This is a genomic window from Aurantimonas litoralis (assembly GCF_026153195.1).
GTDB classification, from domain to species: Bacteria; Pseudomonadota; Alphaproteobacteria; order Rhizobiales; family Rhizobiaceae; genus Aurantimonas; species Aurantimonas coralicida.
The window spans coordinates 57,672-169,612 of record NZ_JAPFBM010000008.1; the positions used below are offsets into that span (position 1 = coordinate 57,672).

117 protein-coding genes and 4 tRNA genes (2 of these 121 cut by a window edge) are annotated in these 111,941 nt (G+C 66.0%); 103 read left to right on the top strand and 18 right to left on the bottom strand.

The features are described from left to right. From nuoF to N7I30_RS15620, 14 genes are all read left to right on the top strand, one after another. Window positions 1-1,081 carry the 3' portion of an NADH-quinone oxidoreductase subunit NuoF gene (gene nuoF / locus N7I30_RS15555; protein WP_024351151.1) on the top strand. The gene continues 227 nt to the left of window position 1, outside the view, so only the last 1,081 of its 1,308 coding nucleotides appear in the window; its start codon lies beyond the left edge, outside the window; it ends in the stop codon at window positions 1,079-1,081. Between the two features lie 13 nt (window positions 1,082-1,094). Beyond that, window positions 1,095-3,170 carry an NADH-quinone oxidoreductase subunit NuoG gene (gene nuoG, locus N7I30_RS15560; RefSeq protein ID WP_498640032.1) on the top strand — a complete coding sequence of 692 codons (2,076 nt, stop codon included), beginning with the start codon at window positions 1,095-1,097 and terminating at the stop codon, window positions 3,168-3,170. Between the two features lie 12 nt (window positions 3,171-3,182). After that, window positions 3,183-4,238: an NADH-quinone oxidoreductase subunit NuoH gene (gene nuoH, locus N7I30_RS15565; protein ID WP_230785143.1), complete on the top strand. Its 1,056-nt coding sequence runs from the start codon at window positions 3,183-3,185 to the stop codon at window positions 4,236-4,238. Next, window positions 4,235-4,456: a hypothetical protein gene (locus N7I30_RS15570; RefSeq protein ID WP_148233810.1), complete on the top strand. Its 222-nt coding sequence runs from the start codon at window positions 4,235-4,237 to the stop codon at window positions 4,454-4,456. Before nuoH ends, N7I30_RS15570 begins: the two co-directional genes overlap by 4 nt. A 6-nt stretch (window positions 4,457-4,462) precedes the next feature. Further along, on the top strand, window positions 4,463-4,954 hold the full coding sequence (gene nuoI / locus N7I30_RS15575; RefSeq protein ID WP_009209800.1) for an NADH-quinone oxidoreductase subunit NuoI: 492 nt from the start codon (window positions 4,463-4,465) through the stop codon (window positions 4,952-4,954). 143 nt (window positions 4,955-5,097) lie between these two features. Then, on the top strand, window positions 5,098-5,712 hold the full coding sequence (locus N7I30_RS15580; RefSeq protein WP_491391755.1) for an NADH-quinone oxidoreductase subunit J: 615 nt from the start codon (window positions 5,098-5,100) through the stop codon (window positions 5,710-5,712). A 20-nt stretch (window positions 5,713-5,732) separates the two neighbouring features. Then, window positions 5,733-6,041: an NADH-quinone oxidoreductase subunit NuoK gene (gene nuoK, locus N7I30_RS15585; RefSeq protein WP_009209798.1), complete on the top strand. Its 309-nt coding sequence runs from the start codon at window positions 5,733-5,735 to the stop codon at window positions 6,039-6,041. A gap of 6 nt (window positions 6,042-6,047) precedes the next feature. Then, a complete protein-coding gene (gene nuoL, locus N7I30_RS15590; RefSeq protein WP_491391753.1) occupies window positions 6,048-8,036 on the top strand; it encodes an NADH-quinone oxidoreductase subunit L in 1,989 nt (662 codons plus the stop codon). Beyond that, the gene (locus N7I30_RS15595) at window positions 8,036-9,544 is read left to right on the top strand and encodes an NADH-quinone oxidoreductase subunit M (protein WP_024351158.1); all 1,509 of its coding nucleotides are present in this window, start codon (window positions 8,036-8,038) and stop codon (window positions 9,542-9,544) included. Before nuoL ends, N7I30_RS15595 begins: the two co-directional genes overlap by 1 nt. Window positions 9,545-9,562: 18 nt before the next feature. Then, window positions 9,563-11,008 carry an NADH-quinone oxidoreductase subunit NuoN gene (gene nuoN / locus N7I30_RS15600; protein WP_498640035.1) on the top strand — a complete coding sequence of 482 codons (1,446 nt, stop codon included), beginning with the start codon at window positions 9,563-9,565 and terminating at the stop codon, window positions 11,006-11,008. 2 nt (window positions 11,009-11,010) lie between these two features. Beyond that, on the top strand, window positions 11,011-11,799 hold the full coding sequence (locus N7I30_RS15605) for a biotin--[acetyl-CoA-carboxylase] ligase (RefSeq protein ID WP_491390725.1): 789 nt from the start codon (window positions 11,011-11,013) through the stop codon (window positions 11,797-11,799). Window positions 11,800-11,855: 56 nt separating this feature from the next. After that, window positions 11,856-13,550, top strand: a complete 1,695-nt coding sequence (locus tag N7I30_RS15610) for a ribonuclease J (protein ID WP_491390726.1) — start codon at window positions 11,856-11,858, stop codon at window positions 13,548-13,550. Between the two features lie 19 nt (window positions 13,551-13,569). Further along, entirely contained in the window at window positions 13,570-13,974 is a 405-nt protein-coding gene (gene mce / locus N7I30_RS15615; RefSeq protein WP_277022407.1) for a methylmalonyl-CoA epimerase, read from the top strand. 1 nt (window position 13,975) lies between these two features. Beyond that, complete coding sequence (locus tag N7I30_RS15620) at window positions 13,976-14,242, top strand: DUF1467 family protein (protein ID WP_024351163.1); 267 nt, start codon at window positions 13,976-13,978, stop codon at window positions 14,240-14,242. Window positions 14,243-14,321: 79 nt separating this feature from the next. Here N7I30_RS15620 and N7I30_RS15625 read toward each other — a convergent pair whose 3' ends face one another. Beyond that, window positions 14,322-15,395, bottom strand: coding sequence for an alcohol dehydrogenase family protein (locus tag N7I30_RS15625; RefSeq protein WP_491390727.1), 1,074 nt, complete (start codon window positions 15,393-15,395; stop codon window positions 14,322-14,324). A gap of 85 nt (window positions 15,396-15,480) precedes the next feature. On the opposite strand from N7I30_RS15625, the gene N7I30_RS15630 reads away from it, so the two are divergent. The 9 genes from N7I30_RS15630 to N7I30_RS15670 all read left to right on the top strand — a co-directional run bounded on the left by N7I30_RS15630 (window position 15,481) and on the right by N7I30_RS15670 (window position 23,516). Next, entirely contained in the window at window positions 15,481-15,990 is a 510-nt protein-coding gene (locus tag N7I30_RS15630) for a TetR/AcrR family transcriptional regulator (RefSeq protein WP_491390728.1), read from the top strand. Between the two features lie 439 nt (window positions 15,991-16,429). After that, window positions 16,430-17,752, top strand: a complete 1,323-nt coding sequence (gene proS, locus N7I30_RS15635) for a proline--tRNA ligase (RefSeq protein ID WP_491390729.1) — start codon at window positions 16,430-16,432, stop codon at window positions 17,750-17,752. Beyond that, complete coding sequence (locus N7I30_RS15640; protein ID WP_491390730.1) at window positions 17,749-19,053, top strand: lipoprotein-releasing ABC transporter permease subunit; 1,305 nt, start codon at window positions 17,749-17,751, stop codon at window positions 19,051-19,053. The genes proS and N7I30_RS15640 overlap by 4 nt, the downstream gene beginning before the upstream one ends. Next, window positions 19,053-19,745 carry an ABC transporter ATP-binding protein gene (locus N7I30_RS15645; protein WP_491390731.1) on the top strand — a complete coding sequence of 231 codons (693 nt, stop codon included), beginning with the start codon at window positions 19,053-19,055 and terminating at the stop codon, window positions 19,743-19,745. The genes N7I30_RS15640 and N7I30_RS15645 overlap by 1 nt, the downstream gene beginning before the upstream one ends. Window positions 19,746-19,857: 112 nt before the next feature. Then, on the top strand, window positions 19,858-20,787 hold the full coding sequence (locus tag N7I30_RS15650) for a ring-cleaving dioxygenase (RefSeq protein WP_491390732.1): 930 nt from the start codon (window positions 19,858-19,860) through the stop codon (window positions 20,785-20,787). Window positions 20,788-21,087: 300 nt separating this feature from the next. Then, complete coding sequence (otnK, locus tag N7I30_RS15655) at window positions 21,088-22,344, top strand: 3-oxo-tetronate kinase (RefSeq protein ID WP_498640039.1); 1,257 nt, start codon at window positions 21,088-21,090, stop codon at window positions 22,342-22,344. After that, complete coding sequence (gene otnC, locus N7I30_RS15660; protein ID WP_498640041.1) at window positions 22,341-22,982, top strand: 3-oxo-tetronate 4-phosphate decarboxylase; 642 nt, start codon at window positions 22,341-22,343, stop codon at window positions 22,980-22,982. Before otnK ends, otnC begins: the two co-directional genes overlap by 4 nt. Before the next feature lie 67 nt (window positions 22,983-23,049). Beyond that, a complete protein-coding gene (locus tag N7I30_RS15665) occupies window positions 23,050-23,223 on the top strand; it encodes a hypothetical protein (protein WP_483213118.1) in 174 nt (57 codons plus the stop codon). A gap of 80 nt (window positions 23,224-23,303) precedes the next feature. Beyond that, window positions 23,304-23,516, top strand: coding sequence for a hypothetical protein (locus N7I30_RS15670; RefSeq protein WP_024351172.1), 213 nt, complete (start codon window positions 23,304-23,306; stop codon window positions 23,514-23,516). 87 nt (window positions 23,517-23,603) lie between these two features. On the opposite strand, the gene N7I30_RS15675 is transcribed toward N7I30_RS15670, so the two are convergent. The 3 genes from N7I30_RS15675 to N7I30_RS15685 all read right to left on the bottom strand — a co-directional run bounded on the left by N7I30_RS15675 (window position 23,604) and on the right by N7I30_RS15685 (window position 28,838). Further along, window positions 23,604-25,679 (bottom strand): NAD(+) synthase, encoded by a 2,076-nt coding sequence (locus N7I30_RS15675; RefSeq protein ID WP_491390734.1) that lies wholly within the window; start codon window positions 25,677-25,679, stop codon window positions 23,604-23,606. Then, window positions 25,676-26,182 (bottom strand): CinA family protein, encoded by a 507-nt coding sequence (locus N7I30_RS15680; RefSeq protein ID WP_024351174.1) that lies wholly within the window; start codon window positions 26,180-26,182, stop codon window positions 25,676-25,678. The genes N7I30_RS15675 and N7I30_RS15680 overlap by 4 nt, the downstream gene beginning before the upstream one ends. A 172-nt stretch (window positions 26,183-26,354) precedes the next feature. After that, on the bottom strand, window positions 26,355-28,838 hold the full coding sequence (locus N7I30_RS15685; protein ID WP_491390735.1) for a cation:proton antiporter domain-containing protein: 2,484 nt from the start codon (window positions 28,836-28,838) through the stop codon (window positions 26,355-26,357). Between the two features lie 231 nt (window positions 28,839-29,069). On the opposite strand from N7I30_RS15685, the gene N7I30_RS15690 reads away from it, so the two are divergent. The 5 genes from N7I30_RS15690 to N7I30_RS15710 all read left to right on the top strand — a co-directional run bounded on the left by N7I30_RS15690 (window position 29,070) and on the right by N7I30_RS15710 (window position 35,102). Then, window positions 29,070-30,371, top strand: a complete 1,302-nt coding sequence (locus tag N7I30_RS15690; protein ID WP_498640045.1) for an amidohydrolase family protein — start codon at window positions 29,070-29,072, stop codon at window positions 30,369-30,371. Between the two features lie 89 nt (window positions 30,372-30,460). Further along, window positions 30,461-31,447, top strand: a complete 987-nt coding sequence (locus tag N7I30_RS15695; RefSeq protein ID WP_187389445.1) for a BMP family protein — start codon at window positions 30,461-30,463, stop codon at window positions 31,445-31,447. A gap of 138 nt (window positions 31,448-31,585) precedes the next feature. Then, window positions 31,586-33,109: an ABC transporter ATP-binding protein gene (locus N7I30_RS15700; protein ID WP_491391089.1), complete on the top strand. Its 1,524-nt coding sequence runs from the start codon at window positions 31,586-31,588 to the stop codon at window positions 33,107-33,109. Continuing rightward, a complete protein-coding gene (locus N7I30_RS15705; RefSeq protein ID WP_475363000.1) occupies window positions 33,109-34,161 on the top strand; it encodes an ABC transporter permease in 1,053 nt (350 codons plus the stop codon). Before N7I30_RS15700 ends, N7I30_RS15705 begins: the two co-directional genes overlap by 1 nt. Next, entirely contained in the window at window positions 34,158-35,102 is a 945-nt protein-coding gene (locus N7I30_RS15710; protein WP_498640048.1) for an ABC transporter permease, read from the top strand. The genes N7I30_RS15705 and N7I30_RS15710 overlap by 4 nt, the downstream gene beginning before the upstream one ends. A gap of 17 nt (window positions 35,103-35,119) precedes the next feature. Here N7I30_RS15710 and N7I30_RS15715 read toward each other — a convergent pair whose 3' ends face one another. Next, window positions 35,120-35,560, bottom strand: a complete 441-nt coding sequence (locus N7I30_RS15715; RefSeq protein ID WP_491391087.1) for a DUF1810 domain-containing protein — start codon at window positions 35,558-35,560, stop codon at window positions 35,120-35,122. A gap of 4 nt (window positions 35,561-35,564) precedes the next feature. Then, on the bottom strand, window positions 35,565-36,395 hold the full coding sequence (gene xth, locus N7I30_RS15720; protein ID WP_491391086.1) for an exodeoxyribonuclease III: 831 nt from the start codon (window positions 36,393-36,395) through the stop codon (window positions 35,565-35,567). Between the two features lie 175 nt (window positions 36,396-36,570). On the opposite strand from xth, the gene N7I30_RS15725 reads away from it, so the two are divergent. The 4 genes from N7I30_RS15725 (at window position 36,571) to N7I30_RS15740 (ending at window position 41,630) form a co-directional block, all read left to right on the top strand. After that, window positions 36,571-37,413, top strand: a complete 843-nt coding sequence (locus N7I30_RS15725) for a universal stress protein (protein WP_491391085.1) — start codon at window positions 36,571-36,573, stop codon at window positions 37,411-37,413. A gap of 21 nt (window positions 37,414-37,434) precedes the next feature. Further along, the gene (locus N7I30_RS15730; RefSeq protein WP_498640051.1) at window positions 37,435-37,692 is read left to right on the top strand and encodes a hypothetical protein; all 258 of its coding nucleotides are present in this window, start codon (window positions 37,435-37,437) and stop codon (window positions 37,690-37,692) included. Window positions 37,693-37,755: 63 nt separating this feature from the next. Then, entirely contained in the window at window positions 37,756-38,829 is a 1,074-nt protein-coding gene (locus tag N7I30_RS15735) for an NAD(P)-dependent alcohol dehydrogenase (RefSeq protein WP_498640053.1), read from the top strand. A 107-nt stretch (window positions 38,830-38,936) separates the two neighbouring features. Next, entirely contained in the window at window positions 38,937-41,630 is a 2,694-nt protein-coding gene (locus N7I30_RS15740; RefSeq protein WP_498640055.1) for a bifunctional acetate--CoA ligase family protein/GNAT family N-acetyltransferase, read from the top strand. Between the two features lie 43 nt (window positions 41,631-41,673). Here the strand turns inward: N7I30_RS15740 and N7I30_RS15745 are convergent, their stop codons facing one another. Further along, the gene (locus N7I30_RS15745; RefSeq protein WP_491391080.1) at window positions 41,674-42,024 is read right to left on the bottom strand and encodes a c-type cytochrome; all 351 of its coding nucleotides are present in this window, start codon (window positions 42,022-42,024) and stop codon (window positions 41,674-41,676) included. A 142-nt stretch (window positions 42,025-42,166) separates the two neighbouring features. Between N7I30_RS15745 and N7I30_RS15750 the strand changes: the two genes are divergently transcribed. From N7I30_RS15750 to N7I30_RS15760, 3 genes are all read left to right on the top strand, one after another. Then, entirely contained in the window at window positions 42,167-43,750 is a 1,584-nt protein-coding gene (locus N7I30_RS15750) for a bifunctional aminoglycoside phosphotransferase/ATP-binding protein (protein ID WP_491391079.1), read from the top strand. A gap of 131 nt (window positions 43,751-43,881) precedes the next feature. Then, a complete protein-coding gene (locus tag N7I30_RS15755; RefSeq protein WP_187389457.1) occupies window positions 43,882-44,271 on the top strand; it encodes a hypothetical protein in 390 nt (129 codons plus the stop codon). Window positions 44,272-44,346: 75 nt separating this feature from the next. Next, window positions 44,347-44,691, top strand: coding sequence for a hypothetical protein (locus N7I30_RS15760; protein ID WP_498640058.1), 345 nt, complete (start codon window positions 44,347-44,349; stop codon window positions 44,689-44,691). A 167-nt stretch (window positions 44,692-44,858) separates the two neighbouring features. Here N7I30_RS15760 and N7I30_RS15765 read toward each other — a convergent pair whose 3' ends face one another. The 3 genes from N7I30_RS15765 to N7I30_RS15775 all read right to left on the bottom strand — a co-directional run bounded on the left by N7I30_RS15765 (window position 44,859) and on the right by N7I30_RS15775 (window position 47,345). Continuing rightward, window positions 44,859-45,071: a hypothetical protein gene (locus N7I30_RS15765; RefSeq protein ID WP_040325682.1), complete on the bottom strand. Its 213-nt coding sequence runs from the start codon at window positions 45,069-45,071 to the stop codon at window positions 44,859-44,861. A gap of 128 nt (window positions 45,072-45,199) precedes the next feature. After that, a complete protein-coding gene (locus N7I30_RS15770; RefSeq protein ID WP_491374044.1) occupies window positions 45,200-46,453 on the bottom strand; it encodes an AI-2E family transporter in 1,254 nt (417 codons plus the stop codon). Between the two features lie 292 nt (window positions 46,454-46,745). Continuing rightward, the gene (locus tag N7I30_RS15775) at window positions 46,746-47,345 is read right to left on the bottom strand and encodes a PilZ domain-containing protein (RefSeq protein WP_051141604.1); all 600 of its coding nucleotides are present in this window, start codon (window positions 47,343-47,345) and stop codon (window positions 46,746-46,748) included. Between the two features lie 406 nt (window positions 47,346-47,751). Between N7I30_RS15775 and N7I30_RS15780 the strand changes: the two genes are divergently transcribed. Beyond that, window positions 47,752-48,498 (top strand): rhomboid family intramembrane serine protease, encoded by a 747-nt coding sequence (locus tag N7I30_RS15780; RefSeq protein WP_491391027.1) that lies wholly within the window; start codon window positions 47,752-47,754, stop codon window positions 48,496-48,498. Window positions 48,499-48,570: 72 nt separating this feature from the next. After that, the gene (locus tag N7I30_RS15785) at window positions 48,571-49,002 is read left to right on the top strand and encodes a CBS domain-containing protein (RefSeq protein ID WP_024351195.1); all 432 of its coding nucleotides are present in this window, start codon (window positions 48,571-48,573) and stop codon (window positions 49,000-49,002) included. 51 nt (window positions 49,003-49,053) lie between these two features. Here the strand turns inward: N7I30_RS15785 and N7I30_RS15790 are convergent, their stop codons facing one another. From N7I30_RS15790 to folE, 3 genes are all read right to left on the bottom strand, one after another. Further along, window positions 49,054-50,037: a patatin-like phospholipase family protein gene (locus N7I30_RS15790; protein ID WP_024351196.1), complete on the bottom strand. Its 984-nt coding sequence runs from the start codon at window positions 50,035-50,037 to the stop codon at window positions 49,054-49,056. Between the two features lie 72 nt (window positions 50,038-50,109). Further along, window positions 50,110-50,541, bottom strand: a complete 432-nt coding sequence (gene hisI, locus N7I30_RS15795; RefSeq protein ID WP_498640313.1) for a phosphoribosyl-AMP cyclohydrolase — start codon at window positions 50,539-50,541, stop codon at window positions 50,110-50,112. 8 nt (window positions 50,542-50,549) lie between these two features. Next, on the bottom strand, window positions 50,550-51,173 hold the full coding sequence (gene folE, locus N7I30_RS15800) for a GTP cyclohydrolase I FolE (protein ID WP_370194242.1): 624 nt from the start codon (window positions 51,171-51,173) through the stop codon (window positions 50,550-50,552). Window positions 51,174-51,432: 259 nt separating this feature from the next. On the opposite strand from folE, the gene N7I30_RS15805 reads away from it, so the two are divergent. Together N7I30_RS15805 and yidD are read left to right on the top strand one after the other, a co-directional pair. Next, a complete protein-coding gene (locus N7I30_RS15805; RefSeq protein ID WP_277024947.1) occupies window positions 51,433-51,879 on the top strand; it encodes an iron-sulfur cluster assembly scaffold protein in 447 nt (148 codons plus the stop codon). A gap of 48 nt (window positions 51,880-51,927) precedes the next feature. Continuing rightward, a complete protein-coding gene (yidD, locus tag N7I30_RS15810; RefSeq protein WP_491391028.1) occupies window positions 51,928-52,317 on the top strand; it encodes a membrane protein insertion efficiency factor YidD in 390 nt (129 codons plus the stop codon). Between the two features lie 24 nt (window positions 52,318-52,341). Here the strand turns inward: yidD and N7I30_RS15815 are convergent, their stop codons facing one another. Next, window positions 52,342-52,833, bottom strand: coding sequence for a LysM peptidoglycan-binding domain-containing protein (locus tag N7I30_RS15815; protein WP_024351201.1), 492 nt, complete (start codon window positions 52,831-52,833; stop codon window positions 52,342-52,344). Window positions 52,834-52,987: 154 nt separating this feature from the next. Between N7I30_RS15815 and thrS the strand changes: the two genes are divergently transcribed. Together thrS and N7I30_RS15825 are read left to right on the top strand one after the other, a co-directional pair. Further along, window positions 52,988-54,964 (top strand): threonine--tRNA ligase, encoded by a 1,977-nt coding sequence (gene thrS / locus N7I30_RS15820; protein ID WP_491391029.1) that lies wholly within the window; start codon window positions 52,988-52,990, stop codon window positions 54,962-54,964. Between the two features lie 103 nt (window positions 54,965-55,067). Further along, the gene (locus tag N7I30_RS15825) at window positions 55,068-55,922 is read left to right on the top strand and encodes a 1-acyl-sn-glycerol-3-phosphate acyltransferase (protein WP_491391030.1); all 855 of its coding nucleotides are present in this window, start codon (window positions 55,068-55,070) and stop codon (window positions 55,920-55,922) included. 36 nt (window positions 55,923-55,958) lie between these two features. Here N7I30_RS15825 and N7I30_RS15830 read toward each other — a convergent pair whose 3' ends face one another. Beyond that, window positions 55,959-57,116 (bottom strand): RgsD C-terminal domain-containing protein, encoded by a 1,158-nt coding sequence (locus N7I30_RS15830; protein WP_029703308.1) that lies wholly within the window; start codon window positions 57,114-57,116, stop codon window positions 55,959-55,961. A 162-nt stretch (window positions 57,117-57,278) separates the two neighbouring features. On the opposite strand from N7I30_RS15830, the gene N7I30_RS15835 reads away from it, so the two are divergent. From N7I30_RS15835 to N7I30_RS15845, 3 genes are all read left to right on the top strand, one after another. Continuing rightward, window positions 57,279-57,863 (top strand): nitroreductase family protein, encoded by a 585-nt coding sequence (locus N7I30_RS15835; RefSeq protein WP_498640065.1) that lies wholly within the window; start codon window positions 57,279-57,281, stop codon window positions 57,861-57,863. 2 nt (window positions 57,864-57,865) lie between these two features. Further along, window positions 57,866-58,486, top strand: coding sequence for a flavin reductase family protein (locus N7I30_RS15840; protein ID WP_024351206.1), 621 nt, complete (start codon window positions 57,866-57,868; stop codon window positions 58,484-58,486). Between the two features lie 159 nt (window positions 58,487-58,645). Continuing rightward, window positions 58,646-59,785, top strand: a complete 1,140-nt coding sequence (locus N7I30_RS15845) for a DUF2336 domain-containing protein (protein WP_498640067.1) — start codon at window positions 58,646-58,648, stop codon at window positions 59,783-59,785. A gap of 27 nt (window positions 59,786-59,812) precedes the next feature. Here N7I30_RS15845 and N7I30_RS15850 read toward each other — a convergent pair whose 3' ends face one another. Continuing rightward, window positions 59,813-60,586, bottom strand: coding sequence for an NAD kinase (locus N7I30_RS15850; RefSeq protein WP_498640069.1), 774 nt, complete (start codon window positions 60,584-60,586; stop codon window positions 59,813-59,815). A 157-nt stretch (window positions 60,587-60,743) separates the two neighbouring features. Here N7I30_RS15850 and N7I30_RS15855 point away from each other — a divergent pair. Beyond that, window positions 60,744-60,818, top strand: a tRNA-Thr gene (locus tag N7I30_RS15855). Window positions 60,819-60,998: 180 nt separating this feature from the next. Next, a complete protein-coding gene (locus tag N7I30_RS15860; protein ID WP_498640071.1) occupies window positions 60,999-61,712 on the top strand; it encodes a hypothetical protein in 714 nt (237 codons plus the stop codon). 252 nt (window positions 61,713-61,964) lie between these two features. On the opposite strand, the gene rlmB is transcribed toward N7I30_RS15860, so the two are convergent. Beyond that, complete coding sequence (gene rlmB / locus N7I30_RS15865) at window positions 61,965-62,819, bottom strand: 23S rRNA (guanosine(2251)-2'-O)-methyltransferase RlmB (RefSeq protein ID WP_498640073.1); 855 nt, start codon at window positions 62,817-62,819, stop codon at window positions 61,965-61,967. Between the two features lie 263 nt (window positions 62,820-63,082). On the opposite strand from rlmB, the gene N7I30_RS15870 reads away from it, so the two are divergent. The 57 genes from N7I30_RS15870 to N7I30_RS16150 all read left to right on the top strand — a co-directional run bounded on the left by N7I30_RS15870 (window position 63,083) and on the right by N7I30_RS16150 (window position 111,294). Further along, window positions 63,083-63,167: transfer RNA gene (locus N7I30_RS15870), tRNA-Tyr, on the top strand. Window positions 63,168-63,194: 27 nt separating this feature from the next. Further along, window positions 63,195-63,268: transfer RNA gene (locus tag N7I30_RS15875), tRNA-Gly, on the top strand. 161 nt (window positions 63,269-63,429) lie between these two features. Further along, on the top strand, window positions 63,430-64,605 hold the full coding sequence (gene tuf, locus N7I30_RS15880; RefSeq protein ID WP_060577032.1) for an elongation factor Tu: 1,176 nt from the start codon (window positions 63,430-63,432) through the stop codon (window positions 64,603-64,605). A 240-nt stretch (window positions 64,606-64,845) separates the two neighbouring features. Beyond that, window positions 64,846-65,793: an ELM1/GtrOC1 family putative glycosyltransferase gene (locus tag N7I30_RS15885; RefSeq protein ID WP_491391417.1), complete on the top strand. Its 948-nt coding sequence runs from the start codon at window positions 64,846-64,848 to the stop codon at window positions 65,791-65,793. After that, window positions 65,790-66,476 carry a hypothetical protein gene (locus tag N7I30_RS15890; RefSeq protein WP_491391416.1) on the top strand — a complete coding sequence of 229 codons (687 nt, stop codon included), beginning with the start codon at window positions 65,790-65,792 and terminating at the stop codon, window positions 66,474-66,476. Before N7I30_RS15885 ends, N7I30_RS15890 begins: the two co-directional genes overlap by 4 nt. Window positions 66,477-66,575: 99 nt before the next feature. Then, complete coding sequence (locus N7I30_RS15895) at window positions 66,576-67,268, top strand: glycosyltransferase (RefSeq protein WP_491391415.1); 693 nt, start codon at window positions 66,576-66,578, stop codon at window positions 67,266-67,268. 33 nt (window positions 67,269-67,301) lie between these two features. Beyond that, entirely contained in the window at window positions 67,302-68,162 is an 861-nt protein-coding gene (locus tag N7I30_RS15900) for a 3-deoxy-manno-octulosonate cytidylyltransferase (RefSeq protein WP_491391414.1), read from the top strand. 217 nt (window positions 68,163-68,379) lie between these two features. Further along, window positions 68,380-68,455, top strand: a tRNA-Trp gene (locus tag N7I30_RS15905). A gap of 131 nt (window positions 68,456-68,586) precedes the next feature. Next, window positions 68,587-68,778, top strand: coding sequence for a preprotein translocase subunit SecE (gene secE, locus N7I30_RS15910; RefSeq protein ID WP_029703862.1), 192 nt, complete (start codon window positions 68,587-68,589; stop codon window positions 68,776-68,778). A gap of 31 nt (window positions 68,779-68,809) precedes the next feature. Next, window positions 68,810-69,340 (top strand): transcription termination/antitermination protein NusG, encoded by a 531-nt coding sequence (nusG, locus tag N7I30_RS15915; RefSeq protein ID WP_009209743.1) that lies wholly within the window; start codon window positions 68,810-68,812, stop codon window positions 69,338-69,340. Window positions 69,341-69,485: 145 nt separating this feature from the next. Continuing rightward, window positions 69,486-69,914 carry a 50S ribosomal protein L11 gene (gene rplK / locus N7I30_RS15920; RefSeq protein ID WP_009209742.1) on the top strand — a complete coding sequence of 143 codons (429 nt, stop codon included), beginning with the start codon at window positions 69,486-69,488 and terminating at the stop codon, window positions 69,912-69,914. Between the two features lie 4 nt (window positions 69,915-69,918). Further along, window positions 69,919-70,623, top strand: coding sequence for a 50S ribosomal protein L1 (gene rplA, locus N7I30_RS15925; protein ID WP_024352398.1), 705 nt, complete (start codon window positions 69,919-69,921; stop codon window positions 70,621-70,623). Window positions 70,624-70,986: 363 nt separating this feature from the next. Next, entirely contained in the window at window positions 70,987-71,505 is a 519-nt protein-coding gene (gene rplJ / locus N7I30_RS15930) for a 50S ribosomal protein L10 (RefSeq protein WP_009209740.1), read from the top strand. A gap of 51 nt (window positions 71,506-71,556) precedes the next feature. Then, complete coding sequence (gene rplL / locus N7I30_RS15935; protein ID WP_009209739.1) at window positions 71,557-71,931, top strand: 50S ribosomal protein L7/L12; 375 nt, start codon at window positions 71,557-71,559, stop codon at window positions 71,929-71,931. Window positions 71,932-72,255: 324 nt separating this feature from the next. After that, on the top strand, window positions 72,256-76,425 hold the full coding sequence (gene rpoB / locus N7I30_RS15940) for a DNA-directed RNA polymerase subunit beta (protein ID WP_188076693.1): 4,170 nt from the start codon (window positions 72,256-72,258) through the stop codon (window positions 76,423-76,425). Window positions 76,426-76,565: 140 nt separating this feature from the next. After that, window positions 76,566-80,762, top strand: a complete 4,197-nt coding sequence (rpoC, locus tag N7I30_RS15945; RefSeq protein ID WP_024352401.1) for a DNA-directed RNA polymerase subunit beta' — start codon at window positions 76,566-76,568, stop codon at window positions 80,760-80,762. Between the two features lie 424 nt (window positions 80,763-81,186). Next, the gene (gene rpsL, locus N7I30_RS15950; RefSeq protein WP_009209736.1) at window positions 81,187-81,558 is read left to right on the top strand and encodes a 30S ribosomal protein S12; all 372 of its coding nucleotides are present in this window, start codon (window positions 81,187-81,189) and stop codon (window positions 81,556-81,558) included. Between the two features lie 31 nt (window positions 81,559-81,589). After that, window positions 81,590-82,060 (top strand): 30S ribosomal protein S7, encoded by a 471-nt coding sequence (gene rpsG / locus N7I30_RS15955; RefSeq protein WP_009209735.1) that lies wholly within the window; start codon window positions 81,590-81,592, stop codon window positions 82,058-82,060. A 30-nt stretch (window positions 82,061-82,090) separates the two neighbouring features. Continuing rightward, on the top strand, window positions 82,091-84,181 hold the full coding sequence (gene fusA / locus N7I30_RS15960; RefSeq protein ID WP_187389601.1) for an elongation factor G: 2,091 nt from the start codon (window positions 82,091-82,093) through the stop codon (window positions 84,179-84,181). Window positions 84,182-84,244: 63 nt separating this feature from the next. Beyond that, window positions 84,245-85,420 (top strand): elongation factor Tu, encoded by a 1,176-nt coding sequence (gene tuf / locus N7I30_RS15965; protein WP_060577032.1) that lies wholly within the window; start codon window positions 84,245-84,247, stop codon window positions 85,418-85,420. 165 nt (window positions 85,421-85,585) lie between these two features. Then, window positions 85,586-85,894, top strand: coding sequence for a 30S ribosomal protein S10 (rpsJ, locus tag N7I30_RS15970; protein ID WP_006205468.1), 309 nt, complete (start codon window positions 85,586-85,588; stop codon window positions 85,892-85,894). Between the two features lie 25 nt (window positions 85,895-85,919). Further along, window positions 85,920-86,645 carry a 50S ribosomal protein L3 gene (gene rplC / locus N7I30_RS15975; RefSeq protein ID WP_024351692.1) on the top strand — a complete coding sequence of 242 codons (726 nt, stop codon included), beginning with the start codon at window positions 85,920-85,922 and terminating at the stop codon, window positions 86,643-86,645. Then, entirely contained in the window at window positions 86,645-87,265 is a 621-nt protein-coding gene (rplD, locus tag N7I30_RS15980; RefSeq protein WP_009209731.1) for a 50S ribosomal protein L4, read from the top strand. The genes rplC and rplD overlap by 1 nt, the downstream gene beginning before the upstream one ends. Continuing rightward, complete coding sequence (locus N7I30_RS15985; protein ID WP_024351693.1) at window positions 87,262-87,555, top strand: 50S ribosomal protein L23; 294 nt, start codon at window positions 87,262-87,264, stop codon at window positions 87,553-87,555. Before rplD ends, N7I30_RS15985 begins: the two co-directional genes overlap by 4 nt. A gap of 23 nt (window positions 87,556-87,578) precedes the next feature. Next, on the top strand, window positions 87,579-88,415 hold the full coding sequence (gene rplB / locus N7I30_RS15990) for a 50S ribosomal protein L2 (protein ID WP_009209730.1): 837 nt from the start codon (window positions 87,579-87,581) through the stop codon (window positions 88,413-88,415). Between the two features lie 12 nt (window positions 88,416-88,427). Beyond that, window positions 88,428-88,706: a 30S ribosomal protein S19 gene (gene rpsS / locus N7I30_RS15995; RefSeq protein WP_024351694.1), complete on the top strand. Its 279-nt coding sequence runs from the start codon at window positions 88,428-88,430 to the stop codon at window positions 88,704-88,706. 2 nt (window positions 88,707-88,708) lie between these two features. Further along, window positions 88,709-89,098 carry a 50S ribosomal protein L22 gene (gene rplV, locus N7I30_RS16000; RefSeq protein WP_009209729.1) on the top strand — a complete coding sequence of 130 codons (390 nt, stop codon included), beginning with the start codon at window positions 88,709-88,711 and terminating at the stop codon, window positions 89,096-89,098. Then, window positions 89,098-89,805, top strand: coding sequence for a 30S ribosomal protein S3 (gene rpsC / locus N7I30_RS16005; protein ID WP_009209728.1), 708 nt, complete (start codon window positions 89,098-89,100; stop codon window positions 89,803-89,805). The genes rplV and rpsC overlap by 1 nt, the downstream gene beginning before the upstream one ends. Window positions 89,806-89,832: 27 nt before the next feature. Continuing rightward, the gene (gene rplP / locus N7I30_RS16010) at window positions 89,833-90,246 is read left to right on the top strand and encodes a 50S ribosomal protein L16 (RefSeq protein WP_009209727.1); all 414 of its coding nucleotides are present in this window, start codon (window positions 89,833-89,835) and stop codon (window positions 90,244-90,246) included. 11 nt (window positions 90,247-90,257) lie between these two features. Beyond that, window positions 90,258-90,458, top strand: coding sequence for a 50S ribosomal protein L29 (gene rpmC / locus N7I30_RS16015; protein WP_009209726.1), 201 nt, complete (start codon window positions 90,258-90,260; stop codon window positions 90,456-90,458). A 10-nt stretch (window positions 90,459-90,468) separates the two neighbouring features. Then, window positions 90,469-90,717 carry a 30S ribosomal protein S17 gene (gene rpsQ, locus N7I30_RS16020; protein ID WP_024351695.1) on the top strand — a complete coding sequence of 83 codons (249 nt, stop codon included), beginning with the start codon at window positions 90,469-90,471 and terminating at the stop codon, window positions 90,715-90,717. A gap of 62 nt (window positions 90,718-90,779) precedes the next feature. Beyond that, window positions 90,780-91,148, top strand: coding sequence for a 50S ribosomal protein L14 (gene rplN, locus N7I30_RS16025; protein WP_009209725.1), 369 nt, complete (start codon window positions 90,780-90,782; stop codon window positions 91,146-91,148). A gap of 15 nt (window positions 91,149-91,163) precedes the next feature. Continuing rightward, on the top strand, window positions 91,164-91,478 hold the full coding sequence (rplX, locus tag N7I30_RS16030; protein WP_009209724.1) for a 50S ribosomal protein L24: 315 nt from the start codon (window positions 91,164-91,166) through the stop codon (window positions 91,476-91,478). Then, window positions 91,471-92,034, top strand: a complete 564-nt coding sequence (gene rplE, locus N7I30_RS16035) for a 50S ribosomal protein L5 (RefSeq protein WP_024351696.1) — start codon at window positions 91,471-91,473, stop codon at window positions 92,032-92,034. Before rplX ends, rplE begins: the two co-directional genes overlap by 8 nt. 25 nt (window positions 92,035-92,059) lie before the next feature. After that, window positions 92,060-92,365, top strand: a complete 306-nt coding sequence (rpsN, locus tag N7I30_RS16040; RefSeq protein WP_009209722.1) for a 30S ribosomal protein S14 — start codon at window positions 92,060-92,062, stop codon at window positions 92,363-92,365. Window positions 92,366-92,377: 12 nt separating this feature from the next. Then, window positions 92,378-92,776 carry a 30S ribosomal protein S8 gene (gene rpsH, locus N7I30_RS16045; protein WP_009209721.1) on the top strand — a complete coding sequence of 133 codons (399 nt, stop codon included), beginning with the start codon at window positions 92,378-92,380 and terminating at the stop codon, window positions 92,774-92,776. Window positions 92,777-92,817: 41 nt separating this feature from the next. Then, a complete protein-coding gene (gene rplF / locus N7I30_RS16050; RefSeq protein WP_009209720.1) occupies window positions 92,818-93,351 on the top strand; it encodes a 50S ribosomal protein L6 in 534 nt (177 codons plus the stop codon). Between the two features lie 8 nt (window positions 93,352-93,359). Further along, on the top strand, window positions 93,360-93,722 hold the full coding sequence (gene rplR / locus N7I30_RS16055) for a 50S ribosomal protein L18 (protein ID WP_009209719.1): 363 nt from the start codon (window positions 93,360-93,362) through the stop codon (window positions 93,720-93,722). 89 nt (window positions 93,723-93,811) lie between these two features. Further along, window positions 93,812-94,369 (top strand): 30S ribosomal protein S5, encoded by a 558-nt coding sequence (gene rpsE / locus N7I30_RS16060; RefSeq protein WP_009209718.1) that lies wholly within the window; start codon window positions 93,812-93,814, stop codon window positions 94,367-94,369. Window positions 94,370-94,423: 54 nt separating this feature from the next. Then, complete coding sequence (gene rpmD / locus N7I30_RS16065; RefSeq protein ID WP_024351697.1) at window positions 94,424-94,627, top strand: 50S ribosomal protein L30; 204 nt, start codon at window positions 94,424-94,426, stop codon at window positions 94,625-94,627. Window positions 94,628-94,747: 120 nt separating this feature from the next. Further along, a complete protein-coding gene (gene rplO, locus N7I30_RS16070; RefSeq protein ID WP_491391158.1) occupies window positions 94,748-95,215 on the top strand; it encodes a 50S ribosomal protein L15 in 468 nt (155 codons plus the stop codon). A gap of 137 nt (window positions 95,216-95,352) precedes the next feature. Continuing rightward, the gene (secY, locus tag N7I30_RS16075) at window positions 95,353-96,696 is read left to right on the top strand and encodes a preprotein translocase subunit SecY (protein ID WP_024351698.1); all 1,344 of its coding nucleotides are present in this window, start codon (window positions 95,353-95,355) and stop codon (window positions 96,694-96,696) included. Next, entirely contained in the window at window positions 96,693-97,346 is a 654-nt protein-coding gene (locus N7I30_RS16080) for an adenylate kinase (protein ID WP_009209715.1), read from the top strand. The genes secY and N7I30_RS16080 overlap by 4 nt, the downstream gene beginning before the upstream one ends. 209 nt (window positions 97,347-97,555) lie before the next feature. Beyond that, window positions 97,556-97,924: a 30S ribosomal protein S13 gene (gene rpsM, locus N7I30_RS16085; RefSeq protein WP_009209714.1), complete on the top strand. Its 369-nt coding sequence runs from the start codon at window positions 97,556-97,558 to the stop codon at window positions 97,922-97,924. A gap of 104 nt (window positions 97,925-98,028) precedes the next feature. Then, the gene (rpsK, locus tag N7I30_RS16090) at window positions 98,029-98,418 is read left to right on the top strand and encodes a 30S ribosomal protein S11 (protein WP_009209713.1); all 390 of its coding nucleotides are present in this window, start codon (window positions 98,029-98,031) and stop codon (window positions 98,416-98,418) included. 116 nt (window positions 98,419-98,534) lie between these two features. Continuing rightward, a complete protein-coding gene (locus N7I30_RS16095) occupies window positions 98,535-99,563 on the top strand; it encodes a DNA-directed RNA polymerase subunit alpha (protein WP_009209712.1) in 1,029 nt (342 codons plus the stop codon). Window positions 99,564-99,711: 148 nt separating this feature from the next. After that, on the top strand, window positions 99,712-100,134 hold the full coding sequence (rplQ, locus tag N7I30_RS16100; protein ID WP_009209711.1) for a 50S ribosomal protein L17: 423 nt from the start codon (window positions 99,712-99,714) through the stop codon (window positions 100,132-100,134). A gap of 146 nt (window positions 100,135-100,280) precedes the next feature. Continuing rightward, window positions 100,281-101,315 carry an NAD-dependent epimerase/dehydratase family protein gene (locus tag N7I30_RS16105; RefSeq protein WP_498640091.1) on the top strand — a complete coding sequence of 345 codons (1,035 nt, stop codon included), beginning with the start codon at window positions 100,281-100,283 and terminating at the stop codon, window positions 101,313-101,315. An 11-nt stretch (window positions 101,316-101,326) separates the two neighbouring features. After that, window positions 101,327-101,722 (top strand): hypothetical protein, encoded by a 396-nt coding sequence (locus tag N7I30_RS16110; RefSeq protein WP_498640093.1) that lies wholly within the window; start codon window positions 101,327-101,329, stop codon window positions 101,720-101,722. Window positions 101,723-101,917: 195 nt separating this feature from the next. Further along, entirely contained in the window at window positions 101,918-103,468 is a 1,551-nt protein-coding gene (locus tag N7I30_RS16115) for a DegQ family serine endoprotease (RefSeq protein WP_498640095.1), read from the top strand. A gap of 1 nt (window position 103,469) precedes the next feature. Then, window positions 103,470-104,828, top strand: a complete 1,359-nt coding sequence (locus N7I30_RS16120; protein WP_498640097.1) for a replication-associated recombination protein A — start codon at window positions 103,470-103,472, stop codon at window positions 104,826-104,828. Between the two features lie 147 nt (window positions 104,829-104,975). After that, the gene (locus tag N7I30_RS16125; protein WP_024351702.1) at window positions 104,976-106,592 is read left to right on the top strand and encodes a BCCT family transporter; all 1,617 of its coding nucleotides are present in this window, start codon (window positions 104,976-104,978) and stop codon (window positions 106,590-106,592) included. A 141-nt stretch (window positions 106,593-106,733) separates the two neighbouring features. After that, the gene (gene crcB / locus N7I30_RS16130; RefSeq protein ID WP_187389607.1) at window positions 106,734-107,111 is read left to right on the top strand and encodes a fluoride efflux transporter CrcB; all 378 of its coding nucleotides are present in this window, start codon (window positions 106,734-106,736) and stop codon (window positions 107,109-107,111) included. 37 nt (window positions 107,112-107,148) lie between these two features. Further along, window positions 107,149-108,135, top strand: coding sequence for an RluA family pseudouridine synthase (locus N7I30_RS16135; protein WP_024351704.1), 987 nt, complete (start codon window positions 107,149-107,151; stop codon window positions 108,133-108,135). Next, complete coding sequence (locus tag N7I30_RS16140; protein WP_498640100.1) at window positions 108,135-108,842, top strand: HAD-IA family hydrolase; 708 nt, start codon at window positions 108,135-108,137, stop codon at window positions 108,840-108,842. Before N7I30_RS16135 ends, N7I30_RS16140 begins: the two co-directional genes overlap by 1 nt. Window positions 108,843-108,935: 93 nt before the next feature. Then, complete coding sequence (locus N7I30_RS16145; RefSeq protein WP_498640102.1) at window positions 108,936-109,658, top strand: ATP12 family chaperone protein; 723 nt, start codon at window positions 108,936-108,938, stop codon at window positions 109,656-109,658. Between the two features lie 103 nt (window positions 109,659-109,761). Continuing rightward, a complete protein-coding gene (locus N7I30_RS16150) occupies window positions 109,762-111,294 on the top strand; it encodes an acyl-CoA carboxylase subunit beta (RefSeq protein WP_009209702.1) in 1,533 nt (510 codons plus the stop codon). A gap of 55 nt (window positions 111,295-111,349) precedes the next feature. Here N7I30_RS16150 and N7I30_RS16155 read toward each other — a convergent pair whose 3' ends face one another. Further along, window positions 111,350-111,941 carry the 3' portion of a hypothetical protein gene (locus tag N7I30_RS16155; RefSeq protein ID WP_498640105.1) on the bottom strand. It continues 416 nt past the right edge of the window, so 592 of the gene's 1,008 nt are visible here — the last part of the coding sequence; the start codon falls outside the window, past its right edge; its stop codon occupies window positions 111,350-111,352.

The window sequence follows — 111,941 nt, forward strand, 5'->3', positions numbered from 1 at the left end:
TCCGCACTACCTCGTCATCAATGCCGACGAGTCCGAGCCCGGCACCTGCAAGGACCGGGAGATCATGCGGAACGACCCGTTCACGCTGATCGAGGGCTGCGTCATCGCCGGTTTCGCAATGGGCGCGAACACCTGCTACATCTATGTGCGCGGTGAATATATCCGCGAGCGCCAGGCGCTGCAGCGGGCCATCGACGAGTGCTACGAGGCCGGTCTTCTCGGTCGCGACAACAAGTGCGGCTGGGACTACGACATCATCGTCCACCACGGTGCCGGCGCCTATATCTGCGGCGAAGAGACGGCGCTCCTGGAAAGCCTCGAGGGCAAGAAGGGCCAGCCGCGGCTGAAGCCGCCGTTCCCGGCCAATGTCGGCCTCTACGGCTGCCCGACGACGGTCAACAACGTCGAGTCGATCGCCGTTGCACCGACGATCCTGCGCCGTGGCGGCGGCTGGTTCGCCGGCCTCGGCCGCCCGAACAACACCGGCACCAAGCTGTACTGCATCTCCGGCCATGTCGAGCAGCCCTGCACGGTCGAGGAAGAGATGGGAATTCCCTTCCGCGAGCTGATCGAGAAGCATTGCGGCGGCGTCCGCGGCGGCTGGGACAATCTTCTGGCGGTCATCCCGGGCGGTTCCTCGGTTCCGCTCGTGCCGGCAGCCGACATCATCGACGCGCCGATGGATTTCGACGGCCTGCGCGAGATCAAGACCTCGCTCGGCACAGCCGCCGTGATCGTCATGGACAAGTCCACCGACATCGTGAAGGCCATCGCCCGCATCTCGTATTTCTACAAGCACGAGAGCTGCGGCCAGTGCACGCCGTGCCGCGAGGGCACGGGCTGGATGTGGCGGGTCATGGAGCGCATGGCGACCGGCAACGCCCAGAAGCGCGAGATCGACATGCTGCTCGACGTGACCAAGCAGGTCGAGGGCCACACCATCTGTGCGCTGGGTGATGCCGCCGCCTGGCCGATCCAGGGTCTCGTGCGCCATTTCCGCGCCGAGATCGAGCGCCGCATCGACGACTACTCGCGCAATGCCGACACTGACCGCCGTCCGGTGCTCGAGGCAGCGGAATAAGCAGGACAAGTCTATGACCAAGCTCAAAGTCGACGGCAGGGAAGTCGAGGTTCCGGATCACTACACGCTGTTGCAGGCGTGCGAGGAGGCCGGCGCCGAGATTCCGCGTTTCTGTTTCCACGAGCGGCTGTCGATCGCCGGCAACTGCCGCATGTGCCTCGTCGAGGTGAAGGGCGGACCGCCCAAGCCGGCGGCGTCCTGCGCCATGGGCGTGCGCGATCTTCGCCCCGGACCCGAAGGCCAGCTTCCGGAAGTCTTCACGACCACGCCGATGGTCAAGAAGGCCCGCGAAGGCGTGATGGAGTTCCTGCTGATCAACCACCCGCTGGATTGCCCGATCTGCGATCAGGGCGGCGAGTGCGATCTGCAGGACCAGGCCATGGCCTACGGTGTCGACAGTTCGCGCTACCAGGAGAACAAGCGCGCCGTCGAGGACAAGTACATCGGGCCGCTGGTCAAGACGATCATGACGCGCTGCATCCACTGCACGCGCTGCGTCCGCTTCACGACGGAAGTCGCTGGAATTTCTGAGCTTGGCCTGGTCGGCCGCGGCGAAGACGCCGAGATCACCACCTTCCTCGAGCAGGCAATGACCTCCGAGCTGCAGGGCAACGTCATCGACCTCTGCCCGGTCGGCGCGCTGACCTCGCGGCCCTACGCCTTCCAGGCGCGCCCGTGGGAGCTCTCCAAGACCGAGACCATCGACGTCATGGACGCCGTCGGCTCCAACATCCGCGTCGACACGCGCGGCCGCGAAGTGATGCGCATTCTTCCGCGCATCAACGAAGAGATCAACGAGGAGTGGATCTCCGACAAGACCCGCTTCATCTGGGACGGCCTGCGCACCCAGCGCCTCGACAAGCCCTATGTCCGCGAGAACGGTCGTCTGCGCCCCGCCAGCTGGCAGGAAGCCTTCGCCGCGATCAAGGCGAAGGTCGACGGTGCTGCCGCTGACCGCATCGGCGCCATTGCCGGCGATCTGGCCGCAGTGGAAGAGATGTGGGCGCTCAAGCGCCTGATGGCCGAGCTCGGCTCGACCAGCGTCGATTGCCGCCAGGACGGGGCCAAGCTCGATCCGGCGGACGGTCGGGCCTCCTACCTCTTCAACACCACCATCGCCGGCATCGAGGATGCCGATGCGCTGCTGATCGTCGGCTCCAATCCGCGCTTCGAGGCGTCGGTGCTGAATGCCCGCATCCGCAAGCGCTGGCGCATGGGCGGCTTCCCGATCGGCGTCGTCGGCGAGAATGTCGATCTGCGCTACGACTACACCTATCTGGGCGCCGGCGCCGAGACGCTGTCGAACCTCGAAGGCGCAAGCCAGGGCTTCTTCGACGCGCTGAAGAATGCCGAACGTCCGATGATCATCGTCGGTCAGGGCGCGCTTGCCGGCGACAACGGCGCCGAGCTGCTGGCCTCGCTCGCCGCCCTGTCGCGCGAAATCGGTGCGGTCACCGATGGCTGGAACGGCTTCAACGTGCTGCACTCGGCAGCCTCGCGCGTCGGCGGCCTCGACATCGGCTTCGTGCCGGGGGAGGGCGGTCGCAACGTCGCCGAGATGACGAACGGGGCGGTCGACGTCCTGTTCAATCTCGGTGCCGACGAGGTCGAGATCGCGCCCGGCGCCTTCGTCGTCTATATCGGCACCCATGGCGACCGCGGCGCCCATCGCGCCGACGTCATCCTGCCGGGTGCCGCCTATACGGAGAAGTCCGGCACCTGGGTCAATGTCGAGGGCCGTGCCCAGACCGGCAGCCGTCCCGGCTTCCCGCCGGGCGACGCGCGCGAGGACTGGGCGATCATCCGGGCGCTGTCGGCCGTTCTCGGCCATACGCTCGGCTTCGATTCCCTCGGCGCATTGCGCAGCGAGATCTACCAGTCGCATCCCTGGATGCGGACCGACCGGATCGAGCCGGCGGATGCGGCGGCCATCACCCGTCTGGCAGACCGTGCCGGAACGCTGAACGGTGGCAGCTTCGCCTCCAATATCGGCGACTTCTACCTGACGAACCCCATCGCCCGTGCGTCGAAGGTCATGGCCGAGTGCTCGCAGCTCGCCAAGGCCGAGCATCTGGAAGCAGCGGAATAAGGACGGCTGGCAGTGGCTGATTTCACCTCCCTCTATCTCTGGCCGGGCCTGATCATTCTCGGGCAGAGCCTTCTGTTCCTGGTCGTGCTGCTGGTGCTGGTGGCCTACATCCTTTTGGCTGACCGCAAGATCTGGGCGGCGGTGCAGATGCGCCGCGGACCCAACGTCGTTGGTCCCTGGGGTCTGTTCCAGTCCTTCGCCGATCTCCTGAAGTTCGTCCTCAAGGAGCCGGTCGTGCCGGCCAGCTCCGACAAGATCGTCTTCCTGCTCGCGCCGCTGGTCGCGGTGACGCTGGCCCTGGCGACCTTTGCGGTGGTGCCGGTCGCCGACGGCTGGGTGATCGCCGACATCAATATCGGCATCCTCTACGTCTTCGCGATCTCCTCGCTCGAGGTCTATGGCGTGATCATGGGCGGCTGGGCGTCGAACTCGAAATACGCCTTCCTCGGCGCGCTCCGCTCGGCGGCGCAGATGGTCTCCTACGAGGTGTCGATCGGCTTCGTCATCGTCACCGTGCTGCTGTGCGTCGGCTCGCTGAACCTCACCGACATCGTGCTGGCCCAGCAGACCGGCCTCGGCACCATGATCGGCCTGCCCAACACCTTCCTCGACTGGCACTGGCTCGGGCTGTTCCCGATGTTCGTGATCTTCTTCATCTCGGCCCTGGCCGAGACGAACCGGCCGCCCTTCGATCTGCCGGAAGCCGAATCCGAACTCGTCGCCGGCTTCATGGTCGAGTACGGCTCCACCCCGTACATGATGTTCATGCTCGGCGAGTATGCGGCCATCACCCTGATGTGCTGCCTGATGACCATCCTGTTCATGGGTGGCTGGCTGCCGCCGGCAAACTTCGCGCCCTTCACCTGGGTGCCGGGCGTCGTCTGGTTCCTGGCCAAGGTTGCGCTGGCCTTCTTCATGTTCGCCATGGTCAAGGCCTTCGTGCCGCGCTACCGCTACGATCAGCTCATGCGTCTGGGCTGGAAGGTCTTCCTGCCGATCTCGCTGGGCATGGTGGTGCTGGTCGCCTTCGTGCTGCAGCTGATGGGCTGGGGCGCGGCGGCCGTATGATGGAGCCCGCGCTCATCGGTGCGCTGGCCGGACTGGTGCTGGGGATCGTCGACTTCATGATCCTCGGCTATGTCCGCAACCGCCGGGACCGCCCGCATGGCGGGGAGGGGGATCCCGCGGGTCTCGCCCTCAACGTCGCGCGCTATTCGCAGCTTGTTCTGTTTCCGGTCGTCGGCTGGTTCGCCGCGCCGATCATCGCCTCGAATCTGGGAGGCTAGAGCCTTATGAGTGCCATTGCACAGACCGTCCGGTCGCTGTTCCTCGTCGAATTCGTCAAGGCCATGGGCCTGTCGATGCGGTACTTCTTCGCGCCTAAGGCGACGGTGAACTACCCCTTCGAGAAGAATCCGCAGAGCCCGCGCTTCCGCGGCGAGCATGCCCTTCGCCGTTATCCCAACGGCCAGGAGCGCTGCATCGCCTGCAAGCTGTGCGAGGCGATCTGTCCGGCCCAGGCGATCACCATCGAGGCCGGCCCGCGCCGCAACGACGGCACCCGCCGCACGGTGCGCTACGACCTCGACATGGTGAAGTGCATCTATTGCGGCTTCTGCCAGGAAGCCTGCCCGGTCGACGCCATCGTCGAGGGGCCGAATTTCGAGTTCTCCACGGAGACCCGTGAGGAACTCTACTACGACAAGCAGAAACTGCTCGATAACGGCGACCGCTGGGAGCGCGAGATCGCGCGCAACATTGCGCTCGACGCGCCTTACCGGTAATCGGGCGCAGAGTTTTCGGCGGCTGAGAATCGCCGGTTCCGCTGCTTCGTAAGAGCGCCGGCCCGGTCTTCGACATGACGTTCAGGGCAGGCACGTGGGCACCTTCACCCGCCGTGTCCGCCAGCAAAAGGAGCCCGAGGATGCTGGGCCTTCAGGCAGTCTTCTTCTATCTGTTTGCGCTGGTCGCCGTCGGCTCGGGCCTGATGGTCGTGCTGGCGCGCAACCCGGTGCACTCGGTGCTGTTCCTGATCCTCACCTTCGTGGCGGCGGCAGGTCTCTTCCTTCTGGCCGGCGCCGAGTTCCTCGCGCTGATCCTGATCGTCGTCTATGTCGGCGCCGTGGCGATCCTCTTCCTCTTCGTCGTCATGATGCTCGACATCGATTTCGGACGGGTGAAGCGGGACACGCTGAAATACGCCCCGATCGGCGTGATCATCGGCGTCGTCCTTCTGGCCGAACTCGTGATCGCCGCTACCGGCAATTACTACGACCCGCAGATGGCGGTGGCGACGTCCATGCCGATCCCGCCGCTGGAGGAAGTCTCCAACATCGAGGCGCTCGGCAGCGTCCTCTACACCCGCTACATCCTGTTCTTCCAGCTGGCCGGCCTGATCCTCTTCGTCGCCATGGTCGGAGCGATCGTCCTGACGCTGCGCCACAAGGAAGGCCTGAAGCGCCAGTCGATCCCGCAGCAGGTGGGGCGCACGCCCGCGACCGCGGTGGAGATCCGCAAGGTCGAGAGCGGCAAGGGCATCTGAGAGCGAAAGGAACGGATACGATGGAAGTCGGTCTCGGACACTACCTTACCGTCGGGGCGATCCTGTTCGTCACGGGCGTCTTCGGCATCTTCATGAACCGGAAGAACATCATCACGATCCTCATGTCGGTCGAGCTGATCCTTCTGGCCGTGAACATCAATTTCGTGGCCTTCTCGGCCTTCCTGAACGACCTCGTCGGCCAGATCTTCGCGCTCTTCGTGCTGACGGTCGCGGCTGCCGAGGCGGCGATCGGCCTGGCCATCCTGGTGGTCTTCTTCCGCAATCGCGGCTCCATCGCCGTCGACGACGTCAACACGATGAAAGGCTGATCGGGCGTGTATCAGACCATCGTTCTCCTGCCGCTCGCCGGCTTCCTGATCGCCGGCCTGTTCGGCAATGCGATCGGCGCCAAGGCGTCCGAATATACGACTTCGGCCTTCCTGGTGGCTGCCGCGGTTCTGTCGTGGATCGCCTTCATCAGCTTCGGCTTCGGCGAGTCCGAGACGCTGCGCATCACGCTGTTCCAGTGGATGCAGTCGGGCGGTCTGGACGTGTCGTGGTCGCTGCGCATCGACCGGCTGACGCTGGTCATGCTGGTCGTCGTGAACACGGTCTCGTCGCTGGTCCACATCTATTCGATCGGCTACATGCACCACGACCCGCATCGGCCGCGCTTCTTCGCCTATCTGTCGCTGTTCACCTTCGCCATGCTGATGCTGGTGACGTCGAACAACCTCGTGCAGATGTTCTTCGGCTGGGAGGGCGTCGGCCTGGCGTCCTATCTGCTGATCGGTTTCTGGTACAAGAAGCCGTCGGCGAACGCTGCCGCCATGAAGGCCTTCATCGTCAACCGCGTCGGTGACTTCGGCTTCATCCTCGGCATCTTCGGCGTCTTCGTGCTGTTCGGCTCGGTCAATTTTGACACCATCTTCGCCGGAGCCGCCGATATCGCCGGCCAGATGGGCGGCGAGGGCGCAGAGGCCGCTGCCGGTGCCGGTGCGCCGGTCCTGAACTTCGCCGGCTATGCGCTGCCCATGGCGGGCGCGCTGACCGCCGTCTGCCTGCTCCTGTTCCTCGGCGCCATGGGCAAGTCGGCCCAGCTCGGCCTGCACACCTGGCTGCCGGATGCCATGGAAGGCCCGACCCCGGTCTCGGCGCTCATTCACGCCGCGACCATGGTCACCGCCGGCGTCTTCATGCTGGCGCGCATGTCGCCGATCTTCGAGCTCAGCCATACCGCGCTGACCGTCGTGACCTTCGTCGGCGCCACCACCGCACTGTTCGCCGCGACCGTCGGTCTCGTCCAGAACGACATCAAGCGCGTCATCGCCTATTCGACCTGTTCGCAGCTCGGCTACATGTTCGTCGCGCTCGGCGTCGGCGCCTATGGCGTGGCGATCTTCCACCTGTTCACCCACGCCTTCTTCAAGGCGCTGCTGTTCCTGGGCGCCGGCTCGGTGATCCACTCGGTCTCGGACGAGCAGGACATGCGGCGCATGGGCGGGCTGCGCAAGCACATCCCGGTCACATACTGGACCATGGTCATCGGCACGCTGGCTTTGACCGGCTTTCCGTTCACCGCCGGCTATTTCTCCAAGGATGCGGTCATCGAGGCGGCCTTCGTCGGGCACAATTCCTTCGCCATGTATGGCTGGGGCCTGACGGTGATTTCGGCGCTCCTGACCAGCTTCTATTCCTGGCGCCTGATCTTCCTGACCTTCCACGGCAAGCCGCGCGCGTCGGCCGACGTCATGCACCATGTGCATGAATCGCCGATGGTCATGCTGGTACCGCTGCTGATCCTGTCGGTGGGCGCGCTGTTTGCCGGCATCGTCTTCGAAGGCTTCTTCGTCGGTCACGAATATGCCGAGTTCTGGGGAGCCTCGCTGTTCACCGGCCCGGACAACCACGTGCTGCACGATCTGCACGAGGTGGCCTTCGGGATCGCGATCATCCCGACGGTGATGATGGCGCTGGGCTTTGCCATCGCCTGGGCCTTCTACATCCGCAACCCGGCGCTGCCGGGGCAGGTGGCTGCCCGCCATCGCGGCCTGTACCAGTTCTTCCTGAACAAGTGGTACTTCGACGAGCTGTACGACTTCCTCTTCGTCCGCCCGGCCAAGGCGATCGGCACCTTCCTGTGGAAGACCGGTGACGGCAGGGTGATCGACGGGCTCGGCCCGGACGGCATCTCCGCCCGCGTCGTGGACGTCACCAACCGCGTTGTCCGGCTGCAGACCGGTTACCTCTATCACTATGCCTTTGCGATGCTGATCGGCGTCGCGGCGCTGGTCACCTGGATGATGCTCGGGGGCGTGAACTGATGACCGAATGGCCGATCCTCTCGACCGTCACCTTCCTGCCGCTGGTCGGGGCTCTGCTCATCCTGTTCATCCGGGACGACAGCGAGCTCGCGCGCCGCAACATCCGTAATGTCGCGCTGCTGACGACGCTGTTCACCTTCGTCGTCTCGCTGTGGATCTGGATCGATTTCGACAACAGCGACGCCGGCTTCCAGATGGTCGAGCGCCTCGACTGGCTGGGCGGCGGCATCACCTATCACATGGGTGTCGACGGCATCTCCATGCTGTTCGTCATCCTGACGACCTTCCTCATGCCCTTCTGCATTCTCGCCAGCTTCGAGTCCGTGCAGACCCGCGTGAAGGAATACATGATCGCCTTCCTGGTGCTGGAAACGCTGGTCGTCGGCGTGTTCTGCGCCCTGGACATCGTGCTGTTCTACATCTTCTTCGAAGGTGGCCTGATCCCGATGTTCCTGATCATCGGCGTGTGGGGCGGCAAGCGGCGCATCTACGCCAGCTACAAGTTTTTCCTCTACACCTTCCTCGGCTCGGTGCTGATGCTCGTCGCCATCATGGCGATGTTCTGGACCGCGGGCACGAGCTCGATCCCCGAGCTTCTGGCCTACGATTTCCCGGCCTCGATGCAGACCTGGCTGTGGTTCGCCTTCTTCGCCAGCTTCGCGGTGAAGATGCCAATGTGGCCGGTGCACACCTGGCTGCCCGACGCCCATGTCGAGGCACCGACCGCCGGCTCCGTCATTCTGGCGGGCATCCTCCTGAAGCTCGGCGGCTATGGCTTCCTGCGCTTCTCGTTGCCGATGTTCCCGCTGGCCTCGGCCGAGTTCGCGCCGCTGGTCTTCACCCTGTCGGTCGTGGCGATCATCTACACCTCGCTGGTCGCGCTGATGCAGCAGGACATCAAGAAGCTGATCGCCTATTCCTCCGTCGCCCATATGGGCTTCGTGACCATGGGCATCTTCGCCGCCAACCAGCAGGGCGTCGAAGGCGCGATCTTCCAGATGCTGTCCCACGGCCTGGTGTCGGGCGCGCTGTTCCTGTGTGTCGGCGTCGTCTACGACCGCATGCACACCCGCGAGATCGCCGCCTATGGCGGTCTGGTGAACCGCATGCCGCATTACGCCGCCGCGATGCTGATCTTCACCATGGCGAATGTCGGCCTGCCGGGCACGTCGGGCTTCGTCGGCGAGTTCCTGACCCTCATCGGCGTCTTCCAGGTCAACAGCTGGGTGGCGATCTTCGCGGCGACGGGCGTCATCCTGTCGGCAGCCTACGCGCTGTGGCTCTATCGCCGCGTCGTCTTCGGCGCGCTGGAGAAGGAGAGCCTGCGGTCGATCCTCGACCTCTCGGGCCGCGAGAAGATCCTGCTCTACCCGCTGATCGTGCTGGTCATCTTCTTCGGCGTCTATCCGATGCCGGTCTTCGACGTGACCGCCGCCTCCGTGGAATCCATGGTCAACCGCTACACCGCAGCCATCGAGGCGGCCTCCTCGGTCGCTCTGGCACAATAAGCTCGGGATCGCACGCCAATGTATTCGAACATGCTCGCATCGAGCCTTCCGATCATCGGTCCCGAGCTGATCCTTGCGGTCGGCTCGATGGTCCTTCTGATGATCGGCGTCTTTCTAGGCGAGAAGAGCGCGCAGACGGTCACCGGCCTGTCGGTGGCGCTGATCATCATTGCCGGGCTGTGGTTGGTGTTCGTCACACCCTATGGCGTGGCCTTCGGCGGCTCCTTCGTCCTCGACCCGTTCGCCGGTTTCATGAAGGTGCTGGTGCTGATCGGCGCGGCCGCGGCCGTCATCATGTCGGTCGGCTACGCCGAGAGCGAGCGCTTCAACCGCTTCGAGTTCCCGGTCCTCGTGCTGCTGTCGACCACCGGCATGATGGTCATGGTCTCCTCCGGCGACATGATCGCGCTGTATCTCGGTCTCGAACTGCAGTCCCTCTCGATCTACGTCCTCGCCGCCATCAACCGTGACTCGGTCCGCTCGACCGAGGCCGGCCTGAAATACTTCGTCCTCGGTGCGCTCTCCTCGGGCATGCTGCTCTACGGCGCGTCTCTGGTCTACGGCTTCACGGGCCAGATCGAGTACACCGCCATCGCCGAGGTGGTCGCCACCAGCGAGCGTTCGATCGGCATCGTCGTCGGTCTCGTCTTCGTCCTGTGCGGCCTCGCCTTCAAGATCTCCGCCGTGCCGTTCCACATGTGGACGCCGGACGTCTACGAGGGCGCGCCGACGCCGATCACCGCCTTCCTGGCCGGTGCGCCGAAGGTTGCGGCGATCGCCCTGATCACCCGCTTCACCGTGCAGGGCTTCGAGCCGCTGGCGGTCGACTGGCAGCAGGTCATCATCTTCATCTCGATCGCGTCGATGGCGCTCGGTGCCTTCGCTGCCATTGGCCAGCGCAACATCAAGCGGCTGATGGCCTATTCCTCGATCGGCCATATGGGCTTCGCGCTGGTCGGCCTCGCCGCCGCCAATTTCTCCGGCGTGCGCGGCGTTCTCCTCTACATGGCGATTTACCTCGCCATGACCCTCGGCACCTTCGCCGTCATCCTCGCCATGCGCCGCAAGGATGGCGTGGTCGAGGAGATCGACGATCTTGCCGGCCTGTCGAAGACCAATCCGATCATGGCGCTGATGCTGACCATGCTGATGCTGTCGCTGGCGGGCCTGCCGCCGCTGGCCGGCTTCTTCGCCAAGTACTTCGTGTTCATGGCGGCGGTGCAGGCCGGGCTCTACGGCCTCGCGGTGATCGGCGTTCTCGCCAGCGTCGTCGGCCTGTTCTACTACCTGCGCATCGTCAAGGTGATGTGGTTCGACGACCAGCCGTCCAGCGAGTTCGTGCCCATGGCCACCGAGCTGCGGGTGGTGCTGGGCGCTGCCGCGCTGTTCATCTTCCCGGTCTATCTCCTTGTCGGCGGCCCGATCTTCGCGGCAGCGGAGGCGGCGGCCCGGGCCTTCTTCTGACGGTGGCCCTCGGCGCCTCGGCAGGCCGGCGACGGCTGACACTGGGCGAGGTCTCGTCGACCAACACCGTCGCGCTCGAAGCCGCGCGCGCCGGTGATCCCGGACCCCTCTGGGTGACGGCCGAACGGCAGTCGGCCGGGCGCGGCCGTCGCGGTCGCAACTGGGTGTCGGAACGCGGCAATCTCTATGCGAGCTGGCTGCTGATCGACCCGGCGCCGCTGACGCAATTGTCGAACCTGCCGCTGGTGGCGTCGCTCGGTGTCCGCAACGGTCTGGCGCGGCTCGTTGCCGAAATCGACACCGTCGCGGTCAAATGGCCGAACGACGTTCTCATCAAGGGTCGCAAGACGGTCGGCATCCTGTTGGAGAGCGAACGTCTGCCGGATGGCCGCATGGCGGTGGTCGTCGGCTGCGGCATCAACGTCGCCCATGTGCCCGACGACACGCCCTATCCGGTGACCAGCCTTGCGCTGGAAGGCGCGACGCACGATCTGGAGGCAGTGTTCGGCGCCGTGGCGGCCGAGATGGAGCGGGTGCTGGCGATCTTCGCCGGCGGACGCGGATTCTCGGCGATACGCAACGAATGGCTGGCCCATGCCGTTGGCGTCGGTCAGCCATGCCGGGTCAATCTTGCCGACGCGGTCCTGACGGGACGGTTCGAGGCCCTCGACGAACACGGCCTCCTGTTGCTGCGGGACGCGGCCGGACGCGTGACCGCGGTTTCGGCTGGCGATCTGTTTTTTCTGGAGCGGGACGAGCGCGTGGCGCCGTCCGGCTCCGGCGCTGCGTGAAGCGGCGCACCCGACGACGAATGTGAACTGAAGAACGAAACGATGCCGCCCCGCCAATGCGCGGGTGGCCCACCCAGGAAAGAAGTCTGAACTTGAACCAATTGTTGTTCGTGCCGCTCGGCGGCATCGGTGAGATCGGTATGAATCTCGCCCTCTACGGCTATGGCCCGGAACATGCACGCGAATGGATCGCCGTCGATGTCGGTATCTCCTTCGCGGGCGCCGATTTCCCCGGCGTCGATCTGGTCTTCCCGGACATCCGCTTCATCGAGGAACTGGGCGACAAGCTGAAGGGCATTGTCATCACCCATGCCCATGAGGACCATTACGGCGCCTTGCTCGACCTTTGGCCGAAGATGAAGGTCCCGGTCTATGCCACTGCGTTTACTGCGGCGATGCTCGCAGCCAAGCGCGAGGGCGAGCCGGGCGCACCCAAGATCCCGGTGACGCAGTTCTCGGCCGGTGACCGCTTCAAGGTCGGTCCCTTCGAGATCGAGGCGATCAACGTCACCCACTCGATCCCCGAGCCGGTCGCCCTGGCGATCCGCAGCCCGGCGGGCACCGTCGTCCACACCGGTGACTGGAAGATCGACCCGACTCCGGCGCTGGGCGCGCCGACCGACGAGAAGCGTCTGCGCGAGATCGGCGACGAAGGCGTTCTCGCCATGATCTGCGATTCGACCAATGCGCTGCGCGAGGGCGTCAGCCCGAGCGAGAGCGAGGTTTCCGCTTCTCTGGGCGAGATCATCCGCGGGGCCAAGGGGCGCGTCGCCGTCACCACCTTCTCGTCGAATGTCGGCCGCATTCGCTCGATCGCCGCCGCGGCACGCGACGCCGGACGCCAGGTGCTGCTCATGGGCCGCTCCATGCGGCGCGTCGTCGATGTGTCGACCGAGCTCGGCTACATGGACGGCATCCCGCCGTTCCTCGGCGAGCAGGATTTCGGCTACATCCCGCCGGAAAAGGCCGTCATCATCCTGACCGGCAGCCAAGGCGAGACCCGTGCGGCGCTGGCGCGGCTGTCGCGCGACGAGCACCCGACCGTGGCGCTGTCGCAGGGCGATCTCGTCATCTTCTCGTCGCGGGCGATTCCCGGCAACGAGAAGCTGATCATCGACATCAAGAACGCGCTCATCGAGCGCGGCGTGCAGATCCTCGAGGACGGGGAGAAGCTGGTTCACGTGTCGGGCCATCCGCGTCGCAGCGAGATGCGCCAGATGTATGAATGGGTTCGTCCGACGATCGCCGTGCCGGCCCATGGCGAGGCCGCGCATCTGAGCGCCCATGCCAAGCTGGCACGTGAACTCGGCGTCAAGCAGGTTGTGCCGGCCCGCAACGGCAAGATGGTGCAGCTGGCGCCGGGCGCCGCGAGCGTCATTGCCGACGTTCCGGTCGGTCGCCTCTTCAAGGACGGCCGTCTCATCGGCACCGCCGAGGCGATGGGCGTCAACGAGCGTCGCCGCTTGTCCTTCGTCGGCCATGTGTCGGTGCTGGTCGAGTTGGACGCCAAGCTGGAACTGCGCGAAGATCCGGACGTCGTGGCGCTCGGCCTGCCCGAGGACGACGCGGCCGGCGACGAGATGGAGGAGATCCTGATCGACGCGGCCGCCGGCGCGGTGGAGAGCATTCCGCTGAAACGCCGCAAGGATCTCGACAAGGTCAGCGAAGCGGTGCGGCGTGCCGTGCGCGGTGCGGCCTTCGAGGCCTGGGGCAAGAAGCCCATTGCGACCGTCTTCGTGACGCGGTCCTGATCGAACGGGGGAGGCGCCGGTGCTTGGCAGGTTGAACCATGTGGCCCTGGCGGTGCCGGCTCTTGCCGACGCCGTCGCGCGCTATCGCGACATGCTGGGCGCGACGGTGTCCGAGCCGCAGGCGCTTCCCGAGCACGGCGTCACCGTCGTTTTCGTGGAGCTCGACAACACCAAGATCGAGCTCCTCGAACCGCTGGGCGAAGGCTCGCCGATCGCCGCCTTTCTGGCCAAGAACCCGAAGGGCGGCATGCACCATGTCTGCTACGAGGTGACCGACATCCTCGCCGCCCGTGACCGGCTGGTGGCGGCGGGCGCGCGGGTGCTCGGCGACGGCGAACCGAAGATCGGCGCCCATGGCCGCCCGGTGGTGTTCATCCATCCGGGCGACATGTTCGGGACGCTGACCGAACTCGAGGAGGTATAGGATGGGCTGGGTCTCGGGACTGGCGATCTATTTCATCATCTGGTGGACGTCGCTCTTCGTCATCCTGCCGCTCGGCCAGCGCAGCCAGGCGGATGCCGACGACATCACCCTCGGCACGACCCACAGCGCGCCGGCGCAGCACCGCATGGGCTGGAAGCTCCTGCAGACGACGATCCTCGCCTGCGTCGTCTTCGCCGCCTTCTACGTGGTCACCCAGGTTTACGGGCTGAGCCCGGACGACTTCCCGAAGATGATCCCCGGCACCTAGCAGGCGCCGGCCGGACCACCCGACCTCACTGCCGGACGCAGAGCGCCGCCATGCCCGGCAGGCTTCGCTTCCCGCGCCGTCAGTCGCCGATCCAGATGGCGATCTTGCCGATATGGGACTTGGTCAGGAACGCCTCCTGCGCTGCCCTGAGATCGCGCAAGGCGAATGTCTCGGCGATGACCGGGCGGATCTCGCCGGCCTCGATATAGCCGATGAGATCCGTGAAGATTTCCGGCGGCTGATAGGTGCTGCCGAACAGCGTCAGATCGCGCAGATAGAGTGTCCGCAGATCAAGCTCGACGATCGGGCCCGCAATGGCACCGGACGTTACGTAGCGCCCCCCGTCGCACAGGGTTTCCAGAAGCTGCGGCCAGCGCGGTCCGCCGACCAGGTCGAGAACGACGTCGAACGCCCGATCCGGCAGATCGGCATCGCGGGCAAGAATCGCGTCGGCGCCAAGGTCGAGAAGCGCATCGGCCTTGGCCGGACTGGTCATCGCCGTCACATGCGCACCCCGGCGTTTGGCGAGCTGGATAGCCGCCGATCCCACGCCGCCGGACGCCCCGGTGATCAGCACACGCTCGGTGCCGAGGCTGGAGCGCTGGATCATGCCCTCCGCGGTCGAGAAGGCGCAGGGGAACGACGCAAGCTCGAGGTCGGAGAGCGGCGATTCCACGCGGATCGCATCACCGGCCGTCACCGTCAGATACTCCCCGAAGGCGCCGTCGCTTTCCGATCCGAGCGTCACGATCGCATCTTTGGAGCCCAAGGGACCGCGCGACTGAATGGTGCGCACCATGACGCGTTCGCCGATCCGCGCCGCATCGACCCCGTCGCCGACCGAGACGATCTCGCCGCAGCAATCGGCGCCCTGGATACGGGGAAAGGACAGGCTGCCCGACCACCCGCCATCGGCCTCTGAAGCGGCCCCGTAGCCGCCGGATGCGCCCGACGCCGTGTCGCCGCGAACGCTCTTCGAATACCATCCGGTGCGGGTGTTGATGTCGGTGTTGTTGACCGCCGAGGCGCCGACCCGGATCAGGACCTCGTTGCGGTCCGGCGAGGGAACCGGGACATCCTCACGCCATTCCAGCCGGTCGAGACCGCCATGGCCGGTCAGCACCATCGCCTGCATCGTCGCGGGTATCGGCATCGTCATGTCTCCTGAAGGGGTAGAATGTGTGCTCTACTTGCAGAGGTAGAGGGACCATTCTACATCGTCAAGCATGACCGATACGATGAAAAGGATTGCCGGCGGGCTGGAGCGGGCTTTTGCAGCAAACGGCTTCGCCGAACCGAGCGTCGAGGACCTGCGCGACGCTGCGGGGGTCAGCCTGCGCACGCTCTACAAATACGCGGCGTCGCGGGAAGCCATGGTGCTGGCGGCTCTCGACCATCGTCACGAGCGCTACATGGCGCTGGTGTTCACCGACCTGCCGGAGAGCGGCGAGGGGGCCCTGGCCACGATCATCGATCGAGTCGCCCAGTGGATGGATCGCGAGGCGAGCCATGGCTGCCTGTTCCATGCGGCGGTGGCCGCCGCGCCACATGACGAAAAGCTGCGCGCTCTGCTCGCCCATCACAAGCGGGAAGTGGCGAGAGAGGCGGTCGCGGTAGCGGGTCTCGTCGGCCGCGAGGTCGACGTGACGCTCATCCTGGATGGTCTGATGCAGAGCTGGCCGCTGCACGGCGATGCTGCCGTTGCGAGCGCGAAGCGACTGGCCGGGTCGCTCGTTCCGGCGGGCTGACGGGCAGGCGGATATCGCGATCTGACGTGCCGGCGAATATTCGACGACAATCGGACATGCGGTCGCAAGGCAAAAAAAATGCAAGGCTTTCGCCTTGCATCCAAAGTCGCGTGTCTGGATTTCGCTCCGATGACGTTGATCGGGGCTGCGGCAACTGCCGCGCCGGAAATCGCGTCCTCCCAAGACTAGACCGCAGAAATCGCACCTGCCGGCGCCTTTTGTTATGGTCGCGAGCGTATCCAGCCGAATTCCCAATGTCACGCGTTTTTCCGGGTTCGTGTCATTATTCTGCCACGCCGCCCCCGGCGCGGTCAGCAGGCGCAAATTGGCGCGGAGCTTGCTAACGCGCGCGCCGCCGACTTTCCAATCGCCCGGGGAGCGGTTAAGACGCGCAAAAGCGCCCCTGCGCCAGTCGAACCCCGCATTCATCGGACGTCCCATGCGCCTGTCGCGATATTTTCTGCCCATTCTCAAAGAGACCCCGAAGGAAGCGGAGATCGTTTCCCATCGGCTGATGCTGCGTGCCGGCATGATCCGCCAGCAGGCGGCCGGGCTCTATTCCTTCCTGCCGCTCGGCAAGCGGGTGCTCGACAAGGTCTGCGCGATCATCCGCGAGGAGCAGAACCGCTCCGGCGCCATCGAACTTCTGATGCCGACCATCCAGTCGGCCGATCTGTGGCGCGAAAGCGGACGCTACGAGGATTACGGCAAGGAGATGCTGCGCATCGAGGACCGTCACGGTCGCGACCTTCTCTACGGTCCGACCAACGAGGAGATGATCACCGACATCTTCCGGTCCTATGTGCGCACCTACAAGGACCTGCCGCTCAACCTCTACCATCTGCAGTGGAAGTTCCGCGACGAGGTCCGGCCGCGCTTCGGCGTCATGCGCTCGCGCGAGTTCCTGATGAAGGACGCCTATTCCTTCGATCTGGACTACGACAACTCCAAGATCGCCTATGACCGGATGTTCGTCGCCTATCTGCGGACCTTCGAGCGCTGCGGCCTGAAGGCCATTCCCATGCGCGCCGACACGGGCCCGATCGGCGGCGAGCTCAGCCACGAATTCATCGTCCTCGCCTCGACCGGTGAGAGCGAGGTCTTCTGCCACCGCGACTATCTCGATCTGGCCGTGCCGGGCGAGGGCGTCGATTTCGACGATGCCGCGGGCCTCGCCGAGATCGTCAAGGCCTGGACGACGCCCTATGCGGCGACCGACGAGATGCACGAGACCGCGACCTGGGACCAGCTTACGGAGGAGGACAAGGTCGCCGCCCGCGGCATCGAGGTCGGTCACATCTTCCACTTCGGGACGAAATATTCCGAGCCGATGAAGGCGGTCGTCACCGGCCCCGACGGCAAGGACGTGCCGGTGCACATGGGCTCCTACGGCATCGGCCCGAGCCGGCTTCTGGCCGCGATCATCGAGGCGTCCCACGACGAGAACGGCATCATCTGGCCGAAATCCGTCGCGCCCTTCGATGTCGGCCTGATCAACATGAAGCCGGGCGACGCCGATTGCGACGCGGCCTGCGAGGATCTCTACCGCCAGATGCAGGCGGCGGGCATCGACGTGCTCTACGACGACCAGGACACCCGCGCCGGCGCCAAGTTCGCCTCCATGGACCTGATCGGCCTGCCCATGCAGGTCATCGTCGGGCCGCGCGGCGCCAAGGCCGGCGAGGCCGAGATCAAGCTGCGCGCCACCGGCGAGCGGGAATCGCTGCCGCTGTCGTCGGTTCTCGCCCGGGTGCAGGCATGAGCGAAGCCAGCACGGCCGCTGCACCCTCGGCCGGGGCCCGCCATTCGACGCGACCCTTCGCGCGCTTCGAATGGATGCTCGCCGGTCGTTATCTGCGGTCGCGGCGCCGCGATGCCGGCGTGTCGGTCATTGCCGGCTTCTCCTTTCTCGGCATCATGCTGGGCGTCGCCGCGCTGATCATCGTGATGTCGGTGATGAACGGTTTCCGCGGCGAGCTGCTGACCCGCATTCTCGGCGTCAACGGCCATGTCGTGATGTATCCGATCGATCGGCCGCTCGACGATTTCTCCGATGTGACCGCCGCGGTCGAAACCGTGCCGGGCGTCGCCTTCGCGATGCCGCTGGTGCAGGGGCAGGTCCTGGCCTCGGGCCTTGCCAGCAGCAGTACGGGCGCGCTGGTCAAGGGCGTGCGCGGCGAGGACCTCGCCGACCTGAAGCCGGTCTCCGAGAACATCAAGCAGGGCACGCTCGACGGCTTCAGCGAGGGCGGCGGGCTCGCCATCGGCAGCCGGCTGGCGGAAGCGCTGGGCCTGCGGCTCGGCGACAACATCACCCTGGTCTCGCCCGATGGCGACGTGACGCCGCTCGGCACGACGCCGCGGGTCAAGGCCTATCCGGTGGCGGCGATCTTCGAGATCGGCCTGTCGGAATACGACGCGTCGTACGTCTACATGCCGCTCGCCGAAGCCCAGCTCTTCTTCAACCACGAGGGGCTCGCCCAGTCGGTGGAGATCTTCGTCGACGATCCCGACCGGGTGCAGGACCTGCAGCGCACGATCGAGACCGCGGCCGGGCGTCCGAACTACACGGTGACCTGGCAGACCCAGAACCAGTCCTTCTTCTCGGCGCTGGAAGTCGAGCGCAACGTCATGTTCATCATCCTGACGCTGATCGTGCTGGTCGCCGCTCTCAACATCATCTCCGGCCTGTTCATGCTGGTGAAGGACAAGGGCCGCGACATTGCCATCCTGCGCACCATGGGTGCGACACGGGGCGCGGTGATGCGCGTCTTCCTGATCACCGGCGCGTCGATCGGCTTCGCCGGCACGCTGGCCGGCCTGATCCTGGGCGTCGTCTTCTGCCTCAATATCGAGAACATCCGGCAGTTCTTCTCCTGGCTGTCGGGCACGATCCTGTTCAATCCGGAATTCTATTTCCTCAGCCAGTTGCCGGCCGAGATCGATTCCGGCGAGGTCGTGCTGGTCGTCCTCATGGCCATCGGCCTGTCTTTCCTCGCGACGATCCTGCCGTCCTGGCAGGCCTCGCGACTCGATCCGGTCGAGGCGCTGCGGTACGAATGATGACAGAGACTTACGCACTTCAGCTCACCGGGGTCGGACGGCATTTTGACCAGGGCGAGGACCGCCTGACGATCCTCGACGACGCGGCCGTCGGCGTCGCCGCCGGCGAGATGGTGGCGCTCGTCGCCCCGTCGGGGGCCGGCAAGTCGACGCTGCTACACATTGCCGGGCTCCTGGAACGGCCGGACACCGGCGAGGTCTTTGTCGGCGGCCAGCCCTGCGGCACGCTGGGCGAAGACCGGCGCACCGAGATGCGGCGCCGGGCGATCGGCTTCGTCTACCAGTTCCATCATTTGCTGCCGGAGTTCTCGGCCCTCGAGAACGTCATGATGCCGCAGATGATCCTCGGACAGTCGCGGTCTGCGGCTGCCGAGCGGGCGCGGGAGCTGCTCGAATACATGCGGATCGGCAAGCGCGCGGCGCATCGACCCGCCGAACTGTCTGGCGGCGAGCAGCAGCGCGTCGCCATCGCGCGGGCCGTGGCCAACGCGCCGCATGTCCTTCTGGCCGACGAGCCGACCGGCAATCTCGACCCCACCACGTCGGGCTATGTCTTCGACGCGCTGACCGCCCTGGTCCGCCAGTCGGGGGTGGCAGCTCTGATCGCCACCCACAATCACGAGCTGGCAGCCCGCATGGACCGGGCGATCACGCTCGAGAACGGCAAGATCGTTCCGCTCCAGCTCGGCTGACACACGCGTCCACCGCGTCCACGCTCCGGTGCGCGCGGATTCCGCGTGCGCCGGATCGGCCCCCGCCCTAACTTGTGCCCTGTTGATCCGGCAAAGAGCGGAGAGAAGGGGCATGGTCGTGAACGGCATTCATCATGTGACAGCGATTGCGGGGCGCGCGGCGCGCAATCTCGACTTCTACACCCGCACGCTCGGGCTTCGGCTGGTCAAGAAGACCGTCAATTTCGACGACCCCGGGACCTATCACCTCTATTACGGCGACGAGACCGGGCAGCCGGGCACGATCCTGACGTTCTTTCCTTGGGACCATGCGGCACCGGGCCGGCTTGGTGTCGGCGAGACCCAGGAGATCGTTTTCTGCGTGCCGGAAGGCGCGATCGGCTTCTGGAGCCATCGGCTGATCGAGAAGGGCGTGCCGCACGATTCGCTGGTCAAGCGCTTCGGCGAGACCGTCCTGGCCTTCCGCGATCCCGACGGCCTGCGCCTGGCCTTCGTCGCCCGCGCCGGCGATGACCTGCTGCCCGGCCGCGCGACCTCCGAGATTCCGGCCGAACACGCGATCCGGGGCTTTCACAGCGTCAGCCTGCTCCTGGAAGAGGCCGAGGCGACCGCGGCGATCCTCACCGACATCCTCGGGTTCCGCGAGGTCGGCCGCGAGGAATCGCTCATTCGCTTCGTCTGCGATGCGAATTTTGGCCGGATCATCGATCTGCGGGCCGTCGGCGGTTTTCTGAAGCCGCGCGTCGGCGCCGGGTCGGTCCATCACGTCGCCTTCCGCGCAGCCGATGACGCACAGCAGGCCGACATGGTGCGCAAGCTGGCGGAGAACCACGGCATCGCCGCCACCGAGCAGAAGGACCGCAATTATTTCCGTTCGGTCTATTTCCGCGAGCCGGGGCATGTCCTCTTCGAGATCGCCACCGACACGCCGGGATTCGCAGTGGACGAAGCGCCGGAAGACCTCGGTCAGGCACTGCGCTTGCCGCCGTTTCTTGAATCAAGACGTGAAGAGATCGAGGGGCGACTGCCGGACATCGGCTGACGACCGACATCGGCCGTTCGCTGTTTTCCCAGCGTCTTACGGTTCAAAGTGCGCTGCAACGTAGCGGCGCAAGCGCAGGGAATGATTCCGGTTTCGCGGTGAATGAGGGGATGAGCCGCGGTCGGTCTTGCCGGCAACGGTCGCACGTCAGCGATCCTAATGCGAGGCCTGAAGGCAGCCGCTGACGATCCGGCACGGCAGGAGGTGTCGTTTCGGCGTCGGAATGCTATGGAGCGGCCATTCCCCGGTTCGTGCATCTGCATGCAGGAACCCGTCAGACATCAAGCGGGCAGTTATTCCATGATCCTCGGCTGTATCGGCGACGACTTCACAGGCTCCTCCGACCTTGCCAACACGCTGGCCAAGGGCGGCATGCGCACGGTCCAGTACAGCGGTGTCCCGACGGGCGATGCCGCGCCGGACGTGGAAGCCGGCGTCGTCGCGCTGAAGTCGCGCACGATCCCGGTTGCCGAGGCCGTGCGCCAGTCGCTCGCCGCCTTGGAATGGCTGCGCAGCCAGGGCTGCCGGCAGTTCTTCTTCAAATATTGCTCGACCTTCGATTCGACCCACGAGGGCAATATCGGTCCGGTCGGCGAAGCGATCGCCAGGGAGCTGGGCGCCGGTGCGGTCATCGTCTGCCCGGCATTTCCGGCGACCGGCCGCACGGTCTATCAGGGCCATCTTTTCGTGAACGACCGGCTGCTGTCGGAATCGGGCATGGAGAATCATCCGCTCACGCCGATGCGCGACGCCGATCTGCGCCGGGTGCTGGCGCGCCAGACCAATGCCCCGGTGTCGCACGTGCCCTACGGCGTGGTCGCCAAGGGGGAAGCGGCGATCGCCGACGCGCTTCGCCAGGCCGGCGCCGACGGGCTTTGCTTCGTCATCACCGACGCGGTACTCGACGCCGATCTCCACGCCACCGGACACGCGGCGCGCGACCTGCCGCTGATCACCGGCGGCTCCGGCATTGCCCTCGGCCTGCCGGAGAATTTCCGCGCACAGGGCCTGATCGGCTCCACGACCTCGCCCTGGTCGGGCGTCGTCGGCCGCGCGGCGGCGCTTGCCGGCTCGGTCTCGACCGCTACCCGCCGCCAGGTCGGTGTCCACCGCGATGCAGGTCACCCAACCTTCGAGCTGGCTGCCGATGCCGTGATGGCAGGCGAGGTGACGGCCGCCTCGCTCACCGAATGGGTTCTTGCGCAGTCCGGCGTGCCGCTGATCTATTCCTCGGCCGACCCGGAGACGGTCGCCGCGGCCCAGCAGCGCCATGGCAAGGACGCGGTCGCCACGGCGATCGAACGGCTGTTAGCCGCCACTGCCGCGGCGCTGGTCGAGGCCGGCATCACCCGGCTGGTCTCCGCCGGCGGCGAGACCTCGGGCGCGGTCGTCACCGGGCTCGACGTCCAGTCGCTGGAGATCGGCCCGGAGATCGATCCCGGCGTTCCCGCGGTGCGCGTCGAGGGCCGCGAACTGGCGCTGGCGCTGAAGTCCGGCAATTTCGGCGCCGACGATTTCTTCGCCAAGGCCGCTGCCCGTCTGGGAGGCGAGGCATGAGCGAGGAGGCCCGGCTCCGCGAGGACATCTGCCGCTTCGCCAAGTCGATGTTCGACCGCGGCCTGACCTGCGGCTCCAGCGGCAACATCTCGGCGCGGCTCGGCGACGGCACGATCCTGGTCACCCCGACCAATGCCTCCTTCGGCTTTCTCGACCCGGCCCGGATCTCCCGCCTGGACGAGGAGTTCCGGCACCTGTCCGGCGACAAGCCGACCAAGGAAATCCCGCTCCACAGCGCCTTCTACGAGACCCGGCGTGCGACCACCGGGGCGGTGGTTCATCTCCACAGCACCCATTCGGTGGCGCTGTCGATCCTGCCCGACACCGATCCCGACGACGTCCTGCCGCCGCTCACAGCCTATTCGGTGATGAAGCTCGGGCGGGTGAAGCTGCTGCCGTATTTCATGCCGGGCGATCCGGCGATGGGCGAGGCGGTGCGCGGCCTCGCGGGCAAGCGCTCGGCGGTTCTTCTCGCCAATCACGGCCCGGTCGTTGCCGGAACCGAGCTGGCGGCGACGGTCTTTGCCATGGAAGAGCTGGAGGAGACGGCGCGCCTGGCGATCCTGACCCGTGGTCTAGATCCGCGTGGCCTGACGCCGGAGCAACGGGCCTTCTTCGAAGAAAAGCACGCCCACTGAATTTCAGCCGAGCAGACAACTTATAGTGCTTTAATGACGCCGATCGTTGCGGATGCAACATTGGGGCATGAGCAACGAACGTTCCGAGACCCAGACCACGGACGATACGGCCCCGGCGGCCGAGAAGCAGCGTAAGTCGATCGGCCACAGGCCGGACGTCGATCTCGCTTTGTCTGCCGGTTTCACGGAGGACGAGGTCCGCTTCATGCTGGATCTGCCCGAGGACGGTGAAGCGCGGTAACGCGGACTGGAACCCTCTCGCACGCGCGGCATTGCCTGACACCAAGGCTAAGCAGCCGAACGAACGTGAAAGGTCCGACCATGGCTCTGCTCAAACTCGCCAGCACCGACGGGATCATCGAACTCAGTGACGGAACCCGCTGGCGCATCGTGCCGGGCCAGGGCGATGTCTCCGGCCGGTGGCTGGAAGGCGCCGACATCAATGTCTCGCCCCATCCGGAGCGCGGCGAGGGTCATGCGCATCTGAACAACATCAGCGCGGGCGAGGGCGTCGACGTCACCCCCGAGGCCTGACGCACCGCCTTCGACAGATGACAGAACGGCCGCATCCCGGGATGCGGCCGTTTCTTTGTCCGGGTCGTCGCGTCGGCACCCGTGCCTTCAGCCCAGATCCTGCGGCAAGGAGGCCTTGAGTTCGGCGATCCAGGCATCCGCCGTTCCGTCGGAGGGCGCCCGCCAGTCGCCGCGCGGCGACAGGCTGCCGCCGGCCGAGACCTTCGGCCCGTTCGGCATCGCCGACCGCTTGAACTGCGACGTCTGGAAGAAGCGGAACAGGAAGCTCTCCAGCCATTTTGCGATCGTCGCCAGATCGTACTGGTTGCGCGCTTCGGCCGGAAACTCGATCGGCCAGAGGCCCGCATCGGACTGTTTCCAGGCATGCCAGGCGAGGAACGCCGTCTTCGACGGTGCCCGCCCGTAGCGCATCGTGTGGAACAGGAAGAAGTCGTGCAGCTCGTAGGGGCCGATCTTGTCCTGTGTGCTCTGCATGCCGCCCTCGGCATCCGCCGGCACCAGTTCGGGCGAGATCTCGGTGTCGAGGATCGCGGTCAGGAGCTTGCCGGTCTCCGCATCGAACTGCTCGGTGCGCACGACCCAGCGGATCAGATACTGGATCAGCGTCTTCGGCACGCCCGGATTGACCGAATAGTGGCTCATCTGGTCGCCGACGCCATAGGTGCACCAGCCGAGCGCCAGTTCGGACAGGTCGCCCGTGCCGATGACGAAGCCGCTGCGCTGGTTGGCGAGGCGGAAGAGATAGTCGGTGCGCAGGCCCGCCTGCACGTTCTCGAAGGTCACGTCATAGACCGGCTCGCCGCCCGCGAAGGGATGCCCCATGTCGCCGAGCATCTGCCGGGCGGCGGGACGGATGTCGATCTCCTCGCAGCCCGTGCCGAGGGCCTTCATCAGCGCCAGCGCGTTCGCCTTGGTCGCGTCGCCGGTGGCAAAGCCCGGCATGGTGAAGCCGAGAATGGTCGAGCGCGGCAGGCCCATCTGGTCGCAGGCCTTGGCCGCCACGATCAGAGCATGGGTGGAGTCCAGGCCGCCGGACACGCCGATGACCATGTGGTCGCCGGGCGTCGCCTCGAAGCGCCGGCGCAAGCCCTCGACCTGGATGTTGAAGGCCTCGTAGCAATCCTGGTGCAGACGCTCCGGATTGTTCGGCACATAGGGGAAGCGCCGGACCGGGCGGCGCAGGCCGAGATCCTCGAAGGCCGGCTCATGGGCGAAGCGCACCGTTCGGAACGCCGTCTCCGGATGGCCGCGGAGCGCCGCCGCGTCGTTGAAGGTGGGCGTGCGCTGTCGCTCCTGGCCGATGCGTCCCACGTCGACATCGGCGACGATCAGCTGTCCGGCATCGGCGAAGCGCTCGGACTCGGCGAGGAGGTCGCCCAGTTCGTAGATCGAGCCCTGGCCGTCCCAGGCGAGATCGGTGGTGCTCTCGCCCCGCCCGGCGGCCGAATAGACATAGGCGGCGATGCAGCGCATCGACTGCGATGCCGAGAGAAGATGCCGGTCGGCCGACTTGCCGACGACGATGTTGGAGGCCGAGAGATTGCAGAGGATGCGGGCGCCGGCCAGCGCTCCGTCCGTTGAGGGCGGCGTCGGCGCCCAGTAATCCTCGCAGATCTCCGTGTGGAAGACGAAGCCGGGCAGGTCCGAGGCTTCGAACAGGAGGTCGATGCCGAACGGCGCCTCCTGGCCCGCGACGGTGATGTCGAGGCCGGTCATGCCGGCGCCCGAGGCGAACCAGCGCTTTTCGTAATATTCTCGGTAATTGGGCAGGAAGAGCTTCGGCACGACGCCCAGAATGCGACCCCGGGCGATGGCGACGGCACAATTGTAGAGCCGGCCGTTGCGCCGCAGCGGCGCGCCGACGAGGAGCACGCTGCGCAGCTCGCGGCTGCGCTCGCAGACGGTGGCGATGGCGGCTTCGACGCCGTCGAGCAGGGCGTCCTGCAGATGCAGGTCGTCGATCGCATAGGCGGAGAGGCCGAGCTCCGGGAATACCAGGAGATCGACGCCCTCCTTGTCCGCGTCTTCCGCCGCGCGGATCGTCGCCGCGGCATTGCGGGCCGGATCGGCGACGAAGACGCCGGGCGTCGCGACACCGACGCGGACGAAGCCGTGCCGGTGCAGCGCATAGAAGGAACGGTCTCGAAGGCTTTGCAAACTCAATCCATCATCTCCTCGAGCATATCCAGTGCCGTTCGTAAGCAAGCAATGCGGGTCGGTCCACGGCCGATATCGCCAAAATGCTCTTCGCGGTGCCGCGTCTCGCGCCCGCGTCGGGCACAGGCGAAATGCACGAGCCCCGGTTCGTCATCCTCGCCGGCCGGGCCGGCAAAGCCCGTGGTGGAAACAGTGATGTCGGCGAGGGACTTGTCCAGTGCCCCCTCGGCCATGGCCAGAGCGACCGGGCGGCAGACGGCGTTGTTCTCCTCCAGAAGCTGGCGGGGCAGGCCGAGCATCCGGATCTTGGCCTCGTCGGTATAGGTCACGAAGCCGCTGTCGAAGGCCCGCGAACAGCCCTCCACGTCGGTGAAGACCGAGGCCAGGAGGCCGCCGGTGCAGCTTTCGGCCGTCGCGATCGTCAGGGATCGGTCGCAGGCGCGCTGCAGAAGGGTCTTTACCCGCTCTTCCAGATCGTCGGGCAGGGTCGTCGACAGGACTTCGCTCACGGTTCGGTTCCTTGTTGAGATCGTTGCCGCCGCGGGAGCCGCGGGCGGGAAACATGAACGTGGCCCCAACGCGATCGTTCGCCGATACGGAACCGGCTACCGAGAAAAGCTCGCGAGAATCACGTCCGGCGGGCCGAATGTTCCGCCGTGCATGGCTCGGCGACCGAGGTGGTCAGCCTTTCGCATTGTCGGCATGCCGGCTGCGGGCGATCGCCTCGATCCGGGCCCGCAGTTTCGGGTGCAGCGACACGAAGCGCGCGAAATCGGTGCGCGCCAGGCGCAGTATCGTGCTGTAGGCGATCGCCGTCACGTCGGCCTGCCGCCGCATGTCGAGGATCAGCGCCATCTCGCCGAAGATGTCGCCGCGACCGAGCCGGACGATATGCGTGCCGGTATCGACCTCCACCGCGCCCGAGGAGATGAAATAGGCCGCGTCGCCGACTTCGCCGCGCGAGACGATCCGCATGCCGGGCGCGGCCAGGAACGGCGTCATCAGCCGTGCCAGATCATCGCGCTCGCGGTCGCCAAGCGCTGCAAAGATCTCTGTGCGGTCGATCAGCCGGCGTGTGTCCAGCCCGAGATCCAGCGGCGGGCTGAGGGTCGTCAGGTCGGGGCGCCGGGCGACGCTGCGATACACGTCGCGCTCGATCTCCTTGCTGATGACGCCGGACTGGCGCATTCGTCGGATCTCGGCGATCTCGATGGCCCGGGCGGCCCGCAGGACGAAGCAGCGTTCGAGCTCGGCGACATAAGCGGGATATTGCAGGCGGACCGCGTCGATCTCCCGGTCGATCCGCGCCTGCCGCTCGTCAAGGACTGCCATGACGGCCGCAATCGTCTCCTCGCCGAGGACCGGCTGCAACTCGCTGGTGGCGAATGCCCGCAGCCTGCCGAGAACCAGTGAAATCTCCACCAGCTTCTCGAAGCGCAGGGCCAGGCGTTTCGACAACATCCGGCTGCGACCGAGCCGGCGCTGGACCAGGAACGCCACCCGGTCCGACCACAGGAAGCGTGTCTCCTCGCCATTGGCGGCGCGATAGCCTTCCACGCCGCCGTGGCGGGCCATTTCCAGCCGCCGCCGGGTGTCGGAGGTCAGGCGCCGGGCAATCCGCGGCGCCAGCATGCCGTTGGCGAAATGATCGAGGACCATTTCGCGCTCGCGCGCGGTCAGCGAGACGAGCGCGATCGCCGTGCGCCCGTCGAGGGACAGGGTATCCGACGGGCTCGTCGCGGCAGGCTCGGCCGCAGCGACCGCCGTATTGACGCTCTCGGCATCGCCTTGTGCGTCGGTGCCGCCGAAGCGCTGCGCCATCTCGCCGGCAAAGCGCGCGACCCGTGCCGAGGTGACGCTGAGCGCAAGGTCGCGGATTGCCCGGTCGATGCCCGACAGCCGGTCGAGGCCCAGCCCCCGGATCAATGGGCGAAGCGTGGTGCCCTGCACGAACAGCGTCATCAGCGTGTAGCCGGTGGCCAGCGTCACCACGAAGGCGGCGACGGGGCGGGGCACGGCGTCGTTCTCGCTGACCGCAAGCGCCAGGGTCAGGGTCATCGATCCGCGCAGGCCGCCCCACAGCACCACCAGCCGATAGGGCCGCGAGACCCTGGACGACAACCCGTATTGGCTCAGCAGCGGCATGAGCCCGAACAGCACCAGGGCCCGCGTCGCCAGCGTCGCGGCGAAGATGACCAGCATCAGGAGGAAGTCGAAGGGCGACAGGTCCGTCATCATCTTCGGTACGAGCAGCGAGGTGAGCACGAAGACGAGGATCGCCGCCCAGGAGGCCAGCTGCTGCCAGGTGTCGTCGAGATGGCGCCAGAGCTCGCGGGTGACCCGCGCCGGCGACAGGCTGGCAAGGGCAACGCCCGCGGTCGCGACGGCGATGATGCCCGAGACCTGCAGCACATGCTCGGCGATCCAGAACGACAGATAGGGCAGGGCGAGGCTGAGCGAGACCGCCGTCACCTGATCGTCGCCGATCAGCCGGAGTAGCTGGAGATAGAGGCGCGCCATCAGATAGCCGAACAGCCCGCCACCGATCGGCAGCAACAGCAGGTTCAGTGCGGCGCCGGTCACCGTGACAGAGCCCGGCGCAATGATCGCGGCGGAGAAGATCAGGAACAGCGAGATCGCCAGCGCGTCGTTGAACAGGCTTTCGCCCTCGACCAGCCGGGTCAGCCGGTCCGGCGCGCCGACATCGCGGAAGATGGCGATGACCGCCACCGGGTCGGTCGTCGCCACCAAAGAGGCCAGCAGCAGGCAGGCGAGAAGCGGCATGCCGGCGATCGGCCACAGGGCGAGCGCCACGCCGAAGGTCGCCGCCAGGACGGCGACGAGGGCGAGAAGGACGATCGGCAGCAGATCCTCTCGGACCCGCTGCATGTCGACCACCAGCGCGCTTTGAAAGATCAGCGTCGGCAGGAGGACGTAGAGAAACAGGCTGGAGCCCACCGGCAGGTCGGTGATCAGCGCGGCAAGGTCGACCGGCAGCAGCGTGCCGGGATGATCGAGGGAATAGAGGCTGGCAAAGCCGAGGCTGGCGCCGCCCAGCGCCAGGAGGATCGAGACCGGCAGCCGCAGTCGCGTGGCCAGCGGACGCGCGAGGGCGCCGAAGGCGACGAGCGTGGCGATCAGGACGACGATGTTGGGAACGTTCATGGCGGCGTCATCGGCACATCATGACTCCGCATCCGCCACGGTCTCCGCAAGGCTTCCGGAGCACCGCGGCGCCTGCAAGCTGCCGGCGCGCGGGATCCGGCCGGGCGTCGGTCCGGCATTGTTAGCCTAGCCTGTGGGTTTCGTACAGCAAGCCACCGCTGACCCCATCGACATCGCGGCGCGCTGGCAGCAAAACGGGCGCCAGGACGAAGCGAAAGGATCCGCTGCCCGATGTTCGATCTGATCATCCGCAATGCCCATCTGCCCGACGGCCGCACCGGCGTAGACATCGCCGTGACGGGAGACCGGATTGCCGCCATCGAACCGGCGATCGCCGGTGAGGCGGGCGAGGTGATCGACGCCGGCGGTCGGCTGGTGTCGCCGCCCTTCGTCGATCCCCATTTTCACATGGACGCGACCCTGTCGCTGGGCCTGCCGCGCATGAACCGTTCGGGCACGCTTCTGGAGGGCATCGCGCTTTGGGGCGAGCTGAAGCCGCTTCTGGCCAAGGACGCGCTCATCGAACGGGCGATGCGCTATTGCGATCTCGCGGTCGCGCAGGGCCTTCTGGCCATCCGCAGCCATGTCGACACCTCCGATCCGCGGCTTGTCACCGCCGAGGCGTTGCTGGAGGTGCGCGATCGGGTGAAGCCTTATATCGACCTGCAGCTCGTCGCCTTTCCGCAGGACGGCTATCTGCGCACGCCGGGCGGTGCGGCGTCCCTCGAACGGGCCCTGGACATGGGTATCGACATCGTCGGCGGCATTCCGCATTTCGAACGCACCATGGCCGACGGCACGGAATCGGTCGCCGCGCTCTGCCGCATCGCCGCCGAGCGCGGCCTGCGGGTCGACATGCATTGCGACGAATCCGACGACCCGCTGTCGCGCCATGTCGAGACCCTGGCGGCCGAGACGGTGCGCCACGGACTTCAGGGGCGGGTCGCCGGCTCGCATCTGACCTCGATGCATTCGATGGACAATTACTACGTGTCCAAGCTGATCGCGCTGATCGCCGAATCCGGCCTGCACGTCATCCCCAATCCGCTGATCAACATCACGCTGCAGGGTCGTCACGACACCTATCCCAAGCGCCGCGGCATGACCCGGGTGCCCGAGCTGATGGCGGCGGGAATCAATGTCGGCTTCGGCCATGACTGCGTGATGGACCCCTGGTACTCGCTCGGCTCGGGCGACATGCTGGAGGTGGCGCATATGGCGGTGCATGTCGGCCAGATGACCTCGCGCGACGCCATCCGTGCCTGCTTCGACGCGGTCACGGTCAATTCCGCTCGGATCATGGGGTTGGAGGGCTACGGGCTGGAGGTCGGCAACCGGGCCGATTGCGTGCTGCTGCAGGCGGCCGACCCGATCGAGGCGATCCGGCTGAAGGCGACCCGGCTCGCCGTGGTGCGCGGCGGCAAGGTGATCGCACGGGCGCAGCCGCGGCTGAGCCAGCTCACGCTGCCGGGCCGCGCCGTAACGGTCGACCCGGCGGCTTACGCGCCGCAGGGCGATTCATCTGTTGGCTGATTGTTTGCTGTGCGGGCTGCGCGGTTGACAAGGAATTGTGCAGGTCGTCAAATCGCGGCCTGTTTCATTCGGGATCGTTGGGGAATTTCATGCTGAAGTCAGGTCGGATCGGTCGGCGCGGTTTTCTGTTGGGCAGCGCCGGTGTCGGCCTCGCCCTGAGCATGCCGCGCGCCTTCGCGCAGACGCCGCTGAAGGTGGCGGGCATCCATGCCTCGCCGGTGGAGAATGCCTGGAACTCGCGCCTGCATGCGGCGATGGTCCAGGCCGCCGAGGACGGCGCCATCGAGTATGTCTTCTCCGAAGGCGTCAGCGGCACCGATTACGCCCGCGCCATGCGCGAATATGCCGAGCAGGGCGCCCAGCTGATCGTCGGCGAGGCCTATGCGGTGGAGACAGAGGCGCGGCAGGTCGCGGCGGATTATCCCGACACCATGTTCCTGATGGGCTCCAGCGGCGAGCCGACCGGCGACAATTTCGGCACCTTCGGCACGTGGAATCACGAGGGCGCCTATCTCGCCGGCATGCTTGCCGGCAAGATGAGCGAGAGCGGCATCTTCGGTGCGGTCGGGGCGATCCCCATCCCCGAAGTCAACATGCTGATCAATGGCTTCCGGGCCGGCGTTGATTCGGTGCGTCCGGACGCCAAGCACCTGATCGGCTTCATCGGCACCTTCTTCGATCCGCCCAAGGCGCGCGAGGCGGGCCTGGCCCAGATCGACGCCGGCGCCGACATCCTGTTCGGCGAGCGCATCGGCACGGCCGACGCCGCCAAGGAGCGCGGCATCAAGGCGATCGGCTCGCTGACCGACTATACCGAGCGCTATCCCGAGACCGTCTTTGCCAACGCCATGTGGTACTTCCGGCCGATCCTCGACGCGGCCATCGCCGACACCGAGGCCAAGAACGGCACCGGCAAGAACTACACCCCCTACAGCATGATGCAGGAAGGCGGGAACGACATCGTCTTCGCCGAGTCCATGGTCCCGGCCGAGGCGGTCGCGGCGATGGAAGAGCGCCGCGCCGCGATCAAGGCCGGCGAGTTCGAAGTGGTCATCGACTTCACCGAACCGACCTGATCTGCGAAAACGCATGCCAGCCCGTTCGCCGATCTGCGACGGCCCCGACGATCCGGCCGGTCCCCGCGGTATTCTCCGCGTGGCCGGCCGGCATCCGTCGGATGGCCGGTCATTGCGGAACGGCGGGAGTGAGACCGTATGACCGCCGTCCTGTCCCTCGAACACATCACCAAGCGCTTCGGCGACTTCGCGGCCAATGACGACGTCAGCCTGACCCTTCGCCGCGGCGAACTCGTCGCGCTGCTCGGCGAGAACGGCGCCGGCAAGACGACGCTGATGAACATCCTGTTCGGCCACTATGTGCCGGATGCCGGGCGGGTTCTCGTGGCCGGCGAGGAACTGCCGCTCGGCCGGCCGCGCGCCGCCATCGCCGCGGGCGTCGGCATGGTGCATCAGCATTTCACCCTAGCGCCGAATCTCACCGTCCTCGAAAACGTCATGACCGGCACCGAGCCGCTGCTGCGATGGCGCTCGGGCAAGGCTGCCGCGCGGCGCAAGCTGGCAAGCCTCGCCGAGCGTTTCGGCCTTGTCGTCGACCCGGACAAGCGTGTCGGCGATCTGTCAGTCGGCGAGCAGCAGCGCGTGGAGATTCTGAAGGCGCTCTATAACGACGCGAAGATCCTGATCCTCGACGAGCCGACGGCGGTGCTGACCCGGCCGGAGGCGGAGACCCTCTTCAAGACGCTCAGGGTGATGGCGGCCGAAGGGCTGTCTCTGATCTTCATCTCCCACAAGCTGCACGAGGTGATGGCGGCCGCCGACCGCGTGCTGGTGCTGCGCGCCGGGCGGATGGTCGCCGAGCGGGTCACCGCGGCGACCTCCAAGGAGGAACTGGCCGAGCTGATGGTCGGCCGCCGCGTGACGCGGCCGGTCCGCGCCGCTGCAGTGCCGGGCGAAACGGTGCTGGCGGCGCGGGACGTCAGCGTTACTGTGGGTGGCGCGAAACGCCTCTCCAATGTCAGCTTTCACCTGCGCGAGCGCGAGACGCTGGGCATCATCGGCGTCTCCGGCAACGGCCAGGCGACGCTCGCCCATCTGGTGTCCGGGCTCGTCGCGCCGGATGCCGGCGGCCTTTCGGTGCTGGGCGAGGAGACGTCCACGCTGTCGCCGCGCGACCTCGTGCGCCGCGGCGTCGGCCGCATTCCCGAGGACCGCAACACCGAAGGCGCCATCGGCGAACTGGCGATCTGGGAGAACGCCATTCTCGAACGTGTGCGTGACGCCCCGTTCTCGAAGGGCGGATTCGTCCGGCAATCGACGGCGCGCGCCTTTGCCGCCGACGTCATCGACCGTTTCGACATTCGCGGCGGATCGGCGGACAGCCGCACGCGGCTCCTGTCCGGCGGCAACATGCAGAAGCTGATCTTCGGCCGCAATCTGGCTGGGTCCCCCAAGGTTCTCGTCGCGGCCCAGCCCACCCGCGGTCTCGATGAGGGCGCCATCGCGGCCGTCCATGGCGAGATCCTCGCCGCCCGGGACGCAGGAGCGGGTGTGCTGCTGATCTCTGAAGATCTCGACGAAGTCCTGGCGCTGGCCGACCGGGTGCAGGCCATTGTCGGCGGGCGTCTGTCGGAGCCGGTGCCGATCGAATCCCTCGACGCCCGCCGTCTCGGCCTGATGATGGCCGGCGAATGGGCTGTCGCCCCGCACGAGGCCGCCTGATGCGTCTGGAACGTCGGGACAGCCGTCCCGCGACCCTCATGGTGGTCGCGCCGATCCTTGCGGTGCTGTTCGCGCTCGCGCTGTCGGGCGTGCTGATCGCGCTGGCCGGAGCGCCGGTGCTGGAGGCCTATGCCCGCATCGTGCAGGGAGCCTTCGGCTCGCGACTGGCGCTGACCGAGACGCTGACGCGGACGACACCGCTGATCCTCACCGGCCTCGCTGTGGCGGTCGCCTTTCGGGCCAAGGTCTGGAACATCGGCGCCGAGGGCCAGCTCTATGTCGGCGCGCTGACCGCGGCCTTCCTCGGCTCGCAGCTCGGTCTTGCCGGCCTTCCCGGTATCGCCCTGATCCCGGCGGTGATGATCGCCGGCGCGCTGGCGGGCATGGTGCTGCTCCTCGTGCCGCTCGCGCTCCGGCTGCGCTTCGGCGTCGATGAAGTGGTGACGACGCTGCTCCTCAACTTCGTCGTCCTGCTCTTCGTGTCGATGATGATCGAAGGGCCGATGAAGGACCCGCTGGCCTTCGGCTGGCCGCAATCGGTCCCGGTGGTTGCCGAGGCCCAATTGCCGAAACTCTTGGAGCGGTCGCGTCTGCATGTCGGCCTGTTGATCGCCGTCGTCGTCGCCATCGTCGTCCATGTCGTTCAGTCGCGCACCGCCTACGGGCTGGAATCGCGCGCGGCCGGGCTCAACCCCGCTGCCGCGCGCTTTGCCGGCGTGCCGCTCGGCCGCACGCTGGTCAAGGTCGCCTGCTGGTCGGGTGGGCTCGCCGGGCTGGCCGGGGCGATCGAGGTGATCGGCGTGAAGGGCTACGTCACGACCGACCTGTCGCCCGGCTACGGCTATGCCGGCATCATCGTGGCGATGCTCGCCAATCTCCAGCCGCTGGCCGTGGTCGCCGCCGCGCTCTTTGCGGCGATGATGTTCGTCGGCTCCGACTCCATGAGCCGGGCGCTCGGCGTGCCCAGCTTCATCGCCGACGTGACCGTCGCCCTGTCGCTGCTGACCATGCTGGTCGCGCTGCTCTTCACTGCCTACCGGATCCGCCGATGAGTGCCGCGCTCGACATCTTCGCCTCCGCCGGCATGTGGGAAGCGGTGCTGCGCATTGCGACGCCGCTGATCTTCGGCACCCTCGGCGCGCTCCTGTGCGAACGCGCCGGCGTGCTCAATCTCGGCATCGAGGGCATCATGAGCTTCGGCGCCATGATCGGCTGGCTGACGGTCTTCGAGGGCGGCAATCTGTGGATGGGCCTGTTCGCGGCGGCGCTGGGCGGCGCGACCTTCGGCCTGCTGCACGCGCTGATGACGGTGCCGCTGGGCCTGTCCCAGCACGTCACCGGCCTCGGCATCACGCTGCTGGCGTCGAGTCTGAGCTATTTCATCTTCCGGCTGGTCGTGCCGCTGCAGGGCACGCCGCCGACCATCGAGCCGTTCCAGCCGCTGCACGTGCCGGTCCTGTCCGACCTGCCGATCGTCGGCGACGCGCTCTTCACCCAGACCGCGCCTACCTATCTGGCGCTGCTGGTGGCGGTGGTGATGGCCTATGTGCTGGCCCGGACCCCGCTGGGGCTGGCGATCCGCATGACCGGCGAGAACCCGCATGCGGCCGAAGCACAGGGCGTCGATCCGATCGCCATCCGCATCGGCGCGGTGGTGGCCGGCAGCGCCCTGATGGGGGTGGGCGGCGCGTTCCTGACCCTGTCGGCCTTCAACAGCTTCTTCCCGACCATGATCCAGGGACGCGGCTGGATCTGCATCGCGCTCGTCGTCTTCGCCACCTGGCGGCCGGGACGAGCCCTGCTGGGCGCCATTCTCTTCGCCCTCTTCGACGCCTATCAGCTGCGGCTGCAGACCGAGTTCGGCAAGGCGATCCCGTATCAGATGCTCCTGATGATGCCGTACCTTCTGTCGATCGTGGCGCTGGTGGTGATGGCGCGGCGCGCCCGGGTGCCGCAGGCGCTGATGCAGCCCTACCGGCGCGGCGAACGCTGAAGGCCGGAAGAGGATCGTCAGCCGTCGATCCCCAGCAGCCGCAGCGTCGCCTGGTCCTCGCGGCCGTTGCAGAACAGGGCGAGAGCCTCCCGGAAGACGGATGGGTCGCCATCGGCCGCATGGGCGAACAGGGTCATCGACGAGCCGAACTTCATGTCGTCGGGCGCGCCGAAGATCGCGCCGAGCGACCGGTCGCCATGCTCCAGAACCGCCTCGGTGCAGTCGACGAGCCGGGGCCCCAGCACGGGATGGCGGAGATAGGCGCGGGCCTGGTCGAGCGACACGATGCCGAAATGCCGAGCCATGTCGGAATGGCCGAGACCCTGCAATTGCGGAAACACGAACCACATCCAGTGGCTGCGCTTGCGTCCTGCCTGCAATTCGCCGAGCGCCTGCGCGTAGACAGGCGCTTGCGCGGCCACGAAGCGCTCCAGATCGTTGGTGTCGTCTTCCGTCACATCGTCACTCCTTCGGCCGGCGTTTCGATGAACGCGTTGCCGTCCGTTTGGTGCCGGCTTCCGCATCGGTGATCTCGATCCAGACCGGCGCGTGGTCGCTGGCTTTTTCCCAGCCGCGCACGTCGCGGTCGACGCCGGCGGCCAGCAATCGTGGGGCAAGGGTGGGGCTCAGCAGCAGATGGTCCAGCCGCAGCCCGGCATCGCGGCCCCAGGCGTTCCGCAGATAGTCCCAGAAGCTATAGATGGTCGCATCCGGGTGCAGGCTGCGGATCGCGTCGGTCCAGCCGGCGTCGAGAAGGCGGTGGAACGCTTCGCGCACCTCCGGCCGGAACAGCGCGTCGTCGACCCAGCGCTCCGGCTTGTAGACGTCCAGCTCGGTCGGGATGACGTTGTAGTCGCCGGCCAGCACCACCGGCGCGCCGGTCCCCATCAGATCGGCGGCATGGCTGGCGAAGCGCTCCAGCCAGCGCAGCTTGTAGTCGAATTTCGGGCCCGGCGCCGGGTTGCCATTGGGCAGATACAGGCAGCCGATCAGAACGCCTTTCACCGCCGCTTCCAGATAGCGGCTCTGATGGTCGTCGTCGTCGCCGGGCAGGCCGCGCCGCGTCTCGAGAGGGGCTGTCCCGCGCGCGAGAATCGCCACGCCGTTCCAGCTCTTCTGCCCATGCCAGATTGCGCCGTAGCCGGCCTCGCGGATGGCGTCGATCGGAAACTTCTCGTCCGGCGCCTTGAGCTCCTGCAGGCAGACCGCGTCAGGTTCGGCCTCGGCGAGCCAGCGCAGCAGCACGGGCAGGCGGCCATTGACCCCGTTGATGTTGAAACTGGCGATCTTCATCCGCCAGACCTGGCGTCATGCTGCTTGATTTCGAGAGGCATGAGGCGCCGAATTGCGAGCGGGCGCGGACCTGTTCAAGGCCTTGACCTCGATCAAGGCGGGGACTGCGTCCGGCCGGCACTCTGACGGCATGTCGAACGCCGTCGCGATCGCAACTCGGGCAAAGGGTCATCCCATGCACAAATCCCCCATCGCGGACCTGGCGGTCTATCTCGACGGATCGCCGTCGGACGAAGTCGCCATCGACTATGCCGAAACGATCGCCAGCGCATTCGGCGCCCATCTCGAATGCATGCTCGCCAACCATATCCACATCACCGGCGTGCCGGCCGGGCCGGGCTCCGACATGCTGGTGGCCGAGCTCTTCAAGGTCGGCAAGGACACTGGCGATGCCGCCGAGCAGAAGCTGCGCCAGCGACTGGATCGGGTCGCGGTTCCCTATGGTCTGCGGCGCGCGGACGGCAGCTTCGGTCATCTGTCGGCCGCTGCCGAACGGCTCGCCGGCACGACGGATCTGTTCGTGCTGGTCCAGCAGAGCGGCAAGCATGCCCTGAGCGGCCAGGTGGTCGAGGCGATTCTGTTCAATGCCCGTGCGGCGGCGCTGGTCGTGCCGCCCGCGCCCAAGCGCAGCTTCGCGGCGCCGGAGACGGTCGTCGTCGGCTGGCGGGATTCGCCCGAATGCGCCCATGCGGTGGCGGCGGCGCTGCCCTTCCTGAAGCAGGCCAAGCTCGTCGTTCTGGCGAGTGTCGTCGAGGATGGCGCGACCGAGCAGCGGCATCTGGAGCCGATGGCCGACATGGCCCGTCATCTCGATCGCCACGGCGTCACGGTGGAGACCCGCGAACTGCCGAACTGGCGCCATCCCGCCGATGCCCTGATGAAGGAGGCGGAAAGCCTCGCCGCGGACCTGATCGTCGTCGGCGCCTATGGCCATTCCCGCCTGCGCGAGATGCTGCTGGGCGGGGTGACGCGCGAGCTCCTGAGCCGCTGCGACGTCCCGCTGCTCCTGTCACGCTGACGATCCTTCCGGAGATGCGCGATGCATTACGGTCATCTGGAATACAGCATCGAGCCTTGCGGCGAGGGCTGGCAGGTCAGTTTCTGCCATTCGCCCCACGGCCGGTTCCACCGTCGGCTGGATGCCCTGCGCTCGGCCTTCGCCGACGCCGAGCGCGTGACGCGGCTCGGACAGGCCGTGAGGCTGAAGGTCGAGCGGCCCCGCCATGCGGCTGGCCTGCCCGCCCGGATCGTGACCCCGTCGCCGGCTACGGCCGGCCCCGGTCGCGCCATGGGCTGACCGCCCGGCAGGCGGTTTCCTCCGACACAAGCAGTTCCCGTAACGAATGCAAGGTTGAGACCGATGGCCATGATGAAAGCGGCGATCTTCGTCGAACCGAACCGGATCGTGCTGGATGAGAAGCCGATTCCCGATGTCGGCCCCCTCGACGCGCTGGTGCGGATCACCACCACGACGATCTGCGGCACCGACGTGCATATCCTCAAGGGCGAATATCCGGTCGAGCGCGGGCTGACGATCGGCCACGAGCCGGTGGGGGTGATCGAGAAGCTCGGCTCCGCCGTGCAGGGCTACCGCGAAGGCCAGCGGGTCATCGCCGGGGCGATCTCGCCCAGTGGCTACAGCAATGCCTGCCTCTGCGGCTGCCATTCGCAGGATGGCCCGGGCACCAAACACGGCTTCCAGCCGATGGGCGGCTGGCGCTTCGGCAACACCATCGACGGGGCCCAGGCCGAATATCTGTTGGTGCCCGACGCCATGGTCAATCTGGCGCCGATCCCGGACGGGCTCACCGACGAACAGGTCCTGATGTGTCCGGACATCATGTCGACGGGCTTTTCCGGCGCCGAGAGCGGGACCGTGCGGATCGGCGACACCGTCGCGGTGTTCGCCCAGGGACCGATCGGCCTCTGCGCCACGGCCGGCGCACGGCTGATGGGCGCCACCACGATCATCGGGGTGGACTCCGTGCCCGAGCGCATGGAGATCGCCCGCAAGATGGGCGCCGACCACGTCGTCGACTTCACCAAGGGGGACGTCGTCGCCGAGATCATGCGGCTGACCGATGGCCGCGGCGTCGACGTGTCGATCGAGGCGCTCGGCCGTCAGGAGACCTTCGAGGCCGCGCTGCGGGTTCTGCGGCCGGGTGGCACGCTGTCCTCGCTCGGCGTCTATTCCAACGATCTCACCATCCCGCTCGACGCCTTCAGCGCCGGCATCGGCGACAACAAGATCGTCACGACGCTGTGCCCGGGCGGCAAGGAGCGCATGCGCCGGCTGATGGATGTCATCGCGTCGCAGCGTCTCGACACGACGCCCCTGGTGACCCATCGTTACAAGCTCGACGAGATCGAGGAGGCCTACGATCTCTTCTCGCATCAGCGCGACGGGGTCCTGAAGGTCGCCATCCAGCCTTAGAAGCGATGGCTCCGGCATGGTATGTTCCTCGCCGTTGACGCGAGTTTGGCGGCACAGGGACGGACGATCATGACCCAGACCCGAGGCGCGCGAACGGCCGGCGCCGCATGAGCATCCGCAATTTCGACGCGCTGTTCGCGCCGCGTTCGATCGCGCTGATCGGCGCCAGCAACGAGCCGGGATCGGTCGGCTCGGTGCTGGTCGACAATCTGGTCTCCGGCGGCTTTGCCGGCCGGATCATGCTGGTCAATCCGCATGCGCGCGAGATCCACCGCCGGCAATGCCATCGCTCGGTGGAGACGCTGCCCGAGGTACCGGACCTTGCCGTGATCGCCACGCCGGCGCGTACGGTGCCTGGCATCATCGCGGCTCTCGGCGAGCGCGGTTGCTGCGCCGCCATCGTCATTTCGGCCGGCCTCGGCGAGACGGTGGATGGCGCCACCTTGCGCCAGCAGGTGCTGGACGCCGCGCGCCCCCATCTCATGCGGATCGTCGGGCCGAACTGCCTCGGCCTGATCTCGCCGGCCGCCGGCATTAACGCCAGCTTCGCCCATCTGATGCCGCGGGCCGGCGACATCGCGCTGGTCAGCCAGTCCGGGGCGATGCTGACCTCGGTCATCGACTGGGCCGACGAGCGCCGCATCGGCTTCTCCCATCTCCTCTCCGTCGGCGACATGTCCGACGTCGATTTCGGCGACATGCTGGACTATCTGGCGACCGACCGGACGACCCGCTCGATCCTGCTCTATGTCGAGAACGTCACCGAGGCGCAGAAATTCCTGTCGGCCGCCCGCCTGGCGGCCCGCTCCATGCCGGTGCTGGTGATCAAGGCCGGGCGCAGCGCAGCGGGCGCACGGGCCGCGCAATCCCACACCGGCGCACTGGCCGGCTCGGATGTCGTCTACGACGCCGCCTTCCGCCGCGCCGGCATCCTGCGGGTGCGCGAGATCGAGGAATTGTTCGAAGCCGCCGCGACGCTGGCCAGCGGGGTCCGCATATCCGGCGACCGGCTGACCATCCTCACCAATGGCGGCGGCGCCGGCGTCCTGGCCGTCGATGCGCTGGAATCCGACGGTGGGCGGCTGGCGAGACTCAGCGACGCGGGGATTGCCGCGCTCGACGACGTGCTGCCGCCGACCTGGTCGCGCGCCAACCCGGTGGACATCATCGGCGACGCCACGCCCGAGCGCTACGGCGCCGCTCTCGACATCCTGATGAAGGAGCGCGAGAGCGACGCGATCCTCGTCATCAATTGCCCGACCGCCGTTGCCGACGGCATGGAGGCCGGCCGCCGCGTTGCCGCCATCGCCAAGCGGCGTCCGCGGTTTCCGGTGCTCACCAACTGGCTCGGCGGAACTTCCGCGGCCCCGGTGCGCGACCTCTTCGCCGCCGAGAAGGTCGCGACCTTCGACAGCCCCGAAAAGGCGATCCGCGCCTTCACCCATCTTGTCGAATACAAGCGCAATCAGGAGCTTCTCCTGGAGACCCCGTCGGCCGGCGTCGCCATCGGCCACGAGGACATTGCGAGCGCGCAGGAACTGATCGAGACCGTCCGCCAGGATGGCCGCACGATCCTGAGCGAGTACGAGGCCAAGCGGCTGCTGGCAACCTTCGGCATCCCGACCGTGACCACCCGCATGGCCAGCGATGTGGACGGCGCGGTCGCCTGTTTCGAGGCGGTCGGCGCCCCTGCCGTCCTGAAGATCGTCTCGGCCGAAATCTCCCACAAATCCGATGCCGGCGGGGTGCGCCTGAATATCGGTTCGGCCGAGGAGATGCGCGAGAGCGCCGAGGCCATGCTGGAGGCCGTGCGCTCATACGCCCCGCATGCGCGTATCGACGGCTTCACCGTCCAGCCGATGATCGTGCGCGACGGCGCCTACGAGTTGATCGCCGGCATCGCGCCGGACCCGACCTTCGGCCCGGTGATCCTGTTCGGTCGCGGCGGCAAGGCGGCGGAAGTGATCGGCGATCGTGCCATCGGCCTGCCGCCGCTCAATTCCGTTCTGGCGCGCGAGATGATCCGCGCCACCCGGATCTCCAAGCTGCTCGCCGGGTATCGCGATGTGGCGCCGGTCGCCTTCGATGCGCTGGCCGACGTTCTGGTGCGTCTGTCCGAACTGGCGGTGCATCTGCCGGACGTCGCCGAACTCGACATCAATCCGCTGCTCGCCGATGCCGACGGTGTGCTGGCGCTCGACGCCCGCATCTCGCTGCACGCGGCGGGCACGGCGCGGGTGGCGCCATCGATCCGGCCCTATCCGCGCGAGCTGGAACGCGCCGTCGAACTGCGCAACGGCGAACGCTTCGTGCTGCGGCCCATCCGGCCGGAGGACGAGGAGCCGCTGGTCGAGATGGTGGCGCGCTGTACGCAGGAGGATTTGCGGCTGCGCTTCATGGCCCCGATGAAGGCGCTGCCGCACCAGACGGCGGCGCGGTTCTCGCAGATCGACTATCACCGCGAGATGGCGCTGGTCGCGGTCGAGCCGGGCAGTGCCTACGGGCAGGGGCCGATCTACGGCGTCGCGCGCCTCGTCTCCGACCCGGAGAACGAGGCGGCCGAATTCGCCGTGCTGGTGCGCTCGGACATGAAGGGGCGGGGGCTCGGCTACCGGCTCCTGTCGGAAATCCTCGCCTATGGCCGCAAGCGCGGCCTGCACCGCGTCTATGGCGAGGTGCTGCGCGAGAACGTCACCATGTTGCAGATGGCCCGCGATCTCGGTTTCCGCGCCGACCGGACGGAGGACTTTTCCGAGACCGCGCATGTCACCATCGAATTCGACAGGGGCACCGACGCCTGATGCGGACGCTACGGGCGGCGCCGGCCTCCGCCTCGCATCATGGCTAGTCCTGGATGCTCTCGATATAGGCGATGATCGCCCGGGCCTGACCGGGGCCGAAGATGAATTCCGGCATGTCGGGATGCCCGGTCCACAGTCCCTCCACCAGTGCCTCCTCGAGGCTGGCGATGGGATAGCTCTGCGACAGCGTGCGGAACGCCGGTGCCTGCGGATGCGGGCTGGTGCCGGTCCGCGCGATGGCGTGGCATCGGGCGCAATTGGTTTCGAGGAAACGCTGGCCGTTGGCGATCTGTGCAAGGTCCTGTGCCGTGGCTGCGGATGGCGGCAGCGCGAGGCCCGCCACCGCCATGGCGATCAGTGCCAGCCGCCCCCGCATGAATGTCGATCGCGTCATCGTCGTCTCCTGGTGTTTGCCCGTCGCGGCATCCCACCACCGCAGGGGGAGCGCCGCCTTGACGCCGATCAATGCGGGGCGATCTGATCCGGGCGAGGCAACGACGCGCGCGGCCGATCGGCTGCAGGAAAGGCGGGGCGTCATGCACGAAGCCGACGACGCGATTCTCGAATGCATCCGCTCCAAGCTCTTCGCCGGCGTTCCGGCCGAGCGGATCGACACCGTCACCACGCATATCTCCATCGTGCTGCTGGGTGGTGAGACGGCCGTGAAGCTCAAGCGGCCGGTCAAACGGCCCTATGTGGACTTCTCGACGCCCGCCCTGCGGCTTGCAGCCTGCGAACGCGAACTGGACCTCAACCGGCGCACGGCGCCGCAGCTCTACCGCGCCGTTCGCAGGATCACGCGGGAGCCCGGCGGTGGCCTCGTTCTCGACGGCGGTGGCGAGCTCGTCGACGCGGTCGTCGTGATGCGCCGCTTCGACGGGGACGGACTCTTCGACCGGCGCGCCATGGAGGGCACGCTGACCGGTCCGCTGATGGATCGTCTTGCCCGGACCATCGCGGCGTTCCACGAGACGATCCCGCCCGACCCCGCGCCGGACGGCGCCACGCGGATGGCGGCGGTCCTCGACATCAACGAGGCGGCGTTTGCGGCGACCGAGCTGTTCGGCGGCGAGGAGACCGGCCGCTTCAATCGACGGTTTCGCCAGGAGCTGGCGCGGCTCGGACCGCTTCTGGACGAGCGCGCGAAGGCCGGCCGGGTGCGGCGGTGCCACGGCGACCTGCATCTGCGCAACATCTGCACCGTCGACGACGAACCGGTGCTGTTCGACTGCCTGGAATTCGACGAGGCACTGGGAACCACCGACACCCTCTACGATCTGGCGTTCCTCCTGATGGATCTCTGGCATCGCGGGCTGGAGGAGTTCGCCAATCGCGTTCTCAACCGCTATCTCGACGTGACCCGGGACGAGAGCGGTCTGCCGGCGCTGCCCTTCTTCATGGCGGTGCGCGCTGCGGTCAGGGCCCATGTCGGCGCCGCGCAGCTTTCGGATGCCGGGCCACGGGCCAGCGATATCCGCGCCGAGGCCCAACGCTATTTCGCGCTGGCGCTCAACCTTCTCGAACGCCGGCCGGCCCGGCTGATCGCCGTCGGCGGTCTGTCCGGCTCCGGCAAGTCGACGGTCGCCGCCGCTCTGGCGCCACGCATCGGCCCGGCACCGGGCGCGCGCACGCTGTCCAGCGATCGCATTCGCAAGCGCCTCAGCGGCGTGTCGGCCGAAACCCGGCTGGAGGCCGACGCCTATACGGCGGCCATGACCGAGCAGGTCTACGCGGCCATGGCAGCAGACGCCGAGCGCATCCTGCGGCTGGGTCACGGCGTTGTCGCGGACGCCACCTTCGAGCGCGCCGCCGACCGCAGTCGCATCGCCGCGATCGCGCGCGACGTCGGCGTCGATTTTCAAGGGCTCTGGCTCGATGTCGATCCGGCCGAGATGCTGCGCCGAGTGGCGGCGCGCCGGAACGATCCGTCGGACGCCACGACCGCGATCGTCCGGCAGCAACTCGCCCGCGATCCCGGCGACATCGACTGGGAGCGGATCGATGGGGACGGCGAGCCCGAGCCGGTTGCAGAGGCGGCTCGCCGCGCCGTCGATCTCCAGCGCGAGCGCCTGCAGCGCAGCCGACCGGGGCGAGACGTGCGTGACACATTGCCGGATTAACCTCGGGACCGACCGGGGGTCCACGATCGCTGAAGCCGCGCGGTGATGTGTGCCGATCGGTCCCGCGCTTGACGCCGATCAATGTCGGGTCCGCGAAGATAGCTAGGCTGGGCGGATCGAAGGAGATCCCGATGACGACCACGCCGCAAGACTTTCCCGCCTCGTTCCGCCACGTCCGGCTGGAACTTGCCCGCGAGAAGGACCATCCCGGCGGCGACAGCCGCTACGGCTATGACCTTCTGGTGCCGCTCGATACGGAGAGCCGGATCGATCCGGCGGAATGGAAGCCGCATCAGGCGGCCTGCCGCGTCCGCCACTTCCAGGACGGCGAGACCGACCGGATCGGGCGGCTGCGGCGCAAGCCCGGCGGCACCTGGTATTTCGACTACGAGGCCGGGCCGGCCGATGACGAGATCGGTTTCCACTTCGATCAGGAGCGCTTCGTGCCGGGGGAATACGTCTCGATCCGGCGTGGCGCCGAGACCCATACCTATCAGGTCGTGAAGGTCGGGCCGATCTGAGTGGTCCTGCCGCGTCCTGTCCCCTCGACCGCATGGAGCGATGCGATGACCGTCCCGAACACCACGTCCGACACGATGGCCTGGCTGACGCCGGCAGAGATCCTGTTCCTCCAGATGCAGGGCTGGCAGACCGCGATGATGGTCGGCGTGCATGCCGCGCAGGCGGCCGCGCGGCTGTCGGCGGAAATGATCGAGATGGCCGGCCGGCGGTGTCTCGCCGATGGCCGGGCGATGCGCGCCTTGTCCGCATGCGAGGGACCGGCCGATGCCCTGCGGATCCAGCGCGACTGGCTGGCCACGGCCGCCGCCGACTATGCGCAGATGGAAACGAACCTTCCGCGCCTGGAGGCAAGCCTGGTGGACGAGGTCTCCGAACCGCTGGTCACCGCATGGATCCGTTCGGACGATCCGGCGCAATAGCGCGACCGGCGTTCGGTCCCGTGCGGAGTCCGTCCGGCCTGGGAAGGCCCGCCATCGCCGGATAAAGCGATGCCGTCGTCCTGACGATCAGGGCGACGGCTTTAGTCTGTCGAAGGGTCTGTTGCCGACCTCTTGCTGCGTCGTGGATTCGTGACGGATCGTCGGTCCTAGGCCGCGTGGCGCGACGCGATCGTCTCGATCTCCTCGCGGCTGACCCGGTCGTGCGACATCAGGATCTGGACGATCGGGTCGTCGAGCATCTCCGCCAGCATCGGTTCGCCTTTCCAGCCGTCGAGCCAGCGACTGCGTCCCGTCACGGTGTCGGTGCCCGGCACGGCGCGGTTGGCGGAAACGTCCTGAAACTGTCGATGCCTGCTCATCGCGAAAGTCCTTTTTCACGAAACGTCGAAGGCAGCATAGACGAACCACGCTGCCACGAATTGATATGTGTCATCGGGGGACAAATGCCAGCATTCGCTGACAGGGATATGTCAGCCGGGACCCGGTCTCATTTCGCGCTCACGATGTCGTCGAGATCGTCCATGCTGGTTTCGTCGCTGAGGAACAGGGCGACGGGGCGCAGGCGCGGAAGATGGGCGCAGGTCACGATGATGCCGATCGTGACCGGCACCGCCAGAAGCGCGCCGGCGACACCCCAGACCCAGCCCCAGACCAGCAGCACCAGCAGGATGACCAGCGGCGACACCGACAATTGCTTCCCCTGCACCCGTGGGTCGACGTAATTGCCCATGATCTGTTCGATCACCAGAATGCCGATGCCGACGATGACCGCCGTGCGGAAATCCTGCTGCACATAGACGTGGACGACGGGCAGTGCGCCGGCGACAAGCGAGCCGAGGGTGGGCACGAAGTTCAGCAGGAACGCCAGGATCGCCCAGACCAGCAGAAGCTCGACGCCGAAGAACCAGAGCCATGCGGCGTAGAGGCCGGCGGTCAGCAGTCCCAGCACGACGCGGATGAGGAGATAGCGGCGAAGCTGCCGCGCGATGACGTCCAGCGATTCGAACACGCCGCTGCGCTGGTCGGGATCGACTACCGCGCACACCTTGGCGCGCCAGTTCGGCGCCTCGATCAGCATCAGGAGGGTGAAGAAGAAGATCAGCACCATGGCCGCCAGCGCGGAACCGGCGGAACTCAGGACCGAACTGGCGTAGCTCGACGCATATTCGGCGATCCTGCTGCCGAGCTGGCCGCCGGCGCCGCGAAACTGGTCCGTCACGCTCGAATAGACGTCCGACGAGCCGGAGGGCCCGGTCGATCCGGCCGCGCCGGCGGCAGTCTCGCCGCCGCCCGTCGAGGCGCCTTGCGCTCCCTCGGCAGTCCCCGACGAGCCGGACGCGATCATCGGCGCCAGTTCCTCGATCTTCTGGGAGACCTGCGGAAAGGCGTCCGAGATCCGCTGGGCCGACAGCCAGATGCCCCCGAGGAAGACGAACAGGATGACGATGATCAGGCCCATCGCGGCCACATGGCCGAGCCAGCCGAACCGCCGGGGCATGCGCCGCTTGACCATGCTGTCCACCGGCGCAACGACGAGGGCGATCAGGATCGAGAAGATGAAGGGCACGACGACCGAGCTCATCGCCTGCAGCGCCCAGCCGACCAGGATCAGGGTGATGACCGACAGCAGCCCGATGGCGATGGTTTGCCAGGGGAGGCGCGAGACCCTCGAGACACGTTCGGTACGCGCCGCCCCTTCGTCGTCCGAATGGGGGGTAGGGGTGGTGGCGGACCCGGCCATCCTGTCTCCTGTCGCATCTGTGGTCTGCGGTCGGACCGACGCCGGGACAGCTGCCTCACGGCCGCGTGAGCGCGGTCATGCACCCAATGGCCGAGACGGCGGTGCGTTCCATTGAGATGGCGCGTTGTCGGGGATGCGGATGGATCAGAGCGGCGCCGGAGCCCGACGCCTTCACGCGGACGCGCCGAAACGCGGGGTCGCACTCAGCGTGATCAGCCGTCGAGGGCGCAGCCGTCGCGACAGCACGGTCTACGGACCCGTGCAGAGCAATGTTGGGCCCGACGGTCTCGGGCTAGACGATGTTGGGGGCGTGCCTGGCGCGTTCGGCGCTGAACTCGACCGCAAATCCGTCCTCGATGTGACGCACGATCCGTCCGGTCGTGGTGCCGAGGGTGATGCGCGAGCCGACCGCCGGGCGAATGCTGCTGGTCACTGCGGCGCCGGAGAGCGACAGATCGATGATCTGCGCCGGGTAGCGGCGGCCGTCGTCCAGAACCATGTCGACGAAGGGGTTTTCCGGCGCGTTCCGCTCGTGGCGGCGGTCTTCGGGCAGCGACAATTCGTGGCGGTTGGCAAACCAGGTGAGCTGCGCCGCCAGCTTCTCCCGCTTGCGCGGGGTCGACTGGAAAGCGAGGTCGAACCCGCCTTCGAAGACGCGCGAGACCGCACCTTCGAGCCGGCCGATATGGTCGATATAGACGATGATCCGCTCGTTCTCGACCGGCACCACGGAAGCGGTGACGGAGACGTCGCCCGGCGACATGTTCTCGGCCCGGCACGGGAATTCCGTCCGGTCCTCGCGCATGAAACGGCCGAGCAGATCAATCCGCACGCGGCTGAAGCTGCTGCGTTCGGCTGGTTCCGAACGGGGCGCCTGGGCTGTGGCTGACATCGCTACGACCATTTCTCGGGGCGTCGGCGGGGAGTTCCGCTGCAGACCCACCTTATCGCGGGAAGCTTAACAAGCGGTAAGACCGACCGTGAGGATTTGCACCCCATTAACTGTCCGGCACGAAACGGTTTGCCGGTGCCGGCGAACCGGCCTAGCAACGTTCAGGACATATCCAGTCCGATTTTGACACAGCAGTACGACCGGGTTCCTGGCCCTCCAGTCACGGCAACCGCATTTCAAACCGCCCTGCGCCGCGCAGGGCGGTTTTTTTGTTCTGGGACGCCGGCGCGGGCACTGGCATAAGGCGAGGCGGCACCATCTGCGGGCGGCCCTGTGCGGCCGGCAGGACATGACCGATGCGCGGCACCAGACCGGCAACGACACCGGACGACGGGGAGCGACAGCAATGAGACCAGAAGACAACGGCGATCCCGGTGCCGATATCCACATCCGCCGTTCCCATCCGCCGGCCTTCAACGTGCCGGGGATCATCCTCGTCCTGATCGCGATTTTCGCGCTCGTTCACGGGGTGCGGGTCTATCTGCTCGGTCCGGTCGCTACGGCCCAGGCACTTCTCGATCTCGCCTTCATTCCCGGCTGCTACGGCGACGTCGACCCGGTCTGCGGCTTTCGCACGCCCGGCGCCGACCTCTGGTCGCCGCTCAGCTACGCCTTCCTGCACGGCGACTGGACGCATTTCGGCGCCAACGCAGTCTGGCTGCTGGCATTCGGCACGCCGGTCGCCCGGCGCGTCGGGGTGACGTGGTTCCTGGCCTTCTGCACCTGCGGTGCCATCGCCGGGGCGGCCGCCTTCTACCTCCTGAACCCGACGCTGATCGTTCCGGTGATCGGGGCGTCCGGCATCGTGTCGGCGTTGATGGGCGGCGCCTGCCGCTTTGCCTTCGGCGGAAGGGTGTCGCTGGCGCCGGGCCGGTCGAACGGCCCGCTGGTGTCGATCGGCGAATCGCTGAGCAACCGGACGGTGCTGATCTTCATCGCCGTGTTCTTCGGCACCAATCTCCTCATCGGAAGCGGCGTCGGCGGCGAAATGGGCGGCGGCGCCGTCGCCTGGGAGGCGCATCTGGGCGGCTTCGCCTTCGGTTTCCTGCTGTTCCGGCTGTTCGATCCGCTGTCCCGGCCGCTACGTCGCTGAACCGGCGCCTCTTGCCGTCTGCGTCGTGGTGGCACACCATCACGAATGGGCATGTCAGCGGGAGAAACAGCCATGAACGTGCGGCACATACTGGAAGCCAAGGGACGCGACGTCGTCACCCTGAAGCCGGAGGCGACGCTGGAGGAGACGATGCAGGTTCTGGCGAACCGGCGCATCGGCGCGATCGTCCTGACCAACGAGGATGGCGGCGTCGCCGGCATCGTGTCGGAACGCGACGTGGTCCGCGTCCTGGGCACCGCGGGCGTCGGCGCCATCTCCCAGAGCATCGGCGAAGTGATGACATCGCAGGTGAGCACCTGCACCGAGGCGACCACGGTGAACCAGGCCATGGAAATGATGACCACCGGCCGCTTCCGTCACCTGCCGGTCTGCGAGAATGATCGGCTGGTCGGCATCATCTCGATCGGCGACGTGGTCAAGCAGCGGATTGAGGAAGTCGAGCGCGAGGCCATGGAGATGCGCGAGTATATCGCCGCCGGCTGAGCGGAACCGCCGGGGCCCGGCCCGGGTCCCGGAACCGGTGAACGCGTCGATCTAGCGTGTGGCGTCGGCCGAAATGTCGGTCATGCGCCGGATCTCGGCGATCCGGCTGATCGTCGCCTCGTAGCCGTGATCGATGGCTTCCCGGGCGCGGAAGAATTCCGACAGGCCGATGTCGCGTACACGCGGCTGCAGCGACAGGTCCGGCGGGTCGCCGGCGAGCCGGGCCCGCGAGATCCGGTCCTGGATGATGTTGAAGGCGTCGACCATCGAGCGTGCCATGCCGAGCTTCTCGCGCCGCTGGGCGAGATCGTCGAGCGGCGCTGCGTCGACTGTGCGGGCGGCCAGGTCCGCGGCTTGTGTCGCCGCGGTCGCCGGATCGGCGCGCAGCCGCATCACCGCCGCGCGACCGAACAGGTCGTAGTGCAGGTTGACGGCGACCACGAAGCGTTCCTCGTAGACCCGGCAGACGCTGACCGGCACCGGATTGACCAGCGCGCCGTCCATCAGGCTGCGCCCGCCGCAGTCCAGCGGCTCGAACACGCCGGGCAGGGCGTAGGAGGCGCGCATGGCCAGCACCAGCGAGCCCGAATCGATCCACACTTCGTGACCGCTGCGCGCTTCCGTCGCCACGCAGACCAGCGGCCGGTCCAGATCCTCGATCCGCAGGTCCGAGAGCGCCTCCGACAGCTTCCGGCTGAGCCGCATGCCGCCGATCAGGCCGCCGGCACCGAAACGGAAGTCGAGGAAACGGATCAGGCCGCGGCGTGTCAGGGACAGGGCAAAGGCTTCGAGCTCATCGAGCTTGCCGGCCAGGTAGCAGCCGCCGACGAGCGCGCCGATGGAGGTGCCGGCGATCATCGAGATGGGAATGCCGGCTTCGTCGAAGGCCCGCAGGACGCCGATATGGGCCCAGCCGCGCGCCGCCCCGCCGCCCAGCGCCAGGGCGATGCCCGGCTGCTTCCTGGCGGTCTCGGACCGGACCGGCGCGGCGTCCATCGGCGGTCCTTCCCGGCGGCTGAAAACCCGATCGAGCATCCGCATCACTCCGGCTGGCAATCACGATCAATGGATCATGATGCGCCTAAAGTTTGATCAACTGCTTAAGGATCAACTGGCGTCGGAGTCCCGGCCCGGCAAGGCGTCGAGCGTCCGGCCGTCGGCCGCCACGCGGCGGTAGAAACAGGTGTCGCGGCCCGTGTGGCAGGTGTCCTCGGGCCTGGCGACGGCGACCTTGAGCCACACCGCGTCCTGGTCGCAGTCGATGCGGATCTCGGCGACGCTCTGCAGGGCGCCGGAGGTCTCGCCCTTCTTCCACAGCGCCTGGCGCGAGCGCGACCAGTAATGGGCGATGCCCGTGGCCAGCGTCCGGTCCAGCGCCTCGGCGTTCATGTGCGCCACCATCAGGAGATCGCCGGACGCCACGTCGGTGACGACGGCGGTCACGAGCCCGGCGGCGTCGAAACGCGGGCGCAGGACCACGCCCTCTTCCTGTTCGTGATGATCGGAAGAGGGAGCGGCGAAGAGCGGGGCAGGCGACAGGTCGGCGGTCACGAGCGGCTGCTGGCCTGCGCGAGGAAGCGGGACTTGAACTCGCCGTCCTCGGCGAAGACGCCCTGGAAGGCAGAGGTAATGGTCATCGAGCCCTTGGAGCGGATGCCGCGCATGGACATGCACATGTGTTCGGCCTCGATCATCACGGCGATGCCCTTGGGAACCAGCATGCCGGCAATGGCCGAGGCGATCTGCGCGGTCATGGATTCCTGCGTCTGGAGACGGCGCCCATAGATGTCGACGACGCGGGCGATCTTCGACAAGCCCAGCACGCGACCATCCGGCACGTAAGCGACATGCGCCTTGCCGATGATCGGCACCATGTGGTGCTCGCAATGGGAATGGAAGTCGATGTCGCGGACGAGGACCATGTCGTCATAGCCTGAGACGTCCTGGAACGTGCGGCCGAGAACGTCGCCGGCTTCGAGCTGGTAGCCGCCGAAAAGTTCCTCATAGGCCTTCACCACGCGGGCAGGGGTCTCCAGCAGGCCCTCGCGCGACGGGTCCTCGCCGATCCAGCGCAGCAGCGTCTTGACGGCAGCCTCCGCCTCGGCCCGGCTCGGCCGGTCGTCCGCGCGCTCGTCGGCTGCTTCGGGGAATTTCTTGACGACGGATTCCATGTCGTTGCGCTCCGGTGCCGTGGGAATGCGCGCTGCGATCCACTGCGAATGATGGTCGGGATTCTTGGCCGGATGGCCGGCCCGGCCCGCAATCGAAATCTTCGTCACGCTCATCTCTATCTTCGGTGGCCGCCAGGGGCCGCTTGATGTCGAAGCCGACCTGACGGCGACTTTCGAACCGGTGCCACGCGTCCTATATAATTTCCGACCGAACGAAATGACAGGGCCATCGGCATTTGCGCGATGGATTGGTGTGCATGTGATCGACGACGTCTACAACGCGCGGATACTGGAACTGGCCGGAAACATCCCCCGGATCGGGCGGCTGGAGGCTCCCGATGCCAGCGCCACGGCGCATTCCAAGCTGTGTGGCTCGACCGTGACGATCGACCTGAAACTTGCCGACGGCGTCGTGGCGGACTTCGCCCACGAAGTGAAGGCCTGCGCCCTCGGCCAGGCCTCGTCCTCGGTAATGGCCAGCCACGTCGTCGGGGCGACGCCGGAAGAACTGCGCTCAACCCGCGAGACCATGCGGCGGATGCTCAAGGAGAACGGCGCGCCGCCGGAAGGCCGTTTCGCCGATCTGAAATATCTGGAGCCGGTGCGCGAGTACAAGGCGCGCCACGCCTCGACCATGCTGACCTTCGATGCCGTGGTCGACGCGCTGGACAAGATCGCCGCACGGGACAAGAGCGCCGCGGCGTGACCCTGAGTGGCCGGGTCGCGCCGTCGGTCCGGGCGGGGCACTAGGCCCATGTGCGACCACCGCACCGACGATGCCAATCCCCGCCATGCCGCCGACGCCGGCACTGCGGCCGGCCGCAACTATTCCGGCCCGTGGCGGGCAACGCCCGGCCGGTATCTGGGCCTCGGTCTCGTGCGCCTCTACCAGCTGACCCTGTCGCCGATGATCGGCAGCCATTGCCGGCATCTGCCGACCTGCTCGGAATATGCCTATGAGGCCGTGGCGCGCCATGGCCTGTGGAGCGGCGGCTGGTTGTCCGTCTTTCGCGTCGGCCGCTGCGGCCCGTTCGGCACCAGCGGCATCGACAATGTTCCCAGCGCCTTGCCGCCACGGCACCGCTGGTGGGCGCCGTGGCGATTGCTGCGGCTGGGCCGCCCGGCTGAGCGTACTCCGGACTAGCGGCCTACTTAGTTTGGCCGACGCTCAGAAGGCGCGGGGGATCCGCAGCACCTGGCCGGGAAAGATCAGGCTCGGATTGGCGACGATGTGCTGGTTCGCCTGATGAATGATCGGGAATTTGGTGGCGTCGTCGAAATAGCGCAGCGCCAGCTTCGACAGCGTGTCCCCGGCAGCCACCTGGTGCAGCCAGTAGCCGGAAAAGCCCGGCAGGATCAGCGGGCCGTAGAGAACCGGCACCGTCACGGTCGGGGGAGGCACCCCGTCGCCGCCGCCGCTGTCGTCTGAGACGGTCACGAACAGCCGGTTGAGGGTGAAGGCGGTGCCATCGGGAATGTCGACCGCCGCCTGGAACTGGCGGATCGATGTCGAGCCGGCCGTGGCGGAGGCAGAGACCTCGTCATGGCCTTCGCCGATGAGGATCGACAGATGCCCTTCGAAACCGACCGCGTTACCGGCGATCAGGATCCGGCTTCCGACAAGATCGAAAGGCTTCGGCTGCAGGATTTCGATGTTCATCGAACTGGCTCCCTTGCATCGGAACGCCGCATCCAAATATATCCCGCCCGAACCCCTTGAGCAATCGTACCCGACTGCCACCGTTCGGCCGGCCGTTGCCGGTCACAGCAACCACCCGCGATCGTAGGCGGGACTGGAACGAAAGAGATACATGATGGCGAACGCCGTTTCCCTGACCTTCCCCGATGGATCCGTGCGCGAATACGAGGCCGACACGAGCGGCCGGGACATCGCGGGCGGCATCTCCAAATCGCTTCTCAAGAAATCCGTCGCCTATGCGCTCGACGGCGAGGTCCGCGACCTGGCCGACCCGGTCGGTCGTGCCGGGGCGATCGAGATCATCACCCGCGACGACCCGCGTGCGCTGGAGCTGATCCGCCACGATGCGGCGCACGTCATGGCCGAGGCGGTGCAGGAATTGTGGCCGGGCACCCAGGTCACGATCGGCCCGGTGATCGAGAACGGCTTCTTCTACGATTTCGCCCGCGACACGCCGTTCACGCCGGACGACCTGCCGGTCATCGAGAAGAAGATGACCGAGATCATCCGCCGCAACGCGCCCTTCACCAAGGAGGTCTGGTCGCGCGACAAGGCGAAGGCGGTCTTCGCCGAGAAGGGCGAGGCCTACAAGGTCGAGCTCGTCGACGCGATTCCCGAGGGCCAGGACCTGAAGATCTACAGCCAGGGCGACTGGTTCGACCTCTGCCGCGGTCCGCACATGGCGGCGACCGGCCAGATCGGCGACGCCTTCAAGCTGATGAAGGTGGCCGGCGCCTACTGGCGCGGCGATTCCAACAATCCGATGCTGACGCGCATCTACGGTACCGCCTGGGCCACCAAGGAGCAGCTCGCGGCCTATCTCCACATGCTGGAAGAGGCCGAGAAGCGCGACCACCGGCGGCTCGGCCGCGAGATGGACCTGTTCCATTTCCAGGAGGACGCACCGGGCACGGTGTTCTGGCATCCGAAGGGCTGGCGTCTCTACCAGACGCTCGTCTCCTATGTGCGCCGACGCCAGGAGGCCGAGGGCTACCAGGAAGTGAACGCGCCGCAGCTCCTCGAGCGCTCGCTCTGGGAGACCTCCGGGCACTGGGAGAAATATCACGAGGACATGTTCGTCACCGAGACGGAGGACGAGCGGGTCTTCGCGCTGAAGCCGATGAACTGCCCGGGGCACGTGCAGATCTTCAAGCACGGGCTGAAGAGCTATCGCGACCTGCCGCTGAAGATCGCCGAGTTCGGCGCCGTGCATCGCTACGAGCCGTCCGGCGCGCTGCACGGGCTGATGCGTGTGCGCGCCTTCACGCAGGATGACGCCCACGTCTTCTGCACCGAGGAGCAGATCACCGCCGAGAGCCTGAAGATCAACGATCTGATCCTGTCGATCTATCGCGATTTCGGCTTCGAGGACGTGCTGGTGAAGCTGTCCACGCGGCCCGAGAAGCGCGTCGGGTCGGACGAATTGTGGGACAAGGCGGAAGCCTCGATGCGCGACGTTCTCGCCATCATCGAGGAGCAGGGCGCGGGCCACATCACCACGGCGGTCGCCGAGGGTGACGGGGCGTTCTACGGCCCGAAATACGAGTACACCCTGCGCGACGCGATCGGCCGGCAATGGCAGGTCGGCACCAACCAGGTGGACTTCAACCTGCCGGGCCGCTTCGGCGCGTTCTACATCGATCGCGATTCGGAGAAGAAGACACCGGTGATGCTGCATCGCGCGATGCTGGGCTCGGTCGAGCGCTTCATCGGCATCCTGATCGAGAACTGCGCCGGCCATCTGCCGCTGTGGCTGTCGCCGCTGCAGGTCGTCGTGGCGACGATCACCTCCGAAGCCGATGATTATGCGCTGCAGGTCGCCGAGGAGCTGCGTCAGGCCGGACTGCAGGTCGAGACCGATCTTCGCAACGAGAAGATCAACTACAAGGTCCGCGAGCACTCCATGGCCAAGGTCCCGGTGATCATGGTCTGCGGCAAGCGCGAGGCCGAGGAGCGGACCGTCAACATCCGCCGTCTGGGCGCGCGCGAACAGACGCCGATGGCGTTGGACGACGCGGTCGCGGCGCTCGCCGACGAGGCCGTGCCGCCGGACCTGAAGCGCCGCCAGAAGGCACGCCGCAAGGTAGCCTGAGACGGACATTCGACGGGCCCCGGAGCCGATCCGGGGCCCGTTTTCGTCATCGGCCTGTCATCGGTCGTCGGCTAGGGACGGGGAAACCGTTCATGGCCGGCCGATGCGAACCACGACCCATCTGACCTACGCCCGTCCCTCGGACACGCTCGTCCGGCGCCTCGCCATCCGCTCCATGGAAGAACTCTCCGGCCGCCGCCGGCTCGCCCGGCTCTATGCGGTCTGGCAGCGCCACCTCGCATCCGGCGACGTGCCGGCCTTCGGCATGATGCTCGATCTGATGCGGATCAGCCTGCGGATCGAGGGCCGCCTGCCGGACCCGGCAACACTGCCCGAACGTCTGGTGATGGTCGCCAACCATCCCTTCGGGATCGGCGACGGCGTTGCGCTTCTGGCCCTGGCCGAACAACTCGGCCGGCCATTCCGCATCCTCATCAATGCCGACCTGATGAAGATCCCCGAAATGGCCGCCTATGGGCTGCCGGTCTCCTTCGAGGAGACGCGCGCGGCGATGGCAGCCAACATGGCGACCCGGGTCGAGGCGATGCGGCTCCTGGCCGAGGGCACGACCATCGTCGTCTTCCCGGCCGGCGGCGTGGCCACGGCGCCGAAGATCTTCGGCGAGGCAGCCGATCTGCCCTGGAAGCAGTTCACGGCGCGGCTGATCCGGTCGGGCGGCGCCGCCGTTCTGCCGATCCATGTCCACGGCCAGAACGGGCCGCTGTTCCATCTCGTCAGCCGCTGGTCGATGACGCTTCGCGTCGGGCTGCTGATCGGCGAGTTCCGGCGCAGATACGGCCGGTCCATCGACCTCAGCATCGGGCCGTTGATCACATCCGGGGAATTGTCCGCCATCGGCGACCGACGGCTACTGACCGAGCGCCTGCGCCAGGCCGTGTTCAATCTGGCGCGGCCGGCCGCCCAGCCACAGTCGGCGTTCGAACCGATCGCCGCCTGACCCACACGTCAGACCGAAGGGAATGATCGATCGGGGCTAGTCGCCCGATCCGGCAAGCGGGTCCGGCGTCTCCGCGAGATCCGAAGTCAGTACTTCCACATCGGTGTTCTGGCCGGGTTCCACCGCGAAGGCCCGCTGGTAGACCTTGTCGTTGTTGCGGGCGACGATGACGTAGTCGCCCGAGGCCAGCACCATCGACGGAAACGCGCCGACGCTTTCGCGCACCGGATCGCCCGAGGCCGTGGTTACCGACCACGCCGTATCGGCGATTGCTTCGCCGCCGGGTTCGCGCACCAGCTTCATCGTCAAGAGGGCGGCGCGGTGCTGCAGGGTCGCGTCGGTGACCTTGCCGGGCTCGACCCGGATGTCGGCGCGCACCGAGGCGTTCACCGAACCGTAGCTGGACACGATGTGATAGGTGCCGGCGTTCAGCCGCAGCACCTTGTTGGGTGGCACGTCGCTGGCGATCAGGTCGCGGTCGCTCTCGTTCTCGGCGTCGCTGTAGACGTCGAAGGAGAGGCGGGCCGGCTCGATCGTCTGGCCGTCGCCGACCATGGCGTCCAGCCGCAGGCCGCCGGCATTCAGCGTGATGGTTTCCTGCGTCTTCACGCCGGTGAAGTCGATCCGCTTCACGACCCCGGCGCGGCCGAAGCCGACATGCAGGATGTAGGACCCGGCCGGGACCTCGAAATTCGCTTCGCTGCTTTCGGACGAGGCGATCAGCGTCGCGCGTCCGTCGATGGCCGGAATGGCCGAGAACAGCCGCCAGACGAGCCCGTTGGGGATCGGTTCGCCGTCCTCGGTCAGCCGCGCCTTCAGGGTCAGCGTCGCGCGCGAACGGATGATGTCCTGGCTGGGCATGTTCTGCGGCGCGTAGGCGGGCAGACCCGGAAGCTCGATCTTCGGCGCCTTCGGAATGCCGGGTGCGACGGGCAGGGCGATCGGGTCGAAGCGCTGCAGGCCGCGGGTCGGCGCTGCGCCCACATCCGCGGCATTGGGCAGCAATTCGCTGGCGGAAGGGGAGACATAGGCGCCCGGCTTGCGCGGCTCGCCGCCGAACAGGCCGCCCCCGCGATCGAGCAGCGACGGAATCGGGATATCCTGCGCCAGCCCCGGACTCGTCGCGACCACTATCGAACTGATGATCGCCACAAGACGGGCATCGACCGCCACGAACCAGACCCCTGCTTTCATAAACCCCGTCTCTCATGACCCCAGATGATGGACGAATTCAAGGCGAATGCTCATGCCACGGCGAATTCGCCGCGCCGATCCGCCGTTTCGCGCGGCGGGGCCCGTTTGATCTGGCGGCCGCCAGGGGCTAGCTGGAACGCGCCATCACGTAAGGACGCTGCCTTGACCGACACGACGACATTCCTCGCCACCCGGCGCTCGATCCCGATTCCGCTGCTCGCAGCGCCAGCCCCCGAAGGGGCCGAGCTCGATCAGATTCTAGAGATCGCATCGCGCGTTCCCGATCACGGCAAGCTGGCGCCGTGGCGTTTCATCCTCTACCGCGGCGACGCGGCGATCGACCTGGGAAAGGCGCTCGCCGAACTGGCCGAGGAGCGCGAGGGCGCACCGCTGAGCGAGGCGCGCCAGCGCGCCGAATCGACCCGGCTCAGCCGCAGCCCGCTCGTCATCGGAATCGTGTCGACGGCCCGCGAGCATGTGAAGATCCCGGTTTGGGAGCAGGTGCTGTCCGCCGGCGCGGCGGCGATGAACCTCGTCACCGCGGTGCATGCGCATGGCTACGGCGCCAACTGGGTGACGGAATGGATCGCCTATGACGAGGACGCCAAGGCGCTTCTCGGCATAGGCGCGGACGAGAAGGTCGTCGGCTTCGTGCATGTCGGCACGCCGCAGGAGGCGCCGACGGAACGTCCGCGGCCGGACCTCGCCGACATCGTCACCGAGGCACGGGCGAGGGAGGCGGGCTGATGCTGTTCTACGAACCCGAGCGCGGCGATCACGGACTGCCGCATGATCCCTTCAAGGCCATCGTCGCCCCGCGGCCCATCGGCTGGATTTCGACGCGCGCGAAGGACGGCGCGGTCAATCTCGCGCCCTACAGCTTCTTCAACGCGGTCAGCGACCATCCCAAGCTGGTGATGTTCGCCTCGGCCGGCTTCAAGGATTCGGCCAACCTTGCCATCGAGAGCGGCGAGTTCGTCGCCAACATGGCGACCGGCGATCTGGCCGAGGCGGTGAACCGCACCTCGGCGCCGGCACCGCGCGGTCGCAGCGAGTTCGAGCTGGCCGGCCTGACCGAGGCGCCGTGCCGCCTCGTGGCCGCGCCGCGCGTCGCCGAGAGCCCGGCAGCGCTCGAATGCAAGGTCACGCAATCGTTCCAGCCGGTAGATGTCGACGGCAAGCCGTCGGACTGGGTGATGGTCATCGGGCAGGTCGTCGGCATCCACATCGCCGAATCGGTGCTGCGGAACGGCATGCTGGACATGGGTCTCGCCCGCCCGTTGTCGCGGCTCGGCTATCTCGACTACGCCGTCGCGGACGAGGTGTTCCAGATGCGCCGGCCGACGCTGGAGGATGCCAGCGACAGCTGACCGCGACGCCGAAACGCGCCCCTGCGACGGACCGGTCGCGGGGGCGCGACCTGCCGACATGGTTGATGCTTCGTCGATCGATATGGTGAACGAAGCCTAAACCTTTGCCTGACACACTCGCTTTCAACAGTCGGGTGCGCAGCAGAGGTCGCCAGTTCCATGATCGTTCAGCGGTTCGTCAAATGGTGTGAGACGGCGACCAGCACGCAGCGGGCCGAAGGCGCCGCAATCCTCTCGCGCGCGCTGCTCGACGGGCGCATCACCGCCGAGGAGCGGCCGGGCGCCGACGCGGCCCTGATGCTCATGCTCGACGATCCCTCGCCGAAGGTGCGCCAGGCAATGGCGCTGGAACTGGCCGACGGGCGAGGGGCGCCGCGCGCCGTCCTGCGCGCGCTCTGCGAGGACAATGACAGCATCGCCTGCATCGTGGCGGGCCGCTCGCCGGCCCTTTCCGACGACGACCTGATCGATCTCGTCGCCACCGGCTCCGAGGCCCTGCGGGGCGCCATCGCCGCGCGCCGCCTTGTCTCGGCTCGGGTCGCGGCCGCCCTGGCGGAACTCGCCGCATCCGACACATGCATCACGCTGCTCGGCAATCCGGGTGCCGGGATCGCCAGCATCAGCTACCGTCGGATCTCCGAGCGGCATGGCGAGGTCGCCGCGCTGCGCGGCGCGCTGATGGCGCGGGACGACCTGCCGTCGACCGTGCGCCAGACCCTGATCCTGCGGACCGGGCAGGCGCTGGCGGAACTGCCCATGCTGCGCAACCTCGTTGGCGGCGACCGCGCCGACCGGCTGGCCTTCGAAGCCTGCGAACGGGCGACGGCGCTCCTGGCCGACAATATCGGCGAGGCCGAAGTGCCGGCGCTGGTCGAGCATCTGCGCGCCAGCGGCCAGCTCAACGTCGCCTTCCTGCTGCGCACGGTCTGCACCGGCAATATCGATCTCTTCGCCGCCGCGCTCGTGCGGCTCTCGGCCATGTCCGACCGCCGCGTGCGGACGATTCTCGCCGATGGCCGCCAGAGCGCCTTCCGCACGCTGATGACGGCGGCCGGGCTTCCCGTCGCTTCGGCGCCGCTGTTTCGCTGCGCCGTCTCGGTATGGCGTGAACTTGCCACCGGACGCCTGTCCGTGGCGGTCGAGGACGTGCCGCAGGTCGTCATGCAGCGGGTCGCCGGCTCGTTCCCGGCCTCGCAGGGCGATTCGGGCTTCGACGAGATCATGCGCTTCCTCCATCGCCTTGCCGGCGAAACCAGCCGCGAGGCCGCGCGACAGCACGCCCGCCAGCTCGCCGCATAGGCTGCAGCGAGAATTAGCGCCGATGCGTCAGTAGCGGAACTGCTCGGCCAGGATGCGCTCGTCCCAGGAATGATCCGAATCGAACAGGATCAGGCCGGTATCGTCCATCGATTCGCAGATGGTGATGTGCCGGACCGATTTGACTTCCGTCGCGTCGGCCACCGCATTGACCGGGCGCTTCTCCGGCTCCAGCACCGTGATCTCCACCGTCTGGTGGTTGGGCAGGAGCGCTCCGCGCCAGCGGCGGGGGCGGAAGGCGCTGACCGGGGTGAGCGCCAGGAGCGGCGCGTCGACCGGAATGATCGGCCCCTGGGCCGACAGATTGTAGGCCGTCGACCCGATTGGCGTCGCCACCATCACGCCGTCGCAGACCAGCTCTTCCAGCCGCACCTGACCATCGATGGTGATCCTCAGCTTGGCAGCCTGGTAGGACTGCCGGAACAGGGCGACCTCGTTGATCGCCAGGGCCCTGTGGGTCTCGCCCTCGGCGTCGGTCGCGGTCATCGTCAGCGGATGGATGGTGTTTTCCACCGCCTCGGCTAGACGCTCGCGCAGACCCGTCTCGCGATAGTCGTTCATCAGGAAGCCGATCGTGCCCTTGTTCATCCCGTAGATCGGGGTGCCGGTATTCATGAACCGGTGCAGCGTCTGCAGCATGAAGCCGTCGCCGCCCAGCGCGACGATGATCTCGGCGGTCTCCGGGCGGTCGTTGCCATAGAGCGCCGACAGACGCTGGGCCGCTTCCTGCGCGGGTTCGGCCTCGCTGGCCAGGAAGCTGATGGACTGGGGCAGACGTGACATGGACGGGATCGGCACTTCTGAAGGCATGAGGCGGCGAGGCGCGCGGGTCCCCTGAGGACGTAACCCGTCCGGAGCCGCACGCCAAGCGCGGCCATGGTCCGCACGCGGCCGAAAATCCCGCTGCAAATCGCCGATCGATATGCTATGGCGCAGCCGCGCCGGATTAGCTCAGCGGTAGAGCAGCGGTTTTGTAAACCGAAGGTCGGGGGTTCAATCCCCTCATCCGGCACCAGCTTTGCAAACGCTTAGCGTCAAGTCGCCCGAGTTTATGTCGTGTAAACGATCCGATCGGCTCCCTTGATTTGCTGGGGGAACGCTACTCTCCGCAGCTCCCCGTGAAATAACGGACGGGCGCCGAGGCTATCGGGGTACTCCGTAGGCAAAGCAGGGAGGGTAGGCGAAGGCGTAAGCCATGACGCGCAAGCTTCAGTGCCGATGCGGCAGCCCGTTTCGGCCGGCTTGGGTGTCACCGAAGGGGCGGGACCTTCGCGACGCTAAAAAAGGGCGCCCCGTGGCGTACCCTTTCGTTCTCTTACCGAAACCCAGTAAGACCGGTGCAGTAATCAATGTCCGTCTTGACCTGCGCAAGCTCGGGCGCTCAATTGCAAGCTGCAATTTAGGGCGGGAGATTTCTGACTTGCGTGCACAACTCACAGCTCTGGCACTTGTCAGCACATGTACTGCGGCGTCTGCCCAAGCGTGGTTCACGACCACCGAGGAAGACGTATTCACCGGCAATCAGACGGCAACAATGATTTCGGTCGCGACACGCTCACAAGGAGCGTTCTTCCGATGTGATGCGGACCGGGAGCTGTCTTTTGCTCTAATTTTCAAGAGTGAGGAAAAACCTTCAGGCGTCCCGGGTATCATTGTCGCAAAGGTAGATAGCGGGGAGGGACATCGGTTCGATGCCACGTCTTATCGCCACAATGAGGACTACCTTGGTTTCGTATCGAACGACACGGCCGAAGTGGCCAAATTGGTGGCGGATATCGCCAAGGCTCGGCGCGATGTATTGCTTGGACTGCAAATTCCGATCACCGACGCGAAATTCTCGGTAACCGCATCAGCAGCCGGTTCCACAAAGGCGGCGAACAAACTACTGGAAACCTGCGGCATCGAGTAGACTGCCCAATCCTCGGCCTATGGCCCTCATATCCTTGGCAGCCGCTCAAATGCGACGGTTCGGCGCCAACTTAGCGAATTGCCCCCTCTGCGGGCGTCCGGAACCACGCGGCGGTAATCATCGCAAACGCTCAGCCTCGCACGACATAGCCGAACTGGGCCCTACGCTGAAGTGTTCGCCTGTTCCTAAACCGAAGGTCGGGCGTTCAATCCCCTCATCCGGCACCATTCATCCAAAACAGCGAACGTCCGCTCAGCCGAGATGGCGCCGCGTTGCGTAGAGCGCGATGGCGGCGGCGTTGGAGACGTTGAGCGAGCGGATCGCGCCGGGCATTTCCAGCCGGGCGAGGGCATCGACCGTCGCCTGCGTCTTCTGGCGCAGGCCCTTGCCCTCGGCGCCGAGGACGATCGCGATGCGCTCGCCGGAAAGGCTCGCCTCGAAGGAGTCCGGGCCGTCCGAATCGAGACCGATGGTGCGAAAGCCCTGCTTCGACAACGCGCTGAGCGCATCGGCGAGATTGACCACCTCGATCTGGGTGACGTGTTCGAGCGCGCCCGAGGCGGCCTTGGCGAGAACGCCGCTCTCCTGCGGGGAGTGCCGCGCCGTGGTCACCAGCGCATCGGCGCCGAAGGCCGTCGCCGAGCGCAGGATCGCGCCGACATTGTGCGGGTCGGTCACCTGGTCGAGGACGATGACGAGCCGGGCCGTGCCGAGGTCGCTCAGGCGGATCGCCGGCAGCGGCTCGGTTTCCAGCATGACACCCTGATGCACGGCCTCGCCGCCGAGTTCGGCATCGAGGCGCTTCGGCTCGACGATTTCGACCGGGCAGCGAATCGCGTCTTCGGCGATCTCCAGGCGGGCGAGGGCGTTGCGCGTCACGAGGAGGGAGTAAAGCTTCCGCCGGGGATTGTTCAGGGCAGCCGCGACGGTATGGATGCCGTAAAGGCGCACCCGTCCGGCTGGCGCCGGACGCCCGGGCTGCGGTCGCCGCCTGGGGGCGCCAGCAGGCGCCGCGCCACCATCGGCGCGCTTGCGGTCGCGGTGGGCACGCCGGAGAGTGGCGTAATGGGTGTCCTTGGGGGTGCCCGAAGGCGTATCGTCGCTCATGCGGCCTCTCTATCCCACCCGGCGATGCGAAGAAAGCGGCGATCCCCGCGCGGCTCGGCTTGCGTCGCAGGGGGCGCAAAGGGTGGGACAACCGGTTTCGTGCGGTGATGATCGGCGCCGGGTGAAATTCGATGCGATTTCCAGTGCCATTCGGCGTTGACAGATGGCGCCAAGGCCATCATAAGGCCGCTCGGAAACGCTCGGTCCCGCGCCGAACGCTTCCAGCAGCCAGGCCAAGCGCCTGCATGCTTCGACGGCAGTCCGGAGGGGTGCCCGAGTGGTTAAAGGGGACGGACTGTAAATCCGTTGGCTATGCCTACGTTGGTTCAAATCCAACTCCCTCCACCACTGCCGGTCGAACGCAGATGCGAAGGCGCGGGTATAGCTCAATGGTAGAGCAGCAGCCTTCCAAGCTGAATATGCGGGTTCGATTCCCGCTACCCGCTCCAGACCTCCCGCATTTCCCGATCTGATCCGTTGTGCTGAGCAAACCGTGCGTGCCCGCGTGCGGCGTCTTTGTGTCCGGCACGTTTGCGCAGCGCTTGTCATTGGCCGCCGCACTCGTTATGTCGCGCCCGGACTCACGCATCCGCTAAGTTGGGAGCCGACGATGGCCAAGAGCAAATTCGAGCGCAACAAGCCGCATGTGAACATCGGCACGATCGGTCACGTTGACCATGGCAAGACGTCGCTGACGGCGGCGATCACGAAGTACTTCGGCGAGTACCGCGCGTACGACATGATCGACGCGGCGCCGGAAGAGAAGGCGCGCGGCATCACGATCTCGACGGCGCATGTGGAGTACGAGACGGAAGCCCGTCACTACGCCCATGTCGACTGCCCGGGCCATGCCGACTACGTGAAGAACATGATCACCGGTGCCGCCCAGATGGACGGCGCGATCCTGGTGTGCTCGGCCGCCGACGGCCCGATGCCGCAGACCCGCGAGCACATCCTCCTGGCCCGCCAGGTCGGCGTGCCGGCGATCGTGGTGTTCCTGAACAAGGTCGACCAGGTCGACGACGCCGAGCTGCTGGAGCTGGTCGAGCTCGAGGTTCGCGAGCTGCTCTCGTCCTACGATTTCCCGGGCGACGACATTCCGATCATCAAGGGCTCGGCGCTGGCCGCTCTCGAGGACTCCAACAAGGAGATCGGCGAGGACGCGGTGCGTGAGCTGATGAAGGAAGTCGACGCCTACATCCCGACCCCGGAGCGTCCGGTCGACCAGCCGTTCCTGATGCCGATCGAGGACGTGTTCTCGATCTCGGGTCGTGGCACGGTCGTGACCGGCCGCGTCGAGCGCGGCATCGTCAAGGTCGGCGAGGAAGTCGAGATCGTCGGCATCCGCGACACCAAGAAGACGACGGTGACCGGCGTCGAGATGTTCCGCAAGCTGCTCGACCAGGGCCAGGCCGGGGACAACATCGGCGCGCTGGTTCGCGGTGTCGATCGTGAAGGCGTCGAGCGCGGTCAGGTCCTGTGCAAGCCGGGTTCGGTGAAGCCGCACACGCGCTTCATGGCCGAGGCCTACATCCTGACGAAGGAAGAGGGTGGCCGTCACACGCCGTTCTTCACCAACTACCGTCCGCAGTTCTACTTCCGCACGACGGACGTGACCGGCGTGTGCACGCTCCCCGAGGGCACCGAGATGGTGATGCCGGGCGACAACGTGACGATGGACGTGACGCTGATCGTGCCGATCGCGATGGAAGACAAGCTGCGCTTCGCCATCCGCGAAGGCGGCCGCACCGTCGGCGCCGGCATCGTCGCCTCGATCATCGAGTAGTCTGCCGGCAGGCGCGCAACGCCGCGCCGCCCCGATATGCTGAAGTTGACGGGCCCCTTCGCGGGGCCCGTTTGCGTTTGCGGTGCCGGAGGCGCTCGCGGCTGAGCCGGAGCGGGCAGGGCCGGCGAGATCTACTCCGCCGCCCATGGCGCCGGTCGCAGGCCGGATCGGATTGCGCCGACTGTTGCGTGCAGCGCCATCCGCGCTAGAAACCGGCAGGTGTTGCGAGGAGATCGCCAGTTGCGAGTATGGACCGTCAGCGAGGAGAAGGCCGGCACGCTGACCCAGTGCGTCGGCGTGGCCGAGCATCTGACGGACGAGCCGATCGTCCATACGGTGGAGCGGCTGCCGAAATGGCGGCGCGGATTGTTCTCTCCCTACTGGCGCAGCCGCGCAGCCGAACCGGATATCGTCATTTCCTGCGGCTGGTTCGCCGAACGTCACGTGGCCCGTATCCGCGAGCGTTTCGGCGGACGGCCGTTTGCCGTGCATCTGCAACCGCCCGCACCCCCGTCGCGCGGCATCTACGATCTCGCATTCGTGTCCCGGCACGACTGGAAGAGCCCGCGCCTGGACGGCACCGATTATCGCAGCATGATCGGCGTGCCCCACCGGATCAAGCGGACGGCGCTGGACGCGCGACGCCAGGCCGCGCGCGGCCGCTGGCTCGCCGAGGGCGACGACCGGCCGATCGTGGTGATGCTGCTGGGCGGGGCCAACGGCGCCTATGACTACGACGGGCCGACGATCGACCGGCTGGTTGCCAGCGCCCGGGATCTGGTCGCGGAGGGCTGGCTGGTCCTGGTGTCCACCTCCCGCCGCAGCGACCCCTCGCTGCTGGACGCGCTGCTGCATGTCGGCGAGCCGGACATCCGCGTCTGGGACCGGACCGGCGACAATCCCTATCGGGACTATCTCGCCGCGGCGGACGCCTTCCTGATCAGCAAGGACACGGTGACCATGCATTGCGAGGCGCTGACATCGGGGCGGCCGGTCTACAGTCTCGATCTCGCGCCGATCCAGGGCGAGCGCCTGGAGAAATTCGAGTGGTTCCATGAGGATATGCAGGAGACGCTGGGTCTGACCCGGCCGTTTGCCGGCGATCTCGCCCCCTACGACTACACATTCGCCGATCAGTCGCTCGAGATTGCCGAGACGATCCGCGCCGAATACGCCGCACGGCGGTGAACGGCTGCACGCCCTCCGGCGCCGCGCTGACGCCGCACCTTTTGGCGATCCGTGAAGCGCACCGCGCGCAGATGGACCGCCTCGGCCTGCTGCAGCGTCCCTGGGTGCTCCTGGGCGGCGCTCCGGACCCGGCAATGCCGGATGCCCTGCGGGCCAGCCACGCCCGGGTGGACATCAACAATTCAGGCCTCGCGGCGAAGCGGTTCGGCTGGGGGCCGGCGGATCTGAGCGTGCGGCGACCGGTCGAATCGTGGGCTGTCTTCCCCGATATCGAGGCACGGGCCATGCTGTGGTTCACCCCGCGGCCGAGATGGCGCCAGCACTGGAAGCTGTTGCGCCAGCGCAAGGCGAGGATCGGCGCCCTGGTATCGATGCACCCCGACGATCGCGAAGCGGTCAATCTGGCGATGATCGGCCCCGAGATGATCGACATCGGCGAGTTGGGCAAACCTTCGACGGGAATTGCGGCGCTCTGCTACGGCCTGTTTCTCGGCGTGCCGGAGATCGTGCTGTCGGGTTTTTCCTTCGCCCGGGCTGGCCATTCCTACGACACCTTGGCGCGTCCGCGCATGCAGATCGCGGAGGATCGCTACGCCCTCGAAATGCTGCGCGACGATCCTCGCGTCGCGACAAGCGAGCCGGAACTTGCGGCCGATCTCGGCTTGCGGCTGTGGACGCCCTGACGCGAGCCGTGAACAGCCGCCACGGATCTTGCGCGGCGTTGGCCTTTGCCGGTCACGGGTGTATGACGCCACCGTTCAGCAATTCAGCAAGGTGACCTCGTGACGCAACCGATAGTTCAGGTCTTCATCGGGTTCGATTCCAAGGAGGTGATTGCCTATCACGTCCTGTGCCAGAGCATTCTCGAGCGCGCGACCGTGCCCGTGGTGTTCTCGCCGCTCTATCTGCCCAACCTGGAAGGCGTGTTCCAGCGCGAGCGCAACGCGCTGCAGTCGACGGAATTCTCCTTCTCGCGCTTCCTGGTGCCGTATCTGTCCGGCTTCACGGGCTGGAGCCTGTTCATGGACTGCGACATGCTGATGCGCGCCGACATCGCGGAGCTCTGGGCGCTGCGCGACGATCGCCATTCGGTCATGTGCGTCAAGCACGACTACCAGCCCAAGGTGGAGACCAAGTTCCTCGGCCAGACGCAGACCAAATACGAGAAGAAGAACTGGTCGAGCGTCATGCTGTTCAACAACGCCAAGTGCCAGGCCCTGACGCCGGACTACGTCAACACCGCCACCGGCCTGCAGCTTCACCAGTTCAAATGGCTCGACGGCGACGAGAACATCGGTGAGCTCCCGGCGGAGTGGAACTGGCTGGTCAATGAATACGACCACAATCCCGATGCCCGGAACGTGCATTTCACCGATGGCGGGCCGTATTTCGACGAATATCGCAACGACGACTACGCCGAGGAATGGTTTGCCGCGCGCGAGCGGACGCTGTTCGTCCAGCAGCGCGGCGCCTGAGGTCTTGCGGCGGGGCTGCGGGAGATGAGCGCCATGACGCAGGCGAATGATGCGCGCGGGCTGCCGGAAACGCGTGACGGCTGGGCGGCGTTATTCGGCGGCTTCGCCCGCGTCGTCCTCGTCGCCAACAGCGACGCGGTCGATATCGCGGCGCTGTCGGCGAGATACGGCGACGGCACGCTCTTCGTCTTCTTCAACAAGGTGTTCAAGGTTCTCGACGCGCCCTTCGACCGGCCGTCGTTGCTGATCGCCCGCAGCAGCCAGGCGGGCGCCAACATCGTCTATCGCCGGGAAGTCGGCACCGTGCTGCAGCTTCTGCGCGGCTCGCAATTCCACGGCATCGCCAATCTGAAGGCCGGCGCCGCAGAAACTTTCAGCCCGGCCGAATCCTTCGAGGGCGCGCCGGTCGGCTTCCTCGACCTCGCGCCGGTCTTTGCCGATTTCTATCCGGCCACCCATGTCCCGACGAGCGGCTTCGCGCTGGCCTTCTGGCTGGCCGAAGCCTGCCCGGCGCTGCCCATCGTGCTGGCCGGCTTCACCGCCCGCCGCTCGGCGCGCTGGAAGCTTTTCCATGACCATGAATGGACCTTCGAGCAGATGGTGAACCGGCTCCTGGCGCGCACCGGTCGCCTGACGATGGATGGCGGCGGCAGTGTCGGCGAATGGTCGCGAATCGCCACGCGGATTCCGGGCGTCACCGCCGCCGATGTCGCGCTCGTCTCCTCGGAGGTCCTGTCGGAACGGCTCGAAGGCACCAATCAGGCGATCGACCGGCTGATGTCGCTGACGCGGCTGCAGGGCCGGCTCGACGCATTTTTGCGCGGACTGAAGCCGAAGACGCGCAAACAGAAGCTGGCGGAGCAGGCGGCCAGGGCATCGTCGCAAGGCAACTGACGAACGCCACGCTCGATTCGTTCGAATATTGACTCATGCGCGGCCTCAACGCTCGCTGGTGTCGGGCAAGTGGTCGCGACGGCCAGACTTGTCCGTTTCGCGGGTGAGGGCGGTTTAGTCCTGCGTCCTGTGAGCGCGGTTTGGACGCCTCAGGCGGCGTTTCGTCGAAAAAGGGTGTTGCAGTTCGCGCCGCGAGGCGATATCTGGGCGCCACCGTAGGGGTATAGCTCAGTTGGTAGAGCGGCGGTCTCCAAAACCGCAGGCCGTAGGTTCGAGCCCTACTGCCCCTGCCAGCAACGCGAACGAGAGTTTTCCCCGGCAGCCCTTGTGAATCATTCCGAGGGCGGCTAAGTGGGGCATTCTTAATGACATATGGCGCGTGAGGCGATCGCTAGCCTTCATGCGCCTTAGCCGTGAGCGGTTTATGGCCAAGACCAATCCCTTCAGCTTTCTTCAGCAGGTCCGGTCGGAGACCGCGAAGGTGACGTGGCCCACCCGTCGCGAGACCGTCATTTCGACGATCATGGTTTTCGTGATGGTGGCGTTCGCCGCGACCTTCTTCTTTATCGCGGATCAGCTGCTCGGCTACGTCGTCGGCCTGATCATGAGCGTCTGATCCGGACGCTGCAGGAGTTATCACCAGTTTCATGACCGCTCGTTGGTACATCGTCCACGCCTATTCGAATTTCGAAAAGAAGGTGGCAGAATCGATCGAGGAGCAGGCCCGTCAGAAGGGTCTGTCCGATAAATTCGAGAAGATTCTCGTGCCGACCGAGAAGGTCGTCGAGGTGCGTCGCGGCCGCAAGGTCGATGCCGAGCGCAAGTTCTTCCCCGGCTATGTCCTGGTCAAGGCCGAGCTCACCGATCAGGTGTTCTCGATGATCAAGAATACGCCGAAGGTCACCGGCTTCCTGGGCGCCGAGAACCGGCCGACCCCGATCACCGAGAAGGAAGCCGAGCAGATCCTCGCGCAGGTCCAGGACGGTGTCGAGCGGCCGAAGCCGACCGTCTCCTTCGATATCGGCGAGCAGGTGCGGGTCTCCGACGGCCCCTTCGCCTCGTTCAACGGCATCGTTCAGGAAGTCGACCAGGAGCGCGCGCGTCTCAAGGTGGAAGTTTCGATCTTCGGGCGTGCGACGCCGGTGGATCTCGAATTCGGTCAGGTCGAGAAGGCCTGATCCGAACGGGCGCCAAGCCCATCCTCGTGCGGGAGGCGCTCGGGCTCTAGCCGGCCCCTGTTCCGGACCGCGCGGACTGCAGACTGCCGGAAGTCCGGCTGGCTTCGTGCCGGCCGCCCGGCGTGAACATTGAAGGCAGGTACAAATGGCTAAGAAAGTACAGGGCCAGCTGAAGCTTCAGGTCCCGGCCGGTTCGGCGACGCCGTCGCCGCCCATCGGTCCGGCGCTGGGTCAGCGCGGCATCAACATCATGGAATTCTGCAAGTCGTTCAACGCGCAGACCCAGGAGCAGGAAAAGGGCCAGCCGATCCCGGTGGTCATTACCTACTACCAGGACAAGTCCTTCACCTTCGCGATGAAGACCCCTCCGGTGAGCTACTTCCTGAAGAAGGCCGCCAACCTCAAGAGCGGCTCCAAGGAGCCGGGTCGCAGTGTCGCCGGTTCGGTGACGCGCGAGCAGGTTCGCGAGATCGCCGAGAAGAAGTTCAAGGATCTGAACGCGAACGACATTGATGCGGCGGTTCTCATGGTCGAGGGCTCTGCCCGCTCCATGGGCCTCGAAGTGGCGGGCTGAGACGATGGCAAAGAGTGGCAAGCGAATCCGTAGCGCCCGCGAGGGCATCGAGCGCACCAAGCTGTATGGCCTCGACGAAGCCGTGCAGATGCTCAAGGACCGGACCAAGACCAAGTTCGACGAGACCATCGAAGTTGCGATGAATCTCGGCGTCGACCCGCGTCACGCCGACCAGATGGTCCGCGGCGTGGTCAACCTGCCGAACGGCACCGGCCGGACGGTCCGCGTCGCCGTCTTCGCCCGTGGTGACAAGGCCGAGGAAGCCAAGGCTGCCGGCGCCGACATCGTCGGTGCGGAAGACCTCGTCGAGCAGGTCCAGGGCGGCACGATCGACTTCGACCGTGCGATCGCCACGCCGGACATGATGGCCCTCGTCGGCCGTCTCGGTAAGGTTCTCGGCCCCCGCGGCCTAATGCCGAACCCGCGCGTCGGCACGGTGACCCCGGACGTCGCAGCGGCCGTCAAGGCTTCGAAGGGCGGCGCCGTCGAGTTCCGCGTCGAGAAGGCCGGCATCGTGCATGCCGGCGTTGGCAAGGCCAGCTTCGACAGCAAGGCGATCGTGGAGAACATCCGCGCTTTCGCCGATGCGGTCCAGAAGGCCAAGCCGTCGGGCGCCAAGGGCAACTATGTCCAGCGCATCGCGGTGACCTCGACGATGGGCCCCGGTGTGAAGGTCGATCCGTCGACCGTCGGCGCCTCGCAGGCCTGACCCTTACAAATTGGAAGCGGCGTGCCTATATCTGCCGCTTCCCCATTAAGGTTCCGGGCTCGTCCCGGTACGTGGAGGCTTTTGAAAGCCTCCTGAATGCCTGTCCGAGATTGTGGGCGGCCGGTGCTTCGGCTCCGGTCATAATCGTTAGATAGCCCTCATGAGACGGGGAAGTTCCGAGTTTTCCGGCATGGCCGGTCTGGTCGGTTCGAACCTCTGAATGCCTTGCGTCGCCCATCGGTTCCACGGAGCTGCTGCGGGTTGGCCGGGGGGACAGGATCTCCGAGCGTCGCCCGGATGGTCCGGGCGGCAAAAGGCAACCGGCCTCGTTTCGCAAGAACCGGGGCTAACTGGAGAGAGGCAGTGGACAGAGCGGAAAAGCGCGAATTCGTCACGTCCCTTCACGAGACCTTCCAGGCCTCGGGAACGGTCGTCGTGGCCCACTATGCCGGTCTCACGGTCGCGCAGATGAACGATTATCGTTCGAAGATGCGCGTCGCGGGAGGCACCGTCAGAGTCGCGAAGAACCGCCTCGCCAAGATCGCTCTTGAAGGCACGGACGCCGCAGGCATCTCGAATCTGTTCGAGGGCCAGACGCTGATCGCTTATTCGAGCGATCCGGTGGCGGCGGCCAAGGTGACCAACGACTTCGCCAAGGGGAACGACAAGCTCGTCATCCTCGGCGGTTCGATGGGCGCCACGACACTCGATGCAGACGGTGTGAAGGCCTTGGCCACCATGCCGTCGCTGGACGAACTCAGGGCCAAGCTGGTCGGCATGATCAATACGCCGGCTACTCGGATCGCTGGGGTTCTCCAGGCGCCTGCGGGGCAACTCGCACGCGTCTTCGGTGCCTATGCCAAGAAAGACGAAGCGGCGTGAGGATGGTTCCTCGCTGCACACCTCAAAGTTCGAACCTGAAGGAATACTAACATGGCTGATCTCGCCAAGATCGTTGAAGACCTGTCGGCCCTGACCGTCCTCGAGGCGGCTGAGCTGTCGAAGATGCTCGAAGAGAAGTGGGGCGTCTCCGCCGCCGCTCCGGTCGCCGTTGCGGCCGCTGGTGGTGGTGCTCCGGCCGAAGCCGCCGAAGAGCAGACCGAGTTCAACGTGATCCTCGCATCTGCCGGTGCGCAGAAGATCAACGTCATCAAGGAAGTCCGTGCGATCACGGGTCTTGGCCTCAAGGAAGCCAAGGACCTCGTCGACAACGCGCCGAAGCCCGTCAAGGAAGGCGTGGACAAGGCCGAGGCCGACAAGATCAAGGACCAGCTCGAGAAGGCTGGCGCCACGGTCGAAGTCAAGTAATCGCGGTTCGCCGCGCTTACGCAGAACATCCGGGGGCGGGACGGCAATTTGCCGTTCCGCCTTCCGTGCTCGCCATAGGGTTCCGGCCTTTCGAGGCTGATCCGGCGGGCAGGGCACTCTCCGCGGTGCGGCACGGTACGACGCGGGACGGGAATGCAGTGCGTGTGTTCGAACGGCTTGCCGGCAAGCCTTTCGAAGACGCGGGCCCAGCGCCCGACAGATCGGTCAGTCGCTGCCGCCGCAGGGCGCAGCGGAGTCTCTCGGCGGAGAGACAGAGGAATTTCAGCCCTTTGGTCGAGGGCGATATCACGAGAAGGAGCGACGATGTCTCAGACGACGACGTTTAGCGGTCGCAGGCGCGTGCGCAAGTTCTTCGGGTCGATCCCCGAAGTGGCCGAAATGCCGAACCTGATCGAGGTCCAGAAGGCCTCCTACGATCAGTTCCTGATGGTGGACGAGCCGGTAAACGGGCGTCTGGACGAAGGGTTGCAGGCCGTCTTCAAATCGGTCTTCCCGATCTCCGACTTCTCCGGCCAGGCCATGCTGGAATTCGTCAAGTACGAGTTCGAGCAGCCGAAATTCGACGTCGAGGAATGCCGTCAGCGCGATCTGACCTATGCTGCGCCGCTGAAGGTGACGCTGCGCCTCATCGTGTTCGATGTCGACGAGGATACCGGCTCCAAGTCCATCAAGGACATCAAGGAGCAGGACGTCTACATGGGCGACATGCCGCTCATGACCATGAACGGCACCTTCATCGTCAACGGCACCGAGCGCGTCATCGTCTCGCAGATGCACCGTTCGCCGGGCGTCTTCTTCGACCATGACAAGGGCAAGAGCCACTCGTCGGGCAAGCTGCTCTTCGCGGCGCGCGTCATTCCCTATCGCGGTTCCTGGCTCGACATCGAGTTCGACGCCAAGGACGTCGTGCATGCGCGCATCGACCGGCGCCGCAAGATCCCCGTGACCAGCCTCTTGATGGCGCTGGGCATGGACGGCGAAGAGATTCTGTCGACCTTCTACGACACGGTGAAGTTCGAGAAGGACAAGAACGGCTGGCGCGTTCCCTTCTCGGTCGAGCGCGTGCGCGGCCAGGGTGCGGTCGTCGATCTGATCGACGCCGACAGCGGCGAAGTGCTGGTCGAGGCCGGTAAGAAGGTCACCGCGCGCCAGGCGCGTCAGATGCAGGAGAAGGGCGTCAAGGCGCTCCGTGCGACCGAGGACGATCTGGTCGGCTCCTACATCGCCGAGGACATCGTCAATCCCGAGACCGGCGAGATCTATCTCGAAGCCGGCCAGGAACTGGAGATGACCGTCGACGCCAAGACCGGCGAGCGCAAGGGTTCGCTGATCGACCTGATCAATGCGGGCTACGACGAGTTCACCGTTCTCGACATCGACCACGTCAATGTCGGCGGCTATATCCGCAACACCCTCGCGGTGGACAAGAACGAAGGCCGCCAGGACGCGCTGTTCGACATCTACCGGGTCATGCGCCCGGGCGAGCCGCCGACGATGGAAACCGCCGAGGCGATGTTCCAGTCGCTGTTCTTCGATTCCGAACGCTACGACCTGTCGGCCGTCGGCCGCGTCAAGATGAACATGCGTCTCGACGTCGACGCCGAGGACACCGTGCGCGTGCTGCGCAAGGAGGACATCCTCGCGGTCGTTCGCACGCTGGTCGACCTGCGCGACGGCAAGGGCGAGATCGACGACATCGACAATCTCGGCAACCGCCGGGTGCGCTCGGTCGGCGAGCTGATGGAGAACCAGTACCGCGTCGGTCTGCTGCGCATGGAGCGGGCGATCAAGGAGCGCATGTCGTCGGTCGAGATCGACACCGTCATGCCGCAGGACCTGATCAACGCCAAGCCGGCGGCCGCCGCCGTGCGCGAGTTCTTCGGTTCCTCGCAGCTCTCGCAGTTCATGGACCAGACCAACCCGCTGTCGGAGATCACCCACAAGCGTCGTCTCTCGGCGCTTGGACCCGGTGGTCTGACCCGCGAGCGGGCCGGCTTCGAAGTCCGCGACGTGCATCCGACCCATTACGGCCGCATCTGCCCGATCGAGACGCCGGAAGGCCCGAACATCGGTCTGATCAACTCGCTTGCCACCTTCGCGCGGGTGAACAAGTACGGCTTCATCGAGAGCCCGTACCGCAAGGTCGTCGATGGCGTGGTCACCCACGACGTCGTCTATCTGTCGGCCATGGAGGAATCCAAGCATCACGTCGCCCAGGCGAACGCGATCCTGACGGAGGACAACCAGTTCCAGAACGAGTTCGTGGTCTGCCGCCACCAGGGCGACGTCTTCATGACGCCGCGCGACAATGTCGACCTGATGGACGTCTCGCCGAAGCAGCTCGTGTCGGTCGCGGCCGCGCTCATTCCGTTCCTCGAGAACGATGACGCGAACCGCGCACTGATGGGCTCGAACATGCAGCGTCAGGCGGTGCCGCTGGTGCGCGCCGAGGCGCCGTTCGTCGGCACCGGCATGGAGCCGATCGTGGCCCGCGACTCGGGCGCCGCCATCGGCGCCCGCCGCACCGGCATCGTCGACCAGGTCGACGCGACGCGTATCGTCATCCGGGCGACCGAGGATCTGGAAGCCGGCAAGTCCGGCGTCGACATCTATCGTCTGATGAAGTTCCAGCGCTCGAACCAGAACACCTGCATCAACCAGCGTCCGCTGGTCGCGGTGGGTGACCGGGTCGAGAAGGGCGACATCATCGCCGACGGTCCGTCGACGGATCTGGGCGATCTGGCCCTCGGCCGGAACGTGCTCGTCGCGTTCATGCCGTGGAACGGCTACAACTACGAGGATTCCATCCTCCTGTCCGAGCGCATCGTCGCCGACGACGTCTTCACCTCGATCCACATCGAGGAGTTCGAGGTCATGGCGCGTGACACCAAGCTTGGACCCGAGGAGATCACGCGCGACATTCCGAATGTGTCGGAAGAGGCGCTGAAGAACCTCGACGAGGCCGGCATCGTCTATATCGGTGCCGAGGTGCAGCCGGGCGACATCCTGGTCGGCAAGATCACGCCGAAGGGCGAAAGCCCGATGACGCCGGAAGAGAAGCTTCTGCGCGCCATCTTCGGTGAGAAGGCGTCCGACGTCCGCGACACTTCCAACCGCATGCCTCCCGGCGCCTACGGCACCGTGGTCGAGGTCCGCGTGTTCAACCGCCACGGCGTCGAGAAGGACGAGCGCGCCATGGCGATCGAGCGCGAGGAGATCGAGCGCCTCGCCAAGGACCGCGACGACGAGCAGGCGATCCTGGATCGCAACGTCTACGGTCGCCTGATCGAGATGCTCGACGGCAAGGCTGCGGTCGCGGCGCCGAAGGGCTTCAAGAAGGGCTCCGTCATCACAGCCGAGGCAATGGGTGAATACCCGCGGTCGCAGTGGTGGATGTTCGCCGTCGAGGACGAGAAGACCCAGGCGGCTCTCGAGGATCTGCGCAACGTCTATGACGAAGCCAAGAAGACCCTCGAGCAGCGGTTCATGGACAAGGTCGAGAAGGTCCAGCGCGGCGACGAGCTGCCCCCGGGCGTCATGAAGCAGGTCAAGGTCTTCGTCGCCGTCAAGCGCAAGATCCAGCCGGGCGACAAGATGGCCGGCCGTCACGGCAACAAGGGCGTTGTCTCGCGGATCCTGCCGGTGGAAGACATGCCGTTCAACGCGGACGGCACCCATGTCGACATCGTGCTGAACCCGCTGGGCGTGCCGTCGCGCATGAATGTCGGACAGATCCTGGAGACCCATCTGGGTTGGGCCTGTGCCGGCATGGGCCGGAAGATCGGCGACATGCTCGAGGCCTACCAGACCAGCCAGGACGTCTCGCCGCTGCGCGACGAGATTGCCGGGCTGCTGGGCGACAGCGATCGCAACGAGAAGGTGAAGAACTACGACGACGAAAGCGTTCTGACGCTCGCCAAGCAGATGAAGCGCGGCGTCTCCATCGCCACGCCGGTCTTCGACGGCGCGGTTGAGCAGGACATCGTCGAGATGCTGGAGAGGGCTGGGCTGAACGGCTCGGGTCAGGTCACGCTCTATGACGGGCGTACCGGCGAAGCCTTCGATCGGCAGGTCACGGTCGGCTACATCTACATGCTGAAGCTGCACCACCTGGTGGACGACAAGATCCACGCCCGTTCGATCGGACCGTACTCGCTCGTGACCCAGCAGCCGCTGGGCGGCAAGGCGCAGTTCGGTGGCCAGCGCTTCGGCGAGATGGAGGTCTGGGCGCTCGAGGCATACGGCGCGGCCTACACGCTGCAGGAGATGCTGACGGTGAAGTCGGACGACGTCGCGGGCCGTACCAAGGTCTACGAGTCGATCGTGCGCGGCGACGATGCGTTCGAATCCGGCATCCCGGAGAGCTTCAACGTGCTGGTCAAGGAAATGCGCTCGCTCGGCCTCGACGTCGATCTGGCGAACTCCGCCGCCGAACTGCCGGCTCCGGCCGACCTGCCGGACGCTGCCGAATAGGCCATTCATGACAGGACCGCGGCGCGCCGCGGTCCGGGCCGGCGCCCCTTCGGCGCCGGTCCTCGACGATTGAAGAATTTGAGCGGCCGCCGGTAACCCCCGCCGCGGCCCGGGGCAGGCGCCCCAGAAGGAGAAAAGCCATGAACCAAGAGGTCATGAACATCTTCAATCCGCAGGTGGCTGCGCAGACGTTCGATTCGATCCGGATCTCGCTTGCCTCGCCTGAGAAGATCCTCTCCTGGTCGTTCGGCGAGATCAAGAAGCCGGAGACGATCAACTACCGTACGTTCAAGCCCGAGCGCGACGGCCTTTTCTGCGCGCGCATCTTCGGTCCGATCAAGGACTACGAGTGCCTGTGCGGCAAGTACAAGCGCATGAAGTACAAGGGCATCATCTGCGAAAAGTGCGGCGTCGAGGTCACCCTCTCGCGCGTGCGTCGCGAGCGCATGGGCCATATCGAGCTCGCCGCGCCGGTCGCCCACATCTGGTTCCTGAAGTCGCTGCCGAGCCGCATCGGCACGCTGCTCGACATGACCCTCAAGGACATCGAGCGGGTTCTCTATTTCGAGAACTACATCGTCACCGAGCCGGGCCTGACCTCGCTAAAGGAGCACCAGCTCCTGTCCGAGGAAGAGTACATGATCGCCACCGACGAGTTCGGTGAGGATTCGTTCACGGCGCTGATCGGCGCCGAGGCGATCCAGGATCTGCTCGGCTCGATGGATCTCGAGACGATCGCCGGCGACCTGCGTTCGGAGCTCGCGGAGACCACCTCCGAGCTCAAGACGAAGAAGCTGATGAAGCGGCTGAAGATCGTCGAGAACTTCCTGGAATCCGGCAACAAGCCGGAATGGATGATCATGAGCGTCGTCCCGGTGATCCCGCCGGACCTGCGCCCGCTCGTCCCGCTGGACGGCGGCCGCTTCGCGACCTCCGATCTCAACGACCTGTATCGCCGCGTCATCAACCGGAACAACCGCCTCAAGCGGCTGATCGAGCTGCGCGCACCGGGCATCATCATCCGCAACGAGAAGCGGATGCTGCAGGAATCCGTCGACGCGCTGTTCGATAACGGCCGTCGCGGCCGCGTCATCACGGGCGCCAACAAGCGCCCGCTGAAGTCGCTCTCCGACATGCTCAAGGGCAAGCAGGGCCGGTTCCGTCAGAACCTGCTCGGCAAGCGCGTCGACTATTCCGGCCGTTCGGTGATCGTGACCGGTCCCGAGCTGAAGCTGCACCAGTGCGGCCTGCCAAAGAAGATGGCGCTCGAGCTGTTCAAGCCGTTCATCTATGCGCGCCTCGACGCCAAGGGCTTCTCGTCCACGGTCAAGCAGGCCAAGAAGCTGGTCGAGAAGGAGCGTCCGGAAGTCTGGGACATCCTCGACGAGGTCATCCGTGAGCATCCGGTTCTGCTGAACCGTGCGCCGACGCTGCACCGTCTAGGCATCCAGGCGTTCGAGCCGGTGCTGATCGAGGGCAAGGCCATCCAGCTGCACCCGCTGGTCTGCACGGCGTTCAACGCCGACTTCGACGGTGACCAGATGGCGGTCCACGTGCCGCTGTCGATCGAGGCGCAGCTCGAAGCCCGCGTCCTGATGATGTCGACCAACAACATCCTGCACCCGGCGAACGGCCAGCCGATCATCGTGCCGTCGCAGGACATGGTGCTGGGTCTGTACTACCTGTCGATCATGAACGAGAACGAGCCGGGCGAAGGCATGGCCTTCTCCGACATCGGCGAGATGGAGCAGGCGCTGTTCACCGGCGCCGTGACGCTGCACTCCAAGATCAAGGGCCGGTTCAAGACCATCGACGCCGAGGGCAACCCGGTCTCGCAGATCTACGAGACCACCCCGGGCCGCATGCTCATCGGCGAGATCCTGCCGAAGAACGCCAAGGTTCCCTTCGACATCTGCAACGAGCTGATGACGAAGAAGAACATCTCGCGGATGATCGATCAGGTGTATCGCCACTGCGGTCAGAAGGAGACGGTGATCTTCTGCGACCGGATCATGCAGCTCGGCTTCCGCCATGCGTGTACCGCTGGTATCTCGTTCGGCAAGGACGACATGCTGATCCCCGAGACCAAGCCGCAGATGATCGGCGAGACCCAGGCGCTCGCGAAGGAATACGAGCAGCAGTACAATGACGGCCTGATCACCCAGGGCGAGAAGTACAACAAGGTGGTCGACGCCTGGGCCAAGTGCACGGACAAGATCGCCGATGAGATGATGGCTCGCATCAAGGCCGTCGAGTTCAACGAGGACGGCCGTCAGAAGCCGATGAACTCGATCTACATGATGTCGCATTCGGGCGCGCGTGGTTCGCCGACCCAGATGCGTCAGCTGGCGGCGATGCGCGGCCTGATGACCAAGCCTTCGGGCGAGATCATCGAGACGCCGATCATCTCGAACTTCAAGGAAGGCCTGACCGTTCTCGAGTACTTCAACTCGACCCACGGTGCCCGTAAGGGTCTGGCCGACACCGCCCTGAAGACCGCCAACTCGGGTTACCTGACCCGTCGTCTCGTCGACGTCGCGCAGGATTGCATCATCACGCAGGTCGACTGCGGGACCGACAAGGGTCTGACGATGCAGCCGATCGTCGATGCCGGCCAGGTGGTCGCATCGCTGGGCCAGCGCGTGCTGGGCCGGACCGCGCTCGAGGACATCGTGCATCCGCTCACCGGTGAGGTCATCGTCAAGGGTGGCGTCACCATCGAGGAGCCGGATGTCGAGATCATCGAGAAGGCCGGCATCCAGTCGATCAACATCCGGTCGGCGCTGACCTGCGAGATCCGCACCGGTATCTGCGGCACCTGCTACGGCCGCGATCTGGCCCGTGGCACGCCCGTCAACATGGGCGAGGCCGTCGGTGTCATCGCCGCGCAGTCGATCGGCGAGCCGGGCACGCAGCTCACCATGCGGACCTTCCACATGGGCGGTACCGCGCAGGTGGTGGATTCCTCGTTCCTCGAGGCGTCCTACGAAGGCACGGTGCAGATCCGCAACCGCAACGTGGTGCGCAACTCCGACGGCCAGCTGGTCGCCATGGGGCGCAACATGGCCATCCTGATCATGGATCAGGCGGGCAAGGAGCGGGCTTCGCACCGCGTCACCTACGGCAGCCGCGTCTATGTGGACGATGGCGATACCGTGCGGCGCGGCCAGCGTGTCGCCGAGTGGGACCCCTATACCCGCCCGGTGCTCACCGAGCTCGACGGTACGGTGGACTTCGAGGATCTGGTCGACGGCATTTCGGTGTCCGAGCAGGCAGACGAGGCCACCGGCATCACCAAGCGTGCGGTCATCGACTGGCGGGCGAGCCCGCGCGGTCAGGACCTCAAGCCGGCGATGGTCATCAAGGGTGACGACGGCGAGGTTCTCAAGCTGCCGCGCGGTTCCGATGCCCGCTACTACCAGTCGGTCGATGCCATCCTGTCGGTCGAGCCGGGCACGCGGGTGTCGGCGGGTGACGTCCTGTCGCGTATTCCGATGGAAAGCGCCAAGACCAAGGACATTACCGGTGGTCTGCCGCGCGTCGCCGAGCTGTTCGAGGCCCGCAAGCCGAAGGACAACGCGGTCATCGCCGAGATCGACGGTACGGTGAAGTTCGGGCGCGACTACAAGAACAAGCGCCGGATCATCATCGAGCCGCACGAGGAGGGCGCCGAGCCCGTCGAGTACCTGATCCCGAAGGGCAAGCCGTTCCATCTCCAGGAAGGCGACGTCATCGAGAAGGGCGACTACATCCTCGATGGCAACCCGGCACCGCACGACATCCTGGCCATCCGCGGCGTGGAGGCTCTCGCGAGCTACCTCGTCAACGAGATCCAGGAGGTCTACCGGCTCCAGGGCGTTCTGATCAACGACAAGCACATCGAGGTCATCGTCCGGCAGATGCTGCAGAAGGTCGAGATCGTCGAGTCGGGCGACAGCGGCTACATTCCGGGCGACCATGTCGACCGGATCGAGCTGGCGGAGCTGAACGAGCGTCTGAACGAGGAGGGCAAGCGTCCCGCCTCGGGCAACCCGGTCCTGCTCGGCATCACCAAGGCGTCGCTGCAGACCCCGTCCTTCATCTCGGCCGCTTCCTTCCAGGAGACGACCCGGGTGCTCACCGAGGCCGCGGTTGCCGGCAAGACGGACACGCTGCAGGGCCTCAAGGAGAACGTCATCGTCGGCCGACTCATCCCGGCCGGTACCGGTGGCACCATGACCCAGGTCCGCCGCATCGCCACGGCGCGCGACGACCTGATTCTCGACGATCGCCGCAAGGCGGCCAACGTCGCCGAGACCGACCGGATGCTGACCTCGGTCAGCGACCCGGCCGAATAGGCCTTAACGTCCTGTTAACACCCTTCAGGGGCCGCCTTCGGGCGGCCCTTTGTCGTTCTGGCCCCGCGATGCGGCGCTGCACGGCGCGAGCGCCCGCAATATGCCGGCGGTTTCCGGCAGGACCGGGGGATCGGGGTTGACGAGGGGGGAGGGAATCGATAGATAGCCCTCCAACAGAGCCGATGTGAAGCCGACTCTTCCCAAGGACGCCGCGTCCGGGATCCAGAGCTTCAAACAAGGCTTCGTTCAACGAGACGCCACATCGCTGTATGCACGATCGCCCTGGCGGTCCTCTGCTTCGTGCCGGGCAGTTCGCAATACATGCGAACGATATGCTCGGTTTCGTGCATGGAGAAGTCCACTCCATGTACGGGCGGGCTGCTTCGTTTCGAACTTTGGATTTGGAAGAAGAGGGAAGGTTGGAATGCCGACCATCAACCAGCTTGTCCGCAAGCCTCGCGTACGTCCCACCGAGCGCAATACGGTCCCGGCACTCGAAGCGAACCCGCAGAAGCGCGGTGTCTGCACGCGAGTTTATACGACGACCCCGAAGAAGCCGAACTCGGCTCTGCGTAAGGTCGCCAAGGTTCGCCTCGTCAACGGTTACGAGGTGATCGGCTATATCCCGGGCGAGGGGCATAACCTTCAGGAGCACTCCGTGGTGATGATCCGCGGCGGTCGCGTGAAGGATCTTCCCGGCGTTCGCTATCACATCATTCGCGGCGTGCTCGACACGCAGGGTGTCAAGAACCGGAAGCAGCGGCGTTCGAAGTACGGCGCCAAGCGTCCGAAATAAGCCCAACGCTGATCACTGGAAGAGACGATAAATGTCCCGCCGTCACAGAGCCGAAAAGCGCGAGATCAACCCGGACCCGAAGTTCGGCGATCTCATCGTATCCAAGTTCATGAATGCCGTCATGTATGACGGCAAGAAGTCGGTTGCCGAGCGCATCGTGTATGGCGCGTTCGACGCCGTCCACGAGAAGTCCCGCCAGGACGCCGTGGCGATCTTCCACCAGGCGCTCGAGAACATCTCGCCGCATGTGGAAGTCCGTTCGCGCCGCGTTGGTGGTGCGACCTACCAGGTCCCGGTCGACGTTCGTCCGGAGCGCCGTCAGGCACTGGCCATTCGCTGGCTGATCACTGCGGCTCGCAACCGCAACGAGACGACCATGGTCGATCGCCTGTCGGGCGAACTCATGGACGCCGCCAACAACCGCGGTACCGCCGTGAAGAAGCGCGAAGACACGCACCGCATGGCGGAAGCGAACCGCGCCTTCTCGCACTACCGCTGGTAATTCTAGCTTCTGTCCGAAAGGCGACGCCCGATGGCACGCGACTATAAGATCGAAGATTACCGTAATTTCGGCATCATGGCTCACATCGATGCGGGAAAGACGACGACGACCGAGCGGGTGCTCTTCTACACCGGCAAGTCCCACAAGATCGGCGAAGTGCACGACGGCGCTGCGACGATGGACTGGATGGAGCAGGAGCAGGAGCGCGGCATCACGATCACCTCCGCTGCGACGACCACCTTCTGGCAGGGTCGCGACGGCAAGAAGCGCCGCTTCAACATCATCGACACCCCGGGCCACGTCGACTTCACCATTGAAGTCGAGCGTTCGCTCCGCGTGCTCGACGGTGCGATCGCACTGCTCGACGCCAATGCCGGTGTAGAGCCGCAGACCGAGACCGTCTGGCGCCAGGCCGACAAGTATCATGTCCCGCGCATGATCTTCGTCAACAAGATGGACAAGACCGGCGCCGACTTCTATCGCTGCGTCGAGATGATCAAGTCGCGCCTCGGTGCGCGTCCGGTCGTGATCCAGCTGCCGATCGGCGCCGAGAACGAGTTCAAGGGCGTCGTCGACCTCATCGAGATGAAGGCGCTTGTCTGGCGCAACGAGAATCTCGGTGCCGAGTGGGACATCGTCGAGATCCCGGACGATCTGAAGGATCGCGCCGAGGAATATCGCGAGCTGATGATCGAGGCTGCGGTCGAGATCGACGAAGCCGCCACCGAGAAGTATCTCGAAGGCGAGATGCCCGACAATGACGAGCTGCGTCGCCTGATCCGCAAAGGCACTTGCGACGTCTGGTTCACCCCGGTTCTGTGTGGCTCGGCCTTCAAGAACAAGGGCGTTCAGCCGCTGCTCGACGCCGTTGTCGACTTCCTGCCGTCGCCGGTCGAAGTCCAGGCGATCAAGGGTATCGACCCGAAGACTGACGGCGAGATGATCCGCAAGTCGTCGGACGACGAGCCGCTGTCGATGCTGGCCTTCAAGATCATGAACGACCCGTTCGTCGGTTCGCTCACCTTCGCCCGCATCTATTCGGGTGTCCTTACCAAGGGCTCCTCGGTAATGAACACGGTGAAGGACAAGCGCGAGCGCGTCGGCCGCATGCTGCAGATGCACTCCAACTCGCGTGAAGACATCGAAGAGGCGTATGCAGGCGACATCGTGGCTCTGGCCGGTCTCAAGGAGACCACCACGGGCGACACGCTCTGCGATCCGCTGAAGCCGGTCATTCTCGAGCGCATGGAATTCCCCGATCCGGTCATCGAGATCGCGATCGAGCCGAAGACCAAGGGCGACCAGGAGAAGATGGGCCTCGCGCTCAACCGCCTGGCAGCCGAGGATCCGTCCTTCCGCGTCAAGACCGACGAGGAATCCGGCCAGACGATCATCGCCGGCATGGGTGAGCTTCACCTCGACATCCTGGTCGACCGCATGAAGCGGGAGTTCAAGGTCGAGGCGAATATCGGTGCACCGCAGGTGGCATACCGCGAGACGATCACGCGGAAGGCCGAGGTGGACTACACCCACAAGAAGCAGACCGGTGGTACGGGCCAGTTCGCCCGCGTCAAGCTGGTGTTCGAGCCGGCGGAGATCGGCGAAGGGTTCTCCTTCGAGTCGAAGATCGTCGGCGGCGCCGTGCCGAAGGAATACATCCCGGGCGTCCAGAAGGGCATCCAGTCCGTCCTCGGTGCGGGTCCGCTTGCGGGCTTCCCGATGGTCGACATCAAGGCCGAGCTCCTCGACGGTGCTTACCATGACGTTGACTCCTCGGTCCTGGCCTTCGAGATCGCCTCCCGTGCGGCGTTCCGCGAAGCCATCCAGAAGGCCGGTCCGCGCCTGCTGGAGCCGGTGATGAAGGTCGAGGTTGTGACGCCTGAGGATTACGTCGGCGATGTCATCGGCGACTTGAACTCGCGGCGTGGTCAGATCCAGGGCACCGAGCCGCGCGGCATCGCGCAGGTCGTCAACGCCATGGTCCCGCTGGCCAACATGTTCGGTTACGTGAACCAGCTCCGCTCGATGTCCCAGGGCCGCGCCCAGTACACGATGCAGTTCGATCACTACGAGCAGGTTCCGAACCAGGTCGCTGACGAGATCCAGAAGAAGTTCGCCTGATAGCGAACGGCTTCGAGACGAATAGGGCTCCCTGAGCCCGGACTAGACAAACGGAGTGGCAAGATGGCCAAGAGCAAATTCGAGCGCAACAAGCCGCATGTGAACATCGGCACGATCGGTCACGTTGACCATGGCAAGACGTCGCTGACGGCGGCGATCACGAAGTACTTCGGCGAGTACCGTGCGTACGACATGATCGACGCGGCGCCGGAAGAGAAGGCGCGCGGCATCACGATCTCGACGGCGCATGTGGAGTACGAGACGGAAGCCCGTCACTACGCCCATGTCGACTGCCCGGGCCATGCCGACTACGTGAAGAACATGATCACCGGTGCCGCCCAGATGGACGGCGCGATCCTGGTGTGCTCGGCCGCCGACGGCCCGATGCCGCAGACCCGCGAGCACATCCTCCTGGCCCGCCAGGTCGGCGTGCCGGCGATCGTGGTGTTCCTGAACAAGGTCGACCAGGTCGACGACGCCGAGCTCCTGGAGCTGGTCGAACTCGAGGTTCGCGAGCTGCTGTCGTCCTACGATTTCCCGGGCGACGACATTCCGATCATCAAGGGCTCGGCGCTGGCCGCTCTCGAAGACTCCAACAAGGAGATCGGCGAGGACGCGGTGCGTGAGCTGATGAAGGAAGTCGACGCCTACATCCCGACCCCGGAGCGTCCGGTCGACCAGCCGTTCCTGATGCCGATCGAGGACGTGTTCTCGATCTCGGGTCGCGGCACGGTGGTGACCGGCCGCGTCGAGCGCGGCATCGTCAAGGTTGGCGAGGAAGTCGAGATCGTCGGCATCCGCGACACCAAGAAGACGACGGTGACCGGCGTCGAGATGTTCCGCAAGCTGCTCGACCAGGGCCAGGCCGGCGACAACATCGGCGCGCTGGTTCGCGGTGTTGATCGTGAAGGCGTCGAGCGCGGTCAGGTTCTGTGCAAGCCGGGTTCGGTGAAGCCGCACACGCGCTTCATGGCCGAGGCCTACATCCTGACGAAGGAAGAGGGTGGCCGTCATACGCCGTTCTTCACCAACTACCGCCCGCAGTTCTACTTCCGCACGACGGACGTGACCGGCGTGTGCACGCTTCCCGAGGGCACCGAGATGGTGATGCCGGGCGACAACGTGACGATGGACGTGACGCTGATCGTGCCGATCGCGATGGAAGACAAGCTGCGCTTCGCCATCCGCGAAGGCGGCCGCACCGTCGGCGCCGGCATCGTCGCCTCGATCATCGAGTAGTACGAAGCGATCTCGGGGACGCCGCGCGCTTGAGAGCGGCGTCCCCGGTTCTTTGCCCCCCGCGGGCGAGCCGGGGTTCGCCCCGCGCGACATTGGCTGCTTTGACAAGACAAGCGCTCGGAAAGCGCCGCCGCGCCGGTGGTCTCCGACGAGAGGACGAATAAAATGAACGGCCAGAATATCCGCATCCGCCTCAAGGCGTTCGATCACCGGGTTCTCGATGCGTCGACCCGCGAGATCGTGTCGACCGCTAAGCGCACCGGCGCGAATGTGCGGGGGCCGATCCCGCTGCCGACGCGGATCGAAAAGTTTACCGTGAACCGTTCGCCGCACGTCGACAAGAAGTCGCGCGAGCAGTTCGAAATGCGCACCCACAAGCGGCTCCTCGACATTGTCGATCCGACGCCGCAGACGGTTGATGCGCTCATGAAGCTCGACCTCGCCGCCGGCGTTGATGTCGAGATCAAGCTCTGATCCGAGCACGGGAAGGATAACGCCCATGCGTTCAGGTGTGATAGCACAGAAGGTCGGCATGACCCGCGTCTACAACGACGTCGGTGAGCATGTTCCGGTCACCGTCCTGAAGGTCGAGAACCTCCAGGTCGTCGCCCAGCGGACCAAGGAAAAGAACGGTTACACCGCCGTCCAGGTCGGCGCTGGCCTCGCCAAGGTCAAGAACACGTCCAAGCCGATGCGCGGCGTGTTTGCCCAGGCTTCGGTCGAACCGAAGCGCAAGCTCGTCGAGTTCCGCGTGTCGGACGACAACATGATCGACGTCGGTGCCGAGATCACGGCCGAGCACTTCGTGCCGGGCCAGATGGTCGACGTGACCGGCACCTCGATCGGTAAGGGCTTCGCCGGCGCCATGAAGCGCCACAACTTCGGCGGCCTGCGCGCCACCCACGGCGTGTCCGTCTCGCACCGTTCGCACGGTTCGACCGGTCAGCGTCAGGATCCCGGCAAGGTCTTCAAGAACAAGAAGATGGCCGGCCATATGGGCGACGTCCGCGTGACCACGCAGAACCTGCAGGTCGTGCGCACCGATCCCGAGAAGGGCCTGATCCTGGTTCGTGGCGCCGTCCCGGGCTCCAAGGGTGGCTGGATCGAAATTCGTGACGCCGTGAAGGCGTCGCTGCCCGACAACGCGCCGAAGCCGGCCGCGCTCCGCAACGCCGGAAACGGTGCTGCTGTCGAGACCGCGGACGCTTCCGAGGGAGCGGAATAATGGACGTTACGATCAAAAGCCTCGACGGCAAGGACGCCGGCACGGCGACCCTGGCCGACGACATCTTCGGTCTCGAGCCGCGCGAAGACATTCTTCAGCGCATGGTTCGCTGGCAGCTGGCCAAGCGCCAGCAGGGGTCCCACCAGACCCTCGGTCGTGCGGAAATCGCACGGACCGGCGCCAAGCTGTACCGCCAGAAGGGCACCGGTCGCGCCCGTCACGGCTCGGCGCGTGCGCCGCAGTTCCGCGGTGGTGGCAAGGCCCACGGTCCGGTCTCGCGCAGCCATGCGCATGACCTGCCGAAGAAGGTGCGGGCCTTGGCCCTGCGCCATGCGCTGTCGGCCAAGGCCAAGTCGGGCGGCATCGTCGTCATCGACGAGCTGAAGGCTGCCGAGGGCAAGACCAAGGCGATGGTCAAGACCTTCGCCGATCTGGGCCTGACCAACGCGCTGTTCATCGGTGGTGCGGAGCTCGACGCGAACTTCACGCGCTCGGCTCGCAACATCCCGCAAATGGACGTGCTGCCGGTTCAGGGCATCAACGTCTACGACATTCTCCGCCGCCAGACGCTGGTTCTGTCGAAGGCTGCGGTCGAGGCTCTCGAGGAGCGGTTCAAATGACCGATCTGCGCCATTACGACGTCATCACGAGCCCGGTGATCACCGAAAAGTCGACGCTTCTGTCCGACAACAACCAGGTGGTCTTCAACGTCCCGGGGACGGCGACCAAGCCGGACATCAAGGCCGCCGTCGAGGCGCTCTTCAATGTCAAGGTGACCGCCGTCAACACCATGGTCCGCAAGGGCAAGGTCAAGCGCTTCCGTGGCCGCATCGGCCGCCAGAGCGATCAGAAAAAAGCCGTCGTGACGTTGGCCGAAGGCCAGTCCATCGACGTCTCGACCGGTCTTTGATCGGGACCGGAGGGAGCTAGGCAATGGCACTTAAGAATTTCAAACCGAACACGCCGAGCCAGCGTCAGCTGGTCATCGTCGATCGCTCGGGCCTCTGGAAGGGCAAGCCGGTCAAGCAGTTGACCGAGGGCCTTAGCCAGAAGGGCGGCCGCAACAATGCCGGTCGCGTCACGGCTCGCTACCAGGGCGGCGGTCACAAGCGGACCTACCGCATCATCGACTTCAAGCGTCGTAAGTTCGACGTGTCGGCGACGGTCGAGCGGATCGAGTACGATCCGAACCGCACCGCCTTCATCGCGCTGCTGAAGTACGAGGATGGCGAGTTCGCCTACATCCTGGCGCCGCAGCGCGTGGCTGCCGGCGACACGGTGATCTCGGGCCTGTCCGGCGTCGACGTCAAGCCGGGCAACGCGATGCCGCTGTCGGCCATGCCGGTCGGCACGATCGTCCACAACGTCGAGATGAAGCCGGAGAAGGGTGGTCAGATCGCCCGTTCGGCTGGCGCTTACGCACAGCTCGTCGGTCGTGACTCGGGTCTGGCGATCCTGCGCCTGAATTCGGGCGAGCAGCGCCTGGTCCCGTCGTCCTGTCTCGCGACGGTCGGCGCGGTCTCTAACGCCGATCACTCGAACATCAACCTCGGCAAGGCTGGTCGTTCGCGCTGGCTGGGTCGTCGCCCGCACGTTCGCGGTGTCGTGATGAACCCCGTCGATCACCCGCATGGTGGTGGTGAAGGTCGTACGTCCGGTGGTCGTCACCCGGTTTCGCCGTGGGGCAAGCCGACCAAGGGCAAGCGTACCCGCCAGAACAAGTCGACTGACAAGTTCATCATGCGCTCGCGCCATCAGCGCAAGAAGTAAGAGGATTTCTTCATGACACGTTCCGTCTGGAAGGGTCCGTTCGTCGATGGCTACCTTCTCAAGAAAGCCGAGAAGGGGCGCGAGAGCGGCCGCAACGATGTGATCAAGATCTGGAGCCGTCGTTCGACGATCCTGCCCCAGTTCGTCGGTCAGACCTTCGGCGTCTACAACGGCTCGAAGCACATTCCGGTGTCGGTCAACGAGGATATGGTCGGACACAAGTTCGGCGAGTTCGCTCCGACCCGCACCTATTACGGCCACGGCGCCGACAAGAAGGCGAAGAGGAAGTAGCAATGGGCAAGGCCAAAGCCGAACGTCGGCTGTCGGAGAACGAGGCGAGAGCGGTCGCCCGGACGATCCGTGTCAGCCCGCAGAAACTGAACCTCGTCGCGCAGATGATCCGCGGCAAGAAGGTCGACGCCGCACTCGCGGACCTGACCTTCTCGCGCAAGCGGATCGCCGAGACGGTCAAGAAGACGCTGGAAAGCGCCATCGCCAACGCCGAGAACAACCATGATCTCGACGTCGATTCGCTGGTCGTCGCCGAGGCTTATGTCGGCAAGTCGATCACGATGAAGCGCTTTCATGCCCGCGGTCGCGGTCGTGCCAGCCGCGTCGAGAAGCCGTTCTCGCATCTGACGATCGTCGTGCGCGAGATCGCCGCAATCGAGGAGGCCGCATAATGGGTCAGAAGATCAATCCGACCGGTTTTCGGCTCGGCATCAACCGCACCTGGGATTCGCGCTGGTATGCGAACACCGGCGAGTACGGTCACCTGCTGCACGAGGATCTGAAGATCCGCGCCTATCTGCTCAACGAGCTGAAGCAGGCCGCAGTCTCCAAGATCGTCATCGAGCGTCCGCACAAGAAGTGCCGCATCACGATCCACTCGGCACGTCCGGGCATCGTCATCGGCAAGAAGGGCGCCGACATTGAGAAGCTTCGCAAGAAGCTCGCCGCGATGACCAACGCCGAGACGCACATCAACATCGTCGAGGTGCGCAAGCCCGAGACCGATGCGACCCTGGTGGCCCAGTCCATCGCCCAGCAGCTCGAGCGCCGCGTGGCGTTCCGCCGTGCGATGAAGCGTGCCGTCCAGTCCGCCATGCGCCTCGGCGCGGAAGGCATCCGCATCAATTGCGGCGGCCGTCTCGGCGGCGCGGAGATCGCGCGCACCGAATGGTACCGCGAAGGCCGGGTGCCGCTGCACACGCTGCGCGCCGACATTGACTACGGGACTGCCGAAGCCAAGACGGCCTACGGCATCTGCGGCGTCAAGGTCTGGATCTTCAAGGGCGAGATTCTCGAGCACGACCCGATGGCCTCCGAGCGCCGTCAGGTCGAAGGCGAGGGTCAGGGCGGCGGCGGTCGTCGTCGCGAGCACGCCTGAGCCTTATCGAATTCGGAGTGACATAAGATGCTGCAGCCAAAGCGCACAAAGTACCGGAAGGCGTTCAAGGGACGCATTCATGGTACCGCAAAAGGCGGAACCGGCCTTAATTTCGGCGCCTTCGGATTGAAGGCGATGGAACCAGAGCGGGTCACCGCGCGTCAGATCGAGGCGGCCCGCCGCGCGATCACCCGCCAGATGAAGCGCCAGGGCCGCGTGTGGATCCGGATCTTCCCGGACCTGCCCGTGACCTCCAAGCCGACCGAAGTCCGCATGGGTAAGGGCAAGGGGTCCGTTGACTATTGGGCGGCGCGGGTGCATCCCGGCCGCGTGGTCTTCGAGATCGACGGTGTCGACGAGACGACGGCCCGCGAGGCGCTTCGTCTCGGCGCGGCCAAGCTGCCGATCCGTACGCGCTTCATTCAGCGCATTGCCGAATAGGAGAGTTTGAAGTGAAAGCTTCCGACGTCAAGACAATGACCCAGGACGAACTCACCGACGAGCTCGCCAAGCTGAAGAAGGAGCAGTTCAACCTGCGCTTCCAGCGTGCCACGGGTCAGCTCGAGAACACCGCCCGCGTGCGCAAGGTGCGCCGCGACATCGCGCGGATCAAGACGATTTCTCGCCTGAAGGCGGGCGAGGCCAAGGCCTGAGGACGAGAATATGCCCAAACGTATCCTGCAGGGGACGGTCGTCTCCGACAAGAACGACAAGACGGTAGTGGTCCTGGTGGAGCGTCGCTTCACCCACCCGCTGTTCAAGAAGACCGTGCGCCGTACCAAGAAGTACAAGGCGCACGACGAGAGCAATCAGTACAAGGTCGGCGACATCGTCTCCATCGAGGAGACGCGGCCGATCTCGCGCGACAAGAGCTGGATCGTCGTTTCGAGCGAAGCGGCAGCAGCCAGTTGATGATTTGGCCGGGACGCGCGCGTCAAGCGCACCCCGGCAGCAAGCTTTGAAGGCGGTCTGACATGATTCAGATGCAAACAAACCTCGACGTCGCGGATAACTCCGGTGCGCGTCGTGTCATGTGCATCAAGGTATTGGGCGGCTCGAAGCGGAAATATGCCTCGGTCGGCGACATCATCGTCGTTTCCGTGAAGGAGGCAATTCCGCGGGGCCGTGTGAAGAAGGGCGACGTGATGAAGGCCGTGGTGGTACGTACCGCCAAGGACATCCGCCGCGCCGACGGTTCGGTGATCCGGTTCGATTCGAACGCCGCGGTCCTGATCGACAACAAGAAAGAGCCGGTCGGCACCCGTATCTTCGGCCCGGTTCCCCGCGAGCTTCGCGGCAAGAACCACATGAAGATCGTCTCGCTGGCCCCCGAAGTTCTGTAAGAAGGAGAGCGGACGATGCAGAAGATCCGCAAGGGCGACACGGTCGTCGTGCTCGCCGGCAAGGACAAGGGCCGGTCGGGTGAAGTCATTAAGGTGATGCCGAAGGACGGTCGTGCACTGGTGCGTGGGATCAACATGATCAAGCGCCACCAGCGTCAGACCGCTTCCCAGGAAGCCGGCATCATCAACAAGGAAGCCGGCATTCAGCTTTCCAACCTGGCGGTCGCAGACCCGAAGGACGGCAAGGCGACCCGCGTCGGCTTCAAGGTACTCGACGATGGCACCAAGGTGCGCGTCGCCAAGCGCTCGGGAGAGCAGATCAATGGCTGATACGGAAACCGCTTACGAGCCGCGCCTCAAGCGCGTCTATCGCGAAGAGGTCCGCAAGACGCTTCAGGACCAGTTCTCGTATCAGAACGAGATGCAGGTCCCGCGCGTCGACAAGATCGTCATCAACATGGGCGTCGGCGAGGCAACTGCCGACTCCAAGAAGCCGACGGTCGCTGCCGAGGACCTGGGCCGCATCGCGGGCCAGAAGCCGGTCATCACCTATGCGCGCAACTCCATCGCAGGCTTCAAGGTCCGCGAAGGCATGCCGATCGGCGCCAAGGTCACGCTGCGCAAGGACCGCATGTACGAGTTCATGGACCGGCTGGTGCAGATCGCACTGCCGCGTGTCCGCGACTTCCGCGGCCTGAACCCGAAGAGCTTCGACGGTCGTGGCAATTTCGCCATGGGCGTCAAGGAGCACATCGTGTTCCCGGAGATCAACTACGACAAGGTTGATCAGATGTGGGGCATGGACATCATCGTCTGTACGACGGCGAACACCGACGACGAAGCCCGGGCGCTGCTGACAGCGTTCAACTTCCCGTTCCGCCAGTAACGGCTGACGAGCAAAGGACGAGATAATGGCCAAAAAGGGCATGATCGAGCAGAACAAGCACCGTCAGAAGATGGTGGCGAAATACGCCGCCAAGCGGGCTGCTCTGAAGGCGATCACCAAGAATGCCGACGCCCCCATGGAAGAGCGCTTTCAGGCGCAGCTCCAACTCGCGGAACTGCCGCGGAACGGGTCGAAGGTTCGCATTCGTAACCGCTGCGAGGTGACGGGCCGTCCGCGCGCCTACTATCGCAAGCTGAAGATGAGCCGCATTGCGCTCCGGGACCTGGGCAACAACGGCCAGATCCCCGGTATCGTGAAGTCGAGCTGGTAAGGAGGTATAGACATGTCTTTGTCTGATCCGCTCGGCGATATGCTGACCCGTATCCGCAACGCCATCATGCGCAACAAGTCCTCGGTGACGACGCCCGCGTCGAAGCTGCGCGGCCGTGTGCTCGACGTCCTCAAGGACGAGGGCTACATCCGTGGCTACACCCAGACCGAATTCGTTGCCGGCAAGTCCGAGTACGAAATCGAGCTGAAGTACTACGAAGGCGGACCCGTCATCCGGGAGATCGCCCGCGTCTCGAAGCCTGGTCGTCGCGTCTATGTGTCGGCCAAGACGATTCCGCAGGTCGCGAACGGTCTGGGCATCTCGGTCCTGTCGACGCCGAAGGGCGTCATGGCCGACCATAGCGCCCGTGAACAGAATGTCGGCGGCGAGGTGCTCTGCCGCGTCTTCTGACGCGGCGGCACTGACGCCCAGCGAACGCACAGGGTTTCGAAATGTCTCGTATTGGTAAGAAGCCGATTGCACTGCCGGAGGGTGTCTCTGCCACCGTCGACGGTCAGACCGTGACGGCAAAGGGCCCTAAGGGCGAGCTCACCTTCGTGGTGAACGAGGAAGTCCTCGTGAAGATGGAAGACGGCGCGGTCCAGGTGGATCCGCGCGACAATTCCAAGGATGCACGCTCCAAGTGGGGCATGTCCCGCACGATGATCTCCAACATCGTCAACGGCGTGAAGACGGGCTTCGAGAAGAAGCTCGAGATCAACGGCGTCGGCTATCGTGCCTCGCTGCAGGGCAAGAACCTGCAGCTGGCCCTTGGCTTCTCGCACGATGTGATCTACCCGGTGCCGGAAGGTATCCAGATCACCGTGCCCAAGCCGACCGAGATCGTCATCTCGGGCATCGACCGTCAACGGGTCGGGCAGGTTGCGGCAGAGATTCGCGAGTACCGCGGCCCCGAGCCCTACAAGGGCAAGGGCGTCAAATATGCTGACGAGACGATCGTCCGCAAAGAGGGCAAGAAGAAGTAGGGCTCGTAATGGCTACCTTGAAGGAAAATCTGCGACGGCGGGCCTCGCGCATCCGCCGCTCGATCAAGAAGGTGGCGAACGGTCGTCCTCGGCTGTCCGTCCATCGGTCTTCGAAGAACATCTATGCGCAGATCATCGACGACACCGCGGGCCGTACGCTCGCCGCTGCCTCGACCCTCGACACCTCGCTGCGTTCGCAGCTGAAGACGGGTGCCGACACCGAGGCCGCTGCGGCGGTTGGCAAGCTGGTCGCCGAGCGTGCGAAGGAAGCCGGCGTCACCGACGTGGTTTTCGATCGTGGCGCGTTCATCTATCACGGCCGGATCAAGGCACTCGCCGAATCGGCACGTGAAGGCGGTCTCAACTTCTGAGGCCGCTCGGGCGCATCGCCCGTACCATTGCGGCCGCTTGACGCGGTCGCCACCGACAGACGCCTCCGGAAAAGAACAAGGAACAGGATATGGCGCCTCGTAACGATCGACGTGAAGACCGCGATGACGGTTTCGTCGACAAGCTCGTTCACATCAACCGCGTTGCCAAGGTGGTCAAGGGTGGCCGTCGCTTCGGCTTCGCTGCCCTCGTCGTCGTCGGCGACTTGAAGGGCCGCGTCGGCTTCGGCCACGGCAAGGCACGCGAAGTGCCTGAGGCCATCCGCAAGGCGACGGAAGCCGCCAAGCGCGATCTGATCTTCGTGCCGCTGCGCGACGGTCGTACGCTGCATCATGACGTCAGCGGTCGCCACGGCGCCGGCAAGGTCATCCTGCGCGCCGCCGAGGCCGGTACCGGCATCATCGCCGGCGGCCCGATGCGCGCCGTCTTCGAAGCCGTCGGCATGCATGACGTCGTCGCCAAGTCGCTCGGCTCGTCGAACCCCTACAACATGGTTCGCGCGACCTTCGACGGCCTGAAGCAGGCCATGCATCCGAAGGACGTCGCTTCGCGTCGCGGCATCAAGTACTCCGAGCTCCAGGCACGTCGCCGGGAAGTCATCGGTGCGCAGGCCGCTTCCGAGGATTGATTGGATGCGGGGAGTTCGGCGAACTCCTCGCGCTTTGACTGAAGGAGCCAATCGATGGCCGAAACCAAAACCGCAGGCAGCACCGTCACCGTCGTGCAGACCGGCAGCCCCATCCGTCGCTCCGCCGACCAGCGCCAGACGCTGATCGGCCTGGGGCTGAACAAGATGCACCGTCGCCGGACGCTCGAGGACACCCCCGCCGTGCGTGGGATGATCGCCAAGGTCGCCCATCTCGTGCGCGTGGTCGAGCCGGCCTGACGAGTGCGTGGAGCGGCATCGCGTTGGGCGCGGCCGCACCTGACCGTAATTTTGCCAGAGCATCGGGCTACCGCGCAGGGCAGGGCGTTGCCCACCCTCCGGTAGACCAGGAGAAGCAACATGAAACTCAATGAGATTTCCGACGTCGAGGGCGCGACCCACTCGCGCAAGCGTGTCGGTCGCGGAATCGGTTCGGGCAAGGGCAAGACCGGTGGTCGTGGCGTCAAGGGACAGAAGTCCCGTTCGGGCGTCTCGATCAACGGCTTCGAGGGCGGCCAGATGCCGCTGTTCCGCCGTCTGCCGAAGCGTGGCTTCGTCAACATCTTCGCCAAGAACTTCAACGTCGTGTCGCTCGGCCGCGTGCAGCAGGCGATCGACGCCGGCAAGCTCGACGCCTCGGCGACGGTCGATCTCGCAGCCCTCAAGGCTGCCGGTCTGGTGCGTCGCGCCAAGGACGGCGTGCGCGTCCTGGGCGACGGCGAACTGACCGTCAAGGTCTCCTTCCTCGTCGATGGCGCCTCCAAGTCGGCCGTCGAGAAGGTCGAGAAGGCTGGTGGTTCCATCAAGACCGTGGGAGCGGAAGCCTAAGGCTTCTTGCACCCGGCGGACGCGGCGTCTATCTCTCGGTCTTCCTCATGGAGGAGCCCGCCGGTAGACGGCGCGGCTGACGGTACGGGCGCGCATTCGATGCCGACCCGCCGGACAACCCCGGAGACAGGTAAAGTATGGCATCGGCTGCGGAACAACTCGCCGCGAATTTGAACTTTTCGGCCTTTGCGAAGGCTGAGGATCTCAAGAAGCGCATCTGGTTCACCCTGGGTGCGCTTCTGGTGTATCGGCTCGGCACCTACATTCCGATGCCGGGCATCAACCCTGACGCACTCGCGCAGGCCTTCCAGCAGCAGTCGACCGGCATTCTCGGTCTGTTCAACATGTTCTCTGGCGGTGCCGTCGGACGCATGGCGATCTTCGCGCTGGGAATCATGCCCTACATCTCAGCTTCCATCATCATTCAGCTGATGACGTCGGTCATTCCGTCGCTCGAGCAGCTGAAGAAGGAAGGCGAGCAGGGCCGCAAGGTCATCAATCAGTACACCCGCTACGGCACGGTGCTGCTGGCCACGGTCCAGGCCTACGGCATCGCCGCCGGCCTGCAGACCCAGCCCGGCATCGTCGTCGATCCGGGCATGTTCTTCCAGGTCTCCGCGGTGATCACGCTCGTTGGCGGCACCATGTTCCTGATGTGGCTCGGAGAGCAGATCACCGCCCGCGGCATCGGCAACGGCATCTCGCTGATCATCTTCGCCGGCATCGTGGCGCATCTGCCTTCGGCGATCGCGAATCTCCTCGAGCTCGGCCGCACCGGCGCGCTGTCCACCGCCGTGATCCTGCTGGTGATCGTCGTCGCGGTCGCCTGCATCGCGGTCATCGTGTTCTTCGAGCGCGCCCAGCGCCGCCTGCTGATCCAGTATCCCAAGCGCCAGGTCGGCAACCGGATGTTCCAGGGCGACACGTCGCATCTGCCGTTGAAGCTGAACACCGCCGGCGTCATCCCGCCGATCTTCGCATCCTCCCTCCTGCTTCTGCCGGTGACGATCGCGAATTTCACCAGCACGGAGGATCTGCCGGGCTGGGCTTCGGCGACGATCGCCTCGCTCGGCCACGGCCAGCCGCTCTACATGGCGATGTATGCCGGCCTGATCGCGTTCTTCGCCTTCTTCTACACGGCTGTCGTGTTTAATCCGAAGGACACGGCGGACAATCTGAAGAAGCATGGCGGCTTCATTCCGGGCATCCGTCCGGGCGAGCGCACGGCCGAATACATCGACTACGTGCTGACCCGCATCACGGTCGTCGGCGCCATCTATCTGGTGATCATCTGTCTTCTGCCGGAATTCCTGATCTCGGCCGTGGGTGTCCCGTTCTATCTCGGCGGCACGTCGCTGCTGATCGTCGTCAGCGTCACGATGGATACTGTCGCGCAGGTGCAGGGGCACCTCCTGGCGCACCAGTATGAGGGCCTCGTGAAGAAGGCGAAACTCAGGGGTGGAAGACGGGGGGCCAGATGAGGCTGATATTGTTGGGGCCGCCGGGAGCCGGGAAGGGCACCCAGGCGCAGCGCCTGATCGAAACGCACAAGATCCCGCAGCTCTCGACCGGCGACATGCTGCGGGCCGCTGTGACCGCCCAGTCCGAAGTCGGACTGAAAGCCAAGGCGGTGATGGATTCCGGCAATCTCGTCTCGGACGACATCGTCAACGCGATCGTCTCCGAGCGGATCGACCAGGCGGACTGCGCCGAAGGCTTCATCCTCGACGGGTATCCGCGGACGCTGAACCAGGCCGATGCGGTCGAGGCGATGCTGGAGCGCAAGGGCCTGAAGCTCGATCACGTGATCGAGATCAAGGTCGATGACGATATCCTCGTCAACCGCGTCTCCGGTCGCTTCTCCTGCGCCAGCTGCGGCGCGGTTTATCACGACGAGGACAAGCGTCCGAAGGTCGAGGGCGTCTGCGACGTCTGCGGCTCGACGGATTTCAAGCGCCGTCCCGACGACAATGCCGAGACCATGCGCACCCGGCTGCGGTCCTATTACAAGGACACCTCGCCGCTGGTCGGTTACTACCACTGCAAGGGCACGCTGCGTGCCGTCGATGGCATGCAGCCCATCGACGTGGTGACCGAGAGCATCGAACGCATCGTTTCGGGCAAGGCCTGACGCGTCGAAACCGGCGGCGGCCACGGCCGCCGCAAGGGGCGGGCGGTTGACTTGTCAAGCCCCGCTGATCTATAGCCTGCGCTATTCGCGAATCCTTAGCGATCGGCGCATGTCTTCATTCGGAGTCCTGCATCGGTCGCTTTCGGCTGCAGGGCCCCGCATCTTGTGTATGGCGGGCCCAGAGCCCATCTAATTCTAGGAGTATGGTTGTGGCCCGTATCGCTGGCGTCAACATCCCGACCAACAAGCGCGTCGTCATCGCGCTGCAGTACATCCATGGTATCGGCGCTGCCCATGCCAAGGACATCGTCAAGAAGGTCAATCTCGGCGACGAGCGCCGCGTCAACGACCTGACCGACGCTGAAGTCCTGCAGATCCGCGAGATCATCGACCGCGACTACCGCGTCGAGGGCGATCTGCGCCGCGAGACCGCAATGAACGTGAAGCGTCTGATGGACCTCGGCTGCTACCGCGGCCTGCGTCATCGTCGCAGCCTTCCGGTTCGCGGTCAGCGCACGCACACCAATGCCCGCACCCGCAAGGGTCCGGCAAAGGCGATCGCCGGCAAGAAGAAGTAAGACGGGTCCTTCCGGAACCGTTTCATACGATGCGGCGCGTCCTCGGGCGCGCCGTGGTGTAGCTGCCGGAATTACGGCGGTGTCGATATCAACAGGACAGTTTAATGGCTAAAGAAGCACAGCGCGTTCGCCGTCGCGAGCGCAAGAACATCACGTCGGGCGTCGCCCATGTGAGCTCGACCTTCAACAACACGCTGATCACCATCACCGATGCGCAGGGCAACTCGATTGCCTGGTCGTCGGCTGGCGCGCAGGGTTTCAAGGGCTCGCGCAAGTCGACGCCGTTCGCCGCGCAGGTCGCTGCCGAGGACGCCGCCAAGAAGGCGCAGGAACACGGCATGAAGACCCTCGAGGTCGAAGTCCGCGGTCCGGGTTCGGGTCGCGAGTCGGCGCTCCGCGCGCTGCAGGCCGCCGGTTTCACGATCACCTCGATCCGTGATGTCACGCCGATCCCGCACAACGGCGTGCGCCCCCGCAAGAAGCGCCGCGTCTGATGCTTTTCGCCGCGTTCGTCTGAGCGCGGTGTGCAGCCGACAGGAAGGGTTCCGCCTTCCGCACTCAGACCTATCGCCACGATTGGATGGTGGCGAGGAAACTGAAAGGCATCCGCATGATTGCTAGCAATTGGCAAGATCTTACCAAGCCGAACCAGGTGGTGTTCAAGAATGGCGGAAGCCGTTCGAAGGCGTCCCTGACGGCCGAGCCGCTGGAGCGCGGCTTCGGCCTGACGCTCGGCAACGCGCTGCGTCGCGTTCTTCTGTCGTCGCTCCAGGGTGCCGCCATCACGGCCATCCAGATCGACGGCGTTCTGCACGAGTTCTCCTCGATCCCGGGCGTCCGTGAAGACGTCACGGACATCGTCCTGAACGTCAAGGAAATCAACATCGGCATGCAGGGCGAAGGCCCGAAGCGGATGGTGGTGCGCAAGCAGGGCCCGGGCATCGTCCGCGCCGGCGACATCCAGACGGTCGGTGACATCGAGGTCCTGAACCCCGAGCACGAGATCTGCACCCTCGACGAGGGGGCCGAGATCCGCATGGAGTTCACGGTCAACACCGGCAAGGGCTACGTCCCGGCCGACCAGAACCGCGCCGAGGATGCGCCGATCGGGCTGATCCCGGTCGATTCGCTGTTCTCGCCGGTTAAGAAGGTGTCCTACAAGGTCGAGGCGACCCGCGAGGGTCAGGACCTGAACAAGGACAAGCTGACCATGCAGATCGAGACCGATGGCTCGATCAGCGGCGAGGACGCCGTGGCCTATGCCGCGCGCATCCTGCAGGACCAGCTTTCGGTGTTCGTGAACTTCGAGGAGCCGCAGCGCGACCAGCGCGCGCCGGCCGGTGCCGAGGAACAGATGGCCGAACTGGCCTTCAACCCGGCGCTGCTCAAGAAAGTTGACGAGCTCGAGCTGTCCGTGCGTTCGGCGAACTGCCTGAAGAACGACAACATCGTCTATATCGGTGATCTGATTCAGAAAACCGAGGCGGAGATGCTGCGTACGCCGAATTTCGGCCGCAAGTCGCTCAACGAGATCAAGGAAGTTCTCGCGTCCATGGGGCTGCATCTCGGCATGGAAGTGTCGGATTGGCCGCCGGAGAACATCGACGATCTGGCCAAGCGCTACGAAGACCAGTACTAGAACGAGACTGCCTCCCGCCGGCGCCTGCGTCGGCGGGAGGATTTCAATCATTCAAAGGAACGGCGGCCTGTCCCGAGAACGGGGCAGGGACGCAAAGATCCCGACTTCCGGCGCAATGACGCCGGCTTATTTGACTTGAGGAAATCCCATGCGCCACGCAAAACGCGGTCGTAAGCTTAATCGTACCGCCAGCCACCGTAAGGCGATGTTCGCCAACATGGTCGCTTCGCTGATCCTGCACGAGCAGATCGTTACCACCCTGCCGAAGGCCAAGGAACTGCGCCCGATCGTCGAGAAGATGATCACGCTGGGCAAGCGCGGCGATCTGCATGCGCGCCGCCAGGCGATCTCGCAGGTTCGCGATCCGTCGGTCATCGGCAAGCTGTTCGATACGCTGGCGCCGCGTTATGCCGAGCGCAACGGCGGTTACACCCGCGTCCTGAAGGCCGGCTTCCGCCGCGGCGACAACGCCCCGCTGGCCGTCATCGAATTCGTCGATCGTGACCCGGAAGCCCGTGGCGCCATCGATCGCGAGCGCGTCGAGGCCGAGGGCGAACTCGACGCAGCCTGATCGACCCGATCATCGGAACGAAGGAACGAGGGGCCCATGTGGCCCCTTTTTCATGTCCGCTCCACCCCACGCTGTCTGCCGGAGGGTGGCCGGCTGACCCGGGCGTAGTTGTGCGGGGTGGGACAGCACGAACGAGGAAGCTAGCGATGGCGCGGGATCGGGTGCTGCTCACCGGCATATCGGGTTTCATTGCAGGCCATGTTGCGCTGCGTCTGCTCCAGGCCGGCTACGATGTGCGCGGCACGGTGCGCGGGCTCGACAAGGCGGACGCCGTTCGCGGCCTGCTCGCCGCCGCCGGTGCGGATATCGATCGCCTGTCCCTGTTCGCTGCGGACCTCACCGACGACGCCGGCTGGATGGAGGCGGCGTCGGGCTGCCGCTATGTGCTGCACACCGCATCGCCATTTCCTGCAAGCCCGCCACGCGAGCGGCAGGCGCTGGTCCCGGCGGCCGTGAACGGCACCCTCCGGGTGATCGCCGCCGCGGAACGCGCCGGCGCCGAGCGGGTCGTCCTGACGTCGTCGGCCGCGGCGATCTATTCGGCCCATCCTCCGCGCCGCGGCGAGCGCTACGGCGAGGCCGACTGGTCGGACACGGAAAGCCCCGAGATCTCGGCCTACGCCCTGTCAAAGACCCTCGCCGAACGCGCTGCCTGGGACGCGGCGCGAGACGCAGGGCTCGACCTCGTGACGATCAATCCGGCGCTGGTTCTCGGGCCCCTGCTGAGGGCAGGCGCGGCGGGAGGCGAGGGCACATCGACCGCGCTTATCAGGGCCGTGATGGAGGGGCACATGCCCGTCGTTCCCGATCTCGCCTTCGCGCTTGCAGACGTCCGTGACGTCGCCGATGCGCATCTGGCGGCGATGACGACGCCGTCAGCGTCCGGACACCGCTTTGCCCTGTCCAGCGGCACGTTGAGCCTGATCGAGATCGGCAAGGTGGTGGGCGAGGCCTGCCCCGGCGAGGCACGCCGCTTGCCGCGCTGGACATTGCCCGACCGCGTCGTGCGGCTTGCGGCGATCCTGTTGGCGCAGGCACGCGCTGCCGTGCCCGAACTCGGTCGTCGCAAATCGCTCGACACCACGCCGGCGCGCGACATTCTCGGCCTGTCGGCACGGCCCCCGGAAGATGCCGTCGCTGCGATGGCGCAGAGCATCGCGCGACTGGCGCGGGCCGCCTGAGAGGCCCGCGCATGGGCCGCTCCAGCTTCGGCTGCTACGCATTTCGCGTATTCGGTAAGTGTGATGCAAATGCCATGGCGAGGGCCGCCGGGGCGTGGCATAGGCGGGGTCTCGGGGGAGCCAGCAGAAATTTCGTTCAAAACGAGGCAACCTTTTGGCGGCCGAACGCTTTTGCCCTCAAGAACGGGACGCAGCCACGCAAAAGTGGCGACATTTACGCGGATGAAACAACTTCTATGAAAAATGCGGACATCATGAACACCACGGGCCGGCTCTCCATGCGACGCACTTTTCTGACCCTCCTGTGTGCCATGGCGGCATTTGGCGTCCTGACCGCCAGCTACGCGACGGCCGACCTGCCTGACGAGGCGGTTGCGACCAGCACGCAGACGGCGGTCGCAGACTAGGCGACGCCTGCCACACAGATCGGAATGACGAGGAAGGGGCCGCAACGGCCCCTTTTTCGCGTCCGCGGTCTGGTCTATGCGAAAGCAGGCCGCCGTTGCGCGGCGTGACTTTTCGCAGGGCAGCATCCGGTTCCAGCGCCCGTTCAGGGTGCCGGTCCGATGCTGCCGAGCCACCACGGCGGACCGGATATGCAGATGAAACTGATTCTCGCGGGTCTACTGATTGGCGCCGGGGTACTCGCGGCCCCCTATCTCGACCTCTTCGACGGCGGCGATCCGAAGCCGTCCCTGGAGCAGGATACGGCGGGCAGCGCGGCGCCGGGCGATGGGTTGGTTCCCCTCGATGACGGCGATACGCTCGTCGCCGAGGCCGACACCGCCCCGACCGGGCAGCCGGTGCCGTCGGCCCCCGTCGGAGAGGCCGATGCCCGCGTGCCGGAGAGCCAGGCGCAGATCCAGCTCTCCTTCGCGCCTCTGGTGAAGCGGACCGCGCCAGCGGTGGTCAACGTCTATGCTGCGCGGGCCGTCCCGGCGCAGCGCTCGCCCTTCGCCGGCGATCCGTTCTTCGGTCAGTTCTTCGGCCAGCCGCGCAACCGCCAGCCGCGGATGGAATCGTCTCTCGGCTCCGGCGTCATCGTCGATGCGTCGGGCCTCGTGGTCACCAACAATCATGTCGTGGCCGACGCGGACGAGGTGAAGATCGGCTTTGCCGACGGGCGCGAGTTCAAAACCGAGGTCCTGCTCAAGGACGACAGCGTCGATCTGGCGGTGCTGAAGATCGAGGGCGAGGGGCCGTTTCCGACCCTGCCGATTGCCGATTCGGACCGGTTGCAGATCGGCGATCTCGTCCTGGCGATCGGCAATCCCTTCGGCATCGGCCAGACCGTGACCAGCGGCATCGTCTCGGCGCTCGCCAGAACCCATATCGGCGTCGACGATTTCGGCTTCTTCATCCAGACGGACGCGGCGATCAATCCGGGCAATTCCGGCGGCGCGCTGATCGGCATGTCGGGGGAACTGGTCGGGGTGAACACCGCCATCTTCTCGCGCTCGGGCGGCTCGAACGGCGTCGGCTTCGCCATTCCCGCCAACATGGTCGCAAGCTTCGTCCGTTCGGCCAAGGCCGGCGGCCGCTTCGAGCGCCCCTTCATCGGGGCGAGCTTCGTGCCGGTGACCGCCGACATCGCCGAGGCGGTGGGGCTCGACCGTCCGTCGGGGACCCTCGTCCGGGGCATCATGCCCGGTGGTCCCGCCGAAGCCGCGGGCCTGGCGGTCGGCGACGTGATCCTGGCGGTGGATGGCCTCGAGATCGGCGGCGCAGATGCCCTGGGCTACCGGCTGGCGACGGCCGGGATCGGCAAGACCGTGAGTCTGACAGTGCTGCGCGACGACGAACGCCGCACGCTGGAACTCCCGCTGCAGCCGGCGCCGGAGATACCGCCGCGCGACGCCCGCACCATCGACGGGCAGAATCCGTTCGCCGGTGCCACGGTCCTCAATCTGTCGCCGCGCGTCGCCCAAGAGTTCGACATGCCGCTCGAAAAGACCGGTGTCGTCGTGGCGGAGGTGGCGCGCGGCTCGCTCGCGCAGCGCTTCGGGCTGCGGCCGGGGGATATCGTCCTCGCCGTCAACGGCGAGCCGGTGACGACCACCAGGGAACTGGAGGCCGCCGCCATCGACAGCAATCGCGGCTGGAGCTTCGAGATCGACCGGAACGGACGCCGTCTGGCGCGGCGGGTGCGCTGACATGGCGGATCTCTTCGGCGACGGTGGTGGCAGTCCGAGCGAGCGGCCCCGGCCATCCGCAGCGGCGGTGGATGAGCGGAACGACCGCTCCCGGCCGCTGGCCGACCGGCTGCGGCCGCGCCAGCTCGGCGAGGTCGTCGGCCAGGAACATCTGACCGGCGAGGGCGGGGTCCTGTCGCGCATGCTCGAGGCGACGAGCCTCGGTTCGATGATCTTCTGGGGGCCGCCGGGCACCGGCAAGACCACCGTGGCGCGGCTGCTCGCCCATGAGGTGGACTACGCCTTCGAGCAGATCTCGGCGATCTTTTCCGGCGTCGCCGATTTGAAGAAGATGTTCGAGGCGGCGCGGCTGCGTCGCTCCAACGGCAGGCGCACGCTGCTCTTCGTCGACGAGATCCACCGCTTTAACCGCGCCCAGCAGGATTCCTTCCTGCCGGTCATGGAGGACGGCACCGTCGTCCTCGTCGGCGCGACGACCGAGAACCCGTCCTTCGAGCTCAACGCCGCTCTCCTGTCGCGGGCGCGTGTGCTGACCTTCAAGCCGCACGGTTCGGCCAGCCTCGTGAAGCTGCTGGAGCGGGCCGAGGCGACCGAGGGCATGGCGTTGCCGCTCGACGAGCAGGCGAGGGCCGTATTGCTGCGCATGGCGGATGGCGACGGCCGTGCCGCGCTGACGCTGGCAGAGGAGGTCTGGCGCGCCAGCCGCAAGGGCGAGATTTTCGACGCGGCGGGCCTTCAGGAGATCGTCCAGCGGCGCGCGCCTGTCTACGACAAGGGCCAGGACGGCCACTACAATCTGATCTCTGCGCTGCACAAGTCGGTCCGCGGCTCGGACCCGGACGCCGCCCTCTACTGGCTGTGCCGCATGCTTGACGCAGGGGAGAACCCCCTGTATCTCGGCCGCCGTCTGGTGCGCATGGCTTCCGAGGATATCGGACTGGCCGATCCCCGCGCGCTGGGCATTGCGCTCGCCGCCAAGGACGCCTTCGACTATCTCGGATCGCCGGAAGGCGAACTCGCGCTGGCCGAGGCGACCGTCTATCTGGCGAGCGCACCGAAATCCAACGCCGTCTACACCGCCTACAAGGCGGCCATGCGCGCGGCGAAGGAACACGGCTCGTTGCTGCCGCCGAAACACATTCTCAACGCCCCGACTGCGCTGATGCGCGACGAGGGCTACGGCTCCGGATACGCCTATGACCATGACGCGCCCGACGCGTTCTCCGGTCAGGACTATTTTCCGGACGAGATGGACCGGCAGCAATTCTACCGGCCGACTGATCGTGGTGCAGAGATCCCGATCGGCGACCGGCTTCAAAATTGGGCGAAACTTCGCCGCAATCGTGACCGCAGGGGTTGATACTTTTCCGGCGACGCCAAGTAATCAGCACCGGTGAGAATATCGCCGGAGTGTCCGCGTGCCCGATCTGTGGCAATATGGCGGCTTGATCGTCCGGGCTTCGTTTGACGCCCCCGAATTTCCATAATCGTGCAAAGCGAGGTTCAGATGTCTCTCGAACCGGGCCAATTGGCCGAACATTCGATAACCGATTACGAGGTCGGTCAAGACAACATGCAACGGTTCGGGCTGGATATTCATAATCCGGTTTTCCCGATTTCCGCCGGCGTCATCATCGCCTTCGTCACCTTCACCCTGCTGTTCCCGACGATGGCTGACGGCTTCTTCGGGTGGCTGCGTCCGGCGATCACCAACACCTTCGACTGGCTGTTCATCATCGCCGGCGACATCTTCGTGCTGTTCTGCCTGTTCCTGATCGTCTCGCCCTACGGCAAGATCCGGCTCGGCGGAAAGGACGCGCGTCCGGACTACGGCTATTTCGGCTGGTTCGCGATGCTGTTCGCCGCCGGCATGGGCATCGGCCTGATGTTCTACGGCGTGTCCGAGCCGATCACCCACTTCACCGCCGCCATGGAAGGCGGCTCGGCTGCACCGCTGGGTGGCGCTCCCGGCGACATCGAGGCGGCACGCCGTCTCGGCATGGCCGCCACGATCTACCATTGGGCGCTGCATCCCTGGGCGATCTACGCTGTGGTGGCGCTGGCCCTGGCCTTCTTCAGCTACAATCTCGGTCTGCCGCTGACCATCCGCTCGGCCTTCTATCCGCTTCTCGGCGAGAAGACCTGGGGCTGGCCCGGCCATCTGATCGACATCCTGGCGGTGTTCGCCACGCTGTTCGGTCTGGCGACCTCGCTCGGCTTCGGTGCGGAGCAGGCGGTGTCCGGTCTCAACTTCCTGTTCGGCGTGCCGGATTCGCTCCTGTCCAAGATCGTGCTGATCTGCCTGATCACCGCCGTCGCGCTGGTGTCGGTCGTGGCCGGCCTCGACGGTGGCGTGAAGCGGCTGTCGGAGCTGAACATGGTCCTGGCGCTGCTGCTGATGCTGTTCATCTTTGCAGTCGGGCCGACGATGGATCTCGTCTACGGCTTCTTCGGCAACTCGGTCGCCTATCTGCGCGAGGTGATCCCGCTGTCGAACCCGTTCGGCCGGACCGATGACGGCTATCGCACTGGCTGGACGACCTTCTACTGGGCCTGGTGGATCAGCTGGTCGCCCTTCGTCGGCATGTTCATTGCTCGCGTTTCGCGCGGTCGCACGGTGCGTGAGTTCATCACTTGCGTACTGCTCATCCCGACCGTCGTCTCGGTGATCTGGATGACGATCTTTGGCGGCACCGCGCTGACCGAAACGATCGCCGGCTACACCGGGATCGTGGACGCCGACCTCTCGGTCAAGCTGTTCGCCATGCTTGGCGAGCTGCCGCTGTCCTCGATCAGCTCGTTCATCGGCATCATCCTCGTGATCGTGTTCTTCGTCACCTCGTCGGACTCCGGTTCGCTGGTGATCGACACGATCACGGCAGGCGGCAAGATCGACGCGCCGGTGCCCCAGCGCATCTTCTGGGCGACCTTCGAAGGTCTGGTGGCGATCACGCTGCTGATCGGCGGTGGTCTGGCGGCCCTGCAGGGGGCGGCGATCACGACGGGCCTGCCCTTCGCGGTGCTGCTGCTCGTGCTCTGCTATTCGACGCTGCGCGGCCTCCATGGGGAGCTGAAGCAGCCGTTCCAGCAGCACGCCGAGGCGGAAGCGCGCGCCGCCGAGTAGGCCGCCTTCCCAGGACGACAAACCGACGGCGGGGCCAGCCACTGGCCCCGCCGTCTTGCGTTCGGACGGCTCTCTCGGCCCGCCGACACCGGGCTTCCCCTGCATCTTACGTCACGTCGCGCCATCGGTTAGAAGGCGGCCATGTCACAGCTTCTCCTCGTTGCCGCCGGCGGTGCCGTCGGCGCCACCCTCCGGCACCTCTCCGGCATCGCCGCCATGCGCCTGTTCGGCGCGGGATTTCCGTGGGGCACGGTCTTCGTGAACGTCTTCGGCTCGTTCCTGATGGGGCTGTTCATCGAGCTGGCGGCGCGACGCTTCGGAGCGTCGCAGGAAGTTCGCCTGTTCGTCGCCACCGGATGCCTCGGAGGCTTCACCACCTTCTCGACCTTTTCGCTCGATGCGATGGCTTTGGCCGAACGCGGATCCCACACACTGGCCGCGATCTACGTGATCGGGTCGGTGGTTGTGGGGATCGCGGCGTTGTTTGCCGGTCTCGCCCTCGCGCGCGGGCTCGCCTGATGCTATCTGCACCAGTTCAAGCGGAAGGCATGAGATAATGGCGTCGGTCGAACAAAGACGGATCGAGGATGACGAGGCAGGATTGCGCCTCGATCGTTGGTTCAAACTGCACTACCCGGGACTGGGCTTCGGCCATCTGCAGAAGCTGCTGCGCTCGGGACAGGTGCGCATCGACGGCGGTCGCGCCAAGACCGATACCCGCGTGCAGCCCGGGCAGATGGTTCGCATTCCGCCGATGAGCGGCGATGCGGGGCGCCCGAAGATCGGGCCGCTGACGGCCAACACCATGCGCGACAAGCACGATGACGAGGTGCTGTCGCAGATGCTGATCTACGAGGACGAGAAGGTCTTCGTCTTCAACAAGCCGGCGGGACTTGCGGTGCAGGGCGGCTCCGGCCTGAACCGGCATGTCGACAAGATGTTGGAGGCCTGGCGCAGCCGCAAGGGCGAGAAGCCCCGGCTGGTGCATCGTCTGGACCGCGACACCTCCGGCGTGCTGGTCGTCGCCCGCACCCGCGGCGCGGCGACCGCGCTGACCAAGGCATTTCGCGAGCGTGACACCAAGAAGACCTACTGGGCCATCCTCAAGGGCGTGCCGGTGCCCCATGAGGGCCGCATCTCGACCTTCCTCGTCAAGGAACAGACGCCGGACGGCGATCGCATGCGGACCGCCAAGCATGGCGAGGAGGGCGCCGACCATGCGCTCACCCATTACCGGGTCATCGAGAACCTGGCGCAGAACTTCTCCTGGGTGGAGATGGAGCCCTATACCGGCCGTACCCACCAGCTGCGCGTCCACGCGCTGCATATCGGCAACCCGATCCTCGGCGACCCGAAATATTTCGAGCACGACACCAACTGGGAGTTTCCGGGCGGCGTCCAGAAGCGGCTGCACCTGCACGCGCGCCGTATCGTCATCCCGCATCCGAGCGGCGGCTTCATCGACCAGATCGCGCCGCTGCCGCCCCACATGATCCAGACCTTCAATCTGTTCGGCTTCGACGAAACGGCGATGAACGACTGATGAAGGCCGTACTGTTCGATTGCGACGGCACGATCGCCGATTCCTGCGGGGTCATCTGCGCCACGATGCGCCTGGCCTTCGAGGCACATGGCCTGCCGGCGCCCGAGGATGCCGCGACGCGGGGCATTATCGGCCTGTCCCTCGACGAGGCGATCCGGCGGCTGCATCCCGTCGCCGAGCCGGCGCTCGTCGCGACTCTCGTCGACGGTTACCGGCAGGCCTTCCGCATCCAGCGCGCCGATCCCGATTTTCGTGAGCACCTGTTTCCCGGCATGAAGGCGCTGGTCCAGGACCTGGCGGCGCGCGACGACGTGTTCGTCGGGCTGGTGACCGGCAAGTCGCGCCGTGGCGTCGCCTCGATCTGCGAGGCCCATGGCCTGACCGACGCCTTCCTCGCGGTCCGCACGGCGGACGACTGCCCGTCCAAGCCGCATCCGGCGATGGTCGAGGAATGCTGTACCGTCTTCGGCGTGGCGCCGCGCGATGCGCTGGTCGTTGGCGATTCGATTTTCGACATGGAAATGGCCCGGGCTGCGGGCGCCGCGGCGCTGGGGGTTGCCTGGGGCACGCATGAGCCGGCGCCGCTGCTCGCCTCCGGCGCCTATGCCGTGACCGAAACCGTGACCGGGCTGGTCGAGAGCGTGGATCGCTGGCTGGCGGACCCGATCATCCAGCCCGCCATGCGGCAAGCCGCTCCGGCGCTGTAGGGCAGGTCCCGGCGAGGCCGGTTGACGACAATGGCATGTGGTGCGCCACGGGTGACAGCGCTCTGTGTGCGGCACGCAAGATGAGAGACACGGATGACGCAGGACAAGGCGAAGGCTGAACTGCCGAAGCGCTTCTACAGCGAGGTGACGCTGGCGCCGACCGACGACGGCTTCGCGGTCCTCCTCGATGGCCGGCCGGTGAAGACGCCCGGCCGACGGCCGCTCGCCGTCCCCATGCGGAGGGCCGCCGAGGTGGTCGCCGCCGAATGGGACGCCCAGCGCGAGCGCATCGATCCGGCGACCATGCCGATGACCCGGCTGGTCAACACCGTGGTCGAGGCGATCGCCGACGATCCGGTCCCGGTGCGTGACGATCTCGCCCGCTATATCGAGACCGATCTCCTGTTCTATCGCGCCGGCACGCCGGAGCGGCTGGTGGCGCGCCAGCAGGAGCTCTGGGACCCGGTGCTTGACTGGGCACGGGACAGCTTCGGCGCCCGCTATCTTCTGACCGAGGGCGTCATGCATGTCGCCCAGCCGCCCGCCGCGATCGCCGCCTTTAAGGAGCGGCTCGCCGGCATCGACGATCCCTTCAAGGTCGCGGCCATGCACCAGGCGACGACTTTGACCGGGTCGGCGCTGCTGGCCCTGGCCCTCGCCGAAGGGCATCTGTCGGCCGAGGACGTATGGCAGCGGGCCCATGTCGACGAAGACTGGAACATCGAACAATGGGGCGCCGACGACGAGGCGAGCGCCCGCCGCGAACTGCGCTGGCAGGAAATGCAGGTCGCGGCCGTCCTTCTGGACACCGAATAAGCCGGCCGCCGCTCGACCCGGGCGGCGGCACTGCTATGGTCTGCCCGCAGGGCAGAACGGTCGCAAGGACCGCGTACAGACGCAACAGGTGAGGAAACAGGCAATGCGCGACATGCTGTCGGAACTCGAGGCGCGGCGCGAGAAGGCCCGCGAAGGCGGCGGCACGAAGCGGATCGAGGCCCAGCACGCCAAGGGCAAGCTGACTGCCCGCGAACGGCTGACGGTGTTTCTCGACGAGGGCTCTTTCGAGGAGTTCGACATGTTCGTCCAGCACCGGGCGACCGATTTCGGCATGGACCAGCAGCATTATCCCGGCGACGGCGTCGTCACCGGCTGGGGCACGGTCAACGGACGCACCGTCTTCGTCTTCGCCAAGGATTTCACCGTGCTGGGCGGCTCCCTGTCGGAGGCCCATGCCGAGAAGGTGCAGAAGGTCCAGGATCTCGCCCTTCGCAACCGCGCCCCGATCATTGGGTTCTACGACGCCGGCGGTGCACGCATCCAGGAGGGCGTCGCGGCGCTCGGCGGCTATGCCGAGATCTTCCAGCGCAACGTGCTGGCTTCCGGCGTCATCCCGCAGATTTCGGTGATCATGGGCCCCTGTGCGGGCGGCGACGTCTATTCGCCGGCGATGACCGACTTCATCTTCATGGTCCGCGACACCTCCTACATGTTCGTCACCGGTCCCGACGTGGTGAAGACCGTGACCAACGAGACGGTCACTGCCGAGGAACTGGGCGGCGCCTCCATCCACACGGTGAAGTCGTCGATCGCCGACGGCGCCTATGACAACGACGTCGACGCGCTGTTGCAGATGCGGCGGCTGATCGACTTCCTGCCGGCCTCCAATACCTCGCCGGTGCCCGAGCTCGACTACAGCCAGTCGGTGACCGCCGAGGACGTGTCGCTGGACACGCTGATCCCGGACAACGCCAACAAGCCGTACGATATCAAGGAACTGATCCGGAAGACCGTCGACGAGGGCGACTTCTTCGAGATCCAGGCCGCCTTCGCCGGCAACATCGTCACAGGCTTCGGCCGCATCGAGGGCCGCACCGTCGGCATCGTCGCAAACCAGCCCATGGTGCTGGCCGGCGTTCTCGATTCCGATGCCTCGCGCAAGGCCGCGCGCTTCGTGCGCTTCTGCGACTGCTTCTCGATCCCCGTGGTGACCTTCGTCGACGTGCCGGGCTTCCTGCCGGGGACCGCGCAGGAATATGGCGGCCTGATCAAGCACGGCGCCAAGCTGCTCTTCGCCTATGCCGAGGCGACCGTGCCGAAGGTGACGGTGATCACCCGCAAGGCCTTCGGCGGCGCCTATGACGTCATGGCGTCCAAGCATCTGCGCGGCGACATCAACTATGCCTGGCCGACGGCGCAGATCGCGGTGATGGGCGCCAAGGGCGCGTCGGAGATCATCCACCGCAAGGACGCCAAGGATCCGGAGAAGCTGGCGGCCCACACCAAGGCCTACGAGGAGCGCTTCCTGTCGCCCTTTGTCGCCGCCGAGCGGGGCTATGTGGACGAGGTGATCATGCCGCATTCGACCCGCCGCCGGGTCTCGCGGGCGCTGGCGATGCTGCGCAACAAGGATCTCGAGAACCCCTGGAAGAAGCACGACAACATCCCGCTGTAAGGGGAGCTGAGGGCAGGGCGGCGAGGAGCGCTCGGCCTGCCTGGAATGCCGGCGATCAGTGCTGGGCCCATTCGGCGATGGCGGCGCCCATCGCCGGGTGCATAAGGTAGCCGTAGAGATCGTGCGGGTTGGAGACGAGGGCCCCGGTCGCCGCATCCGCATAGTGCCAGCAATTGTAGATCTTGCGGTCGCTGATCTGCCCGACGAAGCCGGCGCGCATCATCGCGCCGAAGGTGGACCGCATCCGCTCGACATGGGCGATGTAGTCGTCCTCGGCGTGGATGTTCCGCCATTGCCGGATCTGCCGTGGAAATTCCTCGTTCGCACGTGCCCAGCCGCCGAGCAGATTGCGCCGCACGCCCGGTTCGCCCAGCGGGCAGCCGCAGGTGATCCAGCGCGCGACATGGCCGCCACGCGCCCGCAGCGGCTCGTATTCGCTCATGTAGGACAGCTTCCACAACACGTCCCAGGCGACGATGCAGCCCATGCTGTGGGTCAGGAGGCAGATGTCGTCGCGCGCCTCCATCGCCGGGAGAAGCACCGACTGCAGTCGGCTTCGGATCGCCGAGGAGACGATCTGCGAGGTGAGATAGGCCGAGAAATCCGGCAGGGCGCTTGAGATCAGCCGGTCGTTCAGAAAGCCGAAG

Bases quoted from the DNA above. Each gene is read 5' to 3' on its own strand.
- rplE (WP_024351696.1), top strand. From the start codon at position 91,471: ATGGCTGATACGGAAACCGCTTACGAGCCGCGCCTCAAGCGCGTCTAT.
- N7I30_RS15710 (WP_498640048.1), top strand. From the start codon at position 34,158: ATGAGTGCCGCGCTCGACATCTTCGCCTCCGCCGGCATGTGGGAAGCG.
- rplQ (WP_009209711.1), top strand. From the start codon at position 99,712: ATGCGCCACGCAAAACGCGGTCGTAAGCTTAATCGTACCGCCAGCCAC.
- N7I30_RS15700 (WP_491391089.1), top strand. From the start codon at position 31,586: ATGACCGCCGTCCTGTCCCTCGAACACATCACCAAGCGCTTCGGCGAC.
- nuoG (WP_498640032.1), top strand. From the start codon at position 1,095: ATGACCAAGCTCAAAGTCGACGGCAGGGAAGTCGAGGTTCCGGATCAC.
- rplD (WP_009209731.1), top strand. From the start codon at position 86,645: ATGGACGTTACGATCAAAAGCCTCGACGGCAAGGACGCCGGCACGGCG.
- N7I30_RS15670 (WP_024351172.1), top strand. From the start codon at position 23,304: ATGGCTCTGCTCAAACTCGCCAGCACCGACGGGATCATCGAACTCAGT.
- N7I30_RS15850 (WP_498640069.1), bottom strand. From the start codon at position 60,586: ATGTCACGTCTGCCCCAGTCCATCAGCTTCCTGGCCAGCGAGGCCGAA.
- N7I30_RS15730 (WP_498640051.1), top strand. From the start codon at position 37,435: ATGCATTACGGTCATCTGGAATACAGCATCGAGCCTTGCGGCGAGGGC.
- rplP (WP_009209727.1), top strand. From the start codon at position 89,833: ATGCTGCAGCCAAAGCGCACAAAGTACCGGAAGGCGTTCAAGGGACGC.
- N7I30_RS15830 (WP_029703308.1), bottom strand. From the start codon at position 57,116: ATGAAAGCAGGGGTCTGGTTCGTGGCGGTCGATGCCCGTCTTGTGGCG.
- N7I30_RS15735 (WP_498640053.1), top strand. From the start codon at position 37,756: ATGGCCATGATGAAAGCGGCGATCTTCGTCGAACCGAACCGGATCGTG.
- rpoC (WP_024352401.1), top strand. From the start codon at position 76,566: ATGAACCAAGAGGTCATGAACATCTTCAATCCGCAGGTGGCTGCGCAG.
- rpsK (WP_009209713.1), top strand. From the start codon at position 98,029: ATGGCTAAAGAAGCACAGCGCGTTCGCCGTCGCGAGCGCAAGAACATC.
- nuoK (WP_009209798.1), top strand. From the start codon at position 5,733: ATGGAAGTCGGTCTCGGACACTACCTTACCGTCGGGGCGATCCTGTTC.
- N7I30_RS15755 (WP_187389457.1), top strand. From the start codon at position 43,882: ATGACGACCACGCCGCAAGACTTTCCCGCCTCGTTCCGCCACGTCCGG.
- N7I30_RS16105 (WP_498640091.1), top strand. From the start codon at position 100,281: ATGGCGCGGGATCGGGTGCTGCTCACCGGCATATCGGGTTTCATTGCA.
- N7I30_RS16125 (WP_024351702.1), top strand. From the start codon at position 104,976: ATGTCTCTCGAACCGGGCCAATTGGCCGAACATTCGATAACCGATTAC.
- N7I30_RS15745 (WP_491391080.1), bottom strand. From the start codon at position 42,024: ATGACGCGATCGACATTCATGCGGGGGCGGCTGGCACTGATCGCCATG.
- rpsG (WP_009209735.1), top strand. From the start codon at position 81,590: ATGTCCCGCCGTCACAGAGCCGAAAAGCGCGAGATCAACCCGGACCCG.
- N7I30_RS15750 (WP_491391079.1), top strand. From the start codon at position 42,167: ATGCACGAAGCCGACGACGCGATTCTCGAATGCATCCGCTCCAAGCTC.
- yidD (WP_491391028.1), top strand. From the start codon at position 51,928: ATGTGCGACCACCGCACCGACGATGCCAATCCCCGCCATGCCGCCGAC.
- nusG (WP_009209743.1), top strand. From the start codon at position 68,810: ATGACCGCTCGTTGGTACATCGTCCACGCCTATTCGAATTTCGAAAAG.
- N7I30_RS15610 (WP_491390726.1), top strand. From the start codon at position 11,856: ATGCGCGGGTGGCCCACCCAGGAAAGAAGTCTGAACTTGAACCAATTG.
- otnC (WP_498640041.1), top strand. From the start codon at position 22,341: ATGAGCGAGGAGGCCCGGCTCCGCGAGGACATCTGCCGCTTCGCCAAG.
- N7I30_RS15705 (WP_475363000.1), top strand. From the start codon at position 33,109: ATGCGTCTGGAACGTCGGGACAGCCGTCCCGCGACCCTCATGGTGGTC.
- rplX (WP_009209724.1), top strand. From the start codon at position 91,164: ATGCAGAAGATCCGCAAGGGCGACACGGTCGTCGTGCTCGCCGGCAAG.
- N7I30_RS15845 (WP_498640067.1), top strand. From the start codon at position 58,646: ATGATCGTTCAGCGGTTCGTCAAATGGTGTGAGACGGCGACCAGCACG.
- N7I30_RS15650 (WP_491390732.1), top strand. From the start codon at position 19,858: ATGGTCGTGAACGGCATTCATCATGTGACAGCGATTGCGGGGCGCGCG.
- N7I30_RS15690 (WP_498640045.1), top strand. From the start codon at position 29,070: ATGTTCGATCTGATCATCCGCAATGCCCATCTGCCCGACGGCCGCACC.
- N7I30_RS15790 (WP_024351196.1), bottom strand. From the start codon at position 50,037: ATGCTCGATCGGGTTTTCAGCCGCCGGGAAGGACCGCCGATGGACGCC.
- secY (WP_024351698.1), top strand. From the start codon at position 95,353: ATGGCATCGGCTGCGGAACAACTCGCCGCGAATTTGAACTTTTCGGCC.
- N7I30_RS16080 (WP_009209715.1), top strand. From the start codon at position 96,693: ATGAGGCTGATATTGTTGGGGCCGCCGGGAGCCGGGAAGGGCACCCAG.
- rplK (WP_009209742.1), top strand. From the start codon at position 69,486: ATGGCTAAGAAAGTACAGGGCCAGCTGAAGCTTCAGGTCCCGGCCGGT.
- rpsH (WP_009209721.1), top strand. From the start codon at position 92,378: ATGTCTTTGTCTGATCCGCTCGGCGATATGCTGACCCGTATCCGCAAC.
- rpmD (WP_024351697.1), top strand. From the start codon at position 94,424: ATGGCCGAAACCAAAACCGCAGGCAGCACCGTCACCGTCGTGCAGACC.
- proS (WP_491390729.1), top strand. From the start codon at position 16,430: ATGCGCCTGTCGCGATATTTTCTGCCCATTCTCAAAGAGACCCCGAAG.
- N7I30_RS15740 (WP_498640055.1), top strand. From the start codon at position 38,937: ATGAGCATCCGCAATTTCGACGCGCTGTTCGCGCCGCGTTCGATCGCG.
- N7I30_RS16140 (WP_498640100.1), top strand. From the start codon at position 108,135: ATGAAGGCCGTACTGTTCGATTGCGACGGCACGATCGCCGATTCCTGC.
- N7I30_RS15985 (WP_024351693.1), top strand. From the start codon at position 87,262: ATGACCGATCTGCGCCATTACGACGTCATCACGAGCCCGGTGATCACC.
- N7I30_RS15630 (WP_491390728.1), top strand. From the start codon at position 15,481: ATGAAAAGGATTGCCGGCGGGCTGGAGCGGGCTTTTGCAGCAAACGGC.
- N7I30_RS15770 (WP_491374044.1), bottom strand. From the start codon at position 46,453: ATGGCCGGGTCCGCCACCACCCCTACCCCCCATTCGGACGACGAAGGG.
- rpsJ (WP_006205468.1), top strand. From the start codon at position 85,586: ATGAACGGCCAGAATATCCGCATCCGCCTCAAGGCGTTCGATCACCGG.
- rpsQ (WP_024351695.1), top strand. From the start codon at position 90,469: ATGCCCAAACGTATCCTGCAGGGGACGGTCGTCTCCGACAAGAACGAC.
- rpsL (WP_009209736.1), top strand. From the start codon at position 81,187: ATGCCGACCATCAACCAGCTTGTCCGCAAGCCTCGCGTACGTCCCACC.
- N7I30_RS15900 (WP_491391414.1), top strand. From the start codon at position 67,302: ATGACGCAGGCGAATGATGCGCGCGGGCTGCCGGAAACGCGTGACGGC.
- N7I30_RS15625 (WP_491390727.1), bottom strand. From the start codon at position 15,395: ATGCCGATACCCGCGACGATGCAGGCGATGGTGCTGACCGGCCATGGC.
- crcB (WP_187389607.1), top strand. From the start codon at position 106,734: ATGTCACAGCTTCTCCTCGTTGCCGCCGGCGGTGCCGTCGGCGCCACC.
- N7I30_RS15825 (WP_491391030.1), top strand. From the start codon at position 55,068: ATGCGAACCACGACCCATCTGACCTACGCCCGTCCCTCGGACACGCTC.
- nuoI (WP_009209800.1), top strand. From the start codon at position 4,463: ATGAGTGCCATTGCACAGACCGTCCGGTCGCTGTTCCTCGTCGAATTC.
- N7I30_RS15685 (WP_491390735.1), bottom strand. From the start codon at position 28,838: ATGAACGTTCCCAACATCGTCGTCCTGATCGCCACGCTCGTCGCCTTC.
- N7I30_RS16115 (WP_498640095.1), top strand. From the start codon at position 101,918: ATGAAACTGATTCTCGCGGGTCTACTGATTGGCGCCGGGGTACTCGCG.
- tuf (WP_060577032.1), top strand. From the start codon at position 63,430: ATGGCCAAGAGCAAATTCGAGCGCAACAAGCCGCATGTGAACATCGGC.
- rpsC (WP_009209728.1), top strand. From the start codon at position 89,098: ATGGGTCAGAAGATCAATCCGACCGGTTTTCGGCTCGGCATCAACCGC.
- N7I30_RS16095 (WP_009209712.1), top strand. From the start codon at position 98,535: ATGATTGCTAGCAATTGGCAAGATCTTACCAAGCCGAACCAGGTGGTG.
- folE (WP_370194242.1), bottom strand. From the start codon at position 51,173: ATGGAATCCGTCGTCAAGAAATTCCCCGAAGCAGCCGACGAGCGCGCG.
- N7I30_RS15640 (WP_491390730.1), top strand. From the start codon at position 17,749: ATGAGCGAAGCCAGCACGGCCGCTGCACCCTCGGCCGGGGCCCGCCAT.
- otnK (WP_498640039.1), top strand. From the start codon at position 21,088: ATGATCCTCGGCTGTATCGGCGACGACTTCACAGGCTCCTCCGACCTT.
- N7I30_RS15725 (WP_491391085.1), top strand. From the start codon at position 36,571: ATGCACAAATCCCCCATCGCGGACCTGGCGGTCTATCTCGACGGATCG.
- rplV (WP_009209729.1), top strand. From the start codon at position 88,709: ATGGGCAAGGCCAAAGCCGAACGTCGGCTGTCGGAGAACGAGGCGAGA.
- N7I30_RS15785 (WP_024351195.1), top strand. From the start codon at position 48,571: ATGAACGTGCGGCACATACTGGAAGCCAAGGGACGCGACGTCGTCACC.
- N7I30_RS15595 (WP_024351158.1), top strand. From the start codon at position 8,036: ATGACCGAATGGCCGATCCTCTCGACCGTCACCTTCCTGCCGCTGGTC.
- N7I30_RS15780 (WP_491391027.1), top strand. From the start codon at position 47,752: ATGAGACCAGAAGACAACGGCGATCCCGGTGCCGATATCCACATCCGC.
- rplR (WP_009209719.1), top strand. From the start codon at position 93,360: ATGGCTACCTTGAAGGAAAATCTGCGACGGCGGGCCTCGCGCATCCGC.
- rplC (WP_024351692.1), top strand. From the start codon at position 85,920: ATGCGTTCAGGTGTGATAGCACAGAAGGTCGGCATGACCCGCGTCTAC.
- N7I30_RS15760 (WP_498640058.1), top strand. From the start codon at position 44,347: ATGGCCTGGCTGACGCCGGCAGAGATCCTGTTCCTCCAGATGCAGGGC.
- N7I30_RS15620 (WP_024351163.1), top strand. From the start codon at position 13,976: ATGGGCTGGGTCTCGGGACTGGCGATCTATTTCATCATCTGGTGGACG.
- rplN (WP_009209725.1), top strand. From the start codon at position 90,780: ATGATTCAGATGCAAACAAACCTCGACGTCGCGGATAACTCCGGTGCG.
- N7I30_RS15665 (WP_483213118.1), top strand. From the start codon at position 23,050: ATGAGCAACGAACGTTCCGAGACCCAGACCACGGACGATACGGCCCCG.
- secE (WP_029703862.1), top strand. From the start codon at position 68,587: ATGGCCAAGACCAATCCCTTCAGCTTTCTTCAGCAGGTCCGGTCGGAG.
- xth (WP_491391086.1), bottom strand. From the start codon at position 36,395: ATGAAGATCGCCAGTTTCAACATCAACGGGGTCAATGGCCGCCTGCCC.
- rpsE (WP_009209718.1), top strand. From the start codon at position 93,812: ATGGCGCCTCGTAACGATCGACGTGAAGACCGCGATGACGGTTTCGTC.
- N7I30_RS16120 (WP_498640097.1), top strand. From the start codon at position 103,470: ATGGCGGATCTCTTCGGCGACGGTGGTGGCAGTCCGAGCGAGCGGCCC.
- rpsN (WP_009209722.1), top strand. From the start codon at position 92,060: ATGGCCAAAAAGGGCATGATCGAGCAGAACAAGCACCGTCAGAAGATG.
- fusA (WP_187389601.1), top strand. From the start codon at position 82,091: ATGGCACGCGACTATAAGATCGAAGATTACCGTAATTTCGGCATCATG.
- rplO (WP_491391158.1), top strand. From the start codon at position 94,748: ATGAAACTCAATGAGATTTCCGACGTCGAGGGCGCGACCCACTCGCGC.
- N7I30_RS15570 (WP_148233810.1), top strand. From the start codon at position 4,235: ATGATGGAGCCCGCGCTCATCGGTGCGCTGGCCGGACTGGTGCTGGGG.
- rlmB (WP_498640073.1), bottom strand. From the start codon at position 62,819: ATGAGCGACGATACGCCTTCGGGCACCCCCAAGGACACCCATTACGCC.
- N7I30_RS15645 (WP_491390731.1), top strand. From the start codon at position 19,053: ATGACAGAGACTTACGCACTTCAGCTCACCGGGGTCGGACGGCATTTT.
- N7I30_RS15815 (WP_024351201.1), bottom strand. From the start codon at position 52,833: ATGAACATCGAAATCCTGCAGCCGAAGCCTTTCGATCTTGTCGGAAGC.
- rplA (WP_024352398.1), top strand. From the start codon at position 69,919: ATGGCAAAGAGTGGCAAGCGAATCCGTAGCGCCCGCGAGGGCATCGAG.
- N7I30_RS15775 (WP_051141604.1), bottom strand. From the start codon at position 47,345: ATGTCAGCCACAGCCCAGGCGCCCCGTTCGGAACCAGCCGAACGCAGC.
- N7I30_RS15860 (WP_498640071.1), top strand. From the start codon at position 60,999: ATGACGCGCAAGCTTCAGTGCCGATGCGGCAGCCCGTTTCGGCCGGCT.
- N7I30_RS15765 (WP_040325682.1), bottom strand. From the start codon at position 45,071: ATGAGCAGGCATCGACAGTTTCAGGACGTTTCCGCCAACCGCGCCGTG.
- N7I30_RS16150 (WP_009209702.1), top strand. From the start codon at position 109,762: ATGCGCGACATGCTGTCGGAACTCGAGGCGCGGCGCGAGAAGGCCCGC.
- nuoN (WP_498640035.1), top strand. From the start codon at position 9,563: ATGTATTCGAACATGCTCGCATCGAGCCTTCCGATCATCGGTCCCGAG.
- thrS (WP_491391029.1), top strand. From the start codon at position 52,988: ATGGCGAACGCCGTTTCCCTGACCTTCCCCGATGGATCCGTGCGCGAA.
- N7I30_RS16110 (WP_498640093.1), top strand. From the start codon at position 101,327: ATGGGCCGCTCCAGCTTCGGCTGCTACGCATTTCGCGTATTCGGTAAG.
- N7I30_RS15695 (WP_187389445.1), top strand. From the start codon at position 30,461: ATGCTGAAGTCAGGTCGGATCGGTCGGCGCGGTTTTCTGTTGGGCAGC.
- rpoB (WP_188076693.1), top strand. From the start codon at position 72,256: ATGTCTCAGACGACGACGTTTAGCGGTCGCAGGCGCGTGCGCAAGTTC.
- rplB (WP_009209730.1), top strand. From the start codon at position 87,579: ATGGCACTTAAGAATTTCAAACCGAACACGCCGAGCCAGCGTCAGCTG.
- rplL (WP_009209739.1), top strand. From the start codon at position 71,557: ATGGCTGATCTCGCCAAGATCGTTGAAGACCTGTCGGCCCTGACCGTC.
- N7I30_RS16135 (WP_024351704.1), top strand. From the start codon at position 107,149: ATGGCGTCGGTCGAACAAAGACGGATCGAGGATGACGAGGCAGGATTG.
- N7I30_RS16145 (WP_498640102.1), top strand. From the start codon at position 108,936: ATGACGCAGGACAAGGCGAAGGCTGAACTGCCGAAGCGCTTCTACAGC.
- tuf (WP_060577032.1), top strand. From the start codon at position 84,245: ATGGCCAAGAGCAAATTCGAGCGCAACAAGCCGCATGTGAACATCGGC.
- rplF (WP_009209720.1), top strand. From the start codon at position 92,818: ATGTCTCGTATTGGTAAGAAGCCGATTGCACTGCCGGAGGGTGTCTCT.
- rpsS (WP_024351694.1), top strand. From the start codon at position 88,428: ATGACACGTTCCGTCTGGAAGGGTCCGTTCGTCGATGGCTACCTTCTC.